The organism is Tropicimonas sp. IMCC34043 (genome assembly GCF_003390845.1).
In the GTDB taxonomy this organism is placed as follows: Bacteria; Pseudomonadota; Alphaproteobacteria; order Rhodobacterales; family Rhodobacteraceae; genus Tropicimonas.
The window spans coordinates 1-115,343 of the sequence record NZ_QMEK01000002.1; the positions used below are offsets into that span (position 1 = coordinate 1).

84 protein-coding genes (1 of these 84 running past the window's edge) are annotated in these 115,343 nt (G+C 67.2%); 61 read left to right on the plus strand and 23 right to left on the minus strand.

Features of this window, described 5'->3' with window-relative positions:
• A partial coding sequence (locus tag DQG17_RS21975; protein ID WP_232829397.1) for a hypothetical protein occupies positions 1-225 on the plus strand: 225 nt, incomplete at its 5' end.
• Between the two features lie 249 nt (positions 226-474).
• On the opposite strand, the gene msrQ is transcribed toward DQG17_RS21975, so the two are convergent.
• Positions 475-1,128 carry a protein-methionine-sulfoxide reductase heme-binding subunit MsrQ gene (gene msrQ / locus DQG17_RS09840; RefSeq protein ID WP_232829398.1) on the minus strand — a complete coding sequence of 218 codons (654 nt, stop codon included), beginning with the start codon at positions 1,126-1,128 and terminating at the stop codon, positions 475-477.
• The gene (gene msrP / locus DQG17_RS09845) at positions 1,125-2,060 is read right to left on the minus strand and encodes a protein-methionine-sulfoxide reductase catalytic subunit MsrP (RefSeq protein WP_116132677.1); all 936 of its coding nucleotides are present in this window, start codon (positions 2,058-2,060) and stop codon (positions 1,125-1,127) included. The genes msrQ and msrP overlap by 4 nt, the downstream gene beginning before the upstream one ends.
• A 597-nt stretch (positions 2,061-2,657) precedes the next feature.
• On the opposite strand from msrP, the gene DQG17_RS09855 reads away from it, so the two are divergent.
• Positions 2,658-3,140, plus strand: coding sequence for a fasciclin domain-containing protein (locus tag DQG17_RS09855; protein WP_116132679.1), 483 nt, complete (start codon positions 2,658-2,660; stop codon positions 3,138-3,140).
• A gap of 130 nt (positions 3,141-3,270) precedes the next feature.
• Here the strand turns inward: DQG17_RS09855 and clpB are convergent, their stop codons facing one another.
• A complete protein-coding gene (clpB, locus tag DQG17_RS09860) occupies positions 3,271-5,886 on the minus strand; it encodes an ATP-dependent chaperone ClpB (protein WP_116132680.1) in 2,616 nt (871 codons plus the stop codon).
• A gap of 342 nt (positions 5,887-6,228) precedes the next feature.
• Between clpB and pyrF the strand changes: the two genes are divergently transcribed.
• Positions 6,229-6,984, plus strand: a complete 756-nt coding sequence (gene pyrF / locus DQG17_RS09865; protein ID WP_116132681.1) for an orotidine-5'-phosphate decarboxylase — start codon at positions 6,229-6,231, stop codon at positions 6,982-6,984.
• A gap of 139 nt (positions 6,985-7,123) precedes the next feature.
• Here the strand turns inward: pyrF and DQG17_RS09870 are convergent, their stop codons facing one another.
• The gene (locus DQG17_RS09870; RefSeq protein ID WP_116132682.1) at positions 7,124-8,575 is read right to left on the minus strand and encodes an aldehyde dehydrogenase family protein; all 1,452 of its coding nucleotides are present in this window, start codon (positions 8,573-8,575) and stop codon (positions 7,124-7,126) included.
• Between the two features lie 133 nt (positions 8,576-8,708).
• Between DQG17_RS09870 and DQG17_RS09875 the strand changes: the two genes are divergently transcribed.
• The 22 genes from DQG17_RS09875 (at position 8,709) to DQG17_RS09980 (ending at position 39,045) form a co-directional block, all read left to right on the plus strand.
• Positions 8,709-9,365 (plus strand): peroxiredoxin, encoded by a 657-nt coding sequence (locus DQG17_RS09875; protein WP_116132683.1) that lies wholly within the window; start codon positions 8,709-8,711, stop codon positions 9,363-9,365.
• 346 nt (positions 9,366-9,711) lie between these two features.
• Positions 9,712-11,769, plus strand: coding sequence for a phage tail sheath C-terminal domain-containing protein (locus DQG17_RS09880; protein ID WP_116132684.1), 2,058 nt, complete (start codon positions 9,712-9,714; stop codon positions 11,767-11,769).
• 13 nt (positions 11,770-11,782) lie between these two features.
• On the plus strand, positions 11,783-12,307 hold the full coding sequence (locus tag DQG17_RS09885; protein WP_116132685.1) for a phage tail protein: 525 nt from the start codon (positions 11,783-11,785) through the stop codon (positions 12,305-12,307).
• Positions 12,294-13,121 carry a hypothetical protein gene (locus DQG17_RS09890; RefSeq protein ID WP_157973571.1) on the plus strand — a complete coding sequence of 276 codons (828 nt, stop codon included), beginning with the start codon at positions 12,294-12,296 and terminating at the stop codon, positions 13,119-13,121. The genes DQG17_RS09885 and DQG17_RS09890 overlap by 14 nt, the downstream gene beginning before the upstream one ends.
• 650 nt (positions 13,122-13,771) lie before the next feature.
• Positions 13,772-13,930 carry a hypothetical protein gene (locus DQG17_RS21660; protein WP_157973572.1) on the plus strand — a complete coding sequence of 53 codons (159 nt, stop codon included), beginning with the start codon at positions 13,772-13,774 and terminating at the stop codon, positions 13,928-13,930.
• 12 nt (positions 13,931-13,942) lie between these two features.
• On the plus strand, positions 13,943-15,268 hold the full coding sequence (locus tag DQG17_RS09900) for a DUF4255 domain-containing protein (protein ID WP_116132688.1): 1,326 nt from the start codon (positions 13,943-13,945) through the stop codon (positions 15,266-15,268).
• A complete protein-coding gene (locus DQG17_RS09905) occupies positions 15,265-17,220 on the plus strand; it encodes an ATP-binding protein (protein WP_116132689.1) in 1,956 nt (651 codons plus the stop codon). The genes DQG17_RS09900 and DQG17_RS09905 overlap by 4 nt, the downstream gene beginning before the upstream one ends.
• Complete coding sequence (locus DQG17_RS09910; RefSeq protein ID WP_116132690.1) at positions 17,217-17,423, plus strand: hypothetical protein; 207 nt, start codon at positions 17,217-17,219, stop codon at positions 17,421-17,423. Before DQG17_RS09905 ends, DQG17_RS09910 begins: the two co-directional genes overlap by 4 nt.
• Positions 17,420-19,300 carry a DUF4157 domain-containing protein gene (locus tag DQG17_RS09915; RefSeq protein ID WP_116132691.1) on the plus strand — a complete coding sequence of 627 codons (1,881 nt, stop codon included), beginning with the start codon at positions 17,420-17,422 and terminating at the stop codon, positions 19,298-19,300. Before DQG17_RS09910 ends, DQG17_RS09915 begins: the two co-directional genes overlap by 4 nt.
• 1 nt (position 19,301) lies before the next feature.
• Entirely contained in the window at positions 19,302-21,944 is a 2,643-nt protein-coding gene (locus DQG17_RS09920; protein WP_116132692.1) for a DUF4157 domain-containing protein, read from the plus strand.
• A 142-nt stretch (positions 21,945-22,086) separates the two neighbouring features.
• Entirely contained in the window at positions 22,087-22,707 is a 621-nt protein-coding gene (locus DQG17_RS09925; protein ID WP_116132693.1) for a hypothetical protein, read from the plus strand.
• A gap of 144 nt (positions 22,708-22,851) precedes the next feature.
• Positions 22,852-23,142: a hypothetical protein gene (locus DQG17_RS09930; protein WP_116132694.1), complete on the plus strand. Its 291-nt coding sequence runs from the start codon at positions 22,852-22,854 to the stop codon at positions 23,140-23,142.
• A gap of 13 nt (positions 23,143-23,155) precedes the next feature.
• Complete coding sequence (locus DQG17_RS09935; RefSeq protein ID WP_116132695.1) at positions 23,156-24,289, plus strand: hypothetical protein; 1,134 nt, start codon at positions 23,156-23,158, stop codon at positions 24,287-24,289.
• Between the two features lie 14 nt (positions 24,290-24,303).
• Entirely contained in the window at positions 24,304-25,005 is a 702-nt protein-coding gene (locus tag DQG17_RS09940; RefSeq protein WP_116132696.1) for a phage baseplate assembly protein V, read from the plus strand.
• Between the two features lie 4 nt (positions 25,006-25,009).
• Positions 25,010-25,297, plus strand: coding sequence for a hypothetical protein (locus DQG17_RS09945; protein WP_116132697.1), 288 nt, complete (start codon positions 25,010-25,012; stop codon positions 25,295-25,297).
• Positions 25,297-25,674, plus strand: a complete 378-nt coding sequence (locus DQG17_RS09950; RefSeq protein WP_116132698.1) for a GPW/gp25 family protein — start codon at positions 25,297-25,299, stop codon at positions 25,672-25,674. The genes DQG17_RS09945 and DQG17_RS09950 overlap by 1 nt, the downstream gene beginning before the upstream one ends.
• 3 nt (positions 25,675-25,677) lie before the next feature.
• Entirely contained in the window at positions 25,678-28,314 is a 2,637-nt protein-coding gene (locus tag DQG17_RS09955) for a hypothetical protein (protein WP_116132699.1), read from the plus strand.
• A 3-nt stretch (positions 28,315-28,317) separates the two neighbouring features.
• Positions 28,318-31,806: a hypothetical protein gene (locus DQG17_RS09960; RefSeq protein WP_116132700.1), complete on the plus strand. Its 3,489-nt coding sequence runs from the start codon at positions 28,318-28,320 to the stop codon at positions 31,804-31,806.
• A 1-nt stretch (position 31,807) separates the two neighbouring features.
• The gene (locus tag DQG17_RS09965) at positions 31,808-34,087 is read left to right on the plus strand and encodes a hypothetical protein (protein ID WP_116132701.1); all 2,280 of its coding nucleotides are present in this window, start codon (positions 31,808-31,810) and stop codon (positions 34,085-34,087) included.
• Positions 34,088-34,115: 28 nt separating this feature from the next.
• Positions 34,116-37,346 (plus strand): DUF6519 domain-containing protein, encoded by a 3,231-nt coding sequence (locus DQG17_RS09970; protein ID WP_116132702.1) that lies wholly within the window; start codon positions 34,116-34,118, stop codon positions 37,344-37,346.
• Between the two features lie 12 nt (positions 37,347-37,358).
• On the plus strand, positions 37,359-37,697 hold the full coding sequence (locus DQG17_RS09975) for a hypothetical protein (protein WP_157973573.1): 339 nt from the start codon (positions 37,359-37,361) through the stop codon (positions 37,695-37,697).
• A gap of 187 nt (positions 37,698-37,884) precedes the next feature.
• The gene (locus DQG17_RS09980) at positions 37,885-39,045 is read left to right on the plus strand and encodes an osmoprotectant NAGGN system M42 family peptidase (RefSeq protein WP_232829399.1); all 1,161 of its coding nucleotides are present in this window, start codon (positions 37,885-37,887) and stop codon (positions 39,043-39,045) included.
• Between the two features lie 93 nt (positions 39,046-39,138).
• Here the strand turns inward: DQG17_RS09980 and DQG17_RS09985 are convergent, their stop codons facing one another.
• From DQG17_RS09985 to DQG17_RS10005, 5 genes are all read right to left on the minus strand, one after another.
• On the minus strand, positions 39,139-39,849 hold the full coding sequence (locus DQG17_RS09985; RefSeq protein ID WP_232829400.1) for an FCD domain-containing protein: 711 nt from the start codon (positions 39,847-39,849) through the stop codon (positions 39,139-39,141).
• A gap of 55 nt (positions 39,850-39,904) precedes the next feature.
• Complete coding sequence (locus tag DQG17_RS09990; protein WP_116132705.1) at positions 39,905-40,876, minus strand: ABC transporter ATP-binding protein; 972 nt, start codon at positions 40,874-40,876, stop codon at positions 39,905-39,907.
• Entirely contained in the window at positions 40,873-42,801 is a 1,929-nt protein-coding gene (locus tag DQG17_RS09995) for a dipeptide/oligopeptide/nickel ABC transporter permease/ATP-binding protein (RefSeq protein WP_116132706.1), read from the minus strand. Before DQG17_RS09995 ends, DQG17_RS09990 begins: the two co-directional genes overlap by 4 nt.
• Positions 42,798-43,745: an ABC transporter permease gene (locus DQG17_RS10000; RefSeq protein ID WP_116132707.1), complete on the minus strand. Its 948-nt coding sequence runs from the start codon at positions 43,743-43,745 to the stop codon at positions 42,798-42,800. Before DQG17_RS10000 ends, DQG17_RS09995 begins: the two co-directional genes overlap by 4 nt.
• 61 nt (positions 43,746-43,806) lie before the next feature.
• Positions 43,807-45,384 (minus strand): ABC transporter substrate-binding protein, encoded by a 1,578-nt coding sequence (locus DQG17_RS10005; RefSeq protein ID WP_116132708.1) that lies wholly within the window; start codon positions 45,382-45,384, stop codon positions 43,807-43,809.
• Between the two features lie 95 nt (positions 45,385-45,479).
• Between DQG17_RS10005 and DQG17_RS10010 the strand changes: the two genes are divergently transcribed.
• From DQG17_RS10010 to DQG17_RS10030, 5 genes are all read left to right on the plus strand, one after another.
• On the plus strand, positions 45,480-46,136 hold the full coding sequence (locus tag DQG17_RS10010) for a DUF1028 domain-containing protein (protein ID WP_116132709.1): 657 nt from the start codon (positions 45,480-45,482) through the stop codon (positions 46,134-46,136).
• Entirely contained in the window at positions 46,136-47,359 is a 1,224-nt protein-coding gene (locus DQG17_RS10015; RefSeq protein ID WP_116132710.1) for a M20 family metallo-hydrolase, read from the plus strand. The genes DQG17_RS10010 and DQG17_RS10015 overlap by 1 nt, the downstream gene beginning before the upstream one ends.
• A 140-nt stretch (positions 47,360-47,499) precedes the next feature.
• The gene (locus DQG17_RS10020) at positions 47,500-49,281 is read left to right on the plus strand and encodes an N-acetylglutaminylglutamine amidotransferase (RefSeq protein WP_116132711.1); all 1,782 of its coding nucleotides are present in this window, start codon (positions 47,500-47,502) and stop codon (positions 49,279-49,281) included.
• Positions 49,282-49,443: 162 nt separating this feature from the next.
• Positions 49,444-51,174 carry an N-acetylglutaminylglutamine synthetase gene (gene ngg, locus DQG17_RS10025; protein ID WP_116132712.1) on the plus strand — a complete coding sequence of 577 codons (1,731 nt, stop codon included), beginning with the start codon at positions 49,444-49,446 and terminating at the stop codon, positions 51,172-51,174.
• A gap of 117 nt (positions 51,175-51,291) precedes the next feature.
• The gene (locus DQG17_RS10030; protein WP_116132713.1) at positions 51,292-52,011 is read left to right on the plus strand and encodes a response regulator; all 720 of its coding nucleotides are present in this window, start codon (positions 51,292-51,294) and stop codon (positions 52,009-52,011) included.
• Here the strand turns inward: DQG17_RS10030 and DQG17_RS10035 are convergent.
• Together DQG17_RS10035 and DQG17_RS10040 are read right to left on the minus strand one after the other, a co-directional pair.
• Positions 51,978-54,662, minus strand: a complete 2,685-nt coding sequence (locus DQG17_RS10035; RefSeq protein WP_116132714.1) for an ATP-binding protein — start codon at positions 54,660-54,662, stop codon at positions 51,978-51,980. The genes DQG17_RS10030 and DQG17_RS10035 overlap by 34 nt on opposite strands.
• A complete protein-coding gene (locus tag DQG17_RS10040) occupies positions 54,659-56,113 on the minus strand; it encodes an ABC transporter substrate-binding protein (RefSeq protein ID WP_116132715.1) in 1,455 nt (484 codons plus the stop codon). Before DQG17_RS10040 ends, DQG17_RS10035 begins: the two co-directional genes overlap by 4 nt.
• Before the next feature lie 67 nt (positions 56,114-56,180).
• Between DQG17_RS10040 and ptsP the strand changes: the two genes are divergently transcribed.
• The 9 genes from ptsP to modD all read left to right on the plus strand — a co-directional run bounded on the left by ptsP (position 56,181) and on the right by modD (position 66,931).
• A complete protein-coding gene (gene ptsP / locus DQG17_RS10045; protein WP_116132716.1) occupies positions 56,181-58,658 on the plus strand; it encodes a phosphoenolpyruvate--protein phosphotransferase in 2,478 nt (825 codons plus the stop codon).
• A gap of 11 nt (positions 58,659-58,669) precedes the next feature.
• Complete coding sequence (gene pfkB / locus DQG17_RS10050) at positions 58,670-59,626, plus strand: 1-phosphofructokinase (protein WP_116132717.1); 957 nt, start codon at positions 58,670-58,672, stop codon at positions 59,624-59,626.
• A gap of 24 nt (positions 59,627-59,650) precedes the next feature.
• Entirely contained in the window at positions 59,651-61,456 is a 1,806-nt protein-coding gene (locus DQG17_RS10055; RefSeq protein WP_116132718.1) for a PTS fructose-like transporter subunit IIB, read from the plus strand.
• Between the two features lie 278 nt (positions 61,457-61,734).
• The gene (locus DQG17_RS10060) at positions 61,735-62,280 is read left to right on the plus strand and encodes a hypothetical protein (RefSeq protein WP_198666084.1); all 546 of its coding nucleotides are present in this window, start codon (positions 61,735-61,737) and stop codon (positions 62,278-62,280) included.
• 347 nt (positions 62,281-62,627) lie between these two features.
• Positions 62,628-63,428 (plus strand): TOBE domain-containing protein, encoded by an 801-nt coding sequence (locus tag DQG17_RS10065; RefSeq protein ID WP_116132719.1) that lies wholly within the window; start codon positions 62,628-62,630, stop codon positions 63,426-63,428.
• A 46-nt stretch (positions 63,429-63,474) separates the two neighbouring features.
• Positions 63,475-64,233, plus strand: a complete 759-nt coding sequence (gene modA / locus DQG17_RS10070) for a molybdate ABC transporter substrate-binding protein (protein ID WP_116132720.1) — start codon at positions 63,475-63,477, stop codon at positions 64,231-64,233.
• Between the two features lie 19 nt (positions 64,234-64,252).
• Entirely contained in the window at positions 64,253-64,927 is a 675-nt protein-coding gene (gene modB, locus DQG17_RS10075) for a molybdate ABC transporter permease subunit (protein WP_198666085.1), read from the plus strand.
• Entirely contained in the window at positions 64,924-66,042 is a 1,119-nt protein-coding gene (modC, locus tag DQG17_RS10080; protein WP_116132721.1) for a molybdenum ABC transporter ATP-binding protein, read from the plus strand. Before modB ends, modC begins: the two co-directional genes overlap by 4 nt.
• 49 nt (positions 66,043-66,091) lie before the next feature.
• Positions 66,092-66,931: a ModD protein gene (gene modD, locus DQG17_RS10085; RefSeq protein ID WP_116132722.1), complete on the plus strand. Its 840-nt coding sequence runs from the start codon at positions 66,092-66,094 to the stop codon at positions 66,929-66,931.
• Here the strand turns inward: modD and DQG17_RS10090 are convergent.
• Genes DQG17_RS10090 through DQG17_RS10100 form a run of 4 tightly spaced genes read right to left on the minus strand, consistent with a single transcriptional unit; the run spans position 66,870 to position 71,823 of the window.
• Entirely contained in the window at positions 66,870-68,231 is a 1,362-nt protein-coding gene (locus DQG17_RS10090; protein ID WP_116132723.1) for an OpgC family protein, read from the minus strand. The two genes, modD and DQG17_RS10090, sit on opposite strands and share 62 nt — an antisense overlap.
• Entirely contained in the window at positions 68,206-70,023 is a 1,818-nt protein-coding gene (gene mdoH / locus DQG17_RS10095; protein ID WP_116132724.1) for a glucans biosynthesis glucosyltransferase MdoH, read from the minus strand. Before mdoH ends, DQG17_RS10090 begins: the two co-directional genes overlap by 26 nt.
• The gene (locus tag DQG17_RS21665) at positions 70,013-70,183 is read right to left on the minus strand and encodes a hypothetical protein (RefSeq protein ID WP_157973574.1); all 171 of its coding nucleotides are present in this window, start codon (positions 70,181-70,183) and stop codon (positions 70,013-70,015) included. The genes mdoH and DQG17_RS21665 overlap by 11 nt, the downstream gene beginning before the upstream one ends.
• On the minus strand, positions 70,180-71,823 hold the full coding sequence (locus tag DQG17_RS10100; RefSeq protein ID WP_116132725.1) for a glucan biosynthesis protein: 1,644 nt from the start codon (positions 71,821-71,823) through the stop codon (positions 70,180-70,182). Before DQG17_RS10100 ends, DQG17_RS21665 begins: the two co-directional genes overlap by 4 nt.
• Before the next feature lie 408 nt (positions 71,824-72,231).
• Here DQG17_RS10100 and DQG17_RS10105 point away from each other — a divergent pair, with 408 nt between their 5' ends.
• From DQG17_RS10105 to DQG17_RS10135, 7 genes are read left to right on the plus strand one after another with little or no spacing between them, the layout of a single operon-like run.
• Positions 72,232-73,122: a formate dehydrogenase accessory sulfurtransferase FdhD gene (locus tag DQG17_RS10105; protein WP_116132726.1), complete on the plus strand. Its 891-nt coding sequence runs from the start codon at positions 72,232-72,234 to the stop codon at positions 73,120-73,122.
• Positions 73,115-73,744 carry a molybdenum cofactor guanylyltransferase MobA gene (mobA, locus tag DQG17_RS10110; RefSeq protein ID WP_116132727.1) on the plus strand — a complete coding sequence of 210 codons (630 nt, stop codon included), beginning with the start codon at positions 73,115-73,117 and terminating at the stop codon, positions 73,742-73,744. The genes DQG17_RS10105 and mobA overlap by 8 nt, the downstream gene beginning before the upstream one ends.
• Positions 73,741-74,250, plus strand: a complete 510-nt coding sequence (gene mobB, locus DQG17_RS10115; protein WP_116132728.1) for a molybdopterin-guanine dinucleotide biosynthesis protein B — start codon at positions 73,741-73,743, stop codon at positions 74,248-74,250. The genes mobA and mobB overlap by 4 nt, the downstream gene beginning before the upstream one ends.
• Positions 74,247-75,515 carry a molybdopterin-binding protein gene (locus DQG17_RS10120; RefSeq protein ID WP_116132729.1) on the plus strand — a complete coding sequence of 423 codons (1,269 nt, stop codon included), beginning with the start codon at positions 74,247-74,249 and terminating at the stop codon, positions 75,513-75,515. Before mobB ends, DQG17_RS10120 begins: the two co-directional genes overlap by 4 nt.
• A 7-nt stretch (positions 75,516-75,522) precedes the next feature.
• Positions 75,523-76,227: an ABC transporter permease gene (locus tag DQG17_RS10125; protein WP_116132730.1), complete on the plus strand. Its 705-nt coding sequence runs from the start codon at positions 75,523-75,525 to the stop codon at positions 76,225-76,227.
• Positions 76,221-76,934: an ATP-binding cassette domain-containing protein gene (locus DQG17_RS10130; protein ID WP_116132731.1), complete on the plus strand. Its 714-nt coding sequence runs from the start codon at positions 76,221-76,223 to the stop codon at positions 76,932-76,934. Before DQG17_RS10125 ends, DQG17_RS10130 begins: the two co-directional genes overlap by 7 nt.
• A gap of 5 nt (positions 76,935-76,939) precedes the next feature.
• Positions 76,940-77,746, plus strand: coding sequence for a substrate-binding domain-containing protein (locus DQG17_RS10135; RefSeq protein ID WP_116132732.1), 807 nt, complete (start codon positions 76,940-76,942; stop codon positions 77,744-77,746).
• 45 nt (positions 77,747-77,791) lie between these two features.
• Here the strand turns inward: DQG17_RS10135 and DQG17_RS10140 are convergent, their stop codons facing one another.
• The gene (locus DQG17_RS10140; RefSeq protein WP_116132733.1) at positions 77,792-79,459 is read right to left on the minus strand and encodes a formate--tetrahydrofolate ligase; all 1,668 of its coding nucleotides are present in this window, start codon (positions 79,457-79,459) and stop codon (positions 77,792-77,794) included.
• A 333-nt stretch (positions 79,460-79,792) separates the two neighbouring features.
• Here DQG17_RS10140 and ppc point away from each other — a divergent pair, with 333 nt between their 5' ends.
• Positions 79,793-82,522 carry a phosphoenolpyruvate carboxylase gene (gene ppc / locus DQG17_RS10145; protein WP_116133153.1) on the plus strand — a complete coding sequence of 910 codons (2,730 nt, stop codon included), beginning with the start codon at positions 79,793-79,795 and terminating at the stop codon, positions 82,520-82,522.
• Positions 82,523-82,562: 40 nt separating this feature from the next.
• Here the strand turns inward: ppc and fdhF are convergent, their stop codons facing one another.
• Both fdhF and DQG17_RS10155 read right to left on the minus strand, forming a co-directional pair.
• Complete coding sequence (gene fdhF / locus DQG17_RS10150) at positions 82,563-85,358, minus strand: formate dehydrogenase subunit alpha (RefSeq protein ID WP_116132734.1); 2,796 nt, start codon at positions 85,356-85,358, stop codon at positions 82,563-82,565.
• The gene (locus tag DQG17_RS10155) at positions 85,351-87,054 is read right to left on the minus strand and encodes an NAD(P)H-dependent oxidoreductase subunit E (protein WP_116132735.1); all 1,704 of its coding nucleotides are present in this window, start codon (positions 87,052-87,054) and stop codon (positions 85,351-85,353) included. The genes fdhF and DQG17_RS10155 overlap by 8 nt, the downstream gene beginning before the upstream one ends.
• Before the next feature lie 150 nt (positions 87,055-87,204).
• Here DQG17_RS10155 and DQG17_RS10160 point away from each other — a divergent pair, with 150 nt between their 5' ends.
• On the plus strand, positions 87,205-88,200 hold the full coding sequence (locus tag DQG17_RS10160) for an NAD(P)H-quinone oxidoreductase (protein ID WP_116132736.1): 996 nt from the start codon (positions 87,205-87,207) through the stop codon (positions 88,198-88,200).
• A 44-nt stretch (positions 88,201-88,244) separates the two neighbouring features.
• Here DQG17_RS10160 and DQG17_RS10165 read toward each other — a convergent pair whose 3' ends face one another.
• The 3 genes from DQG17_RS10165 to DQG17_RS10175 form a co-directional block, all read right to left on the minus strand.
• Positions 88,245-89,822, minus strand: a complete 1,578-nt coding sequence (locus DQG17_RS10165) for a serine hydrolase (protein WP_116132737.1) — start codon at positions 89,820-89,822, stop codon at positions 88,245-88,247.
• Between the two features lie 145 nt (positions 89,823-89,967).
• On the minus strand, positions 89,968-92,547 hold the full coding sequence (locus DQG17_RS10170) for a putative PEP-binding protein (protein WP_116132738.1): 2,580 nt from the start codon (positions 92,545-92,547) through the stop codon (positions 89,968-89,970).
• Positions 92,548-92,854: 307 nt separating this feature from the next.
• Entirely contained in the window at positions 92,855-93,520 is a 666-nt protein-coding gene (locus DQG17_RS10175) for a glutathione S-transferase family protein (protein ID WP_232829401.1), read from the minus strand.
• 236 nt (positions 93,521-93,756) lie between these two features.
• On the opposite strand from DQG17_RS10175, the gene DQG17_RS10180 reads away from it, so the two are divergent.
• The 13 genes from DQG17_RS10180 to DQG17_RS10240 all read left to right on the plus strand — a co-directional run bounded on the left by DQG17_RS10180 (position 93,757) and on the right by DQG17_RS10240 (position 112,703).
• Complete coding sequence (locus tag DQG17_RS10180) at positions 93,757-96,105, plus strand: molybdopterin-dependent oxidoreductase (RefSeq protein WP_116132740.1); 2,349 nt, start codon at positions 93,757-93,759, stop codon at positions 96,103-96,105.
• Between the two features lie 75 nt (positions 96,106-96,180).
• Complete coding sequence (locus DQG17_RS10185) at positions 96,181-97,278, plus strand: 4-oxalomesaconate tautomerase (RefSeq protein ID WP_116132741.1); 1,098 nt, start codon at positions 96,181-96,183, stop codon at positions 97,276-97,278.
• A 382-nt stretch (positions 97,279-97,660) separates the two neighbouring features.
• Positions 97,661-98,314: a GntR family transcriptional regulator gene (locus tag DQG17_RS10190; RefSeq protein WP_116132742.1), complete on the plus strand. Its 654-nt coding sequence runs from the start codon at positions 97,661-97,663 to the stop codon at positions 98,312-98,314.
• Positions 98,315-98,615: 301 nt separating this feature from the next.
• Positions 98,616-100,229 (plus strand): ABC transporter substrate-binding protein, encoded by a 1,614-nt coding sequence (locus tag DQG17_RS10195; protein ID WP_116132743.1) that lies wholly within the window; start codon positions 98,616-98,618, stop codon positions 100,227-100,229.
• Positions 100,230-100,297: 68 nt separating this feature from the next.
• A complete protein-coding gene (locus tag DQG17_RS10200; protein ID WP_116132744.1) occupies positions 100,298-101,278 on the plus strand; it encodes an ABC transporter permease in 981 nt (326 codons plus the stop codon).
• The gene (locus DQG17_RS10205; RefSeq protein WP_116132745.1) at positions 101,278-102,198 is read left to right on the plus strand and encodes an ABC transporter permease; all 921 of its coding nucleotides are present in this window, start codon (positions 101,278-101,280) and stop codon (positions 102,196-102,198) included. Before DQG17_RS10200 ends, DQG17_RS10205 begins: the two co-directional genes overlap by 1 nt.
• Entirely contained in the window at positions 102,198-104,057 is a 1,860-nt protein-coding gene (locus DQG17_RS10210) for an ABC transporter ATP-binding protein (protein WP_116132746.1), read from the plus strand. The genes DQG17_RS10205 and DQG17_RS10210 overlap by 1 nt, the downstream gene beginning before the upstream one ends.
• 70 nt (positions 104,058-104,127) lie before the next feature.
• Positions 104,128-105,345: a cystathionine beta-lyase gene (gene metC / locus DQG17_RS10215; RefSeq protein ID WP_116132747.1), complete on the plus strand. Its 1,218-nt coding sequence runs from the start codon at positions 104,128-104,130 to the stop codon at positions 105,343-105,345.
• Entirely contained in the window at positions 105,342-106,118 is a 777-nt protein-coding gene (locus DQG17_RS21670) for a hypothetical protein (protein WP_157973575.1), read from the plus strand. Before metC ends, DQG17_RS21670 begins: the two co-directional genes overlap by 4 nt.
• A 12-nt stretch (positions 106,119-106,130) precedes the next feature.
• On the plus strand, positions 106,131-108,257 hold the full coding sequence (locus tag DQG17_RS10225) for a hydantoinase/oxoprolinase family protein (protein ID WP_116132749.1): 2,127 nt from the start codon (positions 106,131-106,133) through the stop codon (positions 108,255-108,257).
• Complete coding sequence (locus tag DQG17_RS10230; RefSeq protein ID WP_116132750.1) at positions 108,254-109,906, plus strand: hydantoinase B/oxoprolinase family protein; 1,653 nt, start codon at positions 108,254-108,256, stop codon at positions 109,904-109,906. Before DQG17_RS10225 ends, DQG17_RS10230 begins: the two co-directional genes overlap by 4 nt.
• A gap of 8 nt (positions 109,907-109,914) precedes the next feature.
• Positions 109,915-111,303, plus strand: a complete 1,389-nt coding sequence (locus tag DQG17_RS10235) for an MmgE/PrpD family protein (RefSeq protein ID WP_116132751.1) — start codon at positions 109,915-109,917, stop codon at positions 111,301-111,303.
• Between the two features lie 56 nt (positions 111,304-111,359).
• Positions 111,360-112,703 carry an MmgE/PrpD family protein gene (locus DQG17_RS10240; protein WP_116132752.1) on the plus strand — a complete coding sequence of 448 codons (1,344 nt, stop codon included), beginning with the start codon at positions 111,360-111,362 and terminating at the stop codon, positions 112,701-112,703.
• Positions 112,704-112,779: 76 nt separating this feature from the next.
• On the opposite strand, the gene DQG17_RS10245 is transcribed toward DQG17_RS10240, so the two are convergent.
• Both DQG17_RS10245 and DQG17_RS10250 read right to left on the minus strand, forming a co-directional pair.
• The gene (locus DQG17_RS10245) at positions 112,780-114,129 is read right to left on the minus strand and encodes an MmgE/PrpD family protein (RefSeq protein ID WP_116132753.1); all 1,350 of its coding nucleotides are present in this window, start codon (positions 114,127-114,129) and stop codon (positions 112,780-112,782) included.
• A 14-nt stretch (positions 114,130-114,143) separates the two neighbouring features.
• On the minus strand, positions 114,144-115,343 hold the 3' portion of the coding sequence (locus DQG17_RS10250) for an MmgE/PrpD family protein (protein ID WP_116132754.1). 156 nt of this gene lie beyond the right edge of the window; the window shows 1,200 of its 1,356 coding nt (coding positions 157-1,356); the start codon falls outside the window, past its right edge; it ends in the stop codon at positions 114,144-114,146.

The following is a 115,343-nucleotide window of genomic DNA, read 5'->3' on the forward strand; positions in this document are numbered from 1 at the left end:
GCGCCCAATTCCTATCAGGCGCGCCAGCCTCATAATCCTCTCGATGTCGTCCCGCTTCCCTCAGTCAGCGTTCCCGCCAACCCCGTTCCGCGTCCCGTCAGCGCCCTCAGCGCCGCCGGTGAAGGGGTATCTATGGTTCTGGGCCGGGGGCCGCAACCCCTTTTTTGCAGAAACATGACAGAAATTCGATTTTGCCCATTAAAATATTTATTTTCAGTCACTTAGATACGTACCGGAGATGTGCAGGCTCTCTGGCTGGAGAGGCATCTGCGGCGCGATTCAAGATACTAACAGGGATATCCACAGAATCCGCCGGACCACACCGACACGAGAGAGTCGGAATCGCCAAATTTCTCGATGTCGGGGGCAAATTCCTGCGGACTCACCCCGGGACTCGGGGGCGTTTGGGGAAAGTGGCGGCGACTCGACCCCGCTCCGAGTCGCCGGCAGTCGAGGGCGGTCCGGCGCGGCGGATCAGGCGCGGCGCCACCGGATGTGGCGGGGGACGCGGCGCAGAGCCAGCAGAACCAGCACCACGGCGAGGTAGCGCAAGGGTTCCATCTGCCAGCCCTTCAATACCATCACGAAGTGCACAGCCCCAAGTGGCACGACGAAATAGGTCAACTTGTGCAGACGCCGCCAACCGGCCCCGCCCATCCGGCGGATCGACCAGTTGTTCGAGGTCAACGCCAGCGGCAGCATCAGGACGAAGGCCGCCATGCCGATGGTGATATAGGGACGCTTGACGATATCGGCCGCGATCTGGGCCGGGATCTGGACGTCGAGCAGCAGCCAGACCAGCAGATGGGTGAGTATATAGAAGAACGCCGTCACCCCGAGCGCGCGTCGATAGCGGATCAGGCGGACCCCGGTGAACCGCGCCAGCGGGGTGACGGCCAGAACCGCGATCAGCAGCCACAGCCCCCAGAGCCCGGATCGGTGTTCGATGACCTTGGTCGGATCGACCCCGAGCCGCCCCTGCACGCCCTGCCAGAACAGCCAGACGATCGGGGCCGCCGCCAGCGGATAGATCGGCCAGGCCGGAACGTGTTTGAGCCCCCGGTTGATCCGGTCGGCCAGACGCAGGTGCCGGATCGCAAAGGCCTCGCGGGTCAGGGGAAAGGTCAAAAGTTCCTCGCCAGATCCATGCCGGAATAAAGCCCCGCGACCTCGGCGCCATAGCCGTTGAACATCTCGGTCGGCTGGCGTTTGGCGAACAGGCCCGAACCGATCCGGCGCTCGGTCGCCTGGCTCCAGCGCGGATGGCTGACCTCGGGGTTCACGTTGGCGTAAAACCCGTATTCGTTGGCCGCCGCCTGGTTCCAGCTGGTCGGCGGCTGATCGGCGGTCAGCGTGATCCGCACGATCGACTTGATCGACTTGAAGCCGTATTTCCACGGCACCACCAACCGGATCGGCGCACCGTTCTGGTTCGGGATCGGCTGATCGTAGAGACCGACGGCCAGGATCGTCAGCGGGTTCATCGCCTCGTCCAGCCGCAGTCCCTCGACATAGGGCCAGTCGAGGACGCGGGCATGAACACCCGGCATCACGTCGGGCAGCAGGGCGGTTTCGAAGGCAACGTATTTCGCGCCCGACTGCACGCCGACCTTTGCCAGCAGGTCCGACAGCTCGAACCCGACCCAGGGTACGATCATCGACCACGCCTCGACACAGCGCAAACGATAGATCCGGTCCTCGAGCGCGGTGTCCTTGAGGATATCGTCCATGGTCCAGGTGCCGGGCCGGTCGACCAGACCGTCGATCCTGACCTCCCATCCGTCTGTATCCATCTTGCCCGCATTGCGGGAGGGATCGTCCTTGCCGGTGCCGAACTCATAATAGTTGTTGTAGGTGGTGATCTCTTCCAGCGTGTTCGGCGCCGCGTCGGTGGAGAATGCCGAAGGACTGGCGGCAAGCTCGGCCAGCGCGCGGCCCGGTCCGGCAAGGCCCGCAAAGGCCGCGGCGCCAACCCCCGTCAGGATCTGGCGGCGGTTCTGCCACAGGGGTTTCGGGGTCACGTCCGACCATTTGAGGTCGTTCTTCCAGCGTCCAGCCATATCGGGTCTCCTGCAGCGCGTTTCACAGAAGACAGAAGATAGACCGGATTTGCCGGTCCGAGACCGGTTGACACGGTTTTTCACGCGAAAGTTGGAAAACGTCAGCGGGGATGCCGGGGTCAGTGGCGGTACGACCGTTGCGATGACATGCTCAATATATTGAAACTAAGCACTAAAATGCAGCCGTACACGAATCCGAGGGAGCATCGCTCCAGATGCAGGGCAGGACCGGCCTCGCGCGGGCGTTCGAAACCTGCCGGCGCCGCGCCAGCCGCGGTCCGGTCACGCCGGCCGAATGGGCGATGGGTTCGATCCCGAGGATCATCGTGCTGCCATGGCGGGGCGACGCGATCCTGCTTTGCCCCGGCCACAAGGCCATGCGGCAACCGCCGGTCCGGCGATGTGCCGGCGCGGCCAGCGCCCGGGCGCCGCTCGCGAAAAGATGACGCAGGATCAACCCCGCGTGATAATCCGCCCGAAATCCCCGGTTCCGGCGGATTTTCGGCCAGTCCGGCCAATCTCTGGTGATCCGGAGCGAGGCTGCCGGCGTAGCCCGTTTGATGTCGAACAGGACGTCACTCAAATGGGAGAGATACTATGATCCGCAGAACCTTCATCGCCTTCGCTGCCGCGACCGCCATTGCGGCGCCCACGGTCGCCAGCAGCGCCGATATCGTCGATACTGCCGTCGGAGCCGGTAACTTCGAAACGCTGGTCGCCGCAGTGACGGCCGCGGGGTTGGTCGACACCCTCAAGGGTCCGGGGCCGTTCACCGTCTTCGCCCCGACTGACGCCGCCTTTGCCAAACTGCCCAAGGGCACGGTCGAGACACTGCTGATGCCCGAGAACAAGGACAAGCTGACGGCAATCCTGACCTATCACGTGGTGCCGGCCAAGGTGATGTCGTCCGAGCTTGCCGGCCAGACGGTTTCGGTCGCGACCGTCAATGGCGGAAAGCTGATCGTCGATGGGCGCAAGGGCGTGAAGGTCAATGACGCAGAGGTGGTCCAGGCCGATATCGAGGCGTCGAACGGCGTGATCCATGTGGTCGACGCGGTGATCCTGCCTCCCGAGGGCTGATCGTCCGGAAATTTGGCTGGCTGTCCCCCCCCTCGACTGGGCCGGTCGAATGAAACGGGCGCAAGGTTTCCCTTGCGCCCGTTTTTGGGGTCGGTGCCCGCATATGCGGACACCTTGTACCTGGACAGCCTCAGTGGACGACGGCGTGCTGCGGCGGGTGCCTCTGGCTGCCGGCGATCCGGTCGCCGATGATCAGCCCGTCGACGCCGGCCGTCACCGCCACCGTGTCGCCGTCCGAAACATCGCCAGACAGGATCAACTCGGCCAACTGGTCCTGCAGGCTGCGCTGGATCACCCGCTTCAACGGCCGGGCGCCGAACACCGGGTCATATCCCTCGTCGGCCAGCCAGGTCCGCGCTGCCGCGTCCAGCTCGAGCGTGATGCCACGCCGCGCCAGCCGCTTGCCAAGCAGCCCAAGCTGGATCTCGACGATCCCGTCCATGTCCTTGCGGCTGAGCCGGTCGAAGATGATCGTCTCGTCGAGACGGTTCAGGAATTCCGGCCGGAAATGCGCCCGAACCGCCTCCATCACCTCGCGCTTGGCCTCGCCGACATCGTGGCCGTCGGGAAGCTGGCTCAGCGCCTGCGCCCCAAGGTTCGAGGTCAGCACGATCAGCGTCTGCTTGAAATCGACCGTCCGTCCCTGCCCGTCGGTCAGCTGACCGTCGTCCAGAACCTGCAACAGCACGTTGAAGACATCGGGGTGGGCCTTTTCGACCTCGTCGAACAGCACGACCTGATAGGGCCGACGCCGCACCGCTTCGGTCAGCACACCGCCTTCGTCATAGCCGACATAGCCCGGAGGCGCGCCGATCAGGCGGGCAACCGCGTGCTTCTCCATGAATTCCGACATGTCGACGCGAACCATCGCGTTGTCGTCGTCAAAGAGATATTCGGCCAACGCCTTGGTCAGCTCGGTCTTGCCGACGCCGGTGGGGCCGAGGAACAGGAACGAGCCCAGCGGGCGGCTTTCCTCGTTCAGCCCGGCACGTGCCCGCCGCACGGCGTTCGCGACCGCGGTCACCGCCTGCCGCTGGCCGATCACCCGCTTGCCGATTTCGTCTTCCATCCGCAGCAGCTTCTCGCGCTCGCCTTCCAGCATCTTCGTGGTCGGGATGCCGGTCCAGCGTTCGACCACTTCGGCGATCTGTTCCGGGCGCACGGCCTCTTCGACCATCACGTCGGCCTCGCCATCCTCGGCCGCCGAGATCTGCTTTTCGAGCTGCGGGATGATGCCATAGCTCAACTCACCGGCGCGGGCGAGGTTGCCCTGCCGCTTGGCGATGTCGAGATCGGCCCGCGCCTGATCGAGCTGTTCCTTCAACTCGCGGGTGCCTTCCAGCTTGTCGCGTTCGGACTGCCACTGCGCGGTCATTTCGGCCGAGCGTTGCTGCAGGTTCGACAATTCCTCTTCCAGCTTCGAAAGCCGGGCGCGCGAGGCCTGGTCGTCCTCCTTCTTCAGCGCCTCGGCCTCGATCTGCTTTTGCAGGATCTCGCGGTCGAGCGCGTCAAGTTCTTCGGGTTTGCTGTCCACCTCCATCCGCAGACGGCTTGCCGCCTCGTCCATCAGGTCGATGGCCTTGTCGGGCAGGAACCGGTCGGTGATATAGCGGTGGGAAAGCGTCGCCGCAGCCACCAGCGCCGAATCCGAGATACGGACGCCGTGGTGCAGTTCGTACTTCTCCTTGATGCCGCGCAGGATCGAGATTGTGTCCTCGACCGTCGGTTCCTGAACCATCACCGGCTGGAACCGGCGTGCCAGTGCGGCGTCCTTTTCCACATGCTTGCGGTATTCGTCGAGCGTGGTCGCGCCGACGCAGTGCAGCTCGCCGCGGGCCAATGCCGGCTTCAGCAGGTTCGAGGCATCCATCGCGCCGTCGGCCTTGCCGGCGCCGACAAGCGTGTGCATCTCGTCGATGAACAGGATGATCTCGCCCGCCGCGGCGGTCACTTCGGACAGCACGGCCTTCAGACGTTCCTCGAACTCGCCGCGATACTTGGCCCCCGCGATCAGCGAGCCCATGTCGAGCGCCATGAGCTTCTTGTTGCGCAGCGATTCCGGCACGTCGCCGTTGACGATGCGCAGCGCCAGTCCTTCGGCGATGGCAGTCTTGCCGACGCCGGGTTCACCGATCAGCACGGGGTTGTTCTTGGTCCGCCGGCTCAGCACCTGCATCGACCGGCGGATTTCGTCGTCGCGGCCGATGATCGGGTCGATCTTGCCCTCGCGCGCCGCCTCGGTCAGGTCGCGGGCGTATTTCTTCAGCGCGTCATAGCCTTCTTCGGCCGACGCGGTATCGGCCGTGCGGCCCTTGCGGACATCGTTGATGGCGCCGTTCAGACCCTGCGCGGTCACGGCACCGGCTTCCAGCGCCTCCTTGGCGCCGGATCGCACGACCGCAAGCGCGGTCAGGATACGTTCCACGGGGACAAAGCTGTCGCCGGCCTTGGTGGCGATCTTCTCGGCCTCGTCCAGCACTCGGGCCATCTTCTGGTCGAGATAGACCTGTGCGCCGTCGCCCGATACCTTGGGCATCTTGGCAAGCTGGGCATCGACGGCCTCAAGCACGCGCTGGGGCGAACCGCCAGCAGCCTTGATCAGGTTGCTCGCAAGCCCCTGATCGTCATCCATCAGTGCTTTCAACAGATGTTCGGGCACCAGCCTCTGGTGCTCTTCGCGCATCGCGATGGTCTGCGCAGCCTGAATGAATCCGCGCGACCGTTCCGTGAACTTCTCCATGTCCATCGGTATTCTCCTTTTCACAAGCGCCTGATCCCCGGGCGCCCGTCGAAGCGGCACGTCCCCTGCAGGCCTTGATCGAGAATATGGGAACCGGCCGGGCCGCCAGCAACCCGGACTTTCCGCCTTTTTCGCAATCCCTGCCCGCGCCTGCCCGCCACGGCGCCGCGGATGCCGCGGCGACGGAACCGGGACCAAGGCCCGTTAAAGAGATGCCAGGGCGGGACCCCACCCGCCCGGGCGGAAGGCGGTGCCAGGGCCGTGCAGGCCAAGGCGCCGGCATCGGGGCGGTTGACGTGCAGGTGTCCCCCATTCATGAGTGCCTCCAGTTCAAGGAGTCCCGCCCCGATGCAACCGTCCCCCAAGGGCGCCAGCCCTGCCGCAGAAACCTCGGACGATCGCCTGATTGTCGCCCTCGACGTTCCCAATGCCCTCGCCGGGCTCGCGCTGGCCGAGCGGTTGGGCGACGCGGTCTCGTTCTACAAGATCGGGCTCGGAATGCTGACCGGCGGCGGGCTGGCGCTGGCCAACGAACTGAAGCAGGAGTTCGGCAAGCGTATCTTCCTGGACATGAAGCTGTTCGACATCGGCGCGACGGTCGAGGCGGCGGTTCATGGGATCGCTCAGTACGATCTCGATTTCCTGACCGTCCATGGCGACCCGCACGTGATCCGGGCCGCGCAAGAGGGCAAGGGCGGCAAGGATCTGAAGATCCTTGCCGTGACGATCCTGACCTCGCTCGACCGCGCCGATCTGGATGCCGGGTTGATCAAACCCGGTGCCGTGCGCGAGATCGTTCTGGAACGTGCCGCCAATGCGTTTCTGGCTGGCGCCGACGGGGTGATCGCCTCGCCGCAGGAGGCCGCGCTGATCCGTGCCCTGCCCGAGGCCGAGGGACGGCTGATCGTGACCCCCGGCGTTCGGCCCGCGGGGGCGGAACCGGGCGATCAGAAACGCATCGCGACGCCGGCGCAGGCGGTGGCGGACGGCGCCGACCATATCGTGGTCGGCCGCCCGGTCTGGACCGCCGCCGACCCGCGCGCGGCCGCCGAGGCGATCGTGGCCGAACTGAACAGCCCGCAGGCGCGGCGCGCCAACCGCTAAGCTGATATAAGACAGCCACCGCCGAGCCGGAATGCACCGGTCAGCGCCATCATGCCAAAACCGAAGATGTTCGGCGTACCCTGAACAGGTCGCCGAACACAGGTCTCAATGGGCAGTTCCGCCGCCCCTGCTCCGCGGGTCAGGCGTCTTCCCAGGGGTCCGGGTATCCGCCCACGGCCTTCACCTCGAGGAAATCCTCAAGCCCCCAGACCCCGGCCTCGCGGCCGTTGCCCGACTGCTTGATGCCGCCGAACGGGGCGCCGGCGCTGCGGCCCTTGCCGTTCAGGTGGATCATGCCGGCGCGCAGTTCGCGCGCCATCCGGCGCAGCCGCGCCTTGTCCTGGGTCTGGGCATAGTTGGTCAGGCCATAGACGGTGTCATTGGCAATGCGCACGCCGTCTTCCTCGGTCTCGAAGGGGATGATCGACAGCACGGGGCCGAAAATCTCCTCCCGGGCGATGGTCATGTCGGGGGTGACATCGGCAAAGACCGTGGGACGGGCGAAAAACCCGCGGTTCAGCCCCTCGGGCCGGCCGGTGCCGCCAGCGACCAGACGCGCACCCTCGTCGATGCCCTTCTGGATCAGGTCCTGCACCTTGTGCCATTGCGCCTCGCTGACCAGCGGGCCGATGTGATCGCCCTCAAGGCTCGCCGGCGCGACGCCGATTGCCTCGGCGGCCACCCGCGCCTTTTCCACCACCGCGTCATAGACGCTGCGCTCGACCAGCATCCGGCTGGGCGCATTGCAGGACTGGCCGGTGTTTTCCATCATGTGCACCACGCCGCGGGCCACCGCATCCTCGTCAGCATCTGCGAAGACCAGATTGGCGCCCTTGCCGCCAAGCTCCAGGCAGACCCGCTTGATCGTCTCGGCTGCGGCCTTCGAGATCGCGATCCCGGCCCGGGTCGAGCCGGTGAAACTGACCATGTCGACGCCCGGATGGCAGGAAAGCTGGCTGCCGACCCCCGGCCCGTCGCCGTTGACCATGTTATAGACGCCCTTCGGCACGCCCGCCTCGTCGAGGATCTCGGAAAACAGGATCGAGGACAGCGGCGCGATCTCGGAGGGTTTCAGCACCATGGTGCAGCCGGTCAGCAGCGCCGGGATCACCTTGAGCGTGACCTGGTTCATCGGCCAGTTCCACGGCGTGATCATCGCCACGGTGCCGATCGGGTCCATGATGATCCGGTCGTGGGGTGCGTGCGGGCCAAGCGGACGGATGTATTTGAAGTCCTTCGCCGCGCGCAGGAAGTTCTTGATGTGATAGCTGCCCGAGGGGACCTGATCCTCGCGCGACATCGTGATCGGCGCGCCCATTTCGAGGCTGGTGGCCTGCGCCATCTCCTCGGCACGGGCAAGATAGATCTGCAGGATCTTCTCGACCAGCGCGATCCGCTCGGCAGGATCGGTCGCGGACCAGGCCGGGAAGGCCGCGTTGGCGGCGGCAACGGCGGCATCGGTGTCGGCCTGATCGCCGAGCGAGATCACCGCGACGGCCTCTTCGGTCGAAGGATCGATCACCGGGAAATCCCGTGCCGCGACCGGGTCCACCCAGGCACCATTGATGTAGAATTGACGTTTTTCGATCATTTCGGCCCTCAATCTCTGCGTTTGCGGCACAGTGTCACCGCCCGGCACGGTCCGCAAGCAGGGCCTTCCAATCGGGGGCATCCGCTATACCTAACGGACCGGAGCAATCACGTTTATAACGAGGAGCCAGAGCATGGCCTTGCGTATCAATGACACGTTTCCAGACCTGAAACTCAGGACCAGTCAGGGCGACATCCCGTCGTTTCACGACTGGATGGGCGACAGTTGGGCGATCCTGTTTTCGCACCCGAAGGACTTTACCCCGGTCTGCACCACCGAATTCGGCGCCGTGGCGCAACTGGCCGATGAATGGGCCAAGCGCAACACCAAGGTCATCGGCCTGTCCGTCGACGGCGTGGACGAGCACAAGAACTGGATCGCCGACATCGAGAAATTCGCCGCCGTGCCGGTGCCGTTCCCGATCATCGCCGATGACGATCTGGCGGTTTCAAAGCAGCTCGACATGCTGCCGGCCGACGCCTATCTGCCCGACGGCCGCACCGCCAACGACAGCGCCTCGGTCCGGGTCGTGTTCATCATCGCCCCGAACAAGAAGCTGCAGCTGGCGATGATCTATCCGATGTCGGTCGGCCGCAACTTTGCCGAGGTACTGCGCGCGCTCGATGCGCTGCAGAAGACCTATCAGGTGCCGCTGGCAACCCCGGCAAACTGGACCGTGGGCCAGGACGTGATCGTTGGGCTTGGCCTTGACGACGCGGCGGCCAAGGCAAAATACGGCGAATTCGACGCCGTCCTGCCCTATCTGCGCACGGTCAAGATGCCGGCCTGAGGCAGCCGGCCCGCGCCTTTCGGGGCGCAGTTTCCCGGACATTGGCCCGGTACCGCGCAACGGTGCCGGGCCTTTCTGTGTTGACACATTGTTTGAGTCCGATTGTCGCGCAGGACGGGTGCGGCACCTTCCCCTAAACCCTGCAGGCGACGAGCGTTCGTTGCCTCTGTCAACGCAACCAGTTGATCCGGGTTGTGCGACTCACCTTCGCAAGCTATCATCGCGCTAGCTAAGTATTTGTGCATATGATTTTTTGTGGCCGACGGTCTTTTTGCCGTAGGGTGTCGGCCCGGGTGTTCCGTCGCGGCTTTTTCGGAAAACGTTCTCGTTGTCAGGGAGAAGCGAGATGCCCGTGAACCCCACCTATCCGGGAGTTTATATCGAAGAAATTCCATCCGGCGTCAGGTCGATCCGCGGGGTTGCGACATCGGTCGCGGCCTTTATCGGACCGTTCCGGCGCGGGTTGCTGGACGAGGCCGTGCGGATCCAGAGTCCCTCGGACTTCGAACGCGAATACGGCGGCGTCTATCGCGACAGCGAGGCAAGCTATGCCGTCCAGCAGTTCTTCCTGAACGGGGGAACCGAGGCCTGGGTCATCCGTGTCGGCCATCCCGGCCCCGCCGCCGCCGGTATCGTGCCGATTGCCGCCGCGACCGCCGGGCTGAACGCTGTGGTGGACGGTGTGCCGCCCGACCTTGTCTCGGCAACCGCAGGCCGGGTGATCCGCGACGAGACCGCCGACAACCCCGGTGACTGGGGCAATGCGCTGCGGCTCGAGGTCGGCCACGCCACCAGTGCCGCAGACACGCTGTTCACCCTGACGATCAAGGAGGTCGTGACCGAAGGCGACCGCACCAGTGTGTTGCGCGAGGAGGTGTTCCGCAACCTGACCAACCAGCCGAACGAGGCCAATACCGCAATCGACGTGGTCAACGGCGGCTCGCAGCTGGTCTATCTGACACAGGTGGCGGCAGCACTTTCGGATACCGACATTCCGCACGCGACCGGAACGCTTGGCCGGGATATCGTGCCGGGTGGCGGCGATTTCGCCGGTGCCGTCGCGACCGTGGCCGAGATGGCCGGGCTGACCGTGACGCTGCAATTCGGGCCGGCGGCAAGCCCCGCCGACATCGGCCCCGTCGCGGTCGATTTCACCGGCGCAGCCGACCCCGCAACGATGGGGGCCTGGGCCGCCCTGTTCCAGGAGCGGTTGCGCCGTGCGGCGCTCGACCCCCTCGCGGCAATCCCGGTGGGTCAGCGTGCCTATCTGGGCGGTGCGGTGGTGACGCTTCTGGGCGCCGGATCGGTGGCCGAACCCTTCCGGTTCCACATTCGCGCGGGTCAGGGCGCGCAGCCCTTCGACCCCGACGTGCGGCTGATCTTTGCCGGCAACGCGGGCACCTTCGGGCTCGATGGCGCGACAAGCGCCGGGCCGCAGCAGATCGCCCTGACGGGCGGCGCAGACGGCACCGTCGTCGATGCCGCGACCGGCACCTTCCGGATCCCCGAAGCGGCGTTCAGCGGCAATCCAGGCCTGCGCACCGGGCTTTTCGCGCTCGAAGACGTGGATCTGTTCAACATCCTCTGCATCCCGGATGCCCCGCGTCTGGGCGATGCCAATGCGCTCGCGCTCTACTCAACGGCGCTGTCCTATGTCACCGACCGGCGCTCGATGCTGATCGTCGACATCCCCGAAGGCACGGTGCGCATCGACCAGATGGAGACCTGGCTTGGTGCCAATGCGGGCCTGCGGGCGCCCAATACGGCGGTCTATTTCCCGCGCACCTATGTCGCCGATTCGCTTAGGCAGAACCGGCTGCGCTCCTTCGCCTCGTCGGGGACAATCGCCGGGCTCTGGGCGCGCACGGACGCGCAGCGCGGGGTCTGGAAGGCACCGGCGGGCACCGATGCACGGCTGCGCGCGGTGCAGCAACTGGCCTATGCCATGACCGACCCCGAAAACGGCGTGCTGAACCCGCTCGGAGTGAACTGCCTGCGCAGCTTCCCGATCTATGGCAGCGTCTGCTGGGGTGCGCGCACCATGGACGGCGCCGATCAGATCGCGTCGGACTACAAATATGTGCCGGTGCGGCGCACGACGCTGTTCATCGAGGAATCGCTCTATCGCGGCACCAAGTGGGTGGTGTTCGAGCCGAACGACGAACCTCTCTGGGCGCAGATCCGGCTGAATGTCGGCGCCTTCATGCACGACCTGTTCCGGCAGGGGGCATTCCAGGGCGCGATGCCGAGCGACGCCTATCTGGTCAAATGCGATGCCGAGACGACCACGCAAAGCGACATCGACAACGGCATTGTCAACATCCTGGTCGGCTTTTCTCCGCTGAAGCCTGCCGAATTCGTGATCCTGAGGATCCAGCAGATCGCTCGCAGGGCGGAAAGCTGAGGGAGGCGCAGCCATGGCACAATTCGTCGTCAATCCCCGCCGTTTCGACCCCTACAAGGACTTTCGCTTTCGGGTGAAGTGGGACGGTCGCTATGTCGCCGGGGTCAGCAAGGTCTCGGCGCTCAGCCGAACCACCGAGGTGGTCGAGCATCGCGAGGGCGGCGATCCCTCGACCAGCCGCAAGTCGCCGGGGCGCTCCAGCTACGAGGCGGTGACGCTGGAACGCGGCGTGACCCACGATCTCGACTTCGAGGTTTGGGCCAACAAGGTCTGGAACATCGAGGGCGGTAACGGCGCCCAGGTCTCACTGGCGGATTTCCGCAAGGACGTGATCCTCGATCTGCTGAACGAGGCCGGGCAGGTGGTGATTTCCTATCACCTGTTCCGCTGCTGGGTGTCGGAATACCGGGCGATGCCCGATCTCGACGCCAATTCCAATGCGGTGGCGATCCAGACCCTGAAGCTTGAAAACGAAGGTTGGCTGCGCGACGTGTCGGTGGTGGAGCCGGCAGAGCCGAGCTTCAATGTTCCGAACTGACAGATCCGTGCCGGTTCCCGGCAGGCCGATCCCGGTCGAGGTCCTGACCGATGCGGGGCCTGCCCTGCTGGACGTAGGGCCGATCACCGGCGCGATGGAACTGGACGTCGCAGCGGCCCGTTCGCGTGCGCGGACGGTGCCACCCGTCCTGCTCGAAACGCTGGTTCTCGCCTCGGGCGCGGTCGAATGGAACGGGGCGGCACTGCAGGCCGAGACGGCCGAAGCGCTGCTGCTGGGCGACCGGGCGCGGCTGACCCTAGCCGTTCTTTGCGCAGGCTATGGCGCGCCCTCTGAACTTCTCTGGACCTGTCCCGACTGTGGCACGATGCAGGAACTGCCGTTCGATCCGCAGCCGATCCTTGAAACCCGCGCCACGGGGCCGGTTGGTCAGGGATTTCCGAGCGCGCACGGCCTGTCGATGCGGCTGCCCATCGGGGCTGATCTGTCGGTCCTTGCGGCCGAAGGGCGGGCCTCGGCGGCCGCGTTGCTGTCGCGCTGTGCGCCGGAGGCCGGGGTGGGCGACATCGAGGCGGTGGAGGCCGAGATTTCCGCCCGCGACCCCTGTGCCGAGATCGCGCTGGCGGCCCATTGCATCGCTTGCGGGCAGGCGGGTAACGGCGTGATCGACCCGCTGGCGCTGCTCCGGGCCGAAATGGACCGCGAGGGCGGGATACTGGCCGAGATCGACGCAATCGCCCGCGCCTATCACTGGAGCGAGGCCGAGCTGCGCGCGCTGCCCGCGCATCAGCGGCGGCTCTATCTGGCCGCGATCCGTGCCAGCGAGGCCGAGGAACCGTCACGGTGGGCCTCATGACCGGCCTTCTCGGCCGCATAACCGCCCGGATGTCGGGCCAGACCGCCCCCGGCGGCCCAGCCGTCCTGATGGCCCCCGGCCGACCCCGGTTTGCCCCGCCCGCTGCCGCACCCGAGGCCACAGAAGAGGTGGCGGTGGATAGCGCGGCGGCCTCGGCCGACGCGGCAAGAGCGGCCGAAGCGATGCCGCCGTCGGATGCCCCGATCCCACGCGCCTCCGATCTGACATCGGTTGATGGGGCGATCCGGGACCCCATTCTCACTCCGCTGAACCGACCGGAGCGGCGGGCGCCAGAGAGTACGATTGCGCCAACAGCGAAGCGGGGATCGGAATCGCCACATTCGAAGAGCGCCGATCCGGGTGCGTCGGCGGGAACGGCCGGTTCCGAACCTGCCGAATCCGGCTCGGCAGAGTTGGCGTCAGGCCCCTCCGGACCAGCCGGCCCCGGTCCGGTCGTTTCGGCGGATACCCCGACCCTTTCGGCAGCACCATCGCAGCAGCCCGCACCGCCGCACCCCGAGGCGATGAGGCTCGTCGCCGAAACGGTCGATCTGGAGGGCAGCGCCCCGGCACCGACCGGCCCTGAGCCGCAGGCCCTGACCCCGCCTGACAGCACGCCGCCCGCCGCCCCGCCCCGGTCGGATGCCACGATGCCCCAGGATCCCGTCGCACCGAGCCTGTCGATCGGTCGCCTCGAGGTGATCTTCGAGGCCCCCGCGCCGCCACCGGCGCCGCGGCCGCGGCCGCAACCATCCCGCAGTCGGGGGTTCGAGAAATTCGACCGCACCCGCCTCGGCCTGCGGCGCTGAGGGGAGGGAGCGATGGCCGATTATCATGCCATCGGCCGGGTAACGGCCTCGATCCGCCGGCTGCTGCAGGACCGCATGGTCAGCGGTGCCGCAGTCACAGCCGCGCCGCCCGACCAGACGGTCGCGGGTTTCGACGGGGCGCGGGTCAACCTCTATCTGTTTCAGGTGCTGGAAAATGCCAGCCTGAAAAACGATCACGGACCGAACCGCGGCCATCCGGCCAGCTATGGCCGGCCGCCCCTGTCCCTGAACCTGCGCTACATGATGACAAGCCACGCCGACAGCGAGGTGCAGCCCGATTCCGACATCACCGCGCAGGAGATCCTCGGCGACGCGATGCGGGTGCTGCACATATTCGGCAACCGGATGGACACGCTGACGCTGATCAACCTGGCGCCGCCGGCGCTGAACGAACCGGTGCTCGACCCGGAACTGAGCCAGGAATACGAGCGGCTCAAGATCACGCTGCACCCGGTGTCGATGGAGGACGTGACCAAGATCTGGTCGGCGCTGAGTGAAGAGAACTTTCGCCGCACCGTGGTCTACGAGGTCACGGTTGTTCAGATCGACCAGACGGAGCCGACGCGCATCGCCCCGCCGGTCGAGGAACGCCGGATCCTTGCCGTCGCGGGCCGTCACCGCCCGGTGATCGAACGGGTCTTCGTCACCCCGCCGCCGGGCCAGCCCGAGGCCGAGACCCGCGTCGCCATCGGCGAGGAGATCACCATCGTCGCCACCGGCACCGCGGCCGACCGGCTCTATGTGCAATTCGGCCGGCTTGCCCCGATCCGCGTCCCGCCGAGCCCCGATGGCCGGATCCGCCTGACCCTGCCCGATGCGGTGCTGCCGGTCGACTATGACCCGGTGGTGAACCAGCCGATCCCGGCCGAGGCGCGGCTGCAGCCCGGAACCCTGCAGATCCGGCTGGTCGGCGAGATCGATGTCGAGGGCGTCGCCGGTGCTTTGGGGCGCGGCACCGGGATCAACCAGCCGATGCGGGTCCGCTCGAACGTAGCGCTGATGCAACTTGTCCCGCAGGTGACGGGGGTGGCGCCGGGGGCCGGCAATGCCGGCACCGTCCTCACCGTCACCGGAACCCGGCTGTGGCATCCCGGTAGCACCGAGGCGCTGGTTGCGATTGGCGGCGGCACGGTCGCGATCCGCGCCCCCGAAACGCCCGGCGACTGGGCCAACCCGACCCCGACTGCGGTCGAGGTGCCGGTGGCCGAGGCGGGGCTTGCACCGCTTGCCCCCGCCGATCCGGCCTATCCGGTCGCCGTTATCGTCGATGGAGCGCGAAGCCGGGCCTCGGGCCTTGGCTTCCACCTGGATCCATGACCGCACTTGGACATTCCGCGGCCCTGCGGCTGCCGTCGCCCGGCGATGACGCCGCCTTCGTCGGATCGGCGCTGTCCTGGGTGCGGGCGCTGCTGACCGGCGTCGGGGTCGAACCGGCGCGCCTGGCACTCGACGCCGCGCGTCAGGGATCGCCGCTCGACCGGCTGTCGCGCTGCCTTGCCCTCGCCCCCGCCGACGAGGACCTGCTGATCCTGGCGCTGACGCACCGGATCGACGGCGCGGTTGCCGCACTTTGCGCCGAGGCATCGGGCGATCCGCGGCAGGGCTATGTCACCGGGCACCTGCTGACCCAGCTTGTGGGCGATGGCGATCCGGCATTTGCCGCCGCCGTCTTTGCCCGGCTTGTCCCAGAGGCGCCGCTGCGCCGCTGGCGGCTGGTCGAGATGCGCGAAAGCCACGCGCTGTCGGCCGTGACCCTGACCGAGGACGTGGCGCTGCGGCTGGCGGGTCTGGCCCCGGGCGGTCCGCCGCGGGGCTGCCGCGCCCTGCCATCCGTGCCCGCGCTGGCCCGGTTCCAGCATCAGGCCGAGGCGCTGGCGCCCTGGCTTGCACGCGGTCTGGCGCTGATCGGACCTGCGGGCAGCGGACGGCGGGCGCTGGCCGCGGCGCTGGCGCGACAAGCCGGGATGGCGGCGGTGCTGATCGACCCCGGCCGCCTGCCCGAAGGCCCCGGCCGATTCGAGCGGCTGCAGGAAATCGCGCGCGAGGCGCGGCTCGACAGGCTGGTGGCGGTGATCGACGCCGATCCCGACACTGCCGCCCGCAGCCATGCCGCGGCCGAGGAGGGCGCGTTCCTCGCCCACGCCGGAACCGCCGGGCGCGGGCTGGCGGCCAAGGCGGCGGCGGCCTTCGAGGGCAATCTGGTGGTGCTGGCGCGCGACCCGACCGACCTGCCCGCGGGCCTGCATCGCGAACGGATCGCGCCGCTTGGCACCGCCGACCGCATCACGCTGTGGCGCACCGCGCTGGGAGAGCGACGCTGTGCCTCCGAAGCGGCAGAGGTCGGGCGGCACTTTCCCCTCGGTCCCTCCGAGATCGCCGAAATCGCCGCCGGGATCGGCCCCGATGAGCCACCCGGCACGCTGTGGCAACGCTGCCGTGGCCGCGGCGGTCAGGGGCTCGAGGCGCTCGCGACCCGCATCGTGCCGCGCTTTGGCTGGGACGACCTGATCGTGGCCGACGCGGTGCGCGAGGATCTGCGCACCATCGCCGACCAGTTGCGCCACCGTCAGACCGTCTATGACGGCTGGGGGTTTGGGCGGCGGCTGTCGGGTGCCGGGCGCGGGATCACGGCGCTGTTTGCCGGGCCATCGGGCGTCGGCAAGACCATGGCGGCCGAGGTGATCGCCGGCGAACTTGGGCTCGATCTCTACAAGGTCGACCTGTCGCGGCTGGTGTCGAAATATATCGGCGAGACCGAAAAGAACCTGCGCCGGGTGTTCGACGCGGCCGAGGAAACCGGCGCCTGCCTGTTCCTGGACGAGGCCGACGCCTGCCTTGGCAAACGCTCCGAGGTGAAGGACAGCCACGACCGCCACGCCAATATCGAGGTCAGCTATCTGCTGCAGCGGATCGAGGGCTATGCGGGCCTCTGCCTGCTGGCGACGAACCTCAAGAACAATATCGATACCGCCTTCCTGCGGCGGATCCGCTTTGTCATCGACATGCCGTTTCCAGATCAGGGCCAACGCTACCGGATCTGGCAGGGCGCATTCCCGCAGGGCACACCGACCGAGGGGCTCGATCTGGCGGCACTGTCGCGGCTCGATATCAGCGGCGGCTCGATCCTGGTGATCGCGGTCAACGCGGCCTTTCTGGCGGCGGCCGAGGCAGCGCCCGTGACCATGGAACGGATCGGACGGGCCGCGCGGGCCGAGTTTCGCAAGCACGACCGCAGCTTTCGCCCGGTCTGGACGGAGGCCCGGCCATGACAGGGCGCCCAACCCCCGGACAGGCGGCAAGCAACGTGCAGGCGGGACTGGATCGCGCCTCGCACTCTTTGCCCGAGGGGACCCAGGGCCACATCGAGCGCCTGACCTTGCGGCTGCGGCCTGGCGCCGGCCCCGACGAGATTGCACGGGCGCTGCTGCGGGCGCTGCCCGGGGCCCGGCGCGACGGGGAGGAGCCGCGATGAGCTGCTGCGCCGCCATGGGCCGGCCTTCGCGCCGCCCCGCCCGGGCACCGCGGATCGCACCGCCCGAGGCCGAGGCCGAACGCGAGGCGCGCGAGATTGCCTCCCGCGTGAGCGAGGGCACCGGGATTGGCGCCCTGTCCTCCGCCGCGACCGGCGGCGGGGTCATCCACCGCCAGTGCGCGGCCTGTGTCTCGGGCGGCCCGCCCTGCGCCGCGTGCTCCGAGGACGCGGCGAGGCTGCGACGGTCTCCGCAGGGCGATGCGGCCCGCACCACCGGCGCGGGCGCGGCTCGAAGCGCTGCCGCGGCGCTTTCGGGCGGGGGGCGGCCGCTGCCTGCCGCACTTGCGGGCTATTTCGCGCCACGGTTCGGGGCGGATCTGTCCGCGGTCCGGCTGCACACCGACAGCGCGACGGCCGAGGCGGCGCAGGACATCGGCGCACGCGCCTATGCGCTTGGCCCTGACATCGGTTTTGCCGCCGGTGCCTTTGCCCCCGCAACCGGCGAGGGACGGGAACTGATCGCGCACGAGCTTGTCCACACGCTGCAGGGCGACGGCGCGCTGCACCGCGATCCCGACGAAGAAGAGCCGCGTGCGCCGACCCCGCCGACCACCGCCAGCGAGACCTTTCAGGACAGCTCGGGCGGCGGCGAGACCGAGTTCACCGAAACGGTCGAGACCGCGCCGACGGTCGCGGGCGATCACATCCAGGGCAGCGTCCGGCGCATCGAAACCGCGCCCGCAGGCGACGGGCGTGCGCGCGAAGAGGTCTCGAACATGACCTCCTTCATCGATTTCAATGCCGCCACCTGCGAGATCCGCCTGCCCTATCGCTTCGGTTTCCGACGCGCGGCCGACGACCCGCGCGGGCAGTCCTGCGAGGGCGAGACGGTCAGCGATGTCGATGTCGATGCCATCGCGACGCGGTATATAGACGCCGTGAACGCCGAACTGAACGACCAGTTCACGATCCGCTTGAGCGATTGCGACAGCGCCTGTGCAGGTCGCGAGATCCCGATCCGCATCAGCGCCAGCCGTGACGATGCCGACCCCGACCGGGTGATCGATGTGGTCACACGGTCGGGCCGGGGCGATGCCAGAACGCTCTGCGCCGGCAGCTTCGATCCAAGTTTTGCCGTCCACGAGTCTGGCCACCAGATCCTCGGCCGTGGCGACGAATACCCGGAACGGGACCCCGACGTTGTCGCCGCCGTTCCGCGCTGGGGCCGGCCCGAAAGGGTGCGAAGCGACTACAACTACATGGGGTCGCACTACAGTTTCGGCCGCTTCGCGGTGTTCCACGAACGCGACTTCCGCCATGTCCAGGTGTTCATGCAGGCCGCCCTGCCCGACTGCCAAGCCGAGCTGCGCGGCGTGCCGCAGTTGAATATCGCGATCCGGCCGTTCGCGAATGTCGGCTTCGGCACGGTCGGCGGGGCTTCGGGGTTCACCGGCGGTGGCGGGATCGATCTGGGCATTCCCCTGACCCGGGGCCGGGAATGGCAGCTGCTGCTGGGCGCGTCGGCCGATTATCTGGCGCAGCTTGAACAGGACAGACGGCAGTTCGTGCTGGCCGGGATGCGGGCCGGGCTGGAATATCAGCTGCAGGGCCGCGATATCAGCGGAAGGTTCTTCGGCGGCGGGCGGCTTGGCGTGTCGCAGGAGCTCGAGACCCGGCCACTCCGCTCGGACGAGGTCCACGGGCCGCGCACCAGCGCTTTCGGCGAAGCCGAACTGGGCGCCGGCGTGCTGCTCCCCGTTGGCGGTGGCGGTGCGCTGACCGCGGACGTGCGGTTGCGCGCGGGCAGCGAGCTGGGTTCCGACCCGCAGGCGGTGAACTGGTTCAATGTCGGGTTCTCGTTGGGAGCACGGTTCTGAGATGGCACAGGCCGCGCAAAGCACCGCAGCAACTGCGGCCCCCTCCGTCAGGATCGCCCCGCCCGATTGCGCGGCAGAACGCGAGGCCGACCGGATCGCCGACGCGATCCTGCGCGGCGAAAGGGCATCGGCCCCGAACACCGCCATCGACAACGGCGCGATCCACCGCCAATGCGCTGCCTGCGCGAGCGGCGGCAAGCCCTGCCCCGATTGCGCCGAAGACGAGGTCGAGACCCTGATGCTGAGCCGGGCCGGCCCCGCGACCGCCGGCGGCGCCGGCGCGGCGGCGGCACAGGTCGGCGGCGGCGGCCGACCGCTGCCCGCAGGCCTGCGCGGCTATTTCGAACCGCGGTTCGGTCAGGATCTGTCCGCAGTACGCATCCACGACGATCCGGCCTCGGGCGCTGCCGCCAGAGGGATCAACGCGCGCGCCTTCGCGCTTGGCCGCCACATCGCCTTTGCCCCCGGAGAATTCGCCCCCGAGACCAAGGACGGGCGGCGCCTGATCGCCCACGAGCTTGCGCATGTGGTGCAGGGCGGCGCCGAGATGCGGCGCGACATCTATGCCGACGCGATGCGCCAGTCGCTGACGGCGGACGACCTGCGCCCGCTCAACCTTCTGGAACTGGGCGCATTGCTGAATTTTCTGCGCGAGGCCTATGTTCCGAACAGTTCGAGCGCCGACAACGACGGGATCACGATGAACATCGCGACAGTCGAGGCCGAGATTGCCGCCCGTCCCAACCCCGCCCTTCAAAGCAGCCCTGCGGCACCGGCACGTGCCGCATCGACATCGACATCGACATCGACACTAGCACCGGCACCGGCACCGGTGCCTGACCCCAACATGCCCGCGTTCGCCACCGGCGCCTATGCCGCCTGGTCCGGCCATGACCTCGAATACGTGGATACCCACACCAGTTGGAACAACGAGGCCAGCCGGCACACCTATGAGCAGGAATACCTCGCATGGGCACGCGATAACGATCCCGAGCTTTACACACGCGCACTCGACTATGTGTTTCGGCGGACCGAAAAGCGCGTGCGCGAACAGCAGACTGCGGCATTCAACCGAGAGCAGGCTGCGGCTGACGCGCAATGGCGACGCGACATGGAAATCTTGCAGAACAACAGCCCGGGGCTGCTGCATGCCCTGTTCCCGGCCCACACCCGGCACACATTCCGGGACCGGAGCCACATGATCCGCAACCCCTACCTGCGTTCGATATCGCGCGCCAATGTCGATGCAGCCTTTCAGGCCGCAACATTGCAGCGCGATGTTCTGGCGGCGACCTTGGGCGTCACCGCGGCGCTGGCGGTGCTTGTGGCCGGTGGCTTCATCCTGGTCGAGACCGGCGCGGCGGCGGCTCTTGTCGCGGGTGGACAACAGGCGATCACGTTTGCAGGCGGCGAACTTGCGCTCGCCTCGGGCGCCCTGCGGGCGGCCAGCCAGTCGGCCTGGGTCTTCTATCTGCAGAATGCCATCGCCGTGAACGAGATTGGCCTGTTCGCCGTAGGCACGGTCATTTCGGTCGAGGGCGACGTCGTGGGCCTGCTCGAAACGATTGCCACCGATCCGGTGGCGGCGGCGCAGATCCTGATGGAGGTCTGGATCCTGAAGGCAAACATCTCGTCCGGTGGGGGATCGCCGCGGCGTTACAACGTCCGCGCCCGGCCGCTGCCGGCGCGCCAGCAGACCAACCCGCGGGCGCTGCGGCTGCAGGTGATTTCAGAGCCGGCGCTGGAAGACGTCCCGGTAGCGACACGGCGGGGCGGCGGCGTTGCTGCGACCGCAGCCGAAGGCGAGGCGACAACCCCGCCGCCACGCCGCGCGGCGTCGAATGCAACCTCTCCCCCGGCCCGAACGCCAACCTCGACCGGTGGCGGTCGCGGCGCCCGGCCGACAATGCATCAGCGGCAACGCGCGGCAGCCTTGCGCGAACAGGCGGCCGACCTCGAATCCCGGGCGAGCGTGTTCGAGGAAAACGCCGCGCGCATCGAATCCACGCGGCCCTCGGGCGCGCAGCGTGCGCGCGCGCAGGCCAGCGAACTTCGCCGCCAATCCCAGGCACTGCATGCAGAGGCCGACGAATACGCCTCGGGCCGACGCTCGGCCACAGCCGACCTGCCCGGCCCCGAGGATGTGGATCGGGCATTCGAAACCCTGACCGCCGAACAGCCGATGGTGCGGATCGGGCTCAATGCAGCCGAGCTTCAGCAACAGGATCTGCCGCGCCTTTCGCGAGAGCTGACCCGAAGCAGGTCGGGGAACCGGGTGGTATTCCGGGTGGAGGGCGGCGGCAGCCGAAGCCGGGTCATTATCGACGCGGACGGCAACGTCAGGCTGCGGCGCGGCGCCACCATCCACTTCAACTTCGGCTCGCGGGAGCGTGCAAGCGAGTTCCTGGCAAAGCGCGAGCCCGGCTCTCGCATCGTGGCTTTCGAAGTCGAGGAGGGCTGGGTGCGCTCGGCGCGGAGCGGTGCTGTCCCCGAGGGTGGCACAGGGGCCATCGGCGGGCGCCAGCCGCGGCTTGTCGACGTGACCTATGCCGACGATCAGCTCGAGATCCCGAAAGGGCTGATCCATGATATGGAGGAGTTCATTGTGCCCGGCAGCGGCCGGGTCGTCGAGGTGGCCGAGTGAAGATGCCGACTAAGCCGTCGCAAGCGTGGTCAGATAGCCGGCAATCTGATAGATTTGACAGACACTGCGTGCCCCCAAGGCGCGAAGACGAAATAAGGGGGTGAATGTTGTGGTTTCAGCGTTTCCCAGGTCGCCCAGGGTCATGAAGGGCGGGCTTGTCGCCTATCAGCTGCCCGAGCTGGTGCCGACAATCATAGTGTACCAGTATAATCCGGATGAGGTTCAACGCCAGCTTCGGCTCCGCGGCAGCGGGGGCGGCGGACGTGGTGACGCGAACCGGGTGGACGGCCCGCCCGAGGAAACGATCAGCTTCACCGTCGATATCGACGCGGCCGACCAGCTGGCGCAGCCGGACCAGAACGCGGTGACGGTGCAGAACGGCCTGCATCCGGTGATTGCGGCACTCGAAGGGCTGCTCTATCCGGCCTATCCGCTGGTGATCGCCAACGAAGCGATGGCGCTGGCCGGCTCGGCGTTCATCCAGGGCGAGCAGGCGCCAATGGTGCTGCTGGTCTGGGGGCCGCGACGGGTGCTGCCGGTGCAGATCGAAAGCCTGTCGCTGCGCGAACAGGCCTTCGATCAAAGCCTCAACCCGATCCGGGTTCAGGTCGAGATCTCGGCCCGGGTCCAGAGCTATCGCGACCTCGACATCACGAACCCGGGCTATTGGGTCTATATGTCGGCCTTCACCCAGAAAGAGGTGATGGCGGCCATGAACACCTTCGGCAACCGCACCGGCATTCAGGGGCTGCTGCCGATCTGACGACGTGCCGGCCGCGCAGGCGCGGCACCGAACAAGAAGACGCGCGCGGCGGGGAGGCCGGGCGCGCCACGGGGAGGGAGCCCCGGGCGAGACAGCGGGTGACGGGTCCGAAACTTCGGTCCCTCGCCCCGGGAGGGAGACGCCATGTTCTTTCGTGGATCGCGCTATGGCTCGGTCGCCGATGCCGAATGGCAACGGCCGGACGGCCGCATCGTCCGCTACAAAAGGCGGCGGATCATTCCCGAGACGCCGGCGCCGCTCGGCACCAATGTCCGGCCCGGCGACCGGCCCGACCTTGTCGCCTGGCGCACACTTGGCGATCCCGAACTGTTCTGGATGCTCTGCGACGCGAACCGGGTCCAGCGCCCGGCCGAGCTGACCGAGGCGCCGGGCAAGACCATCGGCGTGCCCGGCCCCGACGTGGGGCAGACATGAGGGACGCGCGGGCATGAAGATCGTTCCGACATATTTCTCGGTCCAGGTTGCCTTCGCGCCGCTGCCACCGCCGTGGTTTCATGCGCTGCGCGAGATCGAGGTCGAGACATCGACCAGCCGCGCCGCGATCTGCCGGCTGCATTTCGACCTGTCGCGCAATGCCTTCGGAGATTTCGACGCGCTGGCCATCGAGCTGTTCCGCCCGCTCGTGCCGATCACGGTGCGGATCTCGGCCGGGCCCGGCGTGCCGCTGGCAATCCTCAGCGGCTTCGTTGCCGACGGTCAGCTTGCAGTCGCCAACCAGCCCGGCGCCTCGACCTATGAGGTGGTGGCGATGGACGCGCTTGGCACCATCATGGCCCATATCGATCAGCCCTTCACCTGGCCCAACATGTCCGACGACCAGATCGCCGCGGCGATCTTTGGCCGCTATGGCATGATCCCGCTGGTGATGCCGGCACCGCCGCTGCGCACGATGCTTGACACGACGACGACCCAGCGTGGCCACGACGCGGGATTCCTGCGGCAACTGGCAGGGCGCAACGGCTTCAGCCTTTACGTTCAGCCCGAGCCGATCAGCGGTCAGTCCATCGGGCATTTCCACCCGCCGCTGCTGCCTCCGCTGCCGCCGCAGGCGGTGTTGTCGATCGACTTCGGCAGCCAGACCAACCTCGACAGTTTCAACGTCTCGAACGACATGCTGGCACCTGCGGCCGTGTTCGGGCTGAAATCGGAACCCCGCTCGCGGGTGCCGATCCCGGTCATCGCGCCGGTCGCGGCCGAGATGCCGATGGGGATGGAACCGGCGCTGAACCGGGTGATCCCGCCCCGGGTCGAACGGATCTATGACACTGACGCGGCCAGCCCGGCCGAGGCACAATATCAGGCGATGCAGCGGGCCACCGAAAGCGCGCGTTGCATTCGCGCCACTGCCGTTGTCGACGGGCTGAAGCTGAACCGGCCGCTGTTTGCCGGGGTTCCCGTGCTGGTGCGCGGGGCGGGGCGTCAGCACAGCGGGATCTACTACGTCGAAAGCGTGAGCCACCAGATCTCGCGCGATGGATACAAGCAGACGGTCGGGCTGTGGCGCAACGCCGTCGGACTGACCGGCGCGGAGGTCTTCATCGACCCCCTCGCCGTCGCCTGAGAAAGGAACACGCGATGCCGGACGGAACAACGGGACATATCAGGGAAAAGGTCTATGGCAAGCACAAGGGCGTGGTCACCAATTCGACCGACCCCGAGATGCGCGGCCGTCTGCAGGCCATGGTCCCCGAGGTTCTGGGCGAGATCCCGACCGGCTGGGCCGACCCCTGCGTGCCCTATGCCGGGGTCGGCGCCGGGTTCTTCTCGCTGCCGTTGCCGGGGTCTGGCGTCTGGATCGAATTCGAGGGCGGGGACGTCTCGCGCCCGATCTGGACCGGCTGCTACTGGGGGGCGGGCGAGGCGCCGATGCCGCCGCCGGCCGGGCCCATCGGCGATCAGACCAAGAAGATCTGGCGATCCGACTTCGGGCTGACGACCGTTATGGACGACACAAGCCAGACCATCACGATCTCGGACGGGACGGGCGAGAACCGGGTCGAGATTTCGGCCCTGACCGGAACTGTGACGGTCAAGGGGCTGGCGCGGGTGGTTCACGACGGGGCAATCGTTCAGGTCGGCAGCGGCAGCGCGGCGCATCCGGGCGTCTTTGGCGACGCCTTGCTGCAATACCTCGCCCAGATCGTGACCATGTTCAATGTGCACGTCCATCCGGGCGAGATGGCGATTGGCGTATTGCCGGTGACCCCCGCGCCCCCGGTCGCCCCGATGCCGTTTCCGACGCCGTCGCTGATTTCAACCAAGGTGTTTCTGGAGTGATCCGATGGCGCATCTGAGACCCGGCAACCTGACCATTACCCCCAACGACATGAGCCAGTTCGCCAATTCGATGGCCGATCTGATCGAAGAGGAGCTGAACGCGCTGCTGGCGCTCGACGGGCTGCCGCAACTGCCGGGCGACGCGAACGACCGCGAGGTGCGGGACCGCCGCCGGTTCATGATCGCCATCGCGCGGGGCGTGGTGCGCCATCTGGCCGAAAACCCCGATGCCTTCGTCGTCAGCTATGACGGCACCAACCATCACGTCACCATCAACGCGGATCAACTGTGATGCCTGCGCTCGACCGCCAGCTCGATTATCCCTTCGGCTTCGATCCCCGCGGCCGGTCGCGGCTGACCGGGGCGGGGGATCATGTGCGCGACCTGATCGAACAGGTTCTGTTCACTGCCCCGGGCGAGCGGCTGAACCGGCCCGATTTCGGCACGCCGATCAAGGATCTGGTGTTCGAGGGGCTGTCTGACGCGTTGGTTGCGACCACCGAACAGATGGTCCACGGGGCGCTGCTGCGCTGGCTCGACAGCGTGATTTCGGTCGAATCCGTGACGGTCGAGGCGGTGGACAGCCAGCTGACCGTGACCGTCGTCTATATGCGGCGCGGCGAGGCCGAGCGGCGCAGCGACGTATTCGAACGTCAGGTGGGGGGCTGAGCCATGGTTCTGAACGCCACTGGCGAACTCTGGTGCGAGGACGAGCGGCGCGGCGCGGTGCTGCTCGACCCCGCGCATCCTCTGAACGGGCTCGATTTCGTCGAATATTTCCGTGACGAGGCCGCGCCCGCCGGCCGCCAGTTCCGGCTGGAGGCGACGTTCCTGAAACCGCCGCCACCGCTGCTGGCCGGCGACGCGCAGATCCTTGGCGGGGTGCGGATCGTCGGACTGCGGGTGCTGTCGGTCGAACCCGATCCGGGCGATCCGCTGCGGCTGCGGGTCTTTGCCGACCGCGAGGGCGATTTCTCGACCTATGTTCTGGCCTTCGACCATCCGGGGCTCGACCCCGAACGCTCGCAGGCGCGCTTTGGCTTCAAGGCCGGCTGCCCGACCGAATTCGACTGCCGGGTGCCCGCGAACTGTCCGCCCGATCTGTTCGATGAACCCGACCTCGATTATCTGGCCAAGGATTATCAAAGCTTCCGGCGGCTGTTCCTCGACCTCGTCGCGCAGCGCAATCCCGACTGGAAGGAGCGGCTGCCGGCCGACTTCTCGATCGCGCTGGTCGAGATGCTGGCCTATGTCGGCGATTACCTGTCCTATCTGCAGGATGCGGGCCCCGCGACCGAGAGCTTTTTCGAGACCTGTTTGCACCGGATCTCGATGCAGCGGCACACGCGGCTGATCGACTATCCGATGCACGACGGGCGAAACGCGGCCTGTTTCGTGCAGTTCGACCTGACCCCGGCGCCTGACCCGGCGCCGCGGGTGGTGCCGGCGGGCGCCAGGCTGGTGACGCGGATCGCAACCCCCCTGATCGGGATGACCCAGCCACCGGGGGTGGTGCTGCCCGCGACCGCCGATTTCGACACGGATCCGGCGCTCGAAGGCGCGACGGTGTTCGAAACCACGGCGTTGATCCGCACCGACGCTGCGCACAACCTGCTCTATGTCCACACCTTCGGCGATACCGATTGCTGCCTTGGCACCGGCACGCGGCAGGCCTGGCTCTACGGGATTGACGGCGATCAGATCTATCGCCCTGCCTTCGCGGATGGCGACTATCTGCTGCTGGAAGAGGTGCAAAGCCCGGTCACCGGCGCCGCGGCCGATGCCGATCCGACCCGGCGGGCGGTGGTGCGGATCGCGGGCGACCCGCTCGACACCACCGATCCCGTCTTTACCGATACGCTGACCCTGGGGGAGCTGACCGCACGGCAGAACCCGGCCGCCGAGGCGCCGATGCCGCTGCAGCGCGTCACCTGGCGGGTCGAGGATGCGCTGACCCGGCCCTTCTGTGTCTCGAACGAGACCGCCGAGGCCGGGCTGATCCGCAATGTCACCATCCTTCGCGGCAACGTCGCCCCGGCCGATCACGGCCGCACCCTGCGCCGCGAGGGGCTGACGATTGCCCCCGGCACCGGGCGCTGGCCGCTCGCCACGACCGACTTGCCCGATGCGGGGCTGACCCGCCATGCCGGCCCCTTCGACCCGCAGCTTTCGGCCGACGGGCGCCCGGTCGACGGGCGCCACGACCTGGACGCGCCGCCGCGTGCGGCAGCACCCGCCGTCTACCTGCGCACCGTCCAGACCGGCGGCGCGCGCCGGTTCTGGACCCCGGTGCCGCATCTGGGCGACAGCGGCGCCTATGACCGCCACTTCGTCGCCGAGACCGACGAGGCGGGCGAGACCACCCTGCGGTTCGGCGACGACACCCATGGGCGGGCGCCACGCAACATCGCCTCGGTCACCGCCTTCTACCGCGTTGGCGGGGGACGGGCGGGCAACCTTTCGTCCGGCGCGCTGGTCCATGCCGTGGCCCCCGATCTGGGGTTTTGGGCCGATCCCGGCGCCGCGGTGGGGCCGGTCTCGCTCGACCCCGGCGATCCGACCGCCAACGTCGTCTTTGCCGAGATCGCGCAGGTCCGCCAACCGCTGCCCGCCCGCGGCGGAACCGACCCCGAGACCATCGCCGCGGCGCGCGCACTGGCCCCCGAGGAGGTGCAGGCGATCCAGTTCCGCGCCGTCACCGCCGCCGACTGGCAAGAGATGGCGCTGCGCCACCCGGGCGTCGCCGCCGCCAAGGCGCGGATCCGCTGGATCGGAAGCTGGCATTGCGTCTTCGTCGCGATCCACCCGAGGGACACCGGCAACCTCGTCCGCCTGCCCGGCGGCGGGGTGCGCCTGTCGGACGAGTTCGCCGCCCGGATGCGCTCGCATCTGACAAGGTTCAAGCTGGCCGGGACCGACCTGACGGTCCGGGCGGCGCAATATGTCCCGCTCGAGATCGACATCAAGGTCTGCGTCTGCCGCGGGCATTACCGGGGTCAGGTGCTGAAGGCCGTCGCCGACGCGCTGTCGAACCGGATCCTGCCCGGCGGCGACCACGGCTTCTTCCACCTTCCCGACCTCGATTTCGGCGAGGATATCTATCTTTCCCGTCTCTATGCCGCGCTCGAGGCCGTCGAGGGCGTGACCTCGGCCGAGGTCACGTTGTTCAAACGCTACTGGGAGGTGGCGGGCGACGAGCTGGCGCGCGGCCGGATCGCGCTGGGAGAATTCGAGATCGCCCGGCTCGACAACGACCCGAACTTTCCCGAAAACGGCGTTCTGCGCCTGACCGCGATGGGAGGCGTCTGAGCCATGGCCGATCCCCGTTTCTGTGCCTGCTGCACCGGTCCAGTGATCCCGGCGCCCGCGGTCATCTTCAACCGCCCCGGCCTGTCGCAGATCGCCTATCGCATCGGCAGTTTCGCGACCTTCCGTCAGGCGATGCTGCAACAGATCCACCGTTCCCCCGAACTGATCGGCTTCCTGACCCGGGAAAGCGACGATCATGGCGTGACGCTGATCGAATTGTGCGCGGCCCTCGGCGATGTGCTGAGCTTTTACAACGAACGGATCGCCAACGAGCTTTACCTCGGGCAGGCGCTGCACAAGGCGTCGGTCGAACAGCTTGTGGCGCTGCTCGGGTATGTGCCGCGGCCGTCGCTGTCGGCAACCGGGCTGCTGGCGTTCGAGATCGAGGACGGCAAGGCGACGCGGCTCTGGCGCGGACTGAAGGTGATGAGCGTGCCGGGCCCGGACGAGACCGCGCAGGTCTTCGAGACGCTGGAGGAGATCCGCGGCACAGGTCGGCTCAACGCGGCGCCTGCGTTCGGGCTGACCCGCGCCGTGAACGCGCTGGCCGGCAACAGCCGCCGCGCGCCGGTCGTGGCCGATCCAAACCTCAAATCCGGCGCCCGGATCGTGATCTTCGGCCGCGATGTGACCGAGGAGAAGACGCTCGGGCCGGTCGAGACCAACGCGGGCGGCACCTATCTGAGCTGGACACCGGCGGTGCAGGCGACGAATTTCCATCCCCGCTTTGTCCGCGCCGTCCCGGTCGCGCGGCGGCTGAACTTCTTCGGTCACACAGCGCCGAGCCACGAAAACGTCTATCGCACCGACCCGACGATTGCGCCGCAGAACCGCTGGACCAGCCAGCCGGTCGCCGGAAACTTCGCCGCCGGCACGGTCGATTATCCGCTGTCGGGCAGGATCGAGGACCTCGACACCGGGGCGCATCTGTTGCTTGACGCTGGCGCAGGCGTCGTGCCGCGGCTGCAGACCGCACGGGTTGTCGCGACATCGACGGCGCAGGCGGTGATTGGCCAGACCGCCGAGACCGTGACCCACGTCAGGGTGCGCCAGACCATCACCGGGCGCCCGACCCTGGCGGTCGTCGGCCTGTCGACCGTCGTCCTTGCCCGCAATGGCGGCGGCCACCCCGTGTGGCTGGGCGACATCGCCGCGCCGCAGCCGCTGGCCCCGGTGCATGCCACGCCGTTCTTCGCCGCCTCGGATATCGCGACGGCCGAGGTCGGCACGACATTCCACCTGTATCTGCGAGATGCCGCGACGCGGCTGCGCAAGGCGGTCTGGAGCGGTGGCGGCTGGTCCGCCTGGGCCGATTTCGGCGGGTTGATCGACGGCGCGCCCGTGCCGGTCGTTCTGCCCGGCGGTCAGGTGCGGGTCTTCGTGCGCGGTGCGGACCTGCGGCTCTGGATGTTCGACACCACGGGCGGACCTGTGGCGCCGGCCGATCTGGGCGGGGTGCTGATGTCGGCCCCGACAGCCGTCGCCCCCGGCGGCGGCAGTCTTGCAGTCTTCGTCCGCGGGCTCGACGACGCGCTGTGGATGCGCGGCTTCGACGGCGCCGTTTGGCAGGATTGGGAGCGGATCGGCGGGCGCATCGACGGCACCCCCGCCGCCGTGACCAGCGGCGGTGGCCGGATCGACGTTTTTGCCCGAGACCGCGACGGCGGGCTGGTGCTGTTCCGCCGCACCGGGGCGGGATGGCAGGCCCCGCGCAACCTTGGCGGCGATGTGGCGGGCGATCCCTCGGCCACCGCCGGGGCGCCGGACTGGACGGCGGTCAGCGTGCGCACCTCGCAGGACCGGCTTGCCTGGCTGTGGCGCATCGGCGAAACCGTCAGCCCCTGGGCCGATGTCGGCGGCGCCATCGCCAGCGACCCCTCGATGGCCTCGGGGCCCTTCGTGGTCGCTGCCGCGGCGCGCCATCAGGACGGCAGCATCGCGACCCGCGTGCTGTTCCCGCCAATGCCCGACTGGGTCCGGCACGGCGATGGTTTCAGCGCGATCCCTGACCGGCGCGAGGCCCGCCTGTTCGAGATCGGCGATGACATCGATTTTCGCAGCTTCGACTATCCCCCGGCGACCGAGGGCGGCTTCCTGACCCTGCCGTTGCGAAACGGCGAGGCGGCGGACGACCCCGAGGGACTTGGCGCACTGAAACCCGGACGCAAGCTGCTGATCTCCGGCAGGGGCCTGTTGCACCGGGCCGAGGTGACAGCCACCCTGCCGGTTGCGGCCGTTCCAGGGGGCCCGGTCGATCACCTGAACCTTGCCGTCACGCCGCCCTTGCCGCGCACCGCGGGTCCGCTGACGGTGCAGGGCAATATCGCTGACGCAAGTCACGGCGAGACCCAGCGCGAAGAGGCAATCGGCAACGGCGATGCCGGCCGCGCCTGGCAGGTCTTTGCCGTGCCGCCGGGCGAGATCAGCCATCTGCCCCTGCCCACCAGCACACGGCCGCAACCGCAGGTCGAACTGCGGGTCGATGGCGTTCTATGGAAGGAGGTGGCAAGCCTATACGGCCGCAGCAGCAAGGACCGCGCCTATACCCTGAGCCTGCCCGACGATGCCAATCCGGCCGTTCGCGGCGGCGACGGGGCGCGGGCGGGCGCGCGGTTTCCGACCGGCGCGCTGAACCTGCGGCTGACCCGGCGGCTCGGGGCCGGACCCGCGGGCAACCTGCGTGCAGGCCAGCTTTCGATCCCGCTGGAAAAGCCCGTCGGCATGAAGACGGTCGCCAACCCCTTTGCCACCAGCGGCGGGGCGGCGGGCGAAATCGCGGACGATGCCCGCAGGGCTGCGCCAAACCGGGTCCGGACCTTCGGCCGCATCGTCTCGCTGCAGGATTTCGCGGCGCTTGCCACCGCCTCGGGGCTGGCGGCGCGCGCCCATGTCACCTGGGTCTGGAACCGGATGGAGCGGACCGCCCATCTGACCGTTGCAGGCCCCGGCGGCGCACCGATCCCGGCCGAGACGCTGCGGCTGATCCATGCCCAGCTCGGTGCCAGCCGCGACCCGAACCGGCCGCTGATGATCGCCGGGATGGTGCGGGTGCCAATCGTGATTGCGGCGGCACTGCTGCGCGATCCGGCCTGGCGGGCCGAGGACGTGATGGCGGGCGGGCGCGCAGCACTCGAGGCGGCCTTTGGCTTTGACACCCGCGGGATCGGTGCGGCGGTCCACCTTTCGGACATCTTCGCGATATTGCAGGGGGTGGCGGGGGTGCGGGCCGTCGACGTGAACCTGCTGCATCTGAAGGACCACGCCGATCTGACCGCAGCCGAGCGCAGCCTGCGGTCGGTGACCAGCGACCCGGTTCAGCCGCATATCCGGCTGTTTGCCGCGCGCCCGCTGCCCGCGACCCCGTCCGAGATCGACCGCTATCAGGCCCGCGCCTATCTGCCCGGACCCGTGCCTGCCGTTCTGCCCGCCGAACAGGCCTTCATCGAGGATCCGGCAGGCGACATTTCCCTGACCGTGGTGGAGGAGCTCTGAGATGGCAGCCTATACCAGCCAGACCGAAGACAAGCTCTTCAACCTGCTGCCCGCGGTCCTTCGCGAACGCGACGCCGAGGCGGGATTTCCGCTGCGCGCGCTGCTCTCGATCATGGAAGGCCAGGTCGATGCGCTCGAGGCCGATATCGAACAGCTTGGCCGCAACGCCTTTGTCGAGACCTGCGAGCCCTGGGCGATCCCCTATATCGGCGCGCTGGTCGGCACCACGCCGCTGTCGAGCGATGCCCGCGTGCAGGATGCCGCGACCGCCGAGGCGCTGTTTGCCGACCTCGAAGGCCCGTCCTTCGTCCCGCCCGTGGGCCTGCGCAGCCGCACCGACACGCTGAAGACGGTCTATTACCGCCGCCGCAAAAGCACCCTGCCGATGCTCGAGGAACTGGCGCGCGACGTGACCGGCTGGGCCGCCCATGCGGTCGAGTTCTTCGAACGGCTGGTCTGGGCGCAATGGGTGCGCAACCGGCTGCGGATGCAGGCGCTGGCCACCCCCGACCTGCGGTCGGTCGAGCGGATGGACCGGATCGACGGGCCGTTCGACCAGACCTGCCGCACGATCGACGTGCGCCCGCCGTCGCAGTTCGAGGGGTGGGAGAACATCCCTAACATCGGCTTCTTCCTGTGGCGGCTGCGGGCGCTGGAACTGCCGCAGATCACGGCACGCCGGGTGGCGGGGCCGGCCGACTTCCGGTTCCATGCCTCGGTTCTCGGCAATGACGCGCCGATGTTCTCGCGGCTGCGGCGCGAGGGCGACGAGACCGGCCTTGCGACCGAGCTGCATGTACCGCAACCGATCCGGCCCGCGCGGTTCTTTCAGGACCTGACCGACTATTTCGCGCGGCCTCTGCCGCGCCCCGGGCTGACCGCCTTCTATGGCGCCCCCGCCGGCATGGGCGGGTTGCCGCCGCACCCCGAGGCGAGCTTCTTCATCGCGGTCGATGGCGCCGCGGTGCCGCCCGACGACATCCGCTGCCGCAGGCTCGACCCCTGGGCGCAGCCTGGCCCGAACGAGGTCGCCATCGACATCGCGCGCGGCCGGATCGCGCTTGGCGACAACCGGGTGCCTGCGGGTGCGGTCGAGGTCTGGTATCACATGGGCTGGCCGGGCGAGCTTGGCTCTGGCAGCTATCAGCGCACGGCGTGGCTGATGGCGGACACGGTCGTGGCCGACCGGCTGTTCGTCGACGCAACCGGCGACCCGGGCACCCATCCGACGCTCGCGGCGGCGCTGGCGCAATGGGTCGCCGACGGGCGGCGCAACGCGATCATCCGGATCCGCGACAACCGGACCTATGCCGATGCGATCACGCTCAACATCGACGGCGCCGCGGGGCGGTTTCTGGCAATCGAGGCCGAAGACGGGTTCCGCCCGCATCTGCGGCCCGACCAGCCGATCCGCATTCAGGGGGCAAACCCCGATTTCACCCTGACCCTCGGCGGGCTCCTGATCGAAAGCACCGTCGATATCCCGGGTTCGCTCGGCCGTCTCAGGCTGATCCATTCGACGCTGGTGCCGGGGGGCAGCATCGCCCTGCCCGACCCCGACGCACCGGCCCCGGCGCCCAGCCCGCCGCCGCCCTCGATCCGCGCCGCGGCACAACTGGCCGGCGCCCCCGCCAATACCGAGTTGCGGATCGAGATGGCGTTCTCGATCACCGGCCAGATCCGGGTGCCTGCGACGGCCGAGGGGATATTCGCGCTCGACAGCATCATCGACGGCGGCGGCACGCCCGCAATCCGTGGCCTCGGCCCCGCCGCGGCCAGTCCCGGCCCGGCGCTGCATCTGGAACGCACCACCCTGCGCGGTGAGGTTTTGGCGCGGCAGATCGACATGGCGACCGAGGTGATCTTTGACGGCGTGGTCGAGGTCGAACGCCAGCAGACCGGCTGCATCCGGTTTTCCTATGTCGCGCCGGTCTCGCGCACGCCGCGACGCTATCGCTGCCAGCCGGGGTTGGCCGAGAGGGCCGAGATCGCGCGCGCCGAGGCCGCGTCGGGCCCGTTGAGCGCCGCCGAACGCGACGCGATCCGCGCCCGCGTCCGGGTGCAGATGCGGCCCGACTACACCTCCGAGGCCTATGGCGATCCGGGCTATCTGCAGCTTGCGCTGACCGGACCCGCAGAGATCGCGCAGGGCGCCGAGGACGGATCGGAAATGGGGGCCTGGTGCCACCTGAAACAGCCGCAGCGGGAAGCGAACCTGAGACGGAAACTGGAAGAATACCTGCCGTTCGGACTGGATCCGGGCATCATCTTTGTGACCTGACCTCGGCAGGCGGAAAAGGGAGCGAGACATGAGCGGCGACTATTCGCGGATGACCCACGATGCGCTGAAGCGTTATTCGGCGCTGCTGCTCCAGCAAGGCCGCGTCCTGCTGGATTCCGACTTCAACGAACTGGTCGACATCCTCCGGGAACGGGTCGACAAGCTGTCGCTCGACGCGATGGGCAACCCCGGCATCCCGTACCTGACCAACCCGGACGCCTTCCTGATCACGCTGGCCGGCGGTCCGACCGATCTGGTGGTCACACCGGGACGGATCTATGTCGACGGGCTGATGGCCGAGGTGTTCGAGGGCGAAAGCTTCAGCTATCTCGGTCAGCCGTTCCTGCCCGACCCGCCCCCCCTGCCCGCAGGCGACGCCGCGGTCTATCTGACGGTCTGGGAGGAGGAACTGACCTGGGTCGAGGCGCCATCGCTGCTCGACCCCGCCCTTGGCGGCGTCGACACCACGACGCGGCGGCGCACCATCGTCCAGTTGTTCGCAGAGGAGGTCGAGGCGGCGCAATGCGGGATCGATGTCGGCCCGCCGCCCTCGGCCGGGCGGCTGACCACCCGGGCCGTCGCCCCGCCCGCCCCCGACGATCCCTGCATCCTGCCCCCCGTCTCGGGCTATCGCGGGCTTGAAAACCGGCTCTACCGGGTCGAGGTCCATGATGGCGGGCCGCTTGGCACCGCGCGGTTCAAGTGGTCGCGCGACAACGGCTCGATCCAGGTGCCGGTCGAACGGCTGGCCGCCGCCGGGCCGCAAAGCCTGCTTGGCGTTCCGCGGATCGGCCGCGATCCGGTGATGCGGTTTTTCCCCGGCGACTGGGTGACCGTGACCGACGATCACCGCGAATGGATGGACGAACCGGGCGAGATGGCGCGCGTCGTCGATATCGACGAGGCCGATGGCACGATCACGCTCGACCGCGACATCACCGGTCTTGGCCGGCCCTTCGGGGCCGATGCGGCGGCGCTGGCGTTGCGCCACACGCGGCTGCAGAAGTGGGACCAGTCGGCCGCGACCGATCCCACGATCGACGGCGACGGGCTGATTGCGACCGCCGCGGGACCCATTGCGCTCGACGGTGCCGGGATCGAGCTGAGCTTCTCGACCGATCCGGCGGGCGGCGCGTTCCGCCGGGGCGACTACTGGCTGTTCTGGGCCCGCACCGCGACCGCCAGCATCGAGGAGCTGACCGATGCCGCGCCGCGCGGGATCGTGCGCCACCATGTCCAGCTTGCCGCGGCCGTGGGCCTTGGCGGCGCCAACGCGGTGCTGACCGATTGCCGCCCCGGCCAGCCCGAGGCAGGTGAGAGCTGCTGCACCATGGTCGTGCATCCGGGCGAGAGCATCCAGGCCGCCATCGACGCGCTGCCGCCGCAGGGCGGCTGCGTCTGCCTCAAGGCCGGGGTGCACCCGGTGCCGGGCACGATCGATCTGAACCGTGCCAACGTGCATCTGCACGGCGAAAGCCCCGGCGCGATCCTGCAAGGCGCGGCCCCGCTCCTGTCGTTGGGAACCGCCGCCTCGGGGATACGGATCGAGATGGTCGAGTTCGTCGGCCGGGTCTCGGACGTCGCGGGGGGCGCAATCCTGATCGCAGGCGGCGCCGAGGATCTGGGCATAACGGACTGCCGCTTTTCGCCCTTCCCCGGCACCTTCGGGGGCATCGCCATGCTGCTGACCCGGGTCGATTATGCGCGGATCTCGGGCAATACCATCATCGACACGGACTTCGGCGTCGTCTTCAACGGGCTGTGCACCTTCCCGGTGATCGAGGACAATACGATGCTGTTTGGGATCGACGGGGACACCGTCGGCGCGGCGACCGGCATCTGGATTGCCGGCACATCCTCGGCCTGCCGGATCGAGGACAATGTGATCTTCGGCGCCTTCCAGGGCATCGTCATCAACGACGCGCCGTTCGAGGCGCCCTATTCGGACGCCGCCAGCAGCAGTGTTTCCGACAACATTATCCTGGTCGGCACGCTGCAACGCGAGGGGACCGACGCCGAGATCGGCATCGACGCGGCCGCCGATTTCACCCTTGTCACCGGCAACAACGTGTTCCTACTTGGGGCGCGCGGCATCGCGATCCGGGCGACCGGGTCGGGATCGATCGTCAGCCACAACATGATCGGCTCGGCCGGGCGCGAGCAGAGCGCCGGGATCGGCATCCAGATCGGCCATGCCGGCGAGGAGGACACAAAGCTCGTCGCCAACGGGAACGTAGTCAGCGAAAACCAGATCGCGGGCGAGCTGTCCGGCATCGCCGCCTTCGGCGCTTCGGCCACTGTCGTCAGCGGCAATTCGATCCTCTGCCGCCCCGCATCCGCGACCATCGGCATCATCGCGGTCGAGGCGCCGCTGCTGCGGGTCGAACGCAACCGGATCGCCACGGCCGACGTGGGGATCCTTGGCTCGGACGGCCGGAACACGCTGATCGAGGGCAACGACATGATCGGCTGCCGGCTTGGCGCGGCCGTCATCTCGGATCTGCGGGCGAGCCTGCGCAACAACCGCGTCGGGGCGGCAACGCTCGGCGGGCTGTTCGGCGCGCAACTTCTGGGACGCACCGAGTTCAGCGGCAATCAGATCGTCGGCGCCGGCAGCGGCCTGCCGCTGGCCATCGGCATCGGCGCGCTGCTGGTGGTCGGAGAATGGCACGTCGCATCGAACGAGGTCACCGACACCGGCATCGACGAGGGCGGAGAGTTCGGCGGGCCGCGCGCCTTCGGCATCTTCGGGCTGCTGGTGCTGCAGGCCCGGATCGAAAGTAACCTCGTGACCTATTCGGATGTCTTCGGGCTCGATCCCGCGCGCGAGGATCGGGCGCTGTGGCTGCTGGGGATCGTCGAATACAGCGTCAACTTTGGCGAGTTCGAGTTCGTCTTCGGGTATCCGGCACAGATCCTCGGCAACAAGTTCGCCGGTGCCGGCGCCAGTGCGCTGGTGGAACTGGGCGCCTTCGATCTGACCGACACGCTGAGCATCCGCTATGAAGACGTGATGTTCTCGAACAACCACTGCCTTCACCTCAGCGGTGCGGGCGACAAGAGCTCCGCGACAGTCGTACTGACAGGGCGGCGGGCCAGCGTTGGTGGAAATCAGGTCAAGGCGACCAGCCCCGGTTTCCCCTCGTTCGACTTCAACGGCATGACCGGCCCGTTCTTCGGCAATACCTGCAGCGGACCGGCGCTCAACTATACACCCTTCACACCGTCCAGCGACGGTATCCACAATCTCGTGCAATAGCGGAGGCGCAGCATGACCCCACAGGAAATGATCGCGGTACAGATCAAGCGCATGGAGAAACTGCAGGAGGTCCTGCAATCCCAGCGTGCCGACGCCGAAGACGTCAAGTCCGCCGAAACGCTGCGTGCCACCCGCGCCACATCCTTGCGCGCCGCCATCGACCGGCTGGAGCGGCAGAAGAAGGACACCACCGCCCGGATCGATGCCGAAATTGCGCTGCATCGCCGCGAACTGACCGAACTGGACCGCCGGAGCGATTTCGACCTGACCCGCCGGCAGGCAGGCTCGGCCACCCCGGCCCCCGAGAAACGCAAGGCGGCGACCACGATCACGAAGAAGACCAAAGGCTGAGCGCCAGACGCGCGCAGGGGCGCACCGCTGTGTGCGGTGCGGACTCCCTCCGCGGCACGCTTCCCGAAATTCCTGCCGCCAGCCCCTTGAAGGACTGCTGCATGACCGTCTAGGCCGGGGTGGAGGAACCGGTGCGGTCAGATTGGACCGGCCGGTCGCAAGCATTCGAGTAAAAGGGGAGCCCGCCGTGTCAGCCGATGGAATCCGTGTCGACATAGATGTTCAATACCTGCAGCAAACCCTTGCGGCGCTGCTGGAGATCCCGAGCCCGACAGGCTTTACCGACAATATCGTGCGCCACGTCTGCACCGAACTCGACGCGCTTGGGGTCAGCTATGACCTGACGCGGCGCGGCGCGATCCGGGCGCGCCTGCCCGGCGCGCAGCGCGCCGGCGCCAGGGCGATTGTTTCGCATGTCGATACGCTCGGCGCGCAGGTCAAGTCGCTGAAACCCAACGGCCGGCTCGAACTGGTGCCGATCGGCACCTGGTCGGCGCGTTTCGCCGAAGGCGCGCGCACCACGATCTTCAGCGGCAAGGGCGCCTATCGCGGCACGATCCTGCCGCTCAAGGCATCGGGTCACACCTATGGCGACGGGGTCGACGAACTGCCCATCGGCTGGGACTATGTCGAACTGCGGGTCGATGCGCGCGCGGGATCGGTCGAACAGCTCGATGCGCTCGGCATCGAGATCGGTGACATCGTGGCGATCGATCCGCTGCCCGAGTTCACCGAAAGCGGCTATATCGTTTCGCGCCACCTCGACAACAAGGCGGGCGTCGCTTTGATGCTGGCCGCGCTGCGCGCGCTGCTCGACGCGCCCGAACCGCCGGTCGATGTCTATTGGCTGTTCACCATTGCCGAGGAGGTCGGCCATGGCGCAGCGGCGATCCTTGTCCCCGAGATCGCCTCGATGGTCGCAGTCGACAACGGCACCTCGGCGCCCGGGCAGAACTCGTCGGAATTCGGCGTGACGCTGTCGATGGCCGACATGAGCGGGCCGTTCGATTATCACCTGACGCGCAAGCTGGCCGAATTGTGCCACGAGAACGATATCCGGATGCGCAAGGATGTGTTCCGCTATTACCGCTCCGACAGCGCCTCGGCGATCGAGGCGGGGGCAGATGTGCGCACCGCGCTGGCGACCTTCGGGGTCGATGCAAGTCACGGCTATGAACGCATCCACATGCATGCCCTGCGCTCGCTGGCCGAACTGCTGACCGCCTATGCCCTGAGCACGGTCGAGATCACGCGCGACGAACGCGAGACCGGCGATCTCGAGGGCTTCACCCGCCAGCCGACCGATCCGGCAAGCTCTGCGGCACCGGCCTCGTCCCGACGGACGTGACGGGGCGGAGCTGGCCAGTCGGGTCTGCGTCAGCGGCGATTGGCACCAACAAGGGGCCGGGCAACCGGCCCCGCAGGCTTCAGGAACCGGGGCCTACCCCGGCCGGCCGACAGCCCCCGGTTCGGCATCGCTCAGGAACTGGCGCAGCACCACGGCCTCCTGTTCCTCCATCACCTTCTGCGCGGCCAGCATGTGCGCCCGCATGATCGCCCGCGCGGCCCCGCCGTCGCCCGCCTTCAGCGCCTCGATCAGCCGCGATTGATAATCCCGGCCGACTGTCCGGAATCCGGGGATCGGACGGCGATAGATCCGGCGGCAGATCGTCAGTTCCTTCAGCAATCCGATCAGGAACCGGCACTGGAATCCCAGCAACGGATTGGGCGAGAACGAGGCCAGAAGCGCGTGAAAATCGAGCTCGGCAAAGCGCTGGCGCTCGGCGATCTCGATGGTGTCGGGCCGCTCCTGATAGACCTGCATCACATCTTCCAAAGCCGCGATCTGGTCTGCGCTCAACCGGCCAGCTAGGTCATGGGCCAGCACGGGTTCCAGCACCCGGCGCAGCTCATAGATATCGGTGATCCCTATCTCTTTGAAATAGAAATAGTTTCCCAGAAGCGCCCGCGCCCGCGCCTCGCTCACCTCGTTGACAAAGGCGCCGCCGCCCGGGCCGGTGCGGGTGCGGATCAGCCCCTGCGCCTCGAGCACCCTCAGCGCCTCGCGGATCGTGCCCTTGGCCATGCCGAAATGCGCCATCAACTCGGCCTCGCCCGGCAGGCGGTCGCCGGGGCGCATACCTCGTTCCACCACCCAGTCCTTGATGGCGGCGGCCGCGCGCTGCGGCCGGCTCATCCGCGGCGGATCAGCGGGCAGGGTTGTGGCAGGCGGCGAAGTGTCCTCCTCCATCGTCCTCCAGCGGCGGTTGAAGGTTTCGGCAAATCTCTGTGGCGGCCGGACAGCGCCGGGCAAAGGCGCAGCCGGGGGGCGGATTCAGCGGATCGGGCAGTTCGGCATCGGCCCCTTCGGGCGCGCCAAGCGGCCGTCCAACCGTGGGCGCGCTGCGCGCGAGCAGCGCGGTATAATGGTGGCGCGGCCGCGCAAAGATGTCCTGCGCCGCGGCCAGTTCCACGATCCGGCCGAAATACATCACCGCAACCCGGTCGGCCACCGCCTCGACCACCGCCAGATCGTGGCTGATGAACAGATAGGTCAGGTCGAACTCGTCCTTCAGCCGCGCCAGCAGGTTCAGCACCTGTGCCTGCACCGAGACGTCGAGCGCCGAAACGGGTTCGTCCAGAACCAGAATGCGCGGGGCCGCGGCCAGCGCGCGTGCGATCCCGATCCGCTGCGCCTGCCCGCCCGAGAATTCATGCGGATAGCGGTCGAGGAACTCGCGCCGCAGGTTCACGGCATCGAGGATCTCGTCGATGCGCGTGGCCCGCCTGTCGGCCGGCATCCCGTGCAACAGCTTCAGCGGCGCCTCGAGGATCTTGCGGATGGTCTTGCGCGGGTTGAGCGAACTGATCGGATCCTGAAAGACATACTGGATCACCCGCCCGAAGGCCGCCGGGTCCTTGCCCGCCTGATCGGCATAATTCGTGCCCTCGATCTCGATCACCCCGGCCGAAGGCGGCAAAAGCCCGACGATCATCCGCGCCAGCGTGGACTTGCCACAGCCCGATTCCCCGACGATGCCCAGCGTCTGGCCGCGCGACACCTCGAGGCTTGCGTCCTGCACGGCATGGACCGCGGGCTTTTCCCTGCCAAAGCCGAACAGGCTGCGCCCGCCGCCGAACCGCTTGTCGAGCCCTTCGATCCGCAGTGTCGCCGTCATGCCCGCGCCTCCGCATCCGCGTTTTCGGGGAACAGGCAGCGCACCGCGCGGGTCTCGCCAAAGCCGTCAAGCGCGATCTCGCCCCCGCGGCAGGCCGGTTGCGCCTTGTCACAGCGGGGCGCAAAGGCGCATCCGGGCGGCAGATCGTCAACCGCCGGCGGCAGGCCGGGGATCGCGTGCAGCTCGCGCCGGCCGCCGCCGAGTTCCGGCACGCAGGCGATCAAGCGGCGGGTATAGGGATGCGCGGGGTCCGACAGGATCGCCCCGGTCGGTCCGGTTTCGACAATGCGGCCGGCGTACATCACCGCAATGCGGTCGCAAAGCTGGGCGACGACGCCGAAATCGTGGGTGATGAACAGGATGGCCACATTGCGTTCGCGCCGCAGGTCGTCGAGCAGCGACAGGATCTGCGCCTGCACCGTAACGTCGAGCGCGGTTGTCGGCTCGTCGGCAATGATCAGGTCGGGGTCGTTCACGAGCGCCATGGCGATGCCGACCCGCTGGCGCATGCCGCCGGACATCTGGTGCGGGTAATTGTCGATCCGGCTGGCGGCATTGGGCATCCGCACCGACTCGAGCAGATCGAGCGCCCGCTTGCGCGCCTCGGCTTTCGGCACCGGGTGATGGGCACAGATCGCTTCGACGATCTGGTCGCCTATGGTGTAGAGCGGATGCAGCGTCGCCAATGGATCCTGAAAGATGTACGAAATCCGGTCGCCGCGCAGATCCCGCAGCCTGGCGAAGGGCGCCCCCAGGATCTCCTGCCCTGCATAGCGGACGGTCCCCCCCGCGATCACGCCGGGCGGCGAGGCGACAAGCCCCATGACAGACAGCGCCGTAACCGACTTGCCGGAGCCCGACTCGCCGATCAGACCCACGCATTCGCCCGCCCGCACCTGCAGCGTGACGCCCGACAGCGCATGAAGCGTGCGCTTGCCGACGCGAAATTCGGTGCGCAGATCCTGCACGTCGAGCAGTGCGGGAACCTCGGGCGCGGGCGGCACGGCCTCGCGGTCGACGACGGTTCGTGCCATCGGCCGGGTCAGTGCGCCCGACCGCAGCCGCGGGTCGAGCGCATCGCGGATGCCGTCGCCGACAAGGTTCACGCTCATCACGATGACAAAGATCATCAGGCCCGGCACGATCGAGGCATGGGGATCGGTGATCAGCGCATTGCGCCCCTCGCCCAGCATCGAGCCGAGGTCCGCCACCGGCGGTTGCGAGCCGAGGCCAAGAAACGACAGGCCCGCGGTCTCAAGGATCATCCAGCCGACCGTGGTCGACATGGCGATCACGATCACCGGCAGGACGTTCGGCAGGATCTCGGACACCATGATGCCCAGATCGGTCTGGCCGGTCAGCCGCGCGGCATCGACGAATTCCTTGTGGGCAAGGCTTACGGTGACGCCGCGGATGTTGCGGGCAAAGAAGGGGATGTTGACGACAGATACCGCGATCAGCGCATTGACCAGACCGGGGCCAAGCGCGGCGACAATGGCGAGCGCCAGCAGGATGTAGGGAAACGCCATCAGCATGTCGATCGCGCGCATCAGCCAGTTGTCGACGCGGCCGCCGAAATAGCCGGCGGCAATGCCGATGACCGATCCGAAGAACGCCGCGCCGAACGAGGCGACGACGCCGACGACAAGGCTGAGCCTTGTGCCCCAGATCAGCCTGGAAAGAATGTCGCGGCCCAGATGATCGGTGCCAAGCAGATGGCCGGGCGAGAACGGACGCTGGAACTTCTGCGCCAGATCCTGGGCATAGGGGTCCTGCAACGGCAGGACCGGGGCCAGCAGGGCGATCAGCACGACCGCAATCAGGATCATGCCGCCCGCCGCCGCCAGACGGTTGCGGGCAAAGAGCTTCAGAAAGGTCCCGCTGGCCGCCTTCCGGGTCGGAGCGGTGGATACGGCGGCGGTCATGTCTTTACCCTCGGGTCCAGCAGGCTTTGGGCGACATCGACGGCCAGATTGAACAGCACATAGCAGGCGGCCACAATCACCACGCCGCCCTGCACCAGCAGGATGTCGCGGGTCAGGATCGCGTTGACCAGCATCCGCCCGACACCGGGCCACTGGAACACCGTCTCGATATAGACCGCGCCCGACAGCACGAACCCGGCCTGCACACCGATCACCGGGATGATCGAAACCATCGCCGCCTTCAGCGCATGGGCCCAGATCACCCGTCCCTCGCCAACGCCCTTGGCGCGTGCGGTGCGGATGAAATCCTGCCGCAGCACCTCCAGCATGGCGGAGCGCGACAGCCGTGCCACGACGCCTGTCGCGACAACGGCGAGCGCTGTCGCCGGCATGATCAGGTGGCGGATCAGGTCGGGCAGGTCGCCGCCGCCATAGATCGCATACATCCCCGAAACCGGCAGCAGACGCAGCCGCACGGCAAAGAACAGGATCATCATCATGCCAAGGAAGAACGAGGGGATCGAGATCCCGATCAGCACCACGAAGGTGATCGCCTTGTCGGCAAAGCCGTACTGGCGCGCGGCCGAAACGACGCCCGCGATGACACCAAGGATCGAACACAGCACCAGCGCGGTTCCGGCGAGGATCAGCGTCGCGCCGAACCGCTCCATCACCTCGTCGAAGACGGGCCGGTTGAGCGAGAACGAACGCCCGAAATCGCCCTGCAGCATGTTGCCGAGCCAGATGAAGTATTGCTGCACCAGGGGCTTGTCGAGCCCGAGGTCGCGGTTCAGCTTTTCGACGTTTTCGGGCGTCGCATAGCTCCCGAGGATTGCGGTCGCCGGATCGCCCGGGATCAGCGATATGATCGCGAAGACAATCACCGTGATTCCCAGGATCACCGGGATCGCGGCAAGCAATCGCTTCAGGATATAGGCGCCCATGCCTGGCTCTCCGCTCGGTCGTTCATGGGGCGGGGCCGGCGCGGGGCCGGCCCCTTTCGGCTCAGTTCTTGGCCACGTCCTTGAGGATCAGGAAGAACGAGGGCTGAAGCTGAAAGTTCTCGACCGCGGCAGTTGCGACCGCGTTCTGCTTCCAGTTGGCGACAAAGACCCAGGGCGCGTCGTCATGCACGATCTGCTGCATCTTCTTGTAAAGGTCCGCACGCTCGGTCTGATCGGTCGAGACGCGCGCCTTTTCCAGCAGCGCATCGACCTCGGGGTTCGAATAATAGCCCGAGTTGAAGCCGCCCTGATCGGGCCAGGCGCCGGTGCGCAGTGCGAGGAACGGCAGCGTGTCGGGGTCCTGGGTCATCCAGGCCATCTCGGCCATGTCGGCCTTGCCTTCGAGCCCGGGGTTCACCTCGCCAAGGAAGGTGTTCCATTCAAAGGTCTTGATCTCGACATCGAGCCCCACGGCCTTCAGATCCGCCTGGATCGCGGTGCCCATCGGGATCGGGTCGAGCATCCCCGAGCCGCCCTCGGTGACAAAGAACGTCAGCTTCGCGCCCTCTGCCCCGGCCTCCTTGATCAGCGCTTTCGCCTTTTCGGGGTCATAGGGATAGGGGTCGAGCGTCGCGTCATAGGCCCAGCCAAAGGCGGGCGGGGTCGGGCCGGCGGCCACCTCGGCGGTGCCTTCGAGCACATTGTCGACCAGCGCCTGCTTGTTGATCGCATAGTTCGCTGCCTGACGCACACGCTTGTCGGCAAAGGGGCCTTCCTTGGCGTTCAGGATCAGGAACCAGACATGCGGACCCGCCGCCTCGAAGATCTGGTAGCGGTCGTTCTGGAACTCCGAGATCGCGTCGGGCGGCACCTCGACCATCAGGTCGATGCCGCCCGCCAGCATCTCGGCGGTGCGGGTGTTGGCATCGGTGATGGGCCGGAACACCACGGCGTCGAGCGGCGGCGCACCGTCCCAGTAGTCGGGGTTCTTCTCGACCACCACGGCCTCGTTCGATCGCCATTCGGCAAACTTGAACGGCCCCGTGCCCGAGGGGTGGCGGCCAAAGTCGGCGCCATATTGCTTGACCGCCTCGGGCGAGACGATCAGCCCCGTGGCATAGGCAATATTGGCCATGAAGGGCGCATAGGGCTCGGAGAGAGTGAATTCGACGGTCAAGTCGTCAATCGCCTTCACTTCGGTCACCGAGGAAAAGAAGAACGCCAGCGGGAAGGGGCCGGTGTCGTGATAGGGATGATTTTCATCCAGCATCCGGTCGAAGTTGAACTTCACCGCCTCGGCGTTGAACGGCGTACCGTCATGAAACTTCACCCCGTCACGCAGGTGGAACGTGTAAACCTTGCCGTCCTCGGACACGTCCCAGCCGGTCGCGAGCGCGGGTTCAGGCTCCAGCGTGCCGTCCTTGTAGCGTGCCAGCCCGTCATAGATGTTCATCAGGATGCGGAAATCGTTGGCGGCGGTGACCGTGGCCGGATCGAGCGACTTCGGCTCGGCGATCTGGCCCACGATAAGAACCCCCGGCGGGGTCTGGGCAACTGCAGGCAACCCGACCGACAACGACAGGACCGTGGCGCCGGCAAGGGCGTGGAACGCCCGGCGCGTCAGCGGAAAAGGACTCATGGCAGAAAAGCTCCCTTGTTGATTGCCCTGAAATTATCACGATAAATTATTCCATCAAGAAATTTTCATGATAAATTGCCGGCAGGAGGTAGCTCATGACGTTTTCTGTGCTTGCGCGCGACCCCCGGACGGGCGCGCTCGGCGGGGCCGCGGTCACCGGTAACCTGTGTGTCGGCGGCTGGGTGTTGCGCGGCGATCCGCGCGTGGGGCTGAGCGCCTCGCAAGGGCATCTGCCATCGACGCTCTGGGGCGAGGATGTGTTGCTGCGGCTCGCCGACGGCGTCGCGCCGGACGAGGCAGTCGCGCAGATCGTTGCCGCCGATGCCGGTCACGCCAGCCGCCAGCTTTCGGTGCTGACCCGCGAGGGCGCCGTGGCCGCCCATGACGGCGCCGCCAACCACCCCTATACCGGCCACCTCTCAGGGCCGGACTGGATTGTCGCCGGCAACTGGTTGGGCTCGCGCAGGGTGATCGAGGCGGCAGCCGGGGCGCTGACGAGCGGCGGCGAGGATCTTGAAACCCGGTTGATTGCGGCGCTTCGGGCCGGCATTGCCGCGGGCAGCGACCGGCGCGGCACGCTGTCGGCCGGGCTTCTGATGCTGGCCGAGGATCGCCCGCCGCTCGATCTGCGGGTCGACTGGGATCCGGCGCCGGTCGACCGGCTTGACCGGCTGCTCGCCATGACCCGCGATCCGGCCTATCGGGCGTGGCTCGATGCCCTGCCGACGCGAAGGGAGCCCGAGAGAGCATGATGGACCAACCCGGACAGAGGGCCGCCCGGATGCTGGCGGCAGCGGCGAGGATTTCCGAGCCGGGGCCGGGCGTGACACGCCTGCCCTTCACCGACGAACATGCCCGCGCGAACGACCTCATCTCGGGCTGGATGCAGGACGCGGGGTTGGCGGTGCGCCGCGATTCCGCCGGCACCCTGATCGGGCGCCGCGAGGGCACCGACCCCGGCGCCGGCACCTTCCTGATGGGCTCGCATCAGGATTCGGTGCGCGGAGGCGGCGCCTTTGACGGGATCATGGGCGTCGTGCTGCCGATCCTTGCGCTGCAGGCGCTTGGCGATACGGCCCTGCCCTTTGCGGTCGAGGTCCTGGCCTTTGCCGACGAGGAAGGCGTGCGGTTCCCGACCGCGTTGATCGGGCCGCGGGCGCTTGCCGGCACGCTCGATCCGGCGGTGCTCGGGATGGAGGATCGCGGCGGGGTCCGGCTGCGCGATGCGCTGGCGGGATTTGGCGACCCGGATGCGCTGGCGGGCGTCGCCCGGCCGCGCGCCGAGGTGATCGGCTATCTCGAAACCCATATCGAACAGGGCCCGGTGCTGGAGGCCGAGGACCTGCCCGTCGGCATCGTCACCGCCATCGCGGGCATCGAACGCCATTCGGTCACGATCACAGGCCGCGCCGCCCATGCCGGAACCACGCCCATGGCGCTGCGCCAGGATGCGCTCTGTGCCGCGGCCGAACTGGTGGGCGCGGTCGAGCGGATCTGCCGGACCACCCCCGAGGCGGTCGGCACGATCGGGCACCTCGATGTTACCCCGAATGTGGTCAACGCGATCCCCGCGCGGGTCGATTGCACGATCGAGCTGCGCTCGGCCGAGGATGCAACCCGCGCCCGGGTCAGGGCGGCGGTCGAGGCAGCGGCCGGTCGCGCGGCCACGGCGCGGGACTGCACGCTGAGCCTCGAACAGACCTATCGCCAGCCAGCCAAGGCCTGCGACCCCGGCCTGCAGGATGACCTCGAGGCGGCGATCACCGCCACCGGGCTGCGCCCGCTGCGGCTGATGTCGGGGGCCACGCACGATGCCTCGGCCATGGCGGACCTCTGTCCGGTCGCCATGCTGTTCGTGCGCTGCCGCGAGGGGATCAGCCACCACCCGGAGGAATTCGCCAGCCCCGAGGACATGGCGGCGGCCATCGGGGTGTTGCAGCGCCTGCTGCTGGCCCGGACCGGGCTCCGGCCATAGCGACGCTGCCAACCTTCTGATCGACATGGGCTTTCCGACCCGCGCGGGTCGGGCGCGCGGATCTGCGCCGGTCTGTTTGACCTCGCGGGCGGGTTTCCATAGGCTCCGGTCACAAGCGAAACAAGCGAGGGGATGGCCTTGTGTGCGGCATTTGCGGCGAGATAACCTTTGACGGAAGCCCGGCGAATGTCGACGCGGTGGCCCGGATGGCCGACTGCATGGCGCCCCGTGGCCCGGACAGTTCGGGGCTTGTCTCGCGCGGCGACTGGGCCTTTGGTCACCGCCGCCTGCGCATCATCGACCTGTCCGAGGCCGGCGCCCAGCCCTTTGTCGATACCGATCTCGGCCTGACCATCGTCTTCAACGGCTGCATCTATAATTATCAGGATCTGCGCGCGGAACTCGAATCGAAGGGCTATCGTTTCGCCTCGCACGCGGACACCGAAGTCATCGTCAAGGCCTGGGCCGAATGGGGCGCCGCCGCGATCCCGAAATTCAACGGCATGTTCGCCATCGCGATCCGCGAACGCGAGACCGGGCGGACGATCCTGATCCGCGACCGGTTCGGGATCAAGCCGCTCTATTATGCCGAAACCGCGAAGGGGTTGCGCTTTGCCTCGACCCTGCCGGCGCTGGTGCAGGCGGGCGGCATCGACACCTCGATCGACCGCGTGGCGCTGCACCATTACATGACCTGGCACGCGGTGGTGCCGGCCCCGCGCACGATCCTGAACGGCGTGCGCAAGCTGCCCGCCGCCACGATCCGCATCCTCGAGGCAGACGGGCGCGTCGCCTCGGAACAGACCTGGTGGCGCCCCGATTTCACCCGCACCCCCGAGGAGGCTGGCCGCAGTGCCGCCGAGTGGGAGGAGATCCTGCTGGCCGAACTGCGCGCCTCGGTCCGCCGCCGGATGGTCGCGGATGTGCCCGTGGGCGTGCTGCTGTCGGGCGGCGTCGACAGCTCGCTGATTGTCGGGCTGCTGGCCGAAGAGGGGCAGAAGGACCTCGCCACCTATTCCATCGGCTTCGAGGAAGCGCATGGCGAGAAGGGCGACGAGTTCAAGTATTCCGACCTGATCGCAAAGCACTATGGCACCAATCACCACAAGATCATGGTCCCCTCCGACGAGATGCGGGCGAACCTGCCCCATGCGATCCGGGCGATGTCCGAACCCATGGTCTCCTACGACAACATCGGGTTCTACCTGCTGTCGCGCGAGGTCGCGAAGACGATCAAGGTGGTGCAGTCGGGCCAGGGCGCCGACGAGGTGTTCGGCGGCTATCACTGGTACCCGCCGCTTCAGGACGCCAACGACCCGGTGTCGTCCTATGCCGAGGCGTTCTTCGACCGCACCCACGCGCGGCTGGCCGCGCATCTGGCACCCGAATATCTGGCCGGCAAGGACGAAAGCCTTGCCTTCGTCGCGGAACATTTCGGCCGCGCCGGCGCTGACGATCCGGTGGACAAGGCGCTGAGGCTCGATACCAACGTGATGCTGGTCGATGACCCGGTGAAGCGGGTGGACAACATGACCATGGCCTGGGGGCTCGAGGCACGGGTGCCGTTCCTCGATCACGAAGTGGTGGAACTGGCGGCACGCATCCCCTCGCAGCACAAGCTTGCCGACGGCGGCAAGGGTGTGCTGAAGGGCGTGGCGCGCAGGGTCGTTCCCGCGGAGGTGATCGACCGCCCCAAAGGCTATTTCCCGGTGCCGGCGCTGAAATACATCGAGGGTCCCTATCTGGACATGGTCCGGGGCGCGCTGACCAACGAGGCCGCGCAGGCCCGCGGGCTGTTCCGGCAGGATTACCTCGAAACGCTGTTTGCCGACCCGAAGGCCCATATCACCAGGTTGCGTGGATCCGAGCTGTGGCAGGTCGCAATGCTGGAGCTGTGGCTGCAGGCGCAGGGCATCGACTGAGCGAGAAGCGGAGCGCGCGATGCCGCCACCAGAAAACTTGAAGGATCGCGGCGGCCCTCGGGGGCGGGTCGGGCGCGATCGCGGGCCAAAGCCCCGCAAGGACCCCGCTCGGGGACCTTTGTGGATCCGATCCAGCCCCCGGGCCGCACAGGAGGTCGCGCCATGACCAAGGCACCCGAACCGCAGGACCCCCCGAAGGCCGATGCCGCGTCGGAACCGACGCCCTGCGCCAGCATCGATTGCGGCTGGGGGCGGCTGATCTTTGGCAACACGTTCAAGGACCCCGCGGCGCTGGCCCGGGCGCTGGCCGCCGAAGGGCCGGCGCGGCGCGACATTGCCTTCTATGTCAAGGACCCGCAGGTCGTTCTGGCCGAGGCGCCGCAGGAGCTGTTCCTCGACCCGTCGCATTCCTACCGGCTGGACCTGACCCGCCACGAGCCGGTCAAGCGCCCGATACCGGGCGTGACGATCCGCCGGCTGACAACCGAACACGATGCCGAGGCGATCAACACGATCTTTGCCGCCCATGGCATGGTGCCGGTGGCGCCAAGCTTTTTCTGGTCGAACCGGGATGCCCGCGCGATCACCGTGCTTGTCGCCGAAGAGGACGAGACCGGCGCGATCCTTGGCGCCGTCATGGGGGTCGATCACCGGCTGGCGTGCAACGACCCCGATCGTGGCTCCTCGCTGTGGTGCCTCGCGGTGTCGCCGCAGGCGCGCTATCCCGGGATCGGCCAGGGGCTGGTCCGGCGGCTGGCGGCGCATCTGAAGGCGCGCGGCGCCCGCACCATGGATCTGTCGGTGATCCACGACAATGCCGAGGCGATGAAGCTTTATGACAAGCTCGGGTTCAAGCGCTTTCAGGCCTTCACCATCAAGCGCAAGAACCCGATCAACGAGCCATTGTTTGTCGGCGACGCCGGGGCCGATGGGCTGAACCCCTATGCCCAGATCATCGTCAAGGAGGCGCGCAGGCGTGGTATCCACGTGCATGTCATCGACGCCGAGGCGGGGTTGTTCGAACTGCGCCTCGGCGGCCGGCGGATCAAGTGCCGCGAGGCGCTGAGCGAGTTGACGAGCGCCGTCGCCATGTCGATCTGCGACGACAAGCGGGTCACGCGGCGGATCGTTTCGTCGGCCGGCGTGCACGTCGCCGAGCAGGTGGCCGAGGACACGCCCGAGGCGCGGGCAGCATTTCTGAAGACCCACGGATCGGTCGTGGTGAAACCGGCGCGCGGCGAGATGGGCGATGGCGTCTCGGTCGATCTCCGCGACGCCGACGAGGTCGAGGCAGCGGTCGAACGGGCGCGACGGGTGTGTTCCGAAGTGATCGTCGAAAGCTATATGGACGGCGAGGATCTGAGGCTGGTCGTCATTGACCACAAGGTGGTCGCGACAGCGATCCGCCGCCGCCCGACGATCACCGGCGACGGCAACCACACGGCCCGCGAGCTGATCGAGGCGCAAAGCCGGCGCCGCGCGGCGCAGACCGGCGGCGAAAGCACGATACCGCTCGACGAGGAAACCGAACGCTGCCTGCTGATGGCGGGGATCGCGCTGAACGACGTGGTGCCGGCGGGGCGCGAGGTCACGGTGCGCAAGACCGCGAACCTGCATACCGGCGGCCTGATCCTCGATGTCACGGCCGAAACGCATCCCGCGCTGATCGACGCCGCGATCACCTGCTCGCGGGCAATCGGCATTCCGGTGACCGGGATCGATTTCATCGTTCGCAGCCCGATGGAACCCGACTACATCTTCATTGAGGCGAACGAACGGCCGGGTCTTGCCAATCACGAACCGCAGCCGACCGCGCAGCGCTTTATCGACCTGCTGTTCCCGATGACGCTCGCGACCGAGGCGGCGCGCCTGAGCGGGGCCGAAAAGGCATGAGCCGTGATCGCATCTGCCGCATGGACCGGAACGCGCCCGCCCGCTAGGCTCGCGCGACGCATCCTGCGCAATGGAACGGAAATTGAGAGGGCCCCGAGGCCCCTCCGGCGGGCGGTCATGGTCAGGATACTTATCGTCGATGATGACGCGGGCGTGCGCGACGTGGTGCGCTACGAGCTCGAGACGCAGGGCTGGGAGGTCGCGGAGGCCGACAGCGCCGCGGCGCTTGCAGAGGCACTGAAACGGCAGGCGCCGGACCTGATCCTTCTGGATATCCGGCTGCCCGATCAGGACGGTCTGTCAATCGCCCAGCGGCTGCGCGCCACCTCGGCGATCCCTATCATCATGCTGACCGGTCTTGGCGGCGATATCGACCGGATCGTGGGGCTCGAGATGGGGGCGGACGATTATGTCGTCAAACCCTTCAACCCGCGCGAACTGGTGGCACGGATCAAGGCAGTGCTGCGCCGCGCCGGGACGGCGATGCAGCCGTCCGCCGCTGCCGACGCCATGGGCCATGATTGCCGCAGGTTTGCGGGCTGGATGATCGATCTGTCGGCGCGGGTTCTGGAAACCCCGGGTGGCGAACAGGTGGCCCTGACCAATGCCGAATTCCTGCTGCTCGAAGCCTTCGTGAAGGCGCCGCGCCAGGTGCTGAGCCGCGACCAGCTGCTGGAAAAGACGCGCTCGCACGATGCCGAGGTCTTTGACCGCACCATCGACGTGCTGATCCTGCGGCTGCGCCGCAAGATCGAGCCGAACCCGCGGGCGCCGCAGATCATCCGCACCGAACGCGGCGCGGGCTATGTGCTCGACGCCGACGTCAAAAGGCTCTGAGCGTCGAGTTTTTCGCGGACGGCGGCGACCAGACGGGCCTCGGGCACCGGTTTGCGCAAGAGATCGGCCAGCCCCTCGCCCGCCTTGCCGGGCGCGCCCGAGGTGAACAGCACCGCCAGATCGGGGCGCAGCGCCTGCGCCGCCTGTGCCAGCGCCAGCCCGTCGAGCGTGCCCGGCATCGCAAGGTCGGTATAAAGCAGGCGGATCTCGGGCACCTCGGTCAGCAGTGCCAGGGCCTCGTCGCCGCTTTCGGCCGTCACCACGAAATAGCCATGTGCCCGCAGTTGACCGGCGGTGATCTCGAGCAGGTCGGCATCGTCATCGACCGCCAGAACGCATTCGTCGCCCGTCGCATCGCCCCGGACCGGCGGCGCGACGGCGGGAGCCGTCGCAACCGGCAGGCACAGCGTGACCCGCGTCCCCTCGCCCGCCCGACTGTCGAGCGTCACCGTCCCGCCCGACTGCCGCACGAAACCATAGACCATGCTGAGCCCAAGCCCGCTGCCCTTGCCGGCGGGCTTGGTGGTGAAGAACGGCTCGAACACCTGATCGAGCAGATCGGGGGGGATGCCGGTGCCGGTGTCGCTGACCGAGACCTCGATGAATCCGGCGGCGGCGGGGCCTGTCGTGACGGTGATCTCGCCCGCGCCCTCCATCGCGTCGCGGGCATTGACCGCAAGGTTCATCAGCGCATTCTCAAGCTGGCCGGGATCGACCCGGGCGCGCGGCAACGCCTCGCCGAACTCGGTGCGCAGGTTGATCCCGGCGCCAAGGCTGTTGCCAAGCAGATCGAGCATGCCAGCGACCAGTGCGTTGATGTCCACATCCTCGGGCGCCAGCCGCTGCCGGCGCGAGAAGGCGAGCAGGCGGTTGACTTGCCCCGCCGCCCGGTCGGCGGCGGCCAGCGCCCGTTCGGCCCGGGTCTTCAGCGCCGGATTGCCGGTCAGTTCGCGGGCAATGATGTTCAGGTTGCCGATGATGACGGCGAGGATGTTGTTGAAGTCATGCGCGATCCCACCCGTCAACTGGCCCACCGATTCCATCTTTTGCGCCTGCAAAAGCTGGCTTTCGGTTGCCCGCTGGTCGGTCACGTCCATATGGATCGTGGCAAAGCCGCCGCGCGGGATCGGGTTCGAGCGCAGTTCTAGCACCCGGCCGGCGGGAAAGCGCAGTTCGTATCGCTGGGTCAGCAACAGCCGGCGCTGCGACAGGGTCTCAAGATCCACCGCCTCGCCGTTGCGCATGAAGGCGGTCGCGCCGCGTTCGGTGAGGATGCGGTTGACCCGTGCAATCGGCATGCCCTCGGCCAGGTCCTGCGGCTCGAAGCCATAAAGCGTCAGGAAATGCGGGTTCCAGGCCACAAGGCGGCGGTCGCGGTCGAAGACCGAGAACCCGTCCTTCATGGTCTCGAAGGTGGCAAGCAGCAGACCCGAACGTTCGGCCAGCTGGCGGTCGAGATGCTCCATCCGGAACGCGTTGTCGCGAAAGACGTTGAAGGCGCGGGCCAGATCGCCGATCTCGTCGCTGCGTTCGGCGCCCGGGACCTGCGCCTCGCGCTCGCCGCTGGCAAGGCGTGTCATCGCCTCGGTGACGCCCGACAGGTTGCGCCCGAGCGGGCGTATGACGAAGACCCAGGACAGGCCCGAGGCCAGCAGCACCACGCCAAGGCCGATGGTGATGAACTGCGTCGTACGCGACACGATGGTCTGACGCAGGTCTTCGGTCACCGCGGCCATGGAATCGTTGGCGGCAATCACCTGTCGGTCGACCGCGGCCTTGACGTCCGCGGCCAGCAGCCTTGTATCGTCGAGCGCCGTTCCGGCCTGCGCCAGGCTTGCAAGCTCGGCCTGCCGCAGGGCAAAGATCCCCTCGGGCCCGGCCTGCCGGTCGAAGGTTCGGACGGCGTCGGCCACCCCGGGGCGGAGCCCCGCCGGCAGCGCATTCGTCGTCGGGCCAAGCTGCGACAGGATGCGGGCATAATGGGCGCGGATCTCGGCCAGTTCCGGCGCGGTCCGGGTGGCGACCGCCAGCAGCAGATCGGCGACGGCAAGATCGATCAGGCGTTCGGCCGAAAGCAGCGGCGCCTGGCTGCGCACCGCGGTGCGATAGACCGCGGCGTCCGTATCCGTGCTGCCGCCGGTGATCGCGGCGATGGCAAGGATCGAGGGCCCGATGATCTGGCGCATCCGGTCCTGTTCGCCCAGCATCGCCAGACGCTCGGCCTCCAGCCGCGCGGCAAGCCCGGCGCGGTCGTCGAGCGCGCCGCGCAGATCGCGCAGCCGCGCGGCAAGGCCATCGGCAAGCTGCAGGATCTGGTCGGCTGATCCCCCTTGGTCTCCCTGCGCGGTTCGCAGAACGGCAAGCTGAGCGGCAAAGCTCTCAAGATCGCGTTCCACCGCCGCCTGTTCGCGGGCCAGCGCATCGGGTTCGTCGGCCGCAATCAGGCTGGCACCGCGCTGCTGCAGGCTTTCGCCGGTCCGGGCGAGCCGCAGCACGGCGGTCGCGGCCGGCAGGTCGCGGCCGGTCACCGCCTCGGCCGCGCCGCCGATCTGGTCGAGCGCGCGCAACGCGGCAAGACCTGCCAGCACGACCGCCAGCGCCGACAGGGCAAAGATCAGCAGCAGCCTGCCCTGGATGCCGCCGAGTTTCATGGCGCGTTTCCTTGCGGGTCCAATCCCATCGCCTCGCGATAGTGCCGGCGCTGGCTGGCGCGGCCGAGCCGGTCGGTGATCTGGTCCCATGCGACGGCGGCGGCGGCAAGCGCCTGTTCCGGCGCGACCTCGCCCGCCAGAACCCGGCCGATCTGGGTGTCGAGCGCATCCATGTAGGCGGGATAACCGGGCAGGCGCAGGTCGCGCGCGGTCTGCGGCAGCGACAGGCTTTCGCGCAGAACGGCAAGATAGGCGCGCGCCGCCTCTGGCCCCATCAACGCCGACCATGCGTCGATCTGGTCAAGCTGGGCGCTGCGATAGGGGTTCAGGCCCGAATTGCCGTCGCGCACATCGCGGTCGGCGCGTTCGGGGGCGGCAAGCCAGGCGATATAGTCCCAGGCGGCAGCGGGATCGGCCGCCGCCAGCGGCACCGCGGCGATCCAGCCGCCGAAGGCAAGGAACGGCACGGGCCGCACGGCCGCCAGATCCTCCCACGCGCCGCTCGCGGGGTTCCAGACCTCGCGACTGCCGGGGAGAATGAAAAATCCGACCTTGCCTGCGACCCGGCTGTAAGTCGGGTCGGTGGCGAGAACGCCGATGTCGGACCAGTCGATGGCCATCGCGGCCTGCCCTTCGGCAAATCGGGCGCGCACGTCGTGGCTGGCAATATCGGCGGCGTCGGGCGGGCCTGCGGCGCGCACGGCAAGATAATCGCCAAGCGCCCGGACCCAGGCCGGGTTGTCGATCTCGGGCGCCATCGTCTCGGGGTCGAAGAAGAAATACCCGGGGTGCCCCGGATCGGCGGCATAGGCCGCCGCGTGGCTGAACAGATACCACAGACGCTGCCCGCCCTCGGCATAGGCCTCGAGCGTGCCGGCAAGCGGCCGTCCGTCGGGGCCGGTGCGACCGGCGAAAAATCCGGCGATCTCCAGATAGTCGTCCCAGGTCTGCGGCGGGGCAAGCGGGCGGCCGAAGGCTGCCGCAAAATCGGCGCGGGTTTGCGGGTCTTCGAACAGGTCGCGGCGATAGGCGCCCATGTGCAGATCGCCGTCGAGCGTCACCGCCATCCAGCGCCCCTGCCAGCGCATCAGCGCGTCGCGATAGGCCGGAACCACGCCCTGCACCAGCGGGCCACGGACCAGCGCGTCGGGGACCGGCGCCAGATAGGGGGCGAAGTCGGGCAACCAGGCCGAGGGAAAGATCAGCACATCGGCCGGCACCTGGCCTGTGACGAAGCCCACCATGATCTCGCCATAGAGGCTGTCGAAGGGGCGCTGTGTCACCTCGACCGGGATTCCGGTTGCGGCGGCGAAGCTCTCGCCATGGCGGATCGCGGGCCCGGCAATCGGGGTGCCGTCGCGGGTCAACACCCGCAACGGCGCAGCGCCAGCCAGGGCCGTCGCGGTCAGCAGCATTACAATTGTTACAAACAGGCGCGCGATTGGCGACATATCCGGTTCATCTGGCTGCGGTTCTGTATCCCCAACAGCATGACACGAACCATGCGGAGGAGAAAACGTGGTTACCCTGACAAACGATCTCGTGGCAATCGGCGCCAAGGCCGCAACCAAGGCCGAGGCCATCGCGCAGGCGGTGGACCTGTTGACCGCAGCGGGCAAGATCGACCCGCGCTATGGCGAAAGCATGATGGGGCGCGAGAAGGTGGCCAACACCTTCCTCGGCAACGGCATCGCCATCCCCCACGGCCTGCCGAAAGACCGCGACCTGATCCACGAGACAGCGATTGCGGTTGTGCAACTGCCCGAGGGTGTCGAATGGGCCCCGGGCGACATCGCCCGCCTTGTCGTCGCCATCGCCGCGAAGTCGGACGAGCACCTGAAGGTGCTGACCAACCTGACCGACGTGCTGGGCGAACCCGACGAGGCCGACCGGCTGGCCACCACCAAGAACCCCGCCGACATCGTTGCAAGGCTGACCGGGGCGGCGCCCGCCGATGCGGCACCCGCCAAGGCAGCCGAGGATCTGGCTGAAGGTTTTGACATCACCGTGACCGGCGCCCACGGGCTTCACGCCCGTCCGGCAACGGCGCTGGTCGATCTGGCCAAGGGCTTTGATGCCGAAATCCGGATCCGCCACGGAGAGAAGGCCGCCAACGCGAAAAGCCTGATCTCGATCCTGAAGCTTGGCGCCGCGGGCGGTGCCGAACTGCACGTCTCGGCCGAAGGGGCCGACGCCGGCAAGGCGCTGGCCGCCATCCGCGCGGCTTTCGAGGCCGGTCTGGAGGACGAAGACGAGGCAGCGGGCGAGGCAGCGGCCGCGGCCGCACCCCGGGCACCCGCCGGCACGGTGGAAAGCTATGATGGCCGCACCATCGCCGGCATCTCCTCCTCCCCCGGTTTTGCGATTGCGCCGGTGTTCCAGTTCGCCCGCGAAAAGATCGTCTTCGACCCCGACGCGGCCGATGCCGAGGCCGAGCGCAAGAAGCTCGACCAGGCGCTGCAGACGGCCTGGCGCCAGCTTGAGGACCTTTACGAGGAGGTCTGGAAGAAATCCGGGCCCGCCAAGGCGGGCATCTTCCGGGCGCATCAGGAATTCCTCGACGACCCCGAAATGATCGAGGCCGCGCAGGCGCTGATCCGCGAACATCGCAGTGCCGCCTACGCCTGGCACGAATCCTATAACGAACGCGCCGACATCCTGGCGGCGATGAAGGATCAGGTTCTGGCCGGCCGCGCCATCGACCTGCGCGACGCGGGTCTGCGGGTCCTGCGCCTGCTCGGCAAGGTCGAGAAGGACGAGAACCTGCTGCCGAAGGAACCCTGCATCCTCGTGGCCGACGACCTGACGCCCTCGGACACCGCACAGCTTGACCCCGCGCTGGTGCTGGGGCTTTGCACCGCCTCGGGCGGGCCGACCTCGCACACCTCGATCATCGCGCGCTCGCTCGACATTCCTGCCGTCGTTGGCGCCGGGATGACGGTGATGGAGGTGGCCGCTGGCACGCCCGCGGTGCTCGACGGCGAACATGGGCTGCTGATCCTCGATCCGAGCGCCGCCGACAAGGCCCGCGCCAGTGCGGCACTTGTCGATCTGAAGGCACAGCGCGAGATCGAGAAGCGCGACTGTTTCAAGCCCGCGTTGACCACCGACGGCAAGCGCGTCGAGGTCGTCGCCAATATCAGCGACGTGTCCGAAGCCATCGCCGCGGTCAATGCCGGTGGCGAGGGCGTGGGGCTCTTGCGCACCGAGTTCCTGTTCGTCAACCGCGACCACCCGCCGAGCGAGGACGAGCAGTACGAGATCTATGCCGCGATGCTGGAGGCGCTGAACGGCCTGCCGATCATCATCCGCACGCTCGATGTGGGCGGCGACAAGGAGATCCCCTACCTCAGGATGCCGGTCGAACAGAATCCGTTCCTCGGGGAACGCGGCATCCGGTTCTGCCTGGCGCACGAGGACCTGTTCCGCAGCCAGCTGCGCGCGATCTTCCGCGCCTCGGCCAATGGCCCGCTGCGCATCATGTTCCCGATGATCGCCATGACCCATGAACTGGACGCGGCGCTGAAGATCGCCGACGAGGTCCGGATCGAGGTCGGGGCCGAGCCCGTCGAGATGGGGATCATGATCGAGATCCCGTCTGCGGTGATGATGGCGCCGGAACTGGCGAAGAAGGTCGATTTCTTCTCGATCGGCACCAACGACCTGACGCAATACGCGCTGGCCATGGACCGGATGCACCCGGTGCTGGCCAAGCAGGCCGACGGGTTGCATCCGGCGGTCTTGCGGCTGATCGACATGACGGTGAAGGCCGCCGATGCGGCCGGCATCTGGGTTGGTGCCTGCGGCGGGATCGCGGCCGATCCGATCGGCGCCAGCGTGCTCAGCGGGCTTGGCGTCGTCGAACTGTCGGTCTCGATCCCCTCGATTGCGGCGGTCAAGGCACAGCTTCGCCGCCAGTCGATGGCCGACAACCGCGCCTTGGCAAAGCGCGCGCTGGCCTGCCCCGACGCCGCCGCCGTGCGCGCCCTGCGCTGAGGGAGGAAATCATGACCGCTCATCCCCGTATCGCGACCGTATCGCTCAATTCGGCGGTCGATCAGACCGTGACCGTCCCCGACTTTACCCTCGACGCGGTGAACCGGGTCGAGACCGTGCGCGTCGACGCCGGCGGCAAGGCCGTCAACGTCGCCTCGTTCCTTGCCCATTTCGGCCACAAGGTCGCCGTGACAGGGCTGCTCGGCCGCGAAAACGAGGCGCTGTTCGCCCGCCACTTCGCCACGGCCGGGATCGAGGACGCCTGCCTTCGGCTCGACGGTGCGACCCGCACCAACGTCAAGATCGTCGATCCGGTCAACGACCGGGTCACCGACCTGAACTTTCCCGGCGTCCGCGCCACGGATGCCGATCTGGCCGCCGTGACCAGCAAGCTTGACGCGCTTCTGGCACGAGGGCTCGACTGGGTTGCGCTTTGCGGCAGCCTGCCCGAAGGGCTCGACCCCGATGCCTATGCCGGGCTGGTCGCCATGGCGCGGGCGCGCAACGCCGCCGTGGCGCTCGACACCAGCGGAATGCCGCTGGCCGAAGCGCTGAAGGCAAGGCCCGAGATCATCAAGCCGAACATCGCCGAGTTGTCCGCGCTGCTGCAACGTCCGCTCGAAACCCAGAAGGACGTGGTGGATGCGGCGCTGGAACTGACCCGGACCGGCATCAACCTTGTCGTCGTCTCGATGGGCGCGCAGGGGGCGGTCATGGCCATGCCCGATGCGGCCATCCTCGCCGTGCCGCCGAAAGTGGCGGTCGCGAGCACGGTCGGCGCCGGCGACGCCATGGTGGCGGGGCTGATCCACGCCGCGACCCTCGGCCTTGGCCTGCAGGAAACGGCACGGCTTGCCACTGCCTTCTCACTTGGCGCGCTCGGCGAGATCGGCCCACACCTGCCGCCGAAAAGCCGGATCCAAGAGCTTTCCCGCGCGGTCAAGGTGACCGTGATCGACCTTCACTGACGACTGACAGACCGGGAGGACCCCATGTCAAAGATCGTAGCCGTTACCGCCTGCCCAACCGGTATTGCGCATACTCATATGGCCGCAGAGGCCTTGCAGGAAACCGCCGTCCTGATGGGCCACCAGATCCGCGTCGAGCGCCAGAGCGCGCAGGGCGTCGAGGGTCGGCTGGAACCCGAAGAGATCGCGGACGCCGACGTCGCCCTGATCGCGGCGGACATCCATGTCGATCCGGCGCGGTTTGCCGGCAAGCCGGTATTCGAAACCTCGACCAGCCGCGCCGTGCGCGACACCGAAGCGGTGATCGAGGCCGCCGTCGCGGCCATCGGGGCCGCAAACATCGCGAAGGAAACACCCCCAGTGACCAAGCCAGTCCCCACCCCGGCCGCCGCCGCGGCACCCGCCGCCGCACAGGGGCTGAAGGTGGTCGCGATCACCTCGTGCCCCACCGGCATCGCCCATACCTTCATGGCAGCCGACGCGCTGAAAAAGGCGGCGAAGGCCCGCGGCTTTGAGATCGCTGTCGAGACCCAGGGCTCGGTCGGATCGCAGACCGCGCTGACCGAGGAAGAGGTCGCCGCCGCCGATCTGGTGGTGATCGCGGCCGACACCCATGTCGACGACAGCCGCTTTGTCGGCAAGAAGATCTACAAGACCAGCGTTGGCGCGGCCGTCAAGGGCGCGGCCAAGGTCCTGGACGAGGCGATTGCGGATGGCGAGGTCATGGGCGGCGGCGCCGCAGCCGGTGGCGAAAGCTATGTCGATGCGGTCAAACAGGCCAAGGCGGCGCGCAAGTCGAAGCAGTCGGGCCCCTATCAGCACCTGCTGACAGGCGTGTCCTACATGCTGCCGCTGGTCGTTGCGGGCGGTCTGCTGATCGCGCTGTCCTTCGTCTTCGGGATCGAGGCGTTCAAGCAGGAAGGCACCTTCCCTGCCGCGCTGATGTCCATCGGCGGCGGCGCGGCCTTTGCGCTGATGGTGCCGGTGCTGGCCGGTTACATCGCCTATTCCATCGCCGACCGTCCGGGCCTGACCCCGGGCCTGGTCGGCGGGATGCTGGCCGTGAACCTCAACGCCGGTTTCCTTGGCGGGATCCTCGCGGGCTTTCTTGCCGGCTATGTCGCCCGCTGGCTGCGCGACACGATCAAGCTGCCGCGGAACCTGGAAGGCTTGAAGCCGGTGCTGATCCTGCCGCTTCTGTCGACGCTCGTGACCGGGTTGGTCATGGTCTATGTCGTCGGCACGCCGGTCGCGGCGATCATGACCGCAATGACAAACTTCCTGCAGGGCCTTGGCACCACCAACGCGGTCATGCTGGGCCTGCTTCTGGGCGGCATGATGGCCGTCGACATGGGCGGACCGATCAACAAGGCGGCCTATACCTTTGCGGTCGGCCTGCTGACCAGCCAGACCTATGCCCCGATGGCCGCTGTGATGGCCGCTGGCATGACCCCGCCGCTCGGGCTGGCGCTGGCTACGATGATCGCCAAGAACCGCTTTACCGAGGAAGAGCGCGATGCCGGCAAGGCCGCTGCGGTGCTGGGCCTGTCGTTCATCACCGAAGGCGCGATCCCCTTCGCGGCCAAGGACCCGGCGCGGGTCATCCCCTCGATCATCGTCGGGTCGGCGGTTACCGGAGCGCTGTCGATGATGCTGGGCTGCCAGCTGGTGGCACCGCACGGCGGGATCTTCGTGCTCGCAATCCCGCACGCGGTCACCAACCTCGCCGCCTATGCCGCCACCATCGTGATCGGCACGCTGATCACCACCGCCATGCTGATCGTGCTGAAAAAGCCGGTCGTCGAGGACCACCTGATCGCCTCGGTCTGAGGCGCACGCGGCCCCGACAGGGCAACAGGGCAATCGCCGGCGGTCCCCCGACCGCCGGCGTTTTCCGTTTTCGGACCTTGTGTGTTCTCGGTCGGCGCCATTTGCTGCAGCCGGGACGATCTCGACCCTCGACAAAAGCGGCCGGCTGCTGGCAGAAAAAGCAGGCATGATCGCCACGGGCCCCCTGCAGGCCCCTTTGGGCGGCGCGCACCGAGGCAAAGAGACAGAGCACGCAACGAGCGCGCCGGCATCCATGCGCGCCGAAGGGAGACAGAACCATGACTTCGAAACCCACTCGCGGGGCGACGCGCCGCGATATCCTTGCCGGAAGCGCCGGGTTTGCCCTGCTTGCCGCCGGCGCCGCCCGGGCAGATCAGACCGAGGCGACAGACCCCACGGCCGATTTCCTGTTCGTGCAGACCGCAAGCGGCATGGCCTATGCCGCCGACGCCAACCGCCTGACACTGAACGGGGTCAGCCCGGTGACGCTGTTCTTCTCGGACCGGCCCGAGCGGATCGCAGGCAACACCAAGACCGAAACCTTCGTCGCCTCCTGGGGGCAGGGCACCGACAGTTTTGAATCCGATCCCCCCAATGCCGATATCTCGGTGCTGGTCGACGGCGGGCTGCAACAGGCGGTGGTCGTGCTGCGTAATCCGGTGCTCACGGGCGACGCGCTGCACTATACGGTCGAAATCCTCAGTGGCGACATGCCGGTGCTGGGCGAGAATGCCTCGCTGTTCATCGACATCATAGGCCGGCCGCTGACCCCGGTGTCCTTCGCGGGCGCAGACCGGCGGGCCTATCGCCGCGGCTACTACTGAGATTTGCCCAAGGCGCCCGGCCGCCACGGTCGGGCGTCTGGCACAGGCGGCGCTGTTCGCAAACAGCCCTGCAACCTGACGCCGGCCCTGTCCGGCGCGTCCCCCCGATAGCGACCGACGTCAGACCGCAGACGCGGAACGGACGGCTCTTTTCATTCGGGGAGTGGTCGATCGTCTGCACGTCGTCTGTCACAGATTTGGAGGAAATCCGACATTCCGGCGCCAGGACCGGCCGGAATGTCGGACCGGATTGCACTATTTTGCCCGGTTGTGACTTGGCACGGCGATTGCTGGTATGCGTTATGTAGGCTAACCACATAACGCACCCTGTCGTCCCGGAGATCCCCATGACCGACGCCAAGCTGAAAGCCGCCCTGACCCTGACCCGCGAGGGCACCTCGCGGATCGGCCGGGACCGGATCCTGCTGCTTCAGGCGGTGGCCGAACACGGTTCGATTGCCGCGGCGGCGCGATCTGTCGGTCTGTCCTACAAGGCCGCCTGGGATGGGATTGGCACGCTCAACAACCTGTTCCCGCAACCCGTCGTCACCGCCACCCCCGGCGGCAAGTCGGGCGGCGGGGCCGAGGTCACCCCGGCCGGCCACGCCCTGATCGCCAGCTTCAACCGAGTGGAAAACGTCCTGACCCGGGCCTTCGCGAAACTCGACGCCGAGCTTGCCGATCTCTCCCTCAGTTCATCGAACATCGTCAGGAGTCTCACGATGCAGACAAGTACCCGCAACGCCTTCCTCTGCACGGTCACCGGCGTGACCGAAGGCGCGGTCAATTCCGTGGTGGAAATGAAGCTGACCGACGGCCAGATCCTGACCGCCGTCATCACCGAGCGCAGCGCCACGGACATGGGGATCCGCGAAGGGACCGAGGTCTATGCCCTGATCAAGGCGCCGTTCATCATCCTTGCCGCGGGCGAACTGACCACCCCGGTTTCGGCCCGCAACGTGGTGACCGGCACGGTCGCCTCGCGCGAGGACGGCGCGGTGAACAGCGAGATCATCCTCGATATCGGCGACGGCAAGACCGTCACCTCGATCGTCACCATCGCCAGTGCCAAGGCGCTCGACCTCAAGCCCGGCGATGTTGCGACCGCGATGTTCAAGGCCAGCCATGTCATCGTCGCCCTGCCCTGACCCAACCCGAGAACCAGTGACGTTTCGACCCGAAAGGACCAGTAACATGAACTTTTCCCATCCCGCCCTGCGCAGCGGCGTCTGTGCGCTTGCCCTGCTGATTGGCACCGCAGCCCAGGCAGACGAGATCCTTGTCGCCGTTGCCGCGAACTTTACCGCAGCGGCCAAGGACATCGGCACCGCCTTCACCGCCGCCACCGGCCACACCGTCAGCTACAGCTTCGGTTCGACCGGCCAGCTTTATACCCAGATCACTCAGGACGCGCCCTTCGAGGTATTCCTGGCCGCCGATCAGGCCCGCCCCGAGAAGGCCGAAGCCGAAGGCTTCGCCGTCCCTGACACGCGGTTCACCTATGCCACCGGCAAGCTGTTGCTGTGGAGTGCCGACCCCGAGACCATCGACGGCACCCCCGACATCCTGTCGAGCCCCGATCTGACCCATGTCTCCTATGCCAACCCGCAGACTGCCCCCTATGGCGCGGCCGCGGTCGAGACGATGCAGGCGCTCGGACTCTACGACGCGCTGAAACCCAGGCTGGTCGAGGGCAAAAGCATCAGCCAGGCCCAGCAATTCGTCGCCACCGGCAATGCCGAGGTGGGCTTTGTCGCGCTGTCGCAGGTCATCGCCGACGACAGCGGCTCAAGCTGGCTGGTGCCGGACGATCTGTATTCCCCGATCAGGCAGGACGCGGTGCTGCTGGTGAAGGGCGGCAACAACGAGGCGGCCAAGGCCTATCTGGCGTTCCTGCAGGGGGCCGAGGCGCTCTCGATCATCGAAGGCTACGGCTATGGCGTAGGCCAGTAACAGCAGACGGAGAGCCACCATGTTCGACGCCGCGATGATCGAAGTGATCCTTCTGACGCTGAAGCTTGCCGGTCTGACCACGCTGCTTTTGCTGATCCTCGGCACGCCGCTGGCATGGTGGCTCTCGCGCGGGCGCAGCCTGACCCGCGATGTGGTGTCCACCATCGTCTCGCTGCCGATCGTGCTGCCGCCCACCGTGCTCGGCTTTTACCTGCTGATCGCGATGGGGCCGAGCAGCCCGCTGACCACGCTGGTCGGCCGGCCGCTGGCCTTTACCTTCGAGGGGCTGGTGCTGGGATCGGTGATCTATTCGATGCCCTTCGTGGTCAACCCGATCCGCAATGCCTTCGAGGCGATGGGACCGCGCCCGATGGAGGTGGCAGCCACCCTGCGCGCCTCGCCCTGGGACGCCTTCGTCACAGTCGCGCTGCCGCTTGCGAGCCCCGGTCTGCTGACCGGGGCGATCCTGGGCTTCGCCCACACGGTGGGGGAATTCGGCGTGGTGCTGATGATCGGCGGGTCGATCCCCGGGCGCACCAAGGTGCTGTCGACGACGATTTTCGACTATGTCGAGACCCTGCAATGGGGCCGGGCGCATGTGCTGGCAGGCGGCATGCTGATCCTGTCCTTCGCCGTCATCCTGTTCATGACCCAGGTCGAACGCCGGCTGGTCGGCGGGAGGGGTGGGCGATGATCGACGCGCGGTTTGCGGGCGCGCTCGGCGCCTTCCGGCTCGATGCCGCCTTCACCGCGCCCGGCCACGGCGTGACCGCACTTTTCGGCCCCTCGGGCTGCGGCAAGACCAGCGTGCTGCGCTGCATCGCCGGGTTGCAGCGATTGCCGGACGGCCATCTCATCGTGAACGGCGAAAGCTGGCAGGACGGCCGGCGGTTCCGCCCCACCCATCGCCGGCCGCTCGGCTACGTGTTCCAGGAGGCAAGCCTGTTTCCGCATCTTTCGGTGCGCGAAAACCTGAGCTTTGGCCAGCGCCGGGTGCGGGGCGAGCCACAGCGGATCGGCTTTGACGAGGTGGTGGACCTGCTCGGCATCGCGCGCCTGTTCGACCGCCCCACCGACCGGCTGTCGGGAGGCGAACGCCAGCGCGTCGCAATCGGTCGGGCGCTGCTGTCGCAACCGCAGCTTCTGCTGATGGACGAGCCGCTGTCCGCGCTCGACCGGATCAGCAAGGACGAGATCCTGCCCTATCTGGAACGGCTGCACGCGGCGCTGTCGATCCCGGTGCTTTATGTCAGCCACGACATTGCCGAGGTCGAGCGGCTGGCCGACACGCTGGTGCTGATGGAGGCGGGGCGGGTCCGTGCCGCCGGACCCATCGCCGATCTGCTGGCCGACCCGGACCTGCCGCTGGTTCACATGCCCCAGCCCGCGGCGGTGATCGACGGCCGCGTGCTGTCGGTCGATCCCCGCTATGAGCTGACGGAACTCGAGGTGCCGGGCGGCAGGTTGCTGGTCGCGGGCGATCTCGGCCCCGTCGGCAGCGTTCGGCGGCTGAGGATCCCGGCAAGCGATGTCAGCCTTGGCCGCAGGGCGCCGGTCGATACCACGATCCTGAACGCGCTGCCGGCATTGATCCTTGGGGCCGAACAGACGGGCGGACGGCAGATGACGGTTCGGCTTGCGCTCGGCGCCGACGGGCGTGGCGCGCCGCTGCTGTCACGGGTCAGCCGCTATTCCTGGGACCGGCTCGACCTCGCCCCGGGCCAGACGGTCATTGCCCGCCTGAAAGCCGTGGCGCTGCGGGATTCCGGCCCCGCCGCCGACACGCCCGTATCCGACCCTCATCCCTGACCCCGCCCCATCCCGCGCCCCACCGCGCCCAGCCAAGGACCCGTCCGCCATGTTCTTTACCGACGACGATACCCTCGCCCGCATGTTGAAGGAGGACCTGCCGAACGGCGATCTGACCACCCGCAGCCTGGGGATCGGCCTGCGCGACGCCTATCTGACGATGCGCGCCCGCAACGACATGACAGTCTGCGCCAGCGAAGAGGCGGCGCGGATGTTCGGGCTGCTGGGCGTCGAGACCGAACTTTTGTGTTCCAGCGGCACCGAGGTTGCGGCCGGCCGGCCGATCCTGACCGCCACGGGAACGGCAGATGCGATCTTTGCCGGCTGGAAGGTGGCGCAGACGCTGATGGAATGGGCCTCGGGCGTCGCGACCTCGGCGGCGCGGCTGGTCGCGGCGGCGCGGGCAGGCAACCCCGCCACAATCGTCGCCTGCACCCGCAAACCGGTGCCGGGCACACGGGCGCTGTCGCTGAAGGCGGTGGTGGCGGGCGGCGCCGCGATCCACCGGACCGGGCTGTCCGACACCGTGCTGCTGTTTCCCGAACACCGCGCCTTTGGCGGACCCGAGGGGCTGGGCCTGCAGATCGACCGCCTGCGCCGTCTGTGTCCGGAACGGCGGATCGTCGTCGAGGTCGGCAGTCTTGAAGACGCCCTGCTAGCCGCCGACCGCGGCGCCGACGTGGTTCAACTGGAGAAGTTCGCGCCTGGAGACGTCGCGGCGACGGCCGCAGCGCTCGGGCCCGACTGGCCGGGGACGCTTGCCGCCGCTGGCGGGGTTTCCGAGGCCAATGCCCGCGACTATGCCGCCAGCGGCGCGCATGTGCTGGTTACTTCGTCGCCCTATTACGCCCGGCCGTCCGATGTCGCCGTGACGATCGCGGCGGGCTGACCGCCCGGGATCCCGCCGCCACCGCGCGTTCGGACCGCGGCAGAGACGCCCCTGCCAGGGCATCGACTGCGGCCGGGGCGGCTGGCGCAGGACCTGCCGCCGCTGCGGCCTCGACCGCCGCCGCGCGACGGCCGGCATCGCCGATCCAGGCCGCAGCGATCGACAGCAGCACCGCCAGCGGCGGCAGCACCCAGAGCAACCAGCCGGCCTCGGGCCGAACCAGCAAGGCAATCTGGCCGCAGAGCGCCAGGATCGTGCCCACCCCGAACACCAACAGCCCCTGCCGACCCAACAGACGGAACGGCGCGGCCGCGGAATGCGCCGCCAGACGGCGCACCACAGGCAGGCAGGACAGCAGATAGATCAGCGCCAGCGCATGAAGGAACCGCGGCAGGGCAAGATAGGGCTTGTAGTGGCTGACGATATGGAATGGCACGCCCATGGTCTCGAGCCGGTACATCGCCCGGTTCACCGGATCGGCCAGCGACGGCACATGGACCATTGCGAAGGCGAGCACCAGAAATCCCGTCGACAGTGCCAGCAGCGGCCGCGTGACCGGGACCAGCCGCGCCCCGCGGCGCAGTTGCAGCCCGATCATCAACCCGACGACGAAGATCGCCTGCCAGGCGAACGGGTTGAACTGCCAGCCGTTGGTGCCGGGACGGACCGGCAGGTCGAGCCGCAGCAGACCGGCCACGAACCACAGCCCCAGCGAGGCCGCAAGAGTCGCCCGCGGCGCCGCCAGACCGCAGCGGATCAGCAGCGGCGCAGCGAGCATCAGCAGGATATAGGGCGGCAGGATGTTGACGTAGTTGACCTGGTAGGTCAGCGTCACCAGCCCGGCCAACGCCTGTCCCGGCGATTCATACAGCCAGCCGCCATTGTGAAGCGCTCGCAACTCCGGCGCGGCAAAGCGTTCAGCGGCCAGCGCGAACAGCGCCAGCGCGGTCAGTGTCAGGAATATCTGCACGAGATAGAGCTTGCGGACCCGGCGCAGGATCGGCGCGATCCCCTGCCACAGCCCGCCGCGCTGCGCCCGCCAACGCTCGATCCCGCCGGCATAGGCCAGCGCGACGGCAATCCCGGACATGACGAAAAACCCCTCGGCCGCGTCCGAAAACCCGAAACCGCGGATTGTCAGCACCTCGTAGGGGTTGCCGGGGATGTGGTTGATCAGGATCATCATCAGGGCGATGCCGCGGAAGGCATCGATCCTCAGATCCCTCTGGCGCCGTTTCCCCCCACCGCCGGCACCGATGTCGATCGGGCTCGCCTCAGGCCGCGACACGGGGCGCGGCATCGCTGCCGCTGTCCTTGTCGCTGCCCCCCGGGCGCGCAGGCGCGGTCCAACGGTCAAGCTGGGCGCGGAAATCGCGCACCACCGGCGCCGGATTGGTCTCGTCCGGGACGAGGAACAGCCAACTTCCGATCTGCCTCGAACTCCAGGCGATGATCAGCGGCGCGATCAGCATCGGCAGGCCGACCGGCAACAGCCAGATCACCAGCTCGGGCGAAAAACGGAACGTCGCGGCCAGAAGGATCGCCCCCCAGGTCGCGATCCAGCGTCCGGCGCGCCAGGATTCGACCAGCGTCAGGCGGCCTTCGCCGCGCAGGTTGGCCGGCCAGCCGCCGTCACGGCCCGACAACACCTCGATCACCGCGCGGGTCTGGTACATCAGCATCAGCGGCGCCATCAGCGAGGAGAGCACGATCTCGGTCAGCACCGACAGCCCGGCCCGCAGGGTGCCGCCAAAGCCACGGATCCGCCCGACCATCGCCGCCTCGATCAGGATCGCGAACTTGGGCACGATCAGCAGCCCGCCGATGCCGATCGCCAGCGCGATGATCTCGCGGGTGCGGTCGTTCGGGAATACCGGGAACAGCTGATAGGCGTCAGGGAAATAATCTGGCAGCGGCGCCGTGATTGTCGCCACGACGGATACGGTCAGAAACATCGCCCAAAGCAGCGAGACCAGATAGCTTGTGATCCCCTGGAACAGCACGAACCGCGACCAGGCCGGCAACCCGGGGGCACCGATCACCCGCATGTGCTGCAGGTTGCCCTGACACCAGCGACGGTCGCGGCGGGCATGGGCGGTCACGTTGTCGGGGCCTTCCTCGAACGAGCCGTCGAAGCCTTCGTCGACCTCGACCCGCCAGCCGCCACGGGCCAGCAGCGCGGCCTCGACATAGTCGTGGCTCAGGATCGTGCCGCCCAGCGGGGGCGGACCCTGCAGTTCGGGCAGGCCGCAGCATTCGGCAAAGGCGCGCATCCGGACGATGGCGTTGTGGCCCCAGAACGGCCCGGTTGTGCCCTGCAGGCGCGCCAGCGCCCGGGTGAAGACCGGCGAATGGAAACTGGAGGCGAACTGCATCGCGCGCCCGAACAGCGTCGACGCGCCGATAACCCGCGGCAGGGTCTGCAACAGGCCAAGGCCCGGGTCGGCCGTCATGCGGGCGATCAGCCCGCGCAGGGTCTCGCCCTCCATCAGGCTGTCGGCGTCGAGGATTATCCCGAACTCATAGGCAGCGCCCGACTGGCGGATGAAGTTCTCGATGTTGCCGGCCTTGCGGCCGTGATTGTCGCGCCGGTTGCGATAGAATATCCGCCCGGCACCGTCGGTTTCCTCCAGCAGCCGCGCAAAAACCGTTTGCTCGAGCGCCTGCGCCCGCGGATCGCGGGTGTCCGACAGTACGGCGATGTCGATCGTCAGGCCCGCCGCGCGGATCGAGCGGTCCATTGCCGCGATCCGCGCGAAAACGGCCACCGGATCCTCGTTGCAGATCGGCAGCAAGAGCGCGGTCGGCGCATGTGGCAGTTTGAGATCCGGACGCGGGCGCGGATGCTGCCGCGGCGGCAGGCCGACAAAGGCCATCACCGCCCCCCAGGCCAGCCAGGTGGTCGTGATCAGGATCAGGACGACCCTGAGATAGTCCCATGACGACAGCCCGTCGGTGGCAGATGCCTGCGCCAGCACGGCCGCTGCGCCGAGCCCGCACAGGATCGACACAGCGATGCAGACGATCCGCAACGTCCGCGTCGCCGGATCGACCGGACGGCGCGGGGCAACGGGCAGAGCGTCACGCATCATTGGCCGTCAGGATCGACGGCAGGCGCAGCCAGGACCGCCGGACCTTGCGCCGTTCGAGCACCTGCATCGGCATATCGAGCGGACACTCCGGCGGCGCCCAGGATTGCGCCTCGAGCTTCGTTTCGTCGTTCGGATTTGAATTTCGGTTGAAATCCATCATTCCTTCATCCATTGGTACAGCCAGGTTTCTGAAATTTGCCGATCCCCCAGGAAAAGTGCGCCCTTCAGTTCGACGACGGCCCCTGGTGCGGCTTCAGTTTCGAAGACCAGACGCCAGGTATCTGTTCCGTCGATTCGAGTCACTGTGGATTCGATCACGTTCCCATTTGCAGCATTTACACGACCTTCAACGGCTGAGTCCCGGGAAAGTTCCGGCAATTCGCCGCCTTCGAAATCGACGGCGAATTTTCGCACATTGGGGTTGGGCTTAGCCCCTGAAATGCCTGCGTTTCCAGCAAGCGTGCGAACGACTCGGGCGAATTGCAAATCGTCGCGGATCGGCGTTGTGCCCCAGTGGAGACGGTAGGCATATTCCAGCACGTCACCGGCCGAGACCTTGGCCCCGGGAACCCAGAACACGACGATGTTGTCATTCGATTCGAGGTCCGACGGGATCTCGATCAGGCGCACCATTCCCTCGCCCCAGTCCCCCAAAGGTTCGACAATCAGCGAGGGGCGCCGTTCGTAATGCGCGCCGGCATCGAGGTAGTCGTCGAAGTTGCGGCTGCGCTGGATCAACCCGAAGGCCCGTGGCGAGACGACGTTGAAATAGGAGTTGCCCAGCCGGGGCGGATTGTTCAGCGGACGGACGGAGCGTTCGGTATCGGTCTCGATCATCAGCAACTCGCTGTCGTGGACCTGACGGCGATAGTCGTCGAAGGGGCCGTGATCGGTCGGGCCGAACAGGAACATCGACGTCAAGGGCGCAATCCCGGGCTGCTGGATGCTGGCGCGGAAAAACAGCCGCGCGGTCACGTCGACCCGGGTCTCCTCACCCGGCGCCAGAACGAAGCGATAGGCCCCGGCCACGGAGGGGCTTTGCAGCGACGCATAGAAGGTCAGCCGGTCATCGCCCGGTGCCGGACGCTCCAGCCAGAAGGCCGAGAACCGGGGGAATTCCTCTTCCCCGCCCATGGCCGTGTTGACGGCAAGCCCGCGCGCGCTCAGCCCATAGGTATTGCCGCGGCCGAGCGCCCGGAAATAGCTGGCGCCGAGGAAGGCGATCACCTCGTCATAGACGCCGCGGCGGTTGAACGGCGCGTGGATCCGGAACCCGGCCACACCCGGCATGACAAATCCGGGCGGCACCCGATCGGCCATGCCGTTTTCATAGAGGAAGTCATCGGTCGAAAAGCCGAAGTCCTGCACCATTCCGTCGACCACTTCGTGCATCTCGACCGGCTGTTTGAACAGCCAGCCGAGGTGGAAGGCCTGCAGCGTGAAGGGCGCACCCGGGGCGGCCCAGCGGGCGCGTTCGGGCAGAAAGCGGATGTTGCGGAAATCGTCATAGCTGATCTGGGCCGGAAACCCCTCGACCGGCGGCGTCGGGCGATAGGGCTCCTGGCTTGCCTTGCGCATCCGCTCGGTCAGGATGTCGAAAGAAAACGGCTCGGGCGCCGGCGGCGTTGCAGCCACCGGATCGGGCGCGGCAGCGGCTGCCGGCTCGGGCGGAAGATCCTGTGCAAAGGCGCCGCCTGTCGCGGCAAGCGCAACAACCGCCACGGAGGCGGCCAGGGCCTGGCGGCGCGAATAGGTGACCCCCGTACCATGGGGAAACTGGCCATGGAACTCGTGCGACATTCAGATGCTCTCCACTTAAAGTACGGAGCGCTTCGATCCCCGCTCCGCAATCTAGTTAGGTTATTTTTTCCCTGTTCAATGCCACCTGTTAGCATCGGCAGAATGTCGCCCCAGTAAAACAGGCATCCGGGCCTGTTCTCGCCCACGGATGGGGCAGAATGCCGCGCCGGGTGTCGATCGCGCCGGCGTTCGGGCGGAAACTCGCCGTCACAGCCTAACGTAAAGGCAGCTGGAACTCGCCCGGGCCGGGCCGCCTGTCCGGCGCCGGACCGGATCGCTTCGGCGCCGCTCCATTGCCATTCGCCGACGCTTCTGCCTTTCATGGGGCTGCACCGACAGCCCGCCGCCCCGCGGAGGTCGCGGTCGGCGCAGACACCGCGAAAATACTGTCAGGAAGAGGCCGGGCGCGTGGCAAAACTCGAGGGCGATCTCGACTATCTGGTGGCACCCGATCCCGCCGACCCGCGCCTGACTGCGGTCGTCGAGGGCGTCGACCAGGACGGCCGTCCGGTCAGCGCCGCGGTCGTCACCGAACGTCCGCTGACGATCTACCTGAACGGGCAGGAGATTGTGACCGCGATGACGATCGGCGATCACCCCGACCTGCTGGCGCTGGGATTTCTGCGCAATCAGGGGATGCTGGCGGCAGACGAGGCGGTCACCGGCATCGATCACGACGATGATCTTGGCGTCGTCGTGGTGCGCACCCTGCGGCAGACCGACTATGAGGCCAAGCTGAAGCGCAAGGTCCGCACCAGCGGTTGCGCCATGGGCACCGTCTTTGGCGACATGATGGAGGGGCTCGAGGGGATACGCCTGCCCGCGGCCGAGGTCCGGGCGAGCTGGCTCTATGCCCTCGCCCACCGGATCAACCGCACCCCCTCGCTTTATCTCGAAGCGGGCGCGATCCATGGCACGGTGCTGTGCGAAAGAGACCGGCCGCTGGTCTATATGGAGGACGTCGGGCGCCACAATGCCGTCGACAAGGTGGCGGGCTGGATGTTCACCCAAGGCACCGAGCCTGCCGACAAGATCCTTTACACAACCGGCCGGCTGACCTCGGAAATGGTGCTGAAATGCGCGCAGATGGGGATCCCGGTGCTGGTCTCGCGCTCGGGCTTCACCGCCTGGGGGGTGGACCTGGCGCGCGATCTCGACATGACGCTGATCGGGCGGATGCGCGGGCGGCGGTTCACCTGCCTCAGCGGCGCGTCGCGGCTGGTCCACGACGTGGACCCCGCGACCGTGGCCGAGGAAGACCGCGCCCATCGCCGCAAGGGGGCAGACCGCGATGAATGAACCAGTTGGGATCCCGGCCGTGATCCTCGCCGGCGGCCAGTCGCGGCGCATGGGCGGCGGCGACAAGTGCCTGCAAGAGCTTGGCGGCAGGCGGATGCTCGACCACGTCATTGTCCGGATCGCGCCGCAGGCGGCGCCGCTTGCATTGAACGCGAATGGCCCGGCGGCGCGGTTCGCGGCCTTCGGGTTGCCGGTGCTGGCCGATCCGCTGCCGGGCCAGCCCGGGCCGCTGGCGGGCGTGCTGGCGGCGATGCACTGGGCGGCCGGGCTTGGGGCGCCGCAGGTGGTGACGGTGGCGGGCGACACGCCGTTCTTTCCGACCGATCTGGTGGCACGGCTCGCCGCGGGCGCCGGGCCAGGCGGGCTTGCACTTGCCGCGACCGAGGACGCGATCCGCGGCACCCTGCGCCAGCCGACCTTCGGGATCTGGCCGGTTGACCTGCGCGACGATCTGCGCGCCGCGCTGGCGGGCGGACTGCGCAAGGTCGTGGCCTGGACCGGGTCGCATGGCGCGGCCGATGTGGTCTTTGCCACCCCGGGCGGAGTCGACCCGTTCTTTAACGTCAACACGCCCGAGGACCTTGCGGACGCGCGGGCGCGGGTCGGGGAGCCGGGCGCATGAAGGTCTATGGCGTGACCGGCTGGAAGAATGCCGGAAAGACCGGACTGGTCGAGCGGCTGGTGACCGAGATCACCGGCCGCGGCCTGACCGTCTCGACCGTCAAACATGCGCATCACACCTTCGATGTCGATCAGCCGGGCAAGGACAGTTTCCGCCACCGTGCCGCCGGCGCGGGGCAGGTCCTGCTGGTCTCACGCGCCCGTTGGGCGCTGATGACCGAACTGCGCGACGTTCCCGAACCCCCGCTCGAGGCGCTGCTCGCGCGGCTCGATCCGGTCGATCTGGTGCTGGTCGAAGGGTTCAAGCGCGACCGCCACCCGAAGATCGAGGCCCACCGCGCCGAGACCCGTCATCCGCTGATCGCGCCCGAGGATCCGAGCATCCGCGCCATCGCCTCGGATTCCCCTGCGACATTTACCGAGGACCTCGGCGACCGTCCGGTGTTCGACCTGAACGCCACCGCCACAATCGCCGACTTCATCCTTGGCGAGACAGGACTGACATGATTACCCCGCCCCCGCTTCGCAACGACTGCTTCGCCCTGCCCCCCGGGGTCGACTGGGTGCCGGTCGATGTGGCGCGCGCGCGCCTGCGCGCCGCCATGGCCCCGGTCGTCGGGCACGAGGTGCTGCCGCTTGCCGCCTGCGCGGGCCGGATCCTTGCGGTCGAGGCAACCGCGCCGCGCGCCCATCCGCCGGTCGCCAATTCCGCCGTCGACGGCTATGGCTTTGCCGGCCCGCTGCCCGAGGGCGCGGCCGATTTCTCGCTGCTCTCGGGTCGGGCGGCGGCGGGCGGGCCCTATGGCGGCACCGTTCCGCCTGGTGCGGCACTCCGCATCCTGACCGGCGCGATCCTGCCCCCGGGCGTCGACACCGTGGCGATGCAGGAGGACGTGACCCGCACCGGGCCGCATATTGCCCTTCAGGGACCGTTGAAGCGCGGCGCCAACGCCCGCGCTGCGGGCGAGGATGTGCGCCAGGGCGCCGCCATCCTGCCCGCGGGACGGCGGCTGCAGCCGCAGGATCTGGCGCTGGCGGCGGCGGTCGGGCTGGCAGAGCTGCCGGTATTCCGCCGCCTCAAGGTCGGCGTGTTGTCGACCGGCGACGAATTGGTGGCCCCGGGGGGCATTCCGCCCGAAGCGATGGCGCCGGGGCGGATCTTTGACGCCAACCGGCCGATGCTGCTGGCCGAGCTTGCCCGCTGGGGGTTCGAGCCGGTCGACCTCGGCATCGCGCCCGACGACCGCGCGCGGCTGCGGGCGCATCTTGAAAAGGCGGCGGGGCAGGTCGATGCGCTGATGACCTCGGGCGGGGTTTCGACCGGCGACGAAGACCATGTTGCCGCGATCCTGCGCTCCGAAGGCCAGATCGAGTCCTGGCGCATCGCGATCAAGCCGGGCCGCCCGCTGGCGCTTGGCCTGTGGCACGGCAAGCCGGTGTTCGGGTTTCCCGGCAACCCGGTCGCGGTGATGATCTGCGCGCTGGTCTTCGCCCGTCCCGCGCTGGAGGTTCTGGCCGGAGGCGACTGGTTCGAGCCGCAGGGCTTCCTGCTGCCCGCGGGATTCACCAAGTCGAAGAAACCGGGCCGGGCCGAGTTCCTGCGGGCCCGGATCGCCGCCGACGGCCGGGTCGAGACCTTCCGCTCGGAAGGCTCGGGGCGGATCTCGGGCCTCAGCTGGGCGACGGGGCTGGTGGCGCTCGACGATGGCGCGCGCGAGATCGCGCCTGGCGACCCGGTGCGCTACCTGCCCTTTACCGGCTTCGACGGCTGAGCGAGCGATGAACGAGATCCTGCAGGGGATGGCCCGGGCCGCATGGCTTGTCGTCACCCTCGATGCGGATCTGGTCGAGATCGCATTGCGGTCGCTGCAGGTGACGCTGACCGCGGTTGCCATCGCCTCGGCGATCGGCCTGCCGCTCGGGGCGTTGCTGGCGGTCAGCCGGTTTCGCCACCGCCGCGCCGCCATCGCGACGCTCAATGCGCTGATGGGCCTGCCGCCGGTGGTGGTGGGGCTGGTCGTCTATCTGCTGCTGTCGCGGTCTGGCCCCTTCGGAGTGTTCGGTCTGCTGTTCACCCCGACCGCGATGATTGTCGCGCAGGTGATGCTGCTGACCCCGCTCATTGCCTCGATCGCCCATCAGGCGATGCGCGATCTCTGGGCCGACTACCACGATCTTCTGATCTCGCTGAACGCCAGCCGGGCCCAGAGGATAAGGGCGCTGATCTGGGACGGGCGCCGGGCGCTGCTGACCGCGGCGCTTGCGGGCTTCGGGCGCGGGATCGGCGAGGTCGGCGCGATCATGATCGTCGGCGGCAATATCGACCATTCGACCCGGGTGCTGACCACCGCCATCGCGCTCGAAACCGCCAAGGGCGACTTTGCGCTCGCGCTCGGGCTTGGGTTCGTGCTGATCGCGCTGGCGCTGGCGGTCAATTTCGCCATCCACGGGCTGGCGCGGACCGAGGCGGGCAGCCGGTGGTAGCGATCCTTCCCCTGCGGCTTGAGGGGGCCGAGGTCTGCCGCAAGGGCAAACGCCTGCTCGGGCCGGTCGACCTGACGCTTTCGCCGCGCGGCTTCACTGCCGTCATGGGACCGAACGGCGCCGGCAAGACCACGCTGCTGCGGCTGATGCACGGGCTGGAGCGTCCCTCGGCCGGGCGGATCGCATGGCTGGTGCCGGAACAGAAGGCGCGGGCAGCGCAGGCATTCGTGTTTCAAACCCCGGTGGTCCTGCGGCGCAGCGTTCTGGACAACGTCGCCTACCCGCTGCGCCTGCATGGCTGGGCGCGCGACGCTGCACGCGCGCTGGCGGCCGACTGGCTCGCGCGCGTCGGGCTGGCCGATGCCGCCGACCGCCCTGCTACGGTGCTGTCGGGGGGCGAGCGGCAAAAGCTCGCGCTGGCCCGGGCGCTGATCCGGGCTCCGCAGATCCTGTTCCTCGACGAGCCTTGCGCCAACCTCGATGGCCGGTCGATGCGCGAGATCGAGGCGATCCTGTCGGCGGCGCATCGGGACGGCACACGGATCGTGATGGCGACCCACGATCTGGGGCAGGCGCGCAGGCTGGCCGGAGAGGTGCTGTTCCTCTACCGTGGCCGCATTCACGAGGCGGGGCCGGCGGCAGAATTCCTTGCCGCGCCGCAGACGGCAGAGGCCCGCGCCTTCATCGGGGGAGAGATCGTGGAATGAGGGTGATGCGCGGGGTGCTGGCGCTTGTCATGGTGCTGCTTGCCGGAACGGCCATGGCCGCCGACCGGATGCGGATGGCAGTGACGACATCGTTCGAGAATTCGGGACTGGCCGAGGTGATGCTGCCCGAGGTGCTGAAGGATCTGGATCTCGAGGTGCAGCTTCTGGTCGTCGGCACCGGTCAGGCGATCCGGCTCGGCGAGGCGGGCGACGTCGATGCGGTGCTGGTGCATTCGCGCCCGGCCGAGGAGGCGTTCGTGGCAAACGGCCACGCGCGGCACCGCACCCAGATCATGTACAACGACTTTGTCCTGATCGGCCCTGCGGGCGATCCGGCCGGCATTGCCGGGGCGGGGTCGGCCGCCGCCGCAATGTCCGACATCGCCGCCGCAGGCGCGCCCTTCGTCAGCCGCGGCGACGAAAGCGGCACCCACAAGGCGGAACTGGCGCTGTGGCAGGCGGCAGGGATCGACGCGGCGGCGCGCAATCCGTCCTGGTACAGGGCCGCAGGCGCCGGAATGGGCGCGACCCTGAACGTCGCTTCGGGCATGGCGGCCTATGTGCTGGCCGACCGGGCAAGCTGGCTCAACTTCGCCAACAAGGGCGATCTGGCGCTGCTGTTCGCGGGCGATCCGGCGATGTTCAACCAATACGCCTATCTGCCGGTGAACCCCGCGCTGCATCCGCATGTCAACGCCGCGGCGGCCGAGGCGCTGGAGGCCTGGCTGCTGTCGGACCGCGCGCAGGCGCTGATCGACGGCTATCGGCTGAACGGCGAGCAGCTGTTCACCTACAACGCCGGGGCGGACTAGACCCTGCGGCGACGGGTGGCCGACTGGCGCGGAGCCCGACAGCCCTCAGAACAGCCCGTCGATCCGCCCCTCGGCATCGAGCCCGATCGCCTCGGCGGCCGGCACCCGCGGCAGGCCCGGCATGGTGGTGACATCGCCACAGATCGCCACCACGAACCCCGCCCCGGCCGATAGCCGAACCTCACGGATCGGCAGGATGAAACCGGTCGGCGCGCCGCCGCGGTTCGGGTCGGCGGTGAACGAATAGGGCGTCTTGGCGATGCAGACCGGCAGATTGCCATAGCCGCGCTGTTCCCAATCCTTCAACCGCGCCTCGATCCTTGCGCCGGCATCGACCGCGTCGGCGCGATAGATCCGCTTTGCCACGGTTTCGATCTTTTCCAGCAACGGCATGGCGTCGGGGTAGAGCGGGGCGAAGTGCGCGGTTCCTGCCTCGACCAGAGACACGACCTTTTCGGCCAGTTCGACCGCCCCCTGCCCGCCCTCGGCCCAGTGGCGGCAGACCACGGTTTCGACACCGAAGGTTGCGGTGCAGGCGGCGATGGCCTCGATCTCGGCCGCGCTGTCGCCGTCGAAATGGTTGATTGCCACCACGACCGGCACCCCGAACTGCGCCAGATTTTCAAGATGCCGGGCAAGGTTGGCGCAGCCGCGTTCGACCGCCGCCACATCCTCGGACGCCAGATCGCGCTTTGCCACTCCGCCGTTCATCTTCAACGCCCGCACCGTGGCGACCAGCACCGTCGCAGCCGGGTTCAGCCCCGCTTTGCGGCACTTGATGTCAAAGAACTTTTCCGCCCCCAGATCGGCGCCGAACCCCGCCTCGGTCACCACATAATCGGCCAGCTTCAGCGCCGCCCGGGTAGCGATCACCGAATTGCAACCGTGGGCGATATTGGCGAAGGGGCCGCCGTGGACAAAGGCCGGCGTATGCTCCAGCGTCTGGACCAGATTGGGCTGCACCGCCTCGCGCAGCAGCACGCTCATCGCCCCCTCGGCCTTCAGGTCGCTGGCAAAGACCGGGCTGCGGTCGGCCCGCCGCGCCACCACGATCTCGCCCAGACGGCGTTCCAGATCGGCCAGATCCGTCGCCAGACAAAGGATCGCCATGACCTCGGAGGCGACGGTGATGTCGAAGCCCCCCTGACGCGGATAACCGCTGCCCGGCCCCCCGAGGCCGCAGACGATGTCGCGCAGCGCGCGGTCGTTCACGTCCAGAACCCGCCGAAAGTCGATCCGGCGGATGTCGATCCCCAGCGCATTGCCCCAGTGGATGTGATTGTCGATCATCGCCGACAGCAGGTTGTGGGCCGCGGTCACGGCGTGGAAGTCGCCGGTGAAATGCAGGTTGATGTCTTCCATCGGCACGACCTGCGCCCGCCCGCCACCAGCGGCGCCGCCCTTCAGCCCGAAGCACGGGCCAAGCGAGGGTTCGCGCAGACAGATCATCGCCCGCTTGCCCAGCCGCTGCAGCGCATCCCCCAGCCCCACGACCGTCGTCGTCTTGCCCTCGCCCGCGGGGGTCGGGTTGATCGCCGTCACCAGCACCAGATTGCCGTCTGGCCGCCCCGCCAGACTGCGCAGGAACGGCTCGGCAATCTTGGCCTTGTCGTGACCATAGGGCAGCAGTGCCTCGGGCGGGATCCCGAGCGCCCCGCCGATTTCCGATATGGGTCTTTTCTGGGCAGCGCGCGCGATTTCGATGTCGGACATGATCACTTTCCGGGACGTTTTGGCACCAGATCCACGGTGGACAGGGGCGCCGCGCGCGGCGCGCTTGCCCGCCGGCGGACCGACTGCCAGAGTTTAAGGCGAACGCCCTCTTCTGCTAAAAGGGGCCATGGCGCCAGCAAGATCCACTTTCGCCACCGGAGAAACCGTCCATGCAACGGGCACCTGCCCGTTTCATGCCGGTTGTGGCCGCTCGGCCGCAGGATGGTGCAAATTCGCCGCAATTGACCTGAAGCGTCGGGTATGGTTGCGCTAACAACAACTCCGCCTGCGTCCTGTCCTGAGGGAGTCATGACCATTTCCAGCGAGACCAGTATGAACAAGCAAGAAGAGCCCCCCCGCAACGGACGCAACCCCGAGGACGAGGACGGTATCCGGTTTCTCGGCCGCGTACTCGGCCGCACCCTGCACGCCCAGGAGGGAGGCCGCGCCTTTGACACGGTCGAGGACATCCGCCTCGCCTCGATCGACTATCACCGCACCGGCGACGAGACCGCCTATGCCAGACTGCAGCGGATCATCGCCGGACTGGCCGAGGATCGGACCCTGCAGGTGCTGCGCGCCTTCACCTATTTCCTGCACCTTGCGAACATCGCGCAGGACGAGGAAATCCTGCTCGCCCACCGCGAAAGCACCGAGACCTCGCTGAAGGCGACGCTCGACGACGCGCTCGAAACCGGCATGAGCCGCGAGCAGTTGATGAAGTTCTTCCGCGAGGCTCTGGTCAGCCCGATCCTGACCGCCCACCCGACCGAGATCCGCCGCCAGAGCATCATGCGGGCCGAATTCTCGATTGTCCGGCTGCTGGACGAGCGCACCCGCGCCCGCCGGATCGGGCTCGACACCGCCGAGATCGACGGCGCCATTGCGCGCGAGATCGAATCGTTGTGGCAGACCCACCTGCTGCGGCTGACCAAGCTGACGGTCAACGACGAGATCAAGAACGGGCTTGCCTACTTCGACCACACCTTCTTTCAGGCCGTGCCGAAGATCCAGGAGACGGTGCACGAGGCACTGGGGATCGGCGTGCGCGACGAACCGCTGCCGGCCTTCCTGCGGATCGGCACCTGGATCGGCGGCGACCGCGACGGCAATCCCTTTGTCACCGACGAGGTGTTGAGGAACGCGTTTCGCCTGCAATCGGGCCACGCGCTGCGCCACTACCTCGGCGAGGTACACAAGCTTGGCTCGGAACTGTCGATGTCGACCCGGGTGGTCAGCGTCGATCCGCAGATCGAGGCGCTGTCGGCGGCCTCGCCCGACCCCGCGAACCGCCGCCAGGACGAGCCCTATCGGCGGATCCTGACCTGGGTCTATTCGCGGCTTGGCGCCACCTTGGTCGACATCGACCCGCAGGCCGCCCCCGCCCAGGTGGCCTTCCCGGCCGAACCCTTCTCCGGCCCGGACGAATTCCTCGACGTGCTCGACGCAATCGACGCCTCGCTGCGCAGCCACCAGTCCAGCACCATCGCCGACGGGCGCCTGCTGACGCTGCGCCGCCAGGTCGTCAGCTTCGGCTTCCATCTGTCCAGCGTCGATCTGCGCCAGAACTCCAAGATCCACGAAACGACCGTGGCCGAGCTGTTCGAGGCGGTCGTGCCCGGCACCGGCTATCTGCAATTGTCCGAGGACGAGCGGGTCGCGTTGCTGCGCGCCGAACTCGCCTCGGCGCGGGCGCTGATCCGGCCCTACTGGACCTATTCCGACAAGACCGCGCAGGAATTGCGGATCTTCGCCACGGCGCGCGAGATCATCGACCGCTTCGGGCCGAAGGCGATCACCACCTCGATCATCTCGAACTCGGAAACCGTCTCGGACGTGCTCGAACTCTGCGTGCTGCTGAAAGAGGCGGGGCTTCTGGGCGTCGATGGCGCCTGCACGATCTCGGTCGTGCCGCTGTTTGAAACCATCGCCGACCTGCAGAACGGCCCGGGCATCGTCGATGCGCTGTTCGCACTGCCCGAATACCGCCGCATCGTCGAATTCCAGGGCAATACCCAGGAAATCATGCTGGGCTATTCCGACAGCAACAAGGACGGCGGCTTCACCACGTCGAACTGGGAGCTGTTCAAGGCCGAGGGCGAGTTCGTGCAGCTTTTCCGCGACCGCGGGGTGCGGCTCAGGCTGTTTCACGGCCGCGGCGGCTCGGTCGGGCGCGGCGGCGGACCGGCCCGCGAGGCGATCATCGCCCAGCCCCCCGGCGCGGTCGCGGGCCAGATCCGGCTGACCGAACAGGGCGAGGTGATCTCGTCGCGCTATTCTATGGCGGAAATTGGCTATGCCCACCTCGAAACCCTGGTTTCGGCCACGGTCGAGGCCTCGCTCCTGATCAAGGAAAGCGCGACCACCAAGGCCGGCGTCGCGATCATGGAAAGCCTGTCGGACCACGCCTTCCGCGCCTATCGCGATCTGGTGTTCGAAACCGAAGGCTTCGAGGATTTCTTCTGGTCCTCGACCATCATCAGCGAGATTGCGGCGCTCAACATCGGCTCGCGCCCGGCTTCGCGCAGCAAGACCCGCGAGATCACCTCGCTGCGCGCCATCCCTTGGGTATTCAGCTGGGCGCAGTGCCGGTTGATGCTGCCGGGCTGGTATGGCTTTGGCTCGGCGGTCGAGGCGTGGATGGCAGAATACGAGGGCGACGGCGCGGCCGTGCTGGCCGGGCTTTACAACGACTGGCCGTTCTTCCATTCGCTGGTGTCCAAGGCCGAGTCGGTCATATCGAAAAGCAACCTGACGATTGCCGCGCATTACGCCGATCTGGTCGAGGATGTCGAACTGCGCGACCGGGTCTTTGGCCGGATCACCGAGGAATGGCACAAGACGGCCGATGCGCTCAGGGCGATCACGGGCCGGGGGCCCGAGGAGGTTGCGGCCGCCGATGTCTCGCTGCACCACCGCGCGCCTTACCTCGACCCGCTGAACCACATCCAGGTGGCACTGCTGCGCAAGGCCCGGACCGAGGAAGCGATGAGCGAACGCGCCCAGCGTGGTGTGCTGCTCTCGATCAACGGGATCGCATCGGGGCTGCGCAACACCGGCTGAGGCGAGGTCTCCGGCGTGGGGGCCAGCGACCGGCAGGGTCTTACCCGGCCGGTCGCTGCGCGTCGCTGGCGGCCTCGGCCCGCTCTACCCGCACAGCCGAGTACTTGAACTCCGGGATCTTGCCCCAGGGGTCGAGCGCCGAATTGGTCAGGATGTTCGCCGCCGCCTCGACATAGGCGAAGGGCAGGAAGACGTTCCTTTCGGCCACCGCCCGGTCGGCCCGTGCCATCACGGTCAGGCTGCCGCGCCGGGTCGTCAGCCGGATCATCCCGCCTGGTGCAACGCCAAGCTCGCGCAGGGTCCTTGGGTGCAGCGAACAGTTCGCCTCGGGCTCCACCGCATCCAGCACCGCGGAGCGGCGGGTCATCGACCCGGTGTGCCAGTGTTCCAGTTGCCGCCCCGTGATCAGCACGAAGGGATAGTCGGCATCGGGGCTTTCGTCGGGCGGCACGATGCTGGCAGGCGTGAACCGCGCCTTGCCGCCCTCGCGCGGGAAACCGTCGCCAAAGACGATGGCCTGCCCCGGATCTTCGGGACCGAGCGAGGGATAGGTCACCGACCCCTTCTCCAGCCGCTCCCAGGTGATGTGATCGAACGAGGCCATGCCGGCCGTCATCTCGGCAAAGATCTCGGACGGGTGGGCATAGCTCCAGTCAAGCCCGAGCCTTCTGGCCAAGTCGACTACGATCCGCCAATCCTCGCGCGCCTCGCCGGGTGGCGGCACCACCTGACGGCCCATCTGGACCTGACGGTTGGTGTTGGTCACGGTCCCGGTCTTTTCGACCCAGGCGCTGGAGGGCAGCACCACGTCGGCATAATTCGCGGTCTCGGTCAGGAAGATGTCCTGCACCACCAGATGGTCGAGCTTCGCGAGCGCCGCGCGGGCGTGATCGACGTCTGGGTCCGACATCGCCGGGTTCTCGCCCAGGATATACATGCCGCGGATCTCCCGGCGATGGATCGCCTCCATGATCTCGACCACGGTCAGTCCGGGCTCGCCGCTGAAGGTGGCCCCGCCCCACAGATCCGAGAATGCGGCGCGCACCGTATCGTCGGTCACGCTTTGATAATCCGGCAGGAACATCGGGATCAGGCCCGCGTCCGAGGCGCCCTGAACGTTGTTCTGGCCGCGCAGCGGGTGCAGGCCGGTGCCCGGGCGGCCGACATTGCCGGTCATCAGCGCAAGGCTGATCAGGCAGCGCGAGTTGTCGGTGCCGTGGACATGCTGGCTGACCCCCATGCCCCAGAAGATCATGCCGGCTTTGCCCCCCGCGAAAGCCCGCGCGACCGCACGGATCTGGCCCGCGGGAATGCCGCAAAGAGCCTCCATCGCCTCGGGGGAAAAGCCGTCGAGATGCGTCTGCATCGCTGGCCAGTTCACCGTGAAACGATCAATATAGTCCCGGTCGTAAAGGCCCTCTTCGACGATCACATGCATGATCGCGTTCAGCAGCGCCACATCGGTGCCGGGGCGGAACTGCAGCATGTGGGCGGCGTGGCGCGCCAGCGCCTGTCCACGCGGGTCCATCACGATCAGCGTGCCGCCGCGCTTGGCGAACTGTTTGAAGAAGGTCGCGGCGACGGGGTGGTTTTCGACCGGGTTGGCGCCGATCACGATGGCCACGTCGGCATGTTCAATCTGGTTGAAGCTGGCGGTCACAGCACCCGAGCCGATGTTTTCGATCAGCGCCGCCACCGACGAGGCATGACACAGCCGCGTGCAGTGATCGACGTTGTTGTGGCCGAACCCCTGGCGGATCAGCTTCTGGAACAGATAGGCCTCTTCGTTCGAGCATTTGGCCGAGCCGAAGCCTGCCACAAGCTGCCCGTCCTCGTCCCGCAGCCGCGCCAGACCGGCGGCCGCAACCTCCAGCGCCTCGTCCCAGCCTGCCTCGCGGAAATGGCTCAGCAGGTTGCCGGGATCGACGTTCAGACCCTTTGCCGGCGCATCCGTCCGGCGGATCAGCGGCCGGGTCAGCCGGTGCGGGTGGGTGATATAATCATAGCCGAAGCGACCCTTGACGCAGAGCCGGTTTTCGTTCGCCGGCCCCGCGATGCCTTCGGCAAACAGAATCCGGCCGTCCCGCACCTTGTAGGAGATCTGGCAGCCGACCCCGCAATAGGGACAGACGCTGTCGACCGCACGGTCGATGGCGGCGCGATCGCCCGCGCCATCGGCGTCGAGGAGCGTGGCGGGCATCAACGCGCCGGTCGGGCAGGCCTGAACGCATTCGCCGCAGGCCACGCAGGTGCTGTCGCCCATCGGATCGTCGAGATCGAACACGACGCGGGTGTGCGCCCCGCGGTGGGCCATGCCGATCACATCGTTCACCTGTACCTCGCGGCAGGCACGGACGCAGAGGTTGCAGTGGATGCAGGCGTCGAGGTTCACCGCCATGGCGATATGGCTGTCATCGGGCCGCGGCACGGCATCGGCGTCTCGCGGTGGAAAACGGCTGGCCGTGACCCCGGCCGCGGCCGCCATGGCGCTGAAATGGGACGAAGCATCGTGCGGCGTCGCGGGCTGATCGGCGGCCAGCAGTTCGATCACCATGGCGCGGGCCTTGGTGGCGCGCGCGCTGTCGGTCGCAACCTCCATCCCCTCGGTCACCGGACGCAGGCACGAGGCTGCAAGCGTACGTTCGCCCGCCACCTCGACCATGCAGGCACGGCAGTTTCCGTCGGGGCGATAGCCGGGCTCCGGGCGGTGGCAAAGATGCGGGATGCTGACTCCGGCACGCTGTGCTGCCTGCCAGATCGTTGTGCCCTCGGGCACGGTCAGGTCGGTGCCGTCGAGGCGGAAGGTAACGGTGGGGATCCGGGCGCCATCAGGCATCGCCGCACACCTCCTCGGGGAAATGTTTCAGCGTCAGCCGGATCGGGTTCGGCGCCGCCTGCCCGAGCCCGCAGATCGAGGCATCGGTCATCACCTGGCACAGGTCTTCCAGCAGCTCCGCATCCCAGTGCTCGGCCTGCATCAGCTTTACCGCCTTTTCACAGCCGACCCGGCAGGGCGTGCACTGGCCGCAGCTTTCATCCTCGAAAAACCGCAGCATGTTCACGGCCGCGTCGCGAACCGAGTCGCGATCGGACAGAATGACCACCGCGGCCGACCCGATGAAGGTGCCCAAGGGTTGCAGCATATCGAAATCGAGCGGCACATCGCCCAGCGCCGCAGGCAGGATCCCCGAGGATGGCCCGCCGGGTTGATAGGCCTTGAACACATGCCCCTCGGCCATGCCGCCCGCCGCCGCGATCACCTCGCGCACCGTCGAACCGGCGGACAATTCATAGACTCCGGGGCGGGCGACCCGGCCCGAAACCGAATAGCTGCGCAGCCCGACGCGGTCGTTGTGAACGACCGATGTCATGATCTGCGGCCCCTCGCGCAGGATCCGCGTGACCCAGTGCAAGGTCTCGACATTGTGCACCAGCGTCGGGCGGCCGAACAACCCGACCTCGGCCACGAATGGCGGGCGGTGGCGCGGCAGGCCACGCTTGCCTTCGAGGCTTTCGATCATCGCGCTTTCCTCGCCGCAGATATAGGCGCCGGCACCGCGGCGCAGCTCGATATATCCGGGCGCGGCAAGGCCCGCGGTTTCAAGGGCTGCGATCTCGGCCTGAAGGGCCGTACGGATCTCGGGGTATTCGTCGCGGAGATAGATATAGCAGCGGTCCGCCTCGATCCCCCAGGCGGCGATCAGCATGCCCTCGAGGAACAGATGCGGCCGGGTTTCGAGGTGAAAGCGGTCCTTGAAGGTGCCAGGTTCGCCCTCGTCCCCGTTGACGGCCAGATAGCGGGGGCCGGGATGGCCGCGAACGGCCCGGGTCTTCATCCCGGCCGGAAACCCCGCCCCGCCAAGCCCGCGCAGCCCGGCGGCCAGCACCGTTTCAAGCGTTGCCTCACGGTCGCCACCGGCGCGCAGGCGTTCCAGCACGCTGTAGCCGCCGCCAGCGCGATAGGCCGCCAAATCCTCGTGCGCGATCCGGCGCGGCGCGGTCTGGCCCGCCGCGGCGGCGGCCAGCACGCTGTCAGGCGTCGCATGGCCGAGATAGTTCTGCCCGACCGCCACCGTGGGCGCGCTGTCGCAGCGCCCCATGCAGGGGCCACGCAAAACCCGCACCCGGGCCGGATCTGTCCCCGCCCGCAAGGCATCCGTCAACGCCTCGGCGCCCTGAAGCCTACAGGAAAGCGAGGAACAGACCCGGATGGTCAACTCGGGCGGCGGGGTCTGCCCGGCCGCTACCACGTCGAAATGGGCATAGAAGGTCGCGACCTCGAACACTTCGGCCTGCGACAGCCGCATTTCTTCGGCCAGCGCGCAAAGATGCGCTTCAGAGAGGAACCCGAAGCGATCCTGCAGCAGGTGCAGGAATTCGATCAGCAGATCGCGGCGCCGCGGCCGGTCGGCAAGCGTCGCGCGGACCTCGGCCAGCGCGTCCTCTCCAGCCTGCCGGCCCTTGGGCGTCACCCGCGAACGTCCGGTGCCCTTGCGCTTCCAGATCCCTTTCGGGCCGTCAAGCGGTGCCATGGCGTTCCTCCCCCTTGGCTTACAGGCTGGCACCGGGCGGCGGCTGCGTCAAATGCAGAAGGCGTGCATGCATGGATTGTCCGCGCAGGCGGGGATACCCTGAGCGGTACGCAGACCAGTCTGATCCACAATCGCTCCGGGAGATCCGCCATGACACCACCCCCCCTGCCCGCCCTCATGACAGTGGTCGAGATCGGCACGCCCGGCGGGCCCGAAGCGCTGCAAGTCGCGAAACGCCCGCTGCCGGTTCCGGCCGCGGACGAGGTGCTGATCCGGGTCACTGCCGCCGGCGTGAACGGCCCCGACCTGATGCAGCGCAGCGGTCTCTATCCGCCGCCAAAGGGCGCCTCGGACCTGCCGGGGCTGGAGGTTTCGGGCGAGATCGTCGCCGTCGGGGCCGGACAGACCCTGTGGGCCTTGGGCGACCGGGTCTGCGCGCTGACCAACGGCGGCGGCTATGCCGAATATGTTGCGGTGAACGCGGGGCATTGCCTGCCGATCCCGGACGGCGTGACCGAGATCGACGCCGCCGGGCTGCCCGAGACCTTCTTCACCGTCTGGAGCAACATCTTTCACGGCCACGAGTTGGCGCGCGACAGCCTGTTGCTGGTGCACGGCGGATCGGGGGGCATCGGATCGGCCGCGGTACAACTGGGCGCTGCGATGGGCCTGCGGGTCTTTGCCACCGTGGGGTCGGACCCGGCGGCCGATTTTGCCAGCTCGCTCGGCGCCCTGCGGGCGATCGACTATCACCGCGAGGATTTCGTCGAGATCTGCCGCGAGGCCGGTGGCGCCGACGTCATCCTCGACATCGTCGGCGGCAGCTATGTCGGGCGCAACCTTCGGGCCGCGGCCCCTGACGGGCGGATCATCCAGCTGGCGTTCCGGCAGGGATCGAAGGTCGAGGTCGACCTGATGCCGGTGATGCTGAAGCGGCTGATCCTGACCGGATCGACGCTGCGCCCGCGCCCGCCCGCCTTCAAGGCCGCGGTTGCGGCCGACCTGCGCCAGACCGCATGGCCCATGTTCGCAGACGGCAGGCTGCGCAGTGTGACCCATGCGGTGCTGCCGCTGGCCGAGGCGGCCGAGGCGCACCGGCAGATGGAGGCCGGCGGCCACCACGGAAAGATCCTGCTGACGCCCTGACCGGATCGGCGGGCGGGCGCCAGACCCGCCCGCCATCGCCCCTATCAGACCCGCAGGAAACGCGAGGGGCCGGTTTCGCCGAACAACTCGATCTCGAGGCTGCCCGCCCGTCCGCCCGCAAAATCGCCGAAGATCAACGACGAACGCGAGCCGACTGGCGCGTTTTCATTGACGAAATCGAAGACCATCATGGCCCCGTCCCAGGGCTGAAGCGGGAACAACATCGGCTTTGGCCCCGCGGCGAGGATCAGGGCGTCATTCTTCTCCACGATCTCGATCATGCCGAAATAGGGATGCGCATAGACACCGATGCAGGTCTCGGCCGCGGGCGGCGGGGCCGCTGCCGCCGGGGCCGAGGCGCCCTCGGTATGGCCGCGCAGGGTATAGAACCCTTCGAACCGCGGCGAAAAGCCGGCGTACCAGTCGCGGGTCTCGTGGCCGAACTGGGCGAGATCGGTGAAGGCGGCAGCGATCGATTCGACCGCGCCGACCGGTGCGGCGTTCGACAGCACCATTATCCCAAGATCGAGCGAGGGGATCAGCGAAAAGCAGGTTCCCGCCCCCAGCAGGAAGGCCCCGGAATGGCTGAGCCGGACGCGGCCCGACGGCTCGACCCCGACGTTGAAGCCAAAGCCATAGAACCCCGCCCGCGCGTCCGGGCTTTGTGGCTGGGACGAGAACGCCTGCGGGCTGATCGCGGGCAACAGCGCCCCGGGGGTCAGAACCTGGGTCCCGTCGTGGGCGCCATTCGCCAGCACCATCTTCATCCAGACCGCCATGTCGTTGACCGAAGAACTGACGCCGCCCGCCGGCGATTGCGGGTCTGGCTGGCGCTGGAACAGCGGGGCAAAACCGTCGGCGGTGCGGGCGTGCGGGATGGCCCGGTTCTCGGCTGCCATGAAATCGGCAAACCGCGAACTGGTGGACGCCATGCCGAGCGGGCGATAGAGCACCTCTTCCGACAGGCTGGCCCAGTCGGTGCCCGAGGCCTGTGCCACTGCCTCGCCCGCCGCCGTAAGGCCATAATTGGTGTAGGCGTAGGAGATGCGGAACGGCGCAAGCGGCAGCAGGCGCAGGCGTTCAAGGATGGTCTGGCGGTCAAAGCCGAGGTCTTCAAGATCGTCGCCGGCGTGATCGGGCAGCCCCGAGCGGTGGCTGTAGAGATCGCCGATGGTCAGCTTTAAGCTGCGGTCGGGATCCGACAGCGCAAACCAGGGCAACAGATCGCGCATCCGGCTGTCCCAGGACACCACGCCTTCGCCGACCTGATGGGCGACCACGGTGGCGCCAACGGGTTTGGACAGGGACGCAAGCTGAAAGACCGTATCCGGGGTCACAAGCTCTGCTGCCCCGACGCGGCGCAGGCCATAGCCGCTGGCCAGCACCGTCCGCCCCTCGTGCACCACCGCGACAGCAACGCCCGGAATGCCGCTGCGGGCCATGACGTCGGCGACGATCCGGTCCAGCTCGGCCACGGCCGCGTCGATCTGGCCCGGCGGCACTGCAACGCCCACCACCCGGTCGGGCGGCAGGTCCTGTGCAACAGCCGCAAGCGGTGGCGCAACAAGCGCGGCGGCGCCGGTTCCGAGAAACAGACGACGGGAAAGGGCGAAGGAAGTCATGGGCGCGGTCCAATCAAGTCAGGTGCTATCACTGCACCGACACTAGCGTCCCGATATCGCCCAAGGAACTGCGTTTCGCAGATCCGGCGCCCGGACCCCGCGTCCGTCCCCTCGGACCCGCGTGTCGCACCGGCCGGACGCGCCGTCAGGCCGACGCGGCGTCCTGCGTTTCGACCGCTTCCAGACGGTCGCGCAACGCCAGATGTGCCGCTGCAAGACGGGCCACCGGCACGCGATAGGGCGAGCAGGAGACATAGGTGAAGCCCGCCTTGCGCACGAAGTCGATGGTATCGACGTTGCCGGCATGTTCGCCGCAAACCGCCAGGATGATGTCGGGCCGCGCCTTGCGCCCGCGGCTTGCCCCCATCATCAACAGCTCGCCCACACCCTCCTTGTCGAGCGTGTGGAACGGGTCCTCGGGGAACACGCCGCTGCTGACGTAGCTGCTCATGAACCGCCCGGCGTCGTCGCGCGACAGCCCATAGGTCATCTGCGTCAGGTCGTTGGTGCCAAAGCTGAGGATGTCGGCATGAACCGCGATCTCGCCTGCGCGCAGCGCCGCCCGCGGGGTTTCGACCAGCACGCAGAGCCGATAGCGGAACTCCTGCCCCGAGGCATTCCTGACCGCCGCCGCGACCCCGTCGATCCGGGTCTTGATCAGCTCGACCTCGCGCTTGGCCGAAACGAGCGGGATCATGATCTCGGGGACCACGGCGGCCCCGGCGATCCGGCTCGCCTCGACCGTCGCCTCGAAGATCGCGCGCACCTGCATCTCGTAGATCTCGGGCTGGGTTACGCCCAGCCGCACACCGCGCAGCCCCAGCATCGGGTTGAACTCGGTGATCGAATCGACGCGCCGGATCACGTCGCTCAGCGGCAGGTCGAGCGACTCGGCCAGCGCCGTCAGCCCCTCGCGGTCGGTCGGCAGGAATTCGTGCAGCGGCGGATCGAACAGCCGGATGCACACCGGGTGGCCCGCCATGATCCGGAACAGCTCCATGAAATCCTGCCGTTGCATCGGCAGCAGCTGTTCCAGCGCCGCCGCGCGGTCGGTCGGGCTGTCGGTAAAGATCATCTCGCGCATGACGGCAAGCCGCGAAGGCTCGAAGAACATGTGCTCGGTCCGGCACAGCCCGATGCCTTCGGCGGCAAAGCGGTGGGCGACGGCGGCACCTGCGGGCGTATCGGCATTGGCCCTGACCCCGATGTCGCGAAAACCGTCGGCCCAGTCCAGCAACGTTGCGAAGGGGCCGTCGAGGCTCGGCTCCTGCATCGCAATGGCGCCCGCCATCGCCTCGCCCGTGGTGCCGTCGACGGTGATGATGTCGCCCTCGCGAAACACCCGGCCGCCGATGGTCATGGTCTTGTTGCGGGTCGAAACCCGCAACCCCGAGGCTCCGGCGATGCAGGGCAGGCCAAGCCCGCGGGCGATCACCGCAGCGTGGCTAGTCATGCCGCCGCGTTCGGTGACGATGGCGCGCGCCGCCTGCATGCCGCGGATGTCTTCGGGCGTGGTCTCGCGCCGGATCAGGATGCAGGGGATCTCGTGCGCCTCGGCCGCCAGCGCCGCGCGGGCCGAGAATGTCAGCCGCCCGGTCGCCCCGCCGGGGCTGGCGCCGATGCCCTTCAGGATCACGTCGCGCTTTGCCGCCGGGTCGACGCGGCGATGCAGCAGCTCGGGCAGCGCGCCGGGATCGACCCGCAGCACCGCCTCCTGCTTCGAGATGATGCCCTCCTCGGCCAGTCGCACCGCGGCGGCGACGGCCGCACGGGCGCTGCGCCGGGCAGGGATTGCGTCGATCACCCACAGCTTGCCATCGGCGATGGCAAAGCGGATCTCCATCTCGTCGCGCAGCTTCTGCCGGCAGAGCGCCGCCATCTCGACCAGTTCGGCATGCAGCGCCGGCGCCTCGCCGCGCAGTGTCGGCCCGGCCTCGCCATCCAGCGGCATCATCGCACCGCTGCGCCGCGCCTCGCCGAAAGTGGCCTGGCGGCGGTACTCGCCCACCGCGCCCGCGGCCCCCGTCACCGGATCGAGGCTGCGGATGACGCCGGTACCGGATTCGCCATGGCCAAGGCCCGTGGCCATCTCCTGAACCACCAGCCCCAGCCCGGCATCCGCCGGCGCGCCCTGGGCCTGGCGCAACAGCCGGGCCGAGACGCCTTCCCACGCCCGGGCCATGGATTTCAGGACCTGAGCGAGCTGTTCGGCCGGATCCTGCGGAAACGGCGCGTCGGTTGCACGCTCATAGGCGGTCAGGGCGACGGCCACCGGATCGACGGCATCGAACGGCGCCTCGATCGTGTCGGGATCGAGCCTTGCCACGTCGGCTGCATAGGCCCGAATGAAGTTCAGATAGCGCGCCTGCGCCGCCTCGGGGCCGAGGTCGCGGGCCAGCGCGTTGCGCACCGCGTCATTCATGCCGACATCGAGGATCGTGCGCGGCCCGCCCCAGTCCGCCGCCCCGCTTGACGGCCGGACCGAAACCAGAGGCAGCGGCCCGAAGGGCGCCAGCAGCGCTGCCATGTCAAGCGGCCCGCCATCGGCGATCCGGTGCACCGCGGCAAACCCGATCGCGACGCTGCACGGCACCGGCAGGCCAAGCCGGATCAGACGCTGCAGACAGACCGCCCGTGCACCGAAGCGTTCAGCCGACAGCACCGCATCGGCAGAAATGGGGGCCGCAAGGACGCGGCCTTCGGCGGCAATTCCGGACAAGGACATCGCGATTTCCCTTTCTCGCGTGGTCCATCCACCATACGCCAAGCGCCGAAGCGAACAACCTCCGCCGTCGCTGACGTCGACAACGGCTGTGGGGATCGGGCCGAACCGATCGAGGCGGGTGGGCAGACGTCGGTCCCGCCCCGGTCCGAAACGCCAAAGCGCCCAGGCGTTTCCTCCTTAGCCCGGCGAAGCGCGGGACGGCAATCGACGCCCTAGATCTGCCGCCGGACTCCCTTGACGAGGCGGGAGCGTGGCCTACTCCAAGGAACTGCACCGTTTGCAACTGGAGGTTTCGGCCAGGTCGAGATCAGCTCAGCCGGTCGCGGATATGCGCCGCGTAAAGCGGGTCTGCCTCCATTCGTGACCGATAGGCCGAGAGATTAGGCAGGTCCGCCAGCGGAAGCAGGTCCGCCAGCAAGCCCAGCCTGTGCACCGCGGGACCCGCACAGATGTCGGCCAGGGTCACGCAATCGCCAGCCAGATAGTGTGTGTTGGCCAGCAGGCTTTCGAGCTTTGCAGCCAATGCAGAGACCGCTGGCAGCTTGGACAGGCGTTCATCGTCCTTCGCCTTGCGCAGGGCGCCAAGCGGGGGCGTCAGGGACAGGGAAACCCAGTCCATCCAGCGGTCTATCCGCGCCTTGCCGTCGTTGTCGGAGGGCCAATGCGCACCGGACGGACCCTCACTGGCCAGATAGCGCAAGATGGCGTTGGACTCCCACAGGACGAGGTCGCCGCGCGTCATCACCGGCACCTTTCCGAAGGGTGTAAGGTTATGAAAATCGCCGGCATTCTCGGCGCCTGACCCACGTCCGGCGGGCATTAGTCTGAACGGCTGTCCGATCAGGTCGAGGAGCCAGAAAACCTTGGCACAATTTGAGGAATCGCGGCGTCCGTAAATCGTGAGTTCCATGCTGAGCTTCCGCTTGAGTTCGTTCTGACCGGCCCGGCATCCACGCCCGACCAGCCCTGGCATACAGGCGGCCCTCTTCGCCGCCGCCGCCAAGTCAACTGGCAGCCGGGGACCCAAATAGTCCCTCGGCGAACAAGTCCGTACACACCGATTGACTGTGTGTCGACACTTGTATACAAATGTCTCCATCGGAATGCAATCAGCCAAAGTTCGGCGTCCCGTGCAGCTGGCCAGCGGCCTCTGCGCACCGTTCGAGCTTTGCGGCTATTTGCTCCGCAGGGGTTGAGACGGGGCCGGAAATGACTTCGCAAACACGCCGTACGGGCGGGACACCGTACCTCTATCACAGCAGCCATTGGGGTACCTTTACGGCGGTACGCGAGGGGGACGCGCTGCGGATACAGCCGATTTCCGACGATCCGGACCCCTCCGACATCCTTCAGAACATTCCCGCTGCGCTTTCGCATCCTGCGCGCCTTGCCCGTCCGCTGGTGCGCAGGGGCTGGCTGGAAGATGGCCCCGGCCCGGACCCCCGGCGCGGCACAGACGGTTATGTCGAAATGGCGTGGGATGACGCGCTCGATCTCGCCGCGAAGGAACTGGCGCGGCTCGGCGGCGGCAGGGGCGAGGCAGGCGAAGAAAATGCGGGGCGCCACGTCTTCGGCGGGTCCTATGGCTGGTCCTCCGCGGGGCGGTTTCATCACGCGCAAAGCCAGGTTCACCGGTTTCTGAACGTTTCTTTCGGCGGCTACGTGGCCTCGGTCGAGTCCTATTCCAGCGCTGCCGGCTCGGTCATCCTCGACACCGTCGCCGGCAACTGGCGGCGCCTCTCGCGCGAAGGGCGTTGGTGGGAGCATATCCGCGAGCGGACCGAACTGGTCATTGCCTTCGGCGGGCTGCCGCTGAAGAACCTTGCCGTCAGCCCGGGCGGCAATTCGCGGCATATCGCGGCGGAGTCGATCCGGGCCGCCGCCGCAAGGGGCGCCCGGTTCGTATCGATCAGCGCGCTGCATGACGACTTCCCGAACGATTGTCCTGTGGACCGGCTTGCCCCGCGACCGGCGACCGATGTGGCGCTGATGCTCGGGATGGCTCATCGCCTCATCCATACCGGCGCGGTGGATCGCGGCTATCTCGAGACATACACGACCGGTTGGGAGGCGCTGCGCGCCTATATCGAGGGCGAAGAGGACGGGCAGCCCAAGACGCCAGACTGGGCGCAGGCGATCTGCGGGGTCGATGCGCGCGAGATCGAAGCCCTGGCGGACCTGGCCGCGCGATCGCGGACCCTCATCACCATCGCCTATGGCCTCCAGCGGGCGGAGAATGGGGAACAACCGGTCTGGATGGCGCTTGCCCTGTCCTGCATGCTGGGCGGCGGCGTGCGGCGCGGCGCCGGCTTTTCCTATGCTCTGGGCTCAATGGGCAACCACGGCAAGCCACAGCTTGCGGTGCCGAGCCCGACGTTGCCCCAAGGCAGGAACCGGTCGGGCGACTTCATACCCGTGGCAAGGATTGCGGATCTGTTGCTCAACCCCGGCGGCCGCTACACCTATCGCGGGAAGGACCGGAAATATGGCCACATCCGGCTGATCTACTGGGCGGGCGGCAACCCGTTTCACCATCATCAGCATCTGGACCGGCTGCGTAAGGCCTTCGCGAAACCGGATACGATAATCGTCCATGACAATGTGGGCACCGCCACCACCGCTCATGCCGATATCGTCTTTCCCGCGACGATCACCGCTGAGCGTGACGACATCGGTGCCAGCGCGGGCGATCCCTTTCTCGTTCCAATGAAGAAGCTCGCGGAACCCTACGGCGAGGCGCGGGACGATTTCAGCATCTTTTGCGAGCTGTCCCTTCGGCTCGGCTGCCTGGCCGAGTTTTCCGAGCGCCGCACCGCGCGGGAATGGCTGGAGCATCTTTACGGCGAAACGCGGGGCGCGCTGGCCGAAGCGGGATTGCCGGCACCGGCCTTCGACACCTTCTTCGAGGGGCCGCCGCTTCACCTGCCGACCTCCGACGCGCCCAGCATGATGGAGGCCTTTCACGCCGATCCGGCCGCCAATCCGCTGGCGACGCCCAGCGGCCGGATCGAGCTGTTCTCCCATCTCGCCGTGGCGGGCGGGCTCCCGGGCCATCCCGCATGGATTGAACCCGAGGAATGGCTCGGATCGGCCATGGCCCGAACCCATCCCTTTCAGCTTGTCGCGAACCAGCCCGCTGGCAAGCTCCACAGCCAGCTCGATTTCGGCAAGACCAGTATGGCCGCGAAGATCGGCGGGCGTGAGGTGGCGTGCATGAACGAGGCCGATGCGGAGCGGCTGGGTATTCGCGAGGGGGATGTGATCCGCCTTTGGAACGCCCGAGGTGCCGCGCTGGCAGTCGCCCGGCCATCCTCCGGCATCGCGCCCTCGGTCATCCGGCTTTCCACCGGCGCTTGGTACGCGCCAAGAGAGATCGAGGGCGCCGGCCCGGCCTGCGTGAACGGCAACCCCAACGCCCTGACCGCCGATCGCCCCGCCTCGCCTCTCAGCCAGGGATGCTCCGGCCAGTTATGCCTGGTCTCGGTCGAACGGTTGAAGGCGCCGGATCCCGGAACCGTTCCGCATGAAAATATCCTGCTCCGCCCCAAGAGGCGCTGAACTACCGGCCAGGGGCCGTTGGGGCCGGACGCACCGAACTGGCAGAGACCTCCATTTCCACGAGAAAGACATGACATGAGCCAGACCGGTATTCCGTATCTATTCATGCGCGGCGGGACGTCGCGGGGGCCTTATTTCCGCCGGGAGGATCTGCCGCGAGACAGAGAGACGCTCTCGGAGGTGCTGATCCGCGCGGTCGGCTCCGGTCATTCGCTGAACATCGACGGGATCGGCGGCGGTTCAGCCGTAACCACCAAGGTTGCGATGCTGTCGGTGAGCGACGACCCCTGGGCGGATGTCGATTACTTTTTTGCGCAGATCAGCGTCGACACGAGGATGGTCGACTACAAACCGAGCTGCGGCAACATCCTGTCCGGGGTCGGGCCCGCGGCCATTGAAATGGGCATCGTCCCCGCGAAGGACGGCGTGACGGAGGTGAAGATCCGCGCGGTCAACACCGGTTCGAAGGTCGTTGCCCGGGTGCAGACCCCGAGAGGCATCGTGACCTATGAGGGTCAGGAGCGTATCGACGGCGTTCCCGGCGCAGCGGCACCGATCACGCTGAACTTCACCGAAACCGTTGGCGCGGCGACGGGTCGGTTCCTGCCGACCGGAAATCTTCAGGACCAATTCCGCGGCATTGCCGTGACCTGTATGGACGTCGCGATGCCGATGGTCATTGCGCGCGCCACCGATTTCGGCCTGACCGGGCAGGAAAGCCGCGACGAGCTGGATGGCAACAGGGATTTCTTTGCGGCGATGGAACAGGTGCGCCTCGAAGCGGGCGCGGCGATGGGCTTTGAGAATGTCGCAGAGTCGGTCGTTCCGAAATTCGGGCTGCTTGCTCCGGCCCGAAACGGCGGGTCGGTCGCCGCGCGCTATTTCATGCCTTGGAGCACCCATCCCACGATGGCCGTCACCGGCGCCCAGTGCCTTGCCGCCTGCGCCCTGACCCCGGGTACGGTTTCCGACGGCCTTGTCGACCGCCCGCAGATCTCGCCCGCGAGAATTGTGCTGGAGCATCCCTCAGGCCAGATCGACCTGACCGTCGATTTCGATATGCACGACGGCGCGCTTCGGCTTCATTCGGTTGGTCTTGTCCGCACAGCGCGCAAGCTCGCCGACGGAAAGGTATATGTACCGACAGGGCTCTGGAACGGCGCTGCCACCTGAGGACCAATCTGCCGAAAGGGGCGTTTCAACAGAGCCGCCGAACGGACGCGCTGCGCGAGACTGGCCCCCAAAGGAAGGGGCGTCGATGAGACGGCTGACCGGTCAATTTGTTCTGCATCTGATTTCCGGCTGTACGGCAGATCTTTTCTCCGGGCTGGGCTTGCCGCTCGACCGCAGGGATCCTGGGGGCAGTGCGTCGCGTTCGTTGCGGCGATGCACATCACGCGGATTTTCCTGATTATACCCAACCTGGAACGGATAATGCGTCCAGCCGTGCGCAGCCACCGGATCTGACAGAACCGCCTGTCCCGTCATTCGATCTTGGATACATTGGAAAACACATGTACCCTTAGGTTGCAAAGTACGTGTCAGGGAAAGCAAAATGGTACAAATTTCCAAGACTCGCGACATCAGCCACACGGTATACGAGCAGGTGCGCGAAGCAATACACGACGGTGAGTTCAAGGTCGGCGACAGAGTGACCGAGGTTGCCCTTGCCGAGAAATTCGGTGTCTCGCGCACACCCATTCGCGACGCAATTTCAAAGCTCGAGGCTGACGGGCTGCTCACGAACGTCCCCCGGCGCGGACTGATCGTCACCGATCTCAGCCATCAGCAGATCGGAGAACTCTACATGATGCGAGAAGTGCTGGAGGGCGCGGCAGCGCGACTTGCCGCTCTGGCCGGCAGCGATGCCGAGATCTCCACCTTGCAGGGACTTGTGACGACGGAAGAAACCGCCCTGCCAGACCCTGCCAAGCTTTCGGCGATCAACAAGAAGTTCCACCGTCTCCTGGCCCTGGCAGCCCACAACCGATATCTGCTTGTGGCAATCGAGCAATTGTCGATCACCATGTCGCTGTTGCCCAGCCTGCTGGCCGAAGGGGGGCGCTCACAGATCGCGCACGATCAACATATGCTGATCGTTGAGGCCATAAAGAAGCGCGATCCCGAAGCCGCCGAGGCGGCAATACGCGATCATATCCGCTCCTCGCATGAGCATCGGCTGCTGCTCATGCTTCCGGATGATTCGTAGCGGCCTCGGGGAGTGCCCATTTGGTGGGCTCTCACCCACATGACGTCCCAATTACCGGTCACTGACCGCGCGTCGCATCCTGCAGCATCGCGCGCGCAGCATCCAATCGGGTCGCCCCGACCGTAATTATTTTCCCAAAAATCAAATACTTAAGATCTCCTCGGCGCCTGCTCCGTGCGCCGGAAGCGTGCCAATGTTTGAAAAACAAAACACAAAAAAACACTTGCATACTATAGTCCGTGCGTGATCCGATGAATCTACGTCAGACCGTTCAGAACAAGCCTAGCGACAGGGGAAACACATGGAACTCGACAGACGTATCTTTCTCGGTGGGATGGGAACGCTTCTAATTCCGACCGCCTTCCTTCCGGCCTCACCTGCCTTCGCAGTCGAACTTGACGGTACGCTGACGATCGGCATGTCTACGGAAAGCTCGTCGATGGATCCCCATTGGCACATCCAGACCGCCAACAGCTCCGTGTCGCAGCACATTTTCGACCGGATCGTCCATCTGGACAAAAACCAGATCGAAGTGCCTGGGTTGGCGGAAAGCTGGCAAAGCATCGACAGCAACACCTGGGAGTTCACCCTGCGGGATGGCGCAACCTTCCACAACGGCGATCCGGTGACGGTGGAAGACCTGATCTTCAGCTATGAGCGGGCGAGCAACGTCCCTGGCGCTATCTTCAATCTTCGCGCCTATCTGGGAGACAAGCGCTTCGAGAAGGTCGGCGACCGCACGCTTCGCGTGATCACAGAACACGCCAACCCGATCGTTCCGCGCGAACTCGCGACCACAGCGATCATCTCGAAAAGGATCGGTGAAACCGCGCTGCCCGAAGACTACAATTCCGGCGAGGCCTGCATCGGTTCGGGCCCGTACAAATTTGTCGATTACGTTCCTGGCCAGGTCATCGAGCTTGAACGCAACGAGGAATACTGGGGCGAGCTTCCGGACTGGAGCCGCGTTGTCATCCGCCCCATCCCGACGGGCGGTTCGCGCGTGGCGGCGCTGCAATCGGGCGACGTCAACGTCATCGACACGGTTCCGCCTTCTGACGTGGAGCACCTGGAGAACGACTCCGAGATAGATCTAGGCCGCGGCACCGCAAACCGCATGATCTTCCTGTTCTTCGATCACGGTCGCGATGTGTCGCCTTACGCGACCGCGAAAGACGGCAGTGAAATCCCCAATCCTTTCAAAAGCCGACTCGTCCGGGACGCTTTCGATCTGGCTATCGACAAGAAAGCGATTGCAGCGCGGATCCTGTCGGGCAACGGCGCACCGGCCGAGCAGCTGGTCCCCGCCGGCATCTTCGGCCACAACCCCGATATCCCGCTGCGCAATGCCGATACCGCAAAGGCCAAAGCGATGCTGGAAGAGGCCGGCTATCCCGACGGATTCAAGGTAACCCTGCACGGCCCCAACGACCGGTTCATCCGCGACAGTTCGGTCATGCAGGCGGCCGCGCAGATGCTGGCGCGGATCGGTATCGATATCGAGGTCGACGCCATGCCGGCCAACATCTTCTACAAAAGAGCCTCAAGCGGCGGCGAAGGCGGCGTGCCCGAGTTCAGTTTCTTTCTCGTTGGTTACGGGGCGGCCACCGGCGAGGTTTCCGCCGCGCTTCGCAACCTGATCCACACCTACGACGCGTCAACCGGCTTCGGGTCGAACAATCGCGGACGCTACTCCAACCCCGAGATCGACCTGCTGATCGAGGAAGGCATGGCAACACTGGACGACGTCAGGCGCGAGGAGATCTACAAGACCTGCTGCGCGATGACGGTCGAGGACGTTGCGGTTGTTCCGCTCTACTATCCGATCAGCGTCTGGGGAATGCAGAGCGACATCGCGTTCGAAGGTCGCTCTGACGAGCGGACGCTCGCAATGGACTTCAACGCCGCAGGCTGACCCTCTTCGGGTCCTCCGCGCGGCCGGGTCCTCCCCCCCGGCCGCGCTCCCCAGCACCGGAGCCACCAATGTTCGCTTCTATTCTTCAGCGGGTCGGCCAGGCTGTGTTTGTCATGTTCTGCATGACGATCGTGGTTTTCATCGGCATGAACCTGATCGGCAACCCAATCGACCTGCTGATCTCTCCCAACGCAACGCCGGTCGAGCGCCAACGGCTCATCGCCGAGTTCGGGCTGGATCAAGCGATCTGGGTGCAATACTGGCGCTTTCTGGTCGGCTTGGCCCATCTGGACCTTGGCGTCAGCTACATCTTCAACGAACCCGCCCTGCGCGTCATCCTGCAGCGCTTCCCCGCCACGATGGAACTTGCTCTGATGGCAACGTTCCTGTCGGTTCTGATCGGCGTGCCGCTGGGGCTCTATGCCGGGCTTCGTCCCTATTCCCCTGTTTCCCGCCTGATCATGACCAGCAGCATCCTGGGCTTCTCGTTGCCGACGTTCTGGGTCGGCATGATGTTCATCCTGCTGTTCTCGGTCCAGCTTGGATGGCTGCCGTCCAGCGGACGCGGCGAGACGGTCACCGTGTTCGGCATGCAATGGTCGTTTCTGACCCTGGACGGGCTGTCGCACCTTTTGTTGCCGGCACTGAACCTCGCCCTGTTCAAAGCCTCGCTCATCTTGCGGCTCACCCGCGCCGGCGTCGCCGAAGTGCTGCCGCAGGACTATGTCAGGCTGGCCCATGCCAAGGGACTGAGCGCGCGGCGGGTCGTCTATGTCCATGTGCTCAAGAACGTGATGATCCCGGTGGTGACCGTGGTCGGGCTGGAGTTCGGGTCGGTCATCGCATTCTCGGTCGTGACGGAAACGATCTTCGCCTGGCCCGGGATGGGCAAGCTGATCATCGACTCGATCAACAACCTCGATAGGCCGATCATCGTCGCCTACCTGATGATCATCGTGCTGCTGTTCGTCACGATCAACCTGGTGGTCGACATTCTCTACACCGTCCTGGACCCCCGGGTTCAGTTCTCGAAAACCGGGAAACGCTAATGCCTGTCGATCTCGTCGATCCCTTCGCCAACGAAGCGGAAGAAACCGCGCGCCCGATGCGCGACTTGATCCGATCCTATTTCCGCTCGCCGATCGGCACATTCGGACTGGTCCTGATGGTGCTGATCGTCCTCGCCGCCGTCTTCGCGCCATTTCTGTCGTTCCAGAACCCCTACGATCTTTTGCAACTCGACATTCTCGATGGCCAATTGAAGCCAGGAGAAACGTCTGCGGCGTACGGGTACCCCTACATGCTGGGTACCGACGATCAGGGGCGCGACATGTTTTCGGCCATTCTTTATGGGCTGCGCATCTCGCTCGGCGTAGGGATCCTGTCCGCCACCACCGCGGCGCTCATCGGTGCCACACTTGGCCTTGTGGCCGCCTACCATGGCGGGCGGCTCGAGAGTATCATCATGCGGCTGGTCGACTTCCAGCTTTCCTTTCCCACCATTCTCGTCGCGTTGATGATCCTCGCAGTTATGGGCAAGGGGATAGGCAATGTAATCCTTGCCCTGGTGCTGGTGGAATGGGCGACCTTTGCTCGGACCGCGCGGGGCGTCGGGCTGGTGGAAAGCCGCAAGGATTACATCGAGGCGAGCCATGTTCTCGGCGTGCCTTCATGGCGCATCCTTTTGCGTCATCTGCTGCCCAACTGCATTCCGCCCCTGATCGTCATTGCAACCGTGCAGGTGGCACGCGCGATCTCTCTGGAAGCGACGCTGTCCTTCCTGGGCGTAGGGGTTCCGATCACCGAACCCAGCCTTGGACTGCTTATTTCCAACGGATACCAATACATGTTCTCGGGCATGTACTGGATGAGCGTCTTCCCCGGGCTGGCCCTGCTTGTGACGATCGTCGCGATCAACCTTGTCGGTGACCGCCTGCGCGACGTCCTGAACCCGAGGAAAGACACCTGATGGCCTTCTCAGCACAACTGCGCCCCGAGGAGACGCAGCCGATCCTTTCCGTCAGCGGTCTGACGACTTCTTTCAAAGTCGCACGTGGCTGGAAGCCGGTGGTACGCAACGTCAGCTTCGACATCGGGCCCCGCGAAACCCTGGCGGTCGTCGGCGAAAGCGGCTCCGGCAAGAGTGTCACGGCGATGTCGATAATGGGGCTTCTCAACCCGCGGACCTCTCTGATCGAAGGCGAGATCCGGTTCGACGGCACCTCTCTGACCAGGCTTTCGGATGCCAAGATCCGCAGGGTCCGGGGCTCCGACATGTCGATGATCTTTCAGGACGCGAGTCTCAACCCGGTCTATACGGTAGGATTTCAGCTGACCGAGGTCCTGCGCCTGAAACGCGGCATGTCCCGTTCGCAAGCGACAGAAGAGGCGGTGACGCTTCTTGAAAAGGTCCGCATCCCCGCGGCCCGCAAGCGTCTTGGCGACTATCCGCATCAACTGTCGGGCGGAATGCGGCAGCGGGTGGCGATCGCCATGGCGCTGGCCTGCAAGCCGCGCCTGCTTATCGCCGACGAACCGACGACGGCGCTCGACGTCACGATCCAGGCGCAGATCATCGAACTGATCAAACTTCTTCAGGACGAAGAGCACATGTCAGTGATGTTCATCACCCACGACATGGGCGTCGTCGCCGAAGTGGCCGACCGAACCGCGGTGATGTTCCGGGGCGACCTGGTCGAGACCGGCACCACGCAGGAAATATTCGCCCGGCCCCGCGAGGCCTACACCAAAGCGCTTCTCGCCTCGATCCCGCGGCTGGGCTCCATGAACGGAACCGACTTTCCGCAGCCCTTCGAGCTGATCGACCATCGGACGGGCGAACCTGTCGCGGCCGCGGCCACCCCCCTGCCCGCAGCCCCCGCCGGCAGCCTGTCGTTGCTCGACGTCGACCAGTTGTCGCTTCGCTTCGACGTGCGCGGCGGCTATCTCAACCGGCTGATTGGGCGGGTCCATGCGGTGGAGGACGTATCCTTCAGCATCGCCCCGGGAGAAACCCTGTCTCTGGTCGGCGAAAGCGGCTCCGGCAAGAGCACCACGGCGCGGGCGATCATGGGCCTGAGCTCGATGGTGCGCGGCGACATCCGGCTTGGCGGGCTGGTGGCAGCAGGGCCCAAGGCGGCACCGCGCAGCGTCTTGTGCAGGAAGCAGCAAATGATCTTCCAGGATCCCTTCGCCAGTCTCGACCCCCGCTTTCGGGTCGGCGATCTGCTGGCCGAGCCGCTGCGATTGCACCTGAAGCTGCAAGAGACCGAGATCGAACAGAAGGTTGTCGCCCTGCTCCGCGATGTCGGCCTCAGACCCGACATGGCCCAGCGGTTCCCACACCAGTTCTCGGGCGGTCAGCGCCAGCGGATCGCCATCGCGCGCGCTCTTGCCCTCGACCCCCAGCTCGTGGTCGCCGACGAGGCCGTGTCGGCGCTCGACGTGTCGGTCAAGGCGCAGGTCATCAATCTGATGATGGAGATCCAACGAGAACGGCAGCTATCCTATCTCTTCATCAGTCACGACATGGCCGTGGTCGAACGGATCAGCCATCGCGTGGCCGTGATGTATCTGGGGCGGATCGTCGAGATCGGCCCGCGTCGCTCGGTCTTCGAGAACCCGTCTCATCCCTACACGCGCCAACTCATGGCCGCGGCCCCGGTGCCCGACCCCTCGCGCCGGCAATTGCGGCGCGGGCTGGTGGCCGACGAGATCCGCTCTCCGATCCGGCCCAAAGGCTTCGCTCCGGCGCTTACACGGATGATCGAGGTCGCGCCGGACCACTTCGTCCTCGATCTGCCAGATCACGCGCCCGAGTTTCCATAGACGGAGGGTGCCGAATCCTGACCCGCGAAACCTACCTCAATCAGAGAAACACGAGAAACAAGACAGATCGATGCCGACATCCCCCCATACCGAACTAACTGACGCACGGATCGCAGCCGACAAGAAGGCGACGTCGGATCCGCATGTCCAGACCACTCTGTGCCATGCCGGGCGAAACCCGGAAAAGCACAGCGGCGCCGTCAACGTACCGGTCTTCCATGCCTCGACGATCCTCTTCCCGACCCTGGAAAAGCTGGACGGGAAAGCGAGTGCACCGGTTCGCTACGGCCGGCGCGGCACGCCGACCAGCCAGGCGCTGGAGGATACCGTCTCGGCGCTGGAACGGGCAGAAGGCACCGTTTTGACCCCCTCGGGAGCAATGGCAATCACGGTTACGCTCCTGGCCCATGCCCGCCCTGGAGCGCACTTTCTGATCCCGGACAACGCCTATGGCCCCTGCCGGCACACCTGCAACGAGGTGCTGAAACCGATGGGCGTCACCTTTACCTTCTACGACCCCCTGATCGGAGCCGGAATTGCGGACCTGCTGCGGGATGAAACCGCGCTTATCTGGATCGAGGCGCCCGGTTCGCAAACATTCGAGATGCCTGACATCCGCGCGATCGTCGACGTCGCCCGCGCAAACGGAATCCGGACCGCACTGGATAACACCTGGTCGGGCGGCTACTACCTCCAACCGATCTCGATGGGCGTCGACTATTCGATCCAAGCCGGCACCAAATATCTGTGCGGCCATTCCGACGTCATGTCCGGCACCATCGCATGTGGACCCGGGCTGCACGAGGGTATGAAGAATTACGCCGCCCGGCTCGGCGTCTGCGTCGGCCCCGACGATGCCTATATGGTCCTTCGTGGCATGCGGACGCTTGCCGTGCGCATGCGCCAGCACCAGGATGCGGCGCTCCAGATCGCAACCTGGCTGGCCGACAGGCCCGAAGTTCTGCGCGTCATGCACCCGGGGCTGGCCACCGATCCCGGCCACACCCTGTGGCGGCGGGATTTCAGCGGTTCTTCGGGGCTGTTCGGCTTCGTCATCCGGCCCGTGGACCGGGCCAGGCTGGCGCGGATGATGGACGGGCTGCGCTTTTTCGGAATGGGCGCGAGCTGGGGCGGCTTCGAAAGCCTGCTTATCCCGACCGACCCCGCCAAGCTTCGCAGCGCGACCGAGTGGAACCCCGGCGGACAGACGATGCGGGTTCAGGTGGGTCTGGAAGAGCCCGCGGACCTGATCGCCGATCTAGAAGAGGGGCTGGCTCGGCTGGCATGAAACACGACGATTTCATACGAGACGGGGTCATCGGACCGGCCGGAAACAAGGCTTTGGACTCCGGGATCTCACGCAATCTGCCGGAGGGGGTGCCGAGCAACCACGCGCGCCGGGTCCGGCCGGGTGGCGTGGTGCCGACACATGACAGCCTGGTGCGGATGGGCATGAATACCGTTTCGGTGGCCTGTAGCCTGGAGCGGTTCTGCCCCCCGGCCATGCTTTGCGGCTGCACCGGCAGCAGGTTCGTCCAAGTGCCGGCAGAGGTCGACAGCGTCTCGGGCCCGATTGAGGTGGAAGTGGGCGTTGCGGCCGATCACCACCTCGCGCAGCGTCCTCGACGCGCTGAAGGCGCGCCCGGTCTGCCTCGCCGCTCGCTTGGGCCGCGAAATCCACCTGTCGATGACAACCGTCCTCGGCAGCTTCAACGTGAAGGTTCGAGCCCAAGCTTCACGCGACGGCACGGCCCTCGCCCCGATCGGTGCCGTGGACTCGCGGCGAACCATCGATTTGGTACTCGACCACCAGGCGCCGGTGAAGGGCTGCGGCGCGGTTTCGATCGGCGGCACAACCCGCTGACCTTCATCATCATCGCCGAGCTGGAAACCCTCCTCGGCGGGCCGGTGAAATCTTCCAATCTCGCGCTGCTCTGGGCGGCGCTCCCGGACCTCGTGCGCCTGCCCGCATCCTGCGGTGGCCAGAGATCTTTTTCGTTGCTGTCGCTCGAACCCGTCCAACTCGCCGGGGCCAGCACCAAGCAACCCGCGAAATCATGAAAGGACCGAATTTTGACCGATAAACTTGCACGCCTTGCCGTGGATATTGGTGGAACGTTTACGGACATTGTTCTCGAACGCGCACCCGGCGAATTCCTGTCCGGCAAGTATCTGACGACCCATGTCGAACCCGAACGCGCCGTCCTCGAAGGGACCAAAGACCTCATCGCCAAAAGCGGCATGAGTCCCGACCGGATTGGCCTTGTCGTGCACGGCACCACGCTTGCGACCAACGCGCTGATCGAGCGCAAGGGCGCCAAGGTCGCGCTGATCACGACCAAGGGCTTCCGCGACTCGCTGGAGATGGCCTACGAACACCGGTTCGAGGTTTCCGATCTCTACATGGAACGCCCCGCGCCGCTCGTTCCGCGCTGGCTGCGCCTGGAAATCGACGAACGCCTCGCGGCGGATGGCTCCGTGCTGCGCCCGTTCGACGCCGCCAGCCTGATGGCCCTGATCCCGCGACTGCGCGACGAAGCGGTGGAGGCCGTGGCGGTCTGCTTCCTGCATTCCTATGTGGACGGCGTCCACGAGCGGATGGCGGCAGAGATCCTGCGCCGCGAACTGCCGGAAGTGAAGATCACCCTCTCGCACGAGATCTGCCCCGAGATCCGGGAATACGAGCGCGGCTCGACCACCTGCGCCAACGCCTATGTCCAACCGGTCATGGAAAGCTACCTGCGCCGACTGAAGGACGGCATGGCCGGCCTTGGGATCCAGAGCGAAATCATGCTCATGATGTCCTCTGGCGGGCTGTGCAGCCTCGACGTGGCGTGCGCCCAGCCGATCAAGCTGGTCGAGTCCGGCCCGGCCGGCGGCGCCGTGCTGGCGGCGAGCATCGCTGAAGAGTTGAAGATCGAGAAGGCCATCGCCTTCGACATGGGCGGCACCACCGCGAAACTGGTGCTGATCGACGACGCAACGCCACAGCAAAGCCGCAACCTCGAAGTCGCGCGGGCCTACCGGTTCCTGCGCGGCTCGGGCATGCCGTTGCGGGTGCCGGTGATCGACCTGGTCGAGATCGGCGCCGGCGGCGGGTCGCTGGCATCGGTCGATACTCTGGGCCGCGTGGCCGTGGGACCGGCAAGCGCCGGGTCGGAGCCCGGCCCCGCCGCCTATGCGCGGGGGGGAACCCGCCCGGCGGTCACCGATGCCGACCTGATCCTCGGCAAGATTGACCCTGTCGGCTTCGCCGGCGGCAACATCGCGTTGGATGCGTCGCTCTCGGCAAAGGCGCTCGACACCCATGTAGGCGAACCTGCCGGAATGGACACAAGGACCGCGGCCATCGCCGTGGTCGAAGCGGTAGACGAGAACATGGCCAACGCCGCCCGCGTCCATGCCACGGACAACGGGGCGCAGCTCGAGGGTCGGACCATGATTGCCTTTGGCGGTGCCGCACCGATGCACGCCGCCAGGATCGCGCAGAAACTCTCGATTACGCGCATAATTGTGCCGAAAGGTGCCGGCGTGGGATCGGCGCACGGGTTCCTGCTTGCCCCGGTATCCTACGAAGCCGTCCGCACACGACTGATTCCGCTCGACATGCTCGACGAACATCAGATTGGCGCAATTTTGGCCGACATGCGCTCGGAGGCCAAGAGCATCGTTGGCCTGGGCCTATCCGACGACACCCCGTTGACCGAAAGCGTTTCAGTCTACTTGCGCTATCGCGGACAGGGCCACGAGATCATGGTTACGCTGGAGAGAATTCCGGAGGCGGAGGCGCTGCGGCCGACGCTGTTGGCGCTGTTCAAAGAGGAATACCGCCGCCATTTCGGTCGGGTGATTCCAGGCATGGAAATCGAATGCCTGACGTGGAAGCTTGCCCTTTCGGGTCCGCGCAGCGGATCTGTACCAGTCACCGCCTCCGCCGCCCCCACCGCCTCCGCCGTCTCCGAGGCGAAGCCGATTAAGCAGCAGGTCCTAGTGGATCTGCTGACGATGAAGGACGGCAATGCCAACGTCTACCTGCGCGCCGATCTCGGCATCGGCACAATCGTCGCCGGCCCGGCCATCATCACCGAAGACGAGACCAATACTACGATCCCCGAGGGGTTCACCGCCCATCTGACCCGGGCTGGTCATCTGGTGCTGGAGGCGCAAGGCGCCCGCGCAAGCCAAGGAGAAGCCGCATGACGCAAAACATAGACCAGATCCAGCTTCAGGTCATCTGGAGCCGCCTGATCGCGGCAGTCGAAGAACAGGCGCGCAGCCTGATCCGTGCGGGATTTTCGACTTCCACGCGCGAAGCGGGCGACGTCTCGGCCGGCGTGTTCAACACCCGGGGTGAAATGATCGCCCAGGCGGTGACCGGCACGCCGGGCCACATCAACTCGATGGCCCGCTCGGTCAAGCACTTCCTGGACGTGTTTCCGGCTGACACCGCGCAAGACGGCGATGTCTATATAACCAACGATCCCTGGAAGGCGACCGGCCACCTGTCGGATCTGTCCGTCGTCACGCCGATTTTCAAGGGTGGCCGTCTCGTCGCGCTCTTTGCCTGCACGACCCATGTGGTCGATATCGGCGGCAACGGTCCTTCGCCGGAATCGCGCGACGTCTATGGCGAAGGGCTTTTCATCCCGATCATGAAGATCGCCGACCGTGGCGAGATGAACGAAAGCCTGCTTCAGATCGTCCGGTCCAACGTCAAGGAACCGGTTCAGGTCGAAGGCGACATCTTTGCCCTCGTGGCCTGCAACGAGGTCGGCGGCAAGCGCTTGCTGACGATTATGGACGAATGCGGTCTCGACGAGATCGACACGGTCGGCGACGAGATTTTCGCCCGGTCGCGCAGGGCGATGATGGAGGAGATCGCCAAGCTGCCGCGCGGGACCTGGCACAACAAGATGACCATCGACGGCTACGAGTCGCCCATCGACCTCTGCGCGGCGCTGACGGTGGACGACACCGGCGTCCATATCGACATGGACGGGACATCGGAACCGTCGCGCTACGGCATCAACTGCCCGATGTGCTATACTGAGGCCTATGCCTCCTTTGGCGTGAAATGCCTTGTGGCGCCGCATCTTCCCAACAATGCGGCCACCATGGCCTGCATCACGGTGACGGCGCCCGAGAACTGCATCGCGAACGCGCAGTTCCCACGCCCGGTCGTGGCGCGTTCGACGATCGGCATGTTCCTCCCCGACCTGGTGTTCGGCTGTTTCGAGCAGGCGCTCGAAAATCGGGTTCCCGCCGAAAGCACGGGCACGCTCTGGAACATCAGGCTGGGCGCACAGCCCGATGGCGGCAATCCCGGCTTCATGGTAACGACCTTCCACAGCGGCGGCACCGGCGCGCGGCCCTTTCTCGACGGGCTCTCGGCAACCCCCTTTCCCTCTGGCATCCGCAACGTGCCCGTTGAAGTGACCGAAGCCATCACCTCCCTGGTGATCTGGCGCAAGGAGTTCCGCCCGGATTCGGGCGGCGCCGGCCGGCATCGCGGCGGGCTCGGCCAGACAATGGAGATCGGCAACCGCGCCGATGTGCCGCTGGCCTTCTATGCCCGATACGAACGTGTCGAGAACCCGGCCAAGGGCCGACAAGGCGGCAGCCCGGGGCATCCCGGCCGGGTCAGCCTGGGCTCGGGCGGCAAGCTGCGCGCCAAGGGTCTTCAGACCATTCCGGTGGGCGATACCGTCGTCATCGAAATGCCGGGTGGCGGCGGCTATGGCGACCCGCGTGACAGGCCTGCCGAAGCGCTGGCGCATGATCTGCAGTGCGGATACGTGACCCCAGAGGGCGCCGTGCAGAGCTATGGCAAGGCAATGACCGGCGACTGAGACGCACCATGTCGGACAGCCCGGTTCCCCTCACTCTCGATCTGGCCCGCGCGCTTGCCGGGCTGGACCCCGTCGCACTGTCCGATCGCGTCGCCCGGCGCTCCGGGATCGCCTTTCTCGATACAATCGCTGTCATTGCGGCCGGGCTACGCGAACCGGCCGTCGAGGCCTTGGCCAGAACCATCGGCGACGGGGGCGGACCGCCCGCCACCGCCCGGGACCGCGCGCTGCTGCTCGGGACGGCGGCGCATGCGCTCGACTATGACGACGTGGCCTTCGGGGGGCATGTCAGCGCGGTCATCGTCCCCGCGATCCTCTCAATGCTCCCCGATCTGCCGCGGCAGACGCCGTCGCGCCTGCTGTTGCTGGCCTATGCCGCGGGCTTTGAGGCCTGGGCCGAGGTCTCGGCACGCGAGACGACGCTCTACCATTCCAAGGGCGGGCATCCCACCGGCATGCTCGGTCCTCTGGGAGCCGCGGCCGCGGCCGCAACACTGCTTCGTCTCGATACCGACCGGTACGCGCATGCGCTTGCCATCGCCGCGTCGCTCGGGGCCGGTCTGACGGTCAATTTCGGCACCATGACCAAACCGTTTCATGCAGGCCGCGCCGCAGAGGCCGGCGTCTTCGCCGCATTGCTGGCACAGGCCGGCATGACTGCTGCGCCCGACGCGCTGGAAGCGCGGAACGGGTTTTTGCGGGTCCACTCCCCGAATGGCGACGTCGATCTGCGAAGGCCGGTCTTTCTGGACGGCGGCGCGCTTCGGCTCGAAAGCGTCGCGCCCAGCGTCAAGCGCTTTCCGGTGTGCTACGCCGCCCATCGGGCCATCGACGCGGCATTGGCGTTGCACCGCGATGGCGGCTTTACGCCCGAGGCGCTGACGCGGATCGATATCCTGATCAGCCCGCGCCACGCTGGCACGTTGCGATATTCCGACCCGACGACGGTGTCGCAGGCCCGGTTCAGCCTGGAATTCGCCGTCTGCACCGCCTTGCTGACAGGACAGGTTGGGCTCTCCCAGCTCACGGACGCCTGGCTGAACGACAGGCAATTGCGGCGGCTCATGAGCCGTTGCCGCCGAGAGCTTTCGGACCGGGCCGATCCCGTGCTCGAAGGCTTTGCGGCCTTCGATCGGGTCACACTTCACCGCAACGATGCACCGCCCCTGCGAAGTCCCGAGGTCACCCGTCCCCTCGGCCATGCCGATACCCCGCTGAACCCCGATCAGATCGAAGCCAAGCTGGCAGATTGCATTTCCCTGTCCGCATCGCTTCCGTCCGCCGCCGAGATGCGCGACCTGATCGGGCAACTGGGACAGCCGACCGGCGTCCCCGACGCGCTGACATCCCTTCTCGGCGCGCTTCTCGCGCAGGCGGCCCCGGCCTCACATCGCTGACAGCGGTCCTGCTGCGCGCGGTCATCCCTTTTCAACCAAAGGAAAGAATACACATCATGTCACGCACAAGGCGACTGGTCGAATTCGTACTCGACACGACCTACGACCAGTTGGATCCCGCGGTCATCACACTCGCCAAGAAACACTTTCTGGACTGCGTCGGCTCGGCCCTCGCCGAGGCGGCACACCCGCGGTCGCAGATCGTCCAGAATTACCTGAACCGGGTCGGCGCCGAAGGACCATGCCGCGTCATCGGCTACGGTCGCAGCGCCACCATCGACAACGCGGCCTTTGCCAACGGCATCCTCGCCCATACGATCAGCTTCGACGACAGTGGCCCCTCGCATCCGTCGGTAACGATCGTTCCGCCTCTGCTGGCCATGGGCGAGATGTATCACCTTGACGGCAAGGCGATCATCGCCGCGCAAGTCCTGGCCTACGACGTTTTTCAACGGCTGAACGCCGTGACCGAGGACGCCTGGGAAATGCGCAAGCGCGGCTGGCATCCCACCGGCTTCTTCGGCGCCGTCACCTCGGCCGTGCTGTCGGCGAAGCTGATGGGCCTGACCCTGGACGAAAGCGTCAACGCCGTCGCCATCGCCGCGACCATGGGTGGCGGGCTCAGCCAGAATATCGGCAGCATGGGGATGGGGCTGCACGCCGGCAACGCAAGCCGCAACGGCATCATCGCCGCGCATCTGTCCAAGGAGGGCTTTCGCGCCGACGCCGATCCGCTGGAGGGCCGCTTCGGCCTGATGGACGCGCTGTGCGGCCCCGGGACCTACGAAACCCGCGCGCTGACGGACGGGCTGGGCGCGCCCTTCCGTCTGCTGGAACCGGGGATCACGATCAAGCCCTATCCGAATTGCTGGGCGCATCACAAAGTGCTGGATTCCGTGCTGCATCTGGTCGGCGCCCACAACATCCGCCCCGATCTGGTCGAGCGGGTGGACGTCGATCTGCAACCCGACAAGCCGACCTATCGCTACCTCGAACCCAAGACCGACCTCGAAGCGCGCTATAGCCTGGGCTACGGCATCTCGCTGTGCCTTCTGGACGGCGGGCTTGGCCTGGACCAGTTCGCGGACACGCGGATCGAGGACGCCCGGACCCGGGACATGCTGGCCAGGATCCACCACGTCCCGCAAGAACCCGGCCCGGCCCAGAACAAGGTCGCCATCCTTCTGAAGGACGGCCGGCGCCTGTCGCACCGTGTCGATCATTCCAAGGGCCACCCGCGTTTCAACCCGATGTCGGACGAGGACGTGCAGGCGAAATTCGCGGACTGCGCCGGCCGGACCCTGTCCGGCGATCAGGTCGAAAGGGCCGCCGGACTGATGAACGCGCTTGAGGAGGTCGACGATCTTGCGTTGCTGATGGACGCGCTGGTGGCGGGCTAAGACAGGTACAAACAGTTCCAACGCAAAGGACCCGCCGTCGTGGCGGGTCCTTTTTTCGTTGCTGCGGCGAAACGGATCAGGCGAACAGGCGCATCATGCCCGCCACATCGTCGTGGACATCCATGGACAATACGGCATCGAAGGCCTCCTGCGCCGCTGCCGGGTCCATGTGGCCCGAAACGCAGTCCGAAAACTTCTCGAACAATTCGGCATCCGTCATCGGGTTCAGCGGGCCGCGTCCGAAATTGGTCGATGCAACTTCTTCGAATACCCGCCCGTCCTTCATCGTCACCCTGACCCGCCCAAGGTACTGATCGTCTCCGGTGTGGTGGGTGGAGGTCGTCACCTTCAGCAGCTCGGCAACCGCCGGCGTCATGAAGGCGCCCTCCCTGAAGTCTGCGATGCGCAACTGCCCGTCCGTCAGCGCCTTTGCCGTGAGGAACTGGACCGAGAACTTCGCATCCAGCGCGGTTGCGGGCTCGGGCCGATTGGTATGCGCGAGCCGGCGTTCATGCGTCCAGGTCTCGATGGCTGCGATCCCGTCCGGCCCCAAAGCTCCCTGCGCGGCACGGATCTTCAGAGCACTGTCGATTGCCGAGTGCGCGCTGCCGCAGCAGGGATGCTGCTTGATCGCGATACCGGGTTTCAGGATCTCGGGCGTCCCGTGCCAATCGTCCAGGATCTTCTCGATGGAAAATGTGCCTTCGCCGTTCAGTACATTGAAGAACCCGTAGGCATGCTCAAATGCCTCGAGGTTCGCCGTCACGCCTGCCGAGGTCAGAAGGGCGGCGAGCATGCCGTTATGCGCGGCCTGCCCGACATGCAGGGGCTTAACCGGCGTGCCGAAGTTCGATTTCAGCCCCGAGGTCATGGAGACGGTCATCGCCAGCGCATTGGCCAACGCCGGCGCCTCGAGCCCCAGCAGCCGGGCCGATGCGACGGTCGCACCGAATACCCCGAGCGTTGCGGTCGGATGCCAGCCCTTCTCGTAGTGATGCGGCAAGAGCCCCCGGGCGAGCCGGGTCTCGGTTTCGAACCCCGCCAGATAGGCTTCGATCACGGCCTTCCCGCCAAACCCGTGGTCCTCGGCGATGGCAAGCAAAGCCGGGACCATCGGCGCCGAAGGGTGCCCGCCCAGCGTGGTCGAACAATCGTCGAAATCGAGCGCATGCGCCGCGGTGCCATTCACCAGCGCCGCATGAAGCATGGTCGAACGGCCGTTGCGTGCCACCCGAGTCGCCTTGCCCGGCGCCGCGGCGGTGCCAAGCACCGTCTCGAGGCTGGCAATGAAATCGGCCCCCGCTCCGGCCACCGTCACCCCGAGGGTATCGGCCACCGCCCGCTTCGCGATATGGATCGCCTCGTCGCCGCTGTCGTCCAGAGAGATTGCAGCCGCGCGTTGCGCAAGCTCGTTCGCAAATGTCATTTGAATGCTCCTGATCAAAGCGTCGCGGCTTCGATCTCATCGGTCAGGTTTGAAACGGAGGGCAGCGCGTCCAGGTCGAGCAGCATGTCCAATGTCGCCTGCGCGCCCGCCGCGCTGATGCTGCGAGAGGCGCAGTCCAGGAACTTGCTTTGCAGCATCTCGGCCGGAAGCGGCACCTCGGGTCCGCGTCCCAGCGGCGCGGACACCTCGGCCTTCAGCCGTTCCGCCGAGCGCAGGACCACCGTGACCTCTGCGCCATAATCGTTGGAATCGTCCTCGTGCGGAACCATCTCGATCAGCGACATGACACGCATGACATCGGGGTCGTGCAGGGCCTCTTCCTCGAAGTGATCCAAGGTCACGGAGCCCGTAATCAGCGCCCGCGCCACGGCGTATGGCAGCGAGAACTTCGCGTTCAGCGCGCTGCTGGCAGGGTTCTGCACATGCTTCAGCATGCGACGGCGATGCATGTGCACCACGACCTTTTCGATCTGTGCCGCCTCGGGGGCGTTTGTCCGGTTGATTTCGATCGCCGCGTCGATCGCGCCGTGAACGCTGTAGACACAGGGATATTTCTTGATCGACAGGCCCGGGCTCATCAGGTCCAGCGGGTCGCCCCATCCGGTCAGCATCTTGTCGATGTCGTAGTTGCCCTTGCCGTTGAAGACTTCGAGGAACCCTTGCGGATGTTCAAAGGCCGTCGGCCCGGCAGAGACACCCTGTTCGGCGAGCAGGGCAGCAAAAAGCCCGTTCCGCGCTGCGATGCCCGCATGCAGGGGCTTGGTCGGAGTTCCGAAATTGGCTTTCACGCCCGAGGCGAAGGACGCGGCCATCGCGATGGCATGCGCCATCTGCTCGGCGCTGTGGCCCATGAGCCGGCTCGCCGCTGCGGCGGCGCCGAAGATGCCCAGCGTGGCGGTCGGGTGCCAGCCCTTCTCGTAATGGTAGAAGTTGACGCCGCGCGCGAACCGCGTCGCCAGTTCGACCCCCACGATATATCCGTCGAGCAGCGCCTGACCGGAGGCGCCGCGCGCCTCGGCCAGGGCGAGAAGACCGGGAATGATGATGACCGTGGGATGGCCCGACAGCGACTTGCTGGTGTCGTCGTAGTCGAGCGCGTGGCCGGAGGTGCCGTTGACAAAGGCGGCCTCGAGCGGCGCCAGACGTTCCTTGCGCCCAAGAACCAGGGCAGGCCCGGGAACGTCCATTCCGGC

Excerpts from the sequence above, each read along its gene's own strand:
- DQG17_RS10000 (WP_116132707.1), bottom strand. The coding sequence starts at position 43,745 with ATGGGCGCCTATATCCTGAAGCGATTGCTTGCCGCGATCCCGGTGATC.
- DQG17_RS09880 (WP_116132684.1), top strand. The coding sequence starts at position 9,712 with ATGCCCGTGAACCCCACCTATCCGGGAGTTTATATCGAAGAAATTCCA.
- DQG17_RS09975 (WP_157973573.1), top strand. The coding sequence starts at position 37,359 with ATGACCCCACAGGAAATGATCGCGGTACAGATCAAGCGCATGGAGAAA.
- DQG17_RS09925 (WP_116132693.1), top strand. The coding sequence starts at position 22,087 with ATGAAGGGCGGGCTTGTCGCCTATCAGCTGCCCGAGCTGGTGCCGACA.
- DQG17_RS10100 (WP_116132725.1), bottom strand. The coding sequence starts at position 71,823 with ATGTCGCACGAGTTCCATGGCCAGTTTCCCCATGGTACGGGGGTCACC.
- DQG17_RS10035 (WP_116132714.1), bottom strand. The coding sequence starts at position 54,662 with ATGAAACTCGGCGGCATCCAGGGCAGGCTGCTGCTGATCTTTGCCCTG.
- DQG17_RS09990 (WP_116132705.1), bottom strand. The coding sequence starts at position 40,876 with ATGACGGCGACACTGCGGATCGAAGGGCTCGACAAGCGGTTCGGCGGC.
- DQG17_RS10005 (WP_116132708.1), bottom strand. The coding sequence starts at position 45,384 with ATGAGTCCTTTTCCGCTGACGCGCCGGGCGTTCCACGCCCTTGCCGGC.
- DQG17_RS10190 (WP_116132742.1), top strand. The coding sequence starts at position 97,661 with ATGGTACAAATTTCCAAGACTCGCGACATCAGCCACACGGTATACGAG.
- DQG17_RS09915 (WP_116132691.1), top strand. The coding sequence starts at position 17,420 with ATGAGCTGCTGCGCCGCCATGGGCCGGCCTTCGCGCCGCCCCGCCCGG.
- ngg (WP_116132712.1), top strand. The coding sequence starts at position 49,444 with ATGACCAAGGCACCCGAACCGCAGGACCCCCCGAAGGCCGATGCCGCG.
- DQG17_RS10120 (WP_116132729.1), top strand. The coding sequence starts at position 74,247 with ATGATTACCCCGCCCCCGCTTCGCAACGACTGCTTCGCCCTGCCCCCC.
- DQG17_RS09885 (WP_116132685.1), top strand. The coding sequence starts at position 11,783 with ATGGCACAATTCGTCGTCAATCCCCGCCGTTTCGACCCCTACAAGGAC.
- modD (WP_116132722.1), top strand. The coding sequence starts at position 66,092 with ATGTTCTTTACCGACGACGATACCCTCGCCCGCATGTTGAAGGAGGAC.
- modC (WP_116132721.1), top strand. The coding sequence starts at position 64,924 with ATGATCGACGCGCGGTTTGCGGGCGCGCTCGGCGCCTTCCGGCTCGAT.
- DQG17_RS10010 (WP_116132709.1), top strand. The coding sequence starts at position 45,480 with ATGACGTTTTCTGTGCTTGCGCGCGACCCCCGGACGGGCGCGCTCGGC.
- fdhF (WP_116132734.1), bottom strand. The coding sequence starts at position 85,358 with ATGCCTGATGGCGCCCGGATCCCCACCGTTACCTTCCGCCTCGACGGC.
- DQG17_RS09955 (WP_116132699.1), top strand. The coding sequence starts at position 25,678 with ATGGTTCTGAACGCCACTGGCGAACTCTGGTGCGAGGACGAGCGGCGC.
- DQG17_RS10135 (WP_116132732.1), top strand. The coding sequence starts at position 76,940 with ATGCGCGGGGTGCTGGCGCTTGTCATGGTGCTGCTTGCCGGAACGGCC.
- DQG17_RS10235 (WP_116132751.1), top strand. The coding sequence starts at position 109,915 with ATGTCGGACAGCCCGGTTCCCCTCACTCTCGATCTGGCCCGCGCGCTT.
- DQG17_RS10230 (WP_116132750.1), top strand. The coding sequence starts at position 108,254 with ATGACGCAAAACATAGACCAGATCCAGCTTCAGGTCATCTGGAGCCGC.
- DQG17_RS10015 (WP_116132710.1), top strand. The coding sequence starts at position 46,136 with ATGGACCAACCCGGACAGAGGGCCGCCCGGATGCTGGCGGCAGCGGCG.
- DQG17_RS10160 (WP_116132736.1), top strand. The coding sequence starts at position 87,205 with ATGACACCACCCCCCCTGCCCGCCCTCATGACAGTGGTCGAGATCGGC.
- mobA (WP_116132727.1), top strand. The coding sequence starts at position 73,115 with ATGAATGAACCAGTTGGGATCCCGGCCGTGATCCTCGCCGGCGGCCAG.
- DQG17_RS10165 (WP_116132737.1), bottom strand. The coding sequence starts at position 89,822 with ATGACTTCCTTCGCCCTTTCCCGTCGTCTGTTTCTCGGAACCGGCGCC.
- DQG17_RS09970 (WP_116132702.1), top strand. The coding sequence starts at position 34,116 with ATGAGCGGCGACTATTCGCGGATGACCCACGATGCGCTGAAGCGTTAT.
- DQG17_RS10155 (WP_116132735.1), bottom strand. The coding sequence starts at position 87,054 with ATGGCACCGCTTGACGGCCCGAAAGGGATCTGGAAGCGCAAGGGCACC.
- DQG17_RS09945 (WP_116132697.1), top strand. The coding sequence starts at position 25,010 with ATGGCGCATCTGAGACCCGGCAACCTGACCATTACCCCCAACGACATG.
- modB (WP_198666085.1), top strand. The coding sequence starts at position 64,253 with ATGTTCGACGCCGCGATGATCGAAGTGATCCTTCTGACGCTGAAGCTT.
- DQG17_RS09930 (WP_116132694.1), top strand. The coding sequence starts at position 22,852 with ATGTTCTTTCGTGGATCGCGCTATGGCTCGGTCGCCGATGCCGAATGG.
- DQG17_RS09995 (WP_116132706.1), bottom strand. The coding sequence starts at position 42,801 with ATGACCGCCGCCGTATCCACCGCTCCGACCCGGAAGGCGGCCAGCGGG.
- DQG17_RS10065 (WP_116132719.1), top strand. The coding sequence starts at position 62,628 with ATGACCGACGCCAAGCTGAAAGCCGCCCTGACCCTGACCCGCGAGGGC.
- DQG17_RS09940 (WP_116132696.1), top strand. The coding sequence starts at position 24,304 with ATGCCGGACGGAACAACGGGACATATCAGGGAAAAGGTCTATGGCAAG.
- DQG17_RS10060 (WP_198666084.1), top strand. The coding sequence starts at position 61,735 with ATGACTTCGAAACCCACTCGCGGGGCGACGCGCCGCGATATCCTTGCC.
- DQG17_RS09960 (WP_116132700.1), top strand. The coding sequence starts at position 28,318 with ATGGCCGATCCCCGTTTCTGTGCCTGCTGCACCGGTCCAGTGATCCCG.
- DQG17_RS09905 (WP_116132689.1), top strand. The coding sequence starts at position 15,265 with ATGACCGCACTTGGACATTCCGCGGCCCTGCGGCTGCCGTCGCCCGGC.
- pyrF (WP_116132681.1), top strand. The coding sequence starts at position 6,229 with ATGCAACCGTCCCCCAAGGGCGCCAGCCCTGCCGCAGAAACCTCGGAC.
- ppc (WP_116133153.1), top strand. The coding sequence starts at position 79,793 with ATGAACAAGCAAGAAGAGCCCCCCCGCAACGGACGCAACCCCGAGGAC.
- DQG17_RS10140 (WP_116132733.1), bottom strand. The coding sequence starts at position 79,459 with ATGTCCGACATCGAAATCGCGCGCGCTGCCCAGAAAAGACCCATATCG.
- metC (WP_116132747.1), top strand. The coding sequence starts at position 104,128 with ATGCCGACATCCCCCCATACCGAACTAACTGACGCACGGATCGCAGCC.
- DQG17_RS09950 (WP_116132698.1), top strand. The coding sequence starts at position 25,297 with ATGCCTGCGCTCGACCGCCAGCTCGATTATCCCTTCGGCTTCGATCCC.
- DQG17_RS09900 (WP_116132688.1), top strand. The coding sequence starts at position 13,943 with ATGGCCGATTATCATGCCATCGGCCGGGTAACGGCCTCGATCCGCCGG.
- DQG17_RS10180 (WP_116132740.1), top strand. The coding sequence starts at position 93,757 with ATGACTTCGCAAACACGCCGTACGGGCGGGACACCGTACCTCTATCAC.
- DQG17_RS10055 (WP_116132718.1), top strand. The coding sequence starts at position 59,651 with ATGTCAAAGATCGTAGCCGTTACCGCCTGCCCAACCGGTATTGCGCAT.
- modA (WP_116132720.1), top strand. The coding sequence starts at position 63,475 with ATGAACTTTTCCCATCCCGCCCTGCGCAGCGGCGTCTGTGCGCTTGCC.
- DQG17_RS09855 (WP_116132679.1), top strand. The coding sequence starts at position 2,658 with ATGATCCGCAGAACCTTCATCGCCTTCGCTGCCGCGACCGCCATTGCG.
- DQG17_RS10090 (WP_116132723.1), bottom strand. The coding sequence starts at position 68,231 with ATGCCGCGCCCCGTGTCGCGGCCTGAGGCGAGCCCGATCGACATCGGT.
- DQG17_RS21660 (WP_157973572.1), top strand. The coding sequence starts at position 13,772 with ATGCCCCAGGATCCCGTCGCACCGAGCCTGTCGATCGGTCGCCTCGAG.
- mdoH (WP_116132724.1), bottom strand. The coding sequence starts at position 70,023 with ATGATGCGTGACGCTCTGCCCGTTGCCCCGCGCCGTCCGGTCGATCCG.
- DQG17_RS21670 (WP_157973575.1), top strand. The coding sequence starts at position 105,342 with ATGAAACACGACGATTTCATACGAGACGGGGTCATCGGACCGGCCGGA.
- DQG17_RS10125 (WP_116132730.1), top strand. The coding sequence starts at position 75,523 with ATGAACGAGATCCTGCAGGGGATGGCCCGGGCCGCATGGCTTGTCGTC.
- mobB (WP_116132728.1), top strand. The coding sequence starts at position 73,741 with ATGAAGGTCTATGGCGTGACCGGCTGGAAGAATGCCGGAAAGACCGGA.
- DQG17_RS10195 (WP_116132743.1), top strand. The coding sequence starts at position 98,616 with ATGGAACTCGACAGACGTATCTTTCTCGGTGGGATGGGAACGCTTCTA.
- msrP (WP_116132677.1), bottom strand. The coding sequence starts at position 2,060 with ATGGCTGGACGCTGGAAGAACGACCTCAAATGGTCGGACGTGACCCCG.
- clpB (WP_116132680.1), bottom strand. The coding sequence starts at position 5,886 with ATGGACATGGAGAAGTTCACGGAACGGTCGCGCGGATTCATTCAGGCT.
- DQG17_RS09875 (WP_116132683.1), top strand. The coding sequence starts at position 8,709 with ATGGCCTTGCGTATCAATGACACGTTTCCAGACCTGAAACTCAGGACC.
- DQG17_RS10040 (WP_116132715.1), bottom strand. The coding sequence starts at position 56,113 with ATGTCGCCAATCGCGCGCCTGTTTGTAACAATTGTAATGCTGCTGACC.
- DQG17_RS21665 (WP_157973574.1), bottom strand. The coding sequence starts at position 70,183 with ATGATGGATTTCAACCGAAATTCAAATCCGAACGACGAAACGAAGCTC.
- DQG17_RS09965 (WP_116132701.1), top strand. The coding sequence starts at position 31,808 with ATGGCAGCCTATACCAGCCAGACCGAAGACAAGCTCTTCAACCTGCTG.
- DQG17_RS10200 (WP_116132744.1), top strand. The coding sequence starts at position 100,298 with ATGTTCGCTTCTATTCTTCAGCGGGTCGGCCAGGCTGTGTTTGTCATG.
- DQG17_RS10185 (WP_116132741.1), top strand. The coding sequence starts at position 96,181 with ATGAGCCAGACCGGTATTCCGTATCTATTCATGCGCGGCGGGACGTCG.
- DQG17_RS10205 (WP_116132745.1), top strand. The coding sequence starts at position 101,278 with ATGCCTGTCGATCTCGTCGATCCCTTCGCCAACGAAGCGGAAGAAACC.
- DQG17_RS10240 (WP_116132752.1), top strand. The coding sequence starts at position 111,360 with ATGTCACGCACAAGGCGACTGGTCGAATTCGTACTCGACACGACCTAC.
- pfkB (WP_116132717.1), top strand. The coding sequence starts at position 58,670 with ATGACCGCTCATCCCCGTATCGCGACCGTATCGCTCAATTCGGCGGTC.
- DQG17_RS10030 (WP_116132713.1), top strand. The coding sequence starts at position 51,292 with ATGGTCAGGATACTTATCGTCGATGATGACGCGGGCGTGCGCGACGTG.
- DQG17_RS09910 (WP_116132690.1), top strand. The coding sequence starts at position 17,217 with ATGACAGGGCGCCCAACCCCCGGACAGGCGGCAAGCAACGTGCAGGCG.
- DQG17_RS10210 (WP_116132746.1), top strand. The coding sequence starts at position 102,198 with ATGGCCTTCTCAGCACAACTGCGCCCCGAGGAGACGCAGCCGATCCTT.
- DQG17_RS10170 (WP_116132738.1), bottom strand. The coding sequence starts at position 92,547 with ATGTCCTTGTCCGGAATTGCCGCCGAAGGCCGCGTCCTTGCGGCCCCC.
- DQG17_RS09870 (WP_116132682.1), bottom strand. The coding sequence starts at position 8,575 with ATGATCGAAAAACGTCAATTCTACATCAATGGTGCCTGGGTGGACCCG.
- DQG17_RS09935 (WP_116132695.1), top strand. The coding sequence starts at position 23,156 with ATGAAGATCGTTCCGACATATTTCTCGGTCCAGGTTGCCTTCGCGCCG.
- DQG17_RS10175 (WP_232829401.1), bottom strand. The coding sequence starts at position 93,520 with ATGCCAGGGCTGGTCGGGCGTGGATGCCGGGCCGGTCAGAACGAACTC.
- DQG17_RS10245 (WP_116132753.1), bottom strand. The coding sequence starts at position 114,129 with ATGACATTTGCGAACGAGCTTGCGCAACGCGCGGCTGCAATCTCTCTG.
- DQG17_RS09890 (WP_157973571.1), top strand. The coding sequence starts at position 12,294 with ATGTTCCGAACTGACAGATCCGTGCCGGTTCCCGGCAGGCCGATCCCG.
- DQG17_RS09920 (WP_116132692.1), top strand. The coding sequence starts at position 19,302 with ATGGCACAGGCCGCGCAAAGCACCGCAGCAACTGCGGCCCCCTCCGTC.